The following is a 113805-nucleotide window of genomic DNA, read 5'->3' as shown; positions in this document are numbered from 1 at the left end:
AAGGTGACCTCGATCTGGGGCGTCCCGCGGGGTGCGGGCCGGATGTCCTCGAGCCGGAACCGGGCCAGCACGCGGTTGTCCGCTGCTCTCTCCCGCTCACCCTGGAGGACGACGACGTCGACGGCGGACTGGTCGTCCTCGGCGGTGCTGAAGACCTCGGTCCGCCGAGCCGGGATGGTGGTGTTGCGCTCGATGACCTTGGTCATCACCCCACCCATGGTCTCGAGCCCCAGCGACAGGGGCGTGACGTCGAGGAGCAGTACGTCCTTGATGTCGCCCTTGATGATCGCCGCCTGGACGGCCGCACCGATGGCGACGACCTCGTCGGGGTTGACCGTCATGTTGGGGTCCTTGCCGCCGGTCAGACGGCGTACCAGCGCCTGCACTGCGGGAATCCGGGTCGAACCACCCACGAGGATGACCTCGTCGATGTCGTCGGCGGTGACCTTGGCGTCCTCCAGCGCCTGTCGGACCGGGCCGAGACAGCGCTCGACGAGGTCGGCGGTGAGCTGCTCGAACGTCGAGCGCATCAGGTTGACGTTGAGGTGCTGGGGCCCGGAGGCGTCGGCGGTGACGAAGGGCAGGTTGACAGCGGTCTGGGTGACGGCCGAGAGCTCCACCTTGTCCTTCTCCGCGGCCTCGAACAGACGCTGCAGCGCCTGGGAGTCGTCACGCAGGTCGATGCCGTTGGACTTCTTGAAGTCCTCGGCCAGGTGGTCGACGATGCGCCGGTCGAAGTCGTCCCCACCCAGGTGCGTGTCGCCGGCCGTCGACCGGACCTCGACCACGCCGTCCCCGACCGTCAGGATGCTCACGTCGAACGTGCCGCCGCCGAGGTCGAAGACCAGCACGGTCTCGTTCTCGAGCTTGTCCATCCCGTAGGCGAGGGCGGCCGCCGTGGGCTCGTTGATGATGCGCAGGACGTCCAGTCCCGCGATCCTCCCCGCGTCCTTGGTGGCCTGTCGCTGGGCGTCGTTGAAGTGCGCTGGGACGGTGATGACGGCCTCGGTGACGCGCTCACCGAGGAACTTCCCGGCGTCGTCGACCAGCTTCCGGAGCACCTGCGCCGAGATCTCCTCCGGAGCGTAGAGCTTGCCGTTGATCTGGAAGCGCGCCGCACCGTCCGGCCCCGGGACCACGTCGAACGAGACGGCGGTCAGCTCGCTGCCGACCTCGTCGTACCTGTGGCCGATGAAGCGCTTCGCGGAGTAGATCGTGCCCTTCGGGTTCAGGATCGCCTGGCGTCGCGCCATCTGACCGACCAGTCGCTCGCCGTTCTCCAGGAAGGCGACCACGGACGGCGTCGTGCGGTTGCCCTCCGCATTGGGGACGACCTGGGGCTGACCGCCCTCCATCGCCGCGATCACCGAGTTCGTCGTTCCCAGGTCGATGCCTACTGCTCTGCCCATGACCCCTCCACACCGCCGGACGGCTGACGACTGACCAGTGCCATGCTCCGCGCGCAGACGATCACCGGCATCCCGTGAACGGGTGCTGCGGGGCGGGTCCGTCCCGTCATCGAGGGCGGACACGCCGTGAGCACGGCGGGCACCCGGCAGCCCGTAGAGGACACGCGTCCACCGAGCACAGGTGAGCCCCTGCCCGGCGTACCGGACAGGGGCTCACGCAGGCTGGCGAGCCGGGGCTCGGGCCAGCGGTGCTACTTCTTCTTGCCGACCTTCACCGTGACCGTGGCGGAGGTGACGTCACCGCCCTGGACGAGGGCGTCGACCGCGACCGCCCGGACGGCGAGCTTGTGCTTGCCCTTGGACAGCTTGACCTTCACCTGGGTCTGGTCGGACCCGACCGTCGCGATCACCTTGGAGCCGTCGAGCACCTGGTAGCCACCGAGCGAGCTCGCCGGCGTCGCCGCGCTCCACTTCAGGGTGTAGGAGCGGCCGTGGTGCTTGAGCTTGCCCTCCTTGATGCTCGGCGCACTGAGGGCCGGTCGGGTGACGTGGACCTTGGTCGCGGTCGTGGTGACCGAGCCCAGGTCGTTGGTGAACACCGCGCGGTACTGCGCACCGTTGTCGGCCGCCGTCGCGGTGAACTGGTAGCTGGTCGCCACCGCACCCGGCACGTCGCTCCACGAGGCCCCGTCGGCGGAGCGCTGCCAGCGCACCGTCGGGGCGGGGGTGCCCGTGGCCGCCGCGCTCAGCGTGACCACGCCGCCGACCGTGGTGGTCACGTCAGCCTGCGGCTGCGAGGTGACCGCCGGGGCCGCCAGGTCGGTGCGCACGGTGGTGGTGACGGACTGCTTGATGTCGTCCGAGGCCGCCGCCAGGCTCACCGTGCGGGCGCCGGTGCCGACGACCCACTTCTGCGCCGGGCCGTCCCACGCCGACAGCTGCTGGACGTCGACGTGCAGCGTCTCCGTCTTCGACGCGCCGGCGGCCAGGTCGACATGGTCGAACTGGACCAGCTTCTGCGCCGACTGCTGGAACCCCGACGTCACGATGCCGTGGTTGTCGGCCACCGGCGCCGCCAGGTCCGGCGACTTCCCCAGGTAGATCTGCGGTGCGGTGCCGCCGGCCCGGGTGCCGGTGTTCTTGACCGTGAACGTGACGTCGAGCCCACCGTCGGCCGCCGGCTTCACCGCGAGGCCGGAGTAGTCGAACGTGGTGTACGACAGGCCGTGGCCGAACGCGAAGAGCGGCGTGAATCCGCTCGTGTTGGCGGTCGGGTCGGTGTACCAGCGGTAGCCCACGTCCACGCCGTCGGTCCACTTGATCGACGGGGTGGTCTCGTCAGCAGCGGTGGTCCCCGCACTGCGCTCGGGCTTGCCGCTGAACGGGGTCGAGTCGTTGTCCTTCGGGAAGGTCATCGGCAGGCGACCCGAGGGGTCGGTCGTGCCGTACAGGAGGTTGGCGGTCGCCGTCCCTCCCTCCTGACCCGGGTACCACATCTCCAAGATGGCGTCGGCCTTGCTGGCCCACGGCATCGCGATGGCGCCACCGGAGTTCACGACCACGGTGACCTTGTGCCCGGCCGCGTGCGCCGCGTCGGCGACGGTGTTGACCAGGTTCGCCTGCTTGGCGCTGAGTGCCTTGAGCGAGGCGGTGGTGGACGAGTTGTCGCCGCCGCCCTCCGCCGTACCGGCGCCCGAGTCGTCGACGAAGATGACGGTGTTGTCGGCGCTCTGCGCCGCCTGCACCGACTTGGTGGTGTTGGCGTTGAGCGGGGCCCAGGCGAAGCGCATCGTCGGGGTCTGGGCCGTGGTGAGCTGCGGCTTGTAGGTGAACGAGATCTGGTGCAGCCCCGGGGTCAGGTCCAGGGCGATGCCCTGGTTGTCCTTGCCGAGGTACTGGCCGTTCGAGGCCCGCTTGGCGTCCGGGAAGTCGTTCGGGAGGATGTTGCTGCCCGGGTTGGCGATCGTCTGCTGCGCGCCGTCGACGCTCAGCGTCATGCTCGACGCCGCCCCGCCGCCGCGACCCTCGGGGGCGACGCCGCCGTTGAACTGGGTCGGGATGCCGGAGTCCGAGCCGTAGGGCCGCTGGAGCAGCAGCTGGTAGTTGTCAGCGGTCGTGACGTTGAGGTAGCCGGTCCAGGTGTAGGTCCCGCCCTTGGCCAGGTTGGTCTGGTTGCCGTCCACCGTGGTCACGACCGTGGGCGTGATCGGGTTGTTGCTGGCGTCGGTACCGGTCAGGGTCAGCCCCTGCGGGCCGGTGACGTCGTTGGTCGTGAACAGGTTGGCGGCCGGGACCGTGGTGCCGATCCAGTCGACGCCGGGCGCCGACGTGACCTTGGCGGTCCCGATCGCAGTCTGGATCGCCTTCAGTGGGGTGATGGTGTTGCGGTCCCCGAAGCCGCGGGAGCGCTCGCCACCGGGGCTGCTGGGCATCAGCGTCGCGGTGGGGCCGACGACGGCGACGGTGCCGGACGTGGACAGCGGGAGCGCGTTCGCGTCGTTCTTGAGCAGGACGCCCGACTGCTCCGCGAGCTTGAGCGAGAGCGCGATGCCGGCCTGCTTGTCGATGTGCGTGCTGTTGTCGGTCGAGGAGACGTCACCGTGCTGCGGGACGCTCGACTGGTAGGCCGCGGGGATCTTGCTGTTGTCCAGCAGGCCGAACCGCTCGTACTCGTAGACCATGCGGGCGACCGCGTCGTCCAGCCGCGCGGCGTACGCCGGGTCGTAGCTCGACGAGGTGGTGTCCACGAGCGGCGTCAGCTTGGCCGCGGTGAAGTTCTGCGTGGAGAACTCGTTGTCCATGCCGGCCAGCAGGTCCGAGGTGGCCTTGCTGCCGCCGTAGTCGGAGGTGATGAACCCCTTGAGCCCGAACTCGGTCTTGACGATCTGGTTGTTGAGGTTGGAGTTGGAGCAGGCGTAGTCCGGCTTGCTCTGCTCGCCGACGATCTGGAACGTCGCGTAGGAGCACATCACCGAGGAGACGCCGCCGTCCTCGATCGCCGACTGCGCGGGGGCGAGGTAGACCTCGTGCGCAGCCTGCGAGCTCACCAGCGACGGCACGGCCTGGTTCTGGCCGTTGTACATCGACACGTGCTTGACCTGCGAGAGCAGGCCCTGGCTCTGGATGCCCTTGATCTCGGTCGCGGAGAACTCGCTCGAGACGTAGGCGTCCTCGCCGTTGGTCGTGAGGTTGCGCGACCACGACGGGAAGCGGGCCATGTCGACCTGGGGTCCGTAGACGAGGTCGACGTCGCTCGCGAGGCCCTCCTTGCCGACCTGCTCACCGAGCTCGGTGTAGGCGTCGCGGTTGAACGACGACGCCAGCCCGAGCCGGGTCGGGAAGGCGGTGGTGTCGTTGCGGGTGTTGATGCCCATGGCGTCGACGTGACGGATCTCGGGGATGCCCAGCCGCGGCACGCCGGCGAGGTAGCCCGCCTGGCCGTGGTTGTCCGGGTCGGTGCCGCTGCGGACCAGGGTGATCTTCTCCGCGACGCTCAGCTGGGAGAGCAGCCAGGAGACGGTCTTGGTGTACGGCGCGTCGGCCGCGATGGCCGGCGAGTCCGCGCTCGCGGCAGCGGGCGCCCCGCTGACCGCCGCCTCGGCGAGGGTGCCGGACCCGGCCCAGGCCAGGGTCCCGACGAGGAGAGCGCTGCCCAGCAACGCTGTCGCACGGCGAGCACCCGACCCCCTCGTGGTGGTCGTGAACGTGTGCATTGTCGTCCTCTCTGCACGGCGTCGACGAGGACGCCAGAAGGGCGCGACCGGAGATCCCGGAAAGGCGGCCGCTGGGGGAATCCGTTCATCTGCTGGAAACACGACGAAAAGTAAGCGCCGGTCTTTTCGGCTGTCAACAGGTCGAAAAGGGAATCTCACATCGGCTTTTATGAATGCCCGTCAAACAAATTAATGAGCGAGGAACAACCAATTCCGGCGTCTCCGAGTCGCACGATGGCTGGAGGGCCCGCCAGGACACGTCGACAGAAAACCATTGTCCCGCCCTGGCGTCGTGGGCGGGCGTCGCCATAGGGTCGCGCCATGGTCGACCAGACGGTGGCGCCGCGCGACCGGACGAGCGAGGACCTCTACCACCTCGTCCGCACGGGTCAGGCCGCCACGCGCTCCGAGCTGGCCGAGATGAGCGGTCTGTCCCGCAGCACGGTCCACAGTGCGGTGGGTCGCCTGCTCGCTTCGGGCCGCCTCGCCGAGGCCGAGGTGGTCGAGAAGGGCCCGGGATCGGGCAGCGGCCGACCGGCCATGCGCCTGACCGTCGAGCCCTCGAGATCCACCGTCGCCGGCATCGACTTCGGCCACAACCACGTCTGCGTGGCGCTGGCCGACGCCCGCGGCACCGAGCTCGTCGAGCGCCGCGTGGAGCTCGACGTCGACCTGCACGCGCAGGAGGCGCTCGAGACCGCGTCGGCGATGCTCCAGGAGCTGATGGCCGAGCAGGGCACGACCGAGCTGGCCGCCGTGGCCGCCGGCATCCCCGGCCCGGTGGACCGCAAGTCGGGGCTGGTCCAGTCGCCGACGATCCTGTCCAGCTGGGTCGGACTCGCCCCCGCCACCGAGCTCCAGCAGCGGCTCGGCGTACCGGTCGCGGTCGCCAACGACGCAGTCCTGGGCGCGTACGGCGAGCTCGCGCGCGGCGCCGGGCGTTTCCACCGCGACTTCCTCTACGTCAAGGCCTCGCACGGCATCGGCGCCGCCCTGGTCGTCAACGGCCAGCCCTACACCGGGGCCACCGGCCTGGCCGGCGAGATCGGCCACACCCAGCTCGCCGGACACACCGAGCTGTGCCGCTGTGGCAACCGTGGCTGCCTGGAGGCGGTGGTCTCCGTGCAGTCGATCCGCCACCAGCTGGCCCACACCCACCCGCAGACCGACCCGGGGCTGCTCGAGGTGGCCCATCCCTCCGACCCGGTCTCCGAGCGCATCCTCAACGAGGCCGGGCTGGTCCTGGGGGCCGTCCTCGCCGAGTTCTGCAACCTGGTCAACCCCTCGGCCCTCGTCATCGGCGGCGAGCTCGGCGAGGCCGGCGGCGTCCTCTTCGACGGCGTCGAGCAGGCCGTGCGTCGCCACGCCCAACCCGCGACGTTCGCCGCCCTCGAGGTGCTGCCCGCCGAGCTCGGCAGCCGCGCCGAGCTCGTGGGGGCCGTCCACCTCGCCGTCGCATCGCTGCCCGCATGACCCCCCAGCAGGACACCGACCTCCTCGACGACCTGGTCACCCTCGGCGTCGCCTTCGACGGCCTGCGCCAGACCGTCCGCGTCGACATGGAGCGCCGCAGCGGCCGCGAGAGCCTCAGCGAGGTCGAGCTGTCCGTGCTGCTGCACCTCGCGAGGAACCCGGGCACCACCCCCACCGCCATGGCCCGAGACCTCGAGCGCCCCACCGCCCGCATCCGCCGCGCTCTCAAGCTGCTCGGCGGCCTCGACCTCGTCGCCGAGGTCGATCCAGCAGGCCCGGGGTACGCCAACACCCCCGCCGGCGACGAGGTGCGCTCAGCCGGACGCTCCCGGGCCGTGCACCATCTCCGCTACACCCTCGCCGCCCTCGCTCCCGCCGACCTCGAGCTGCTGGTCAAGGCCCAGCCCGCCCTGCGCAAGCTCGCCGCCGCCCTCGCCTCCTGACCGGCACCGCTCAGAGCGTCGTCACGAGCCCACCGTCGATGACGACGTCGCTGCCGGTGATGTTGGCCGCGCGGTCGCTCGCGAGGAACACGACCAGGTCCGCGACCTCCTCGGGGAAGGTGAAGCGCCCCGAGGGCGCCGCGGCCTCCTGCTGGCGTACGACGTCCGAGGCGTCGGCGCCGCTGCCGTGTGCGACGGTCGCGGCCACCCCGAGGTCGCCGAGCCACAGGTCGGTGCGCACGGGCCCGGGGCTGACCGTGTTGACGCGGATGTCGGGGCCCAGCTCCTTGGACAGCGACTTGCACAGGTTGGTGAGCGCGCCCTTGGCGGCGCTGTAGTCGACCACCCCCGGGTCCGGCAGGAACGCGTTGACCGAGCTGACCGTGACGATGCTGGCGCCCGGTCGACCCGTCAGGTGCGGGACCGCAGCGCGCATGGTGCGCATGGCCGCCAGGAAGTTCAGCGTGAAGGTCTGCTCCCACTCGGCGTCGGTGATCGCGACGAACCCGTCGAGCCGGGGTCGGACCGCGCCGACGTTGTTGACCAGCACGTCGAGCGCGTCGCCGTCGCGCGTCGCCGCCTCGACGAGCTCGGCCGGGCCCTCCGGCGTGCTCAGGTCCACCCGCACGGAGCGCACGTCGTGCTGCTCCGCCAGCTCGTCGAGCTCGGCGCTGCCGCTGAGCGACCCCGCCACCACCGCGGCGCCCTCCACGGCCAGGGCCCGCGTGATGGCCAGCCCGATGCCCTTGCTGGCGCCGGTGACCACCGCGCGACGTCCCGCCAGCGCGAGGTCCACGCTCAGAGCCCCTGCTTCTTCAGCCAGTCCAGGCACGCGTCCGCCACGTCGGTCCACCCGTGGTCGATGGTCAGGGAGTGTGCGCGGTCCTCGAACTCGAGGATGTCGGTGACCGCCTCGCTGTGGCGGTACTGCTTGAGCGTCGCCTTGGTGACCGCCTCCGGCACCGTGTGGTCCTGGCCGCCCATGATGAGCAGCAGCGGCCCGCGACCGGAGTTGTGGGTGTCCACCTTGGCCGGCGAGTGCGGGTTGAAGTTCGCGGCGGCCGCCTCGAACAGCGGCTTGCCCGGCGCGGGGATCGTCCAGCGCTCGAACAGCTCGTCCGACTCCTCGGCGGGGATCGCGTTGCCGAACGCGAACCGGAACTGCTCGGCCGTCAGCGACACCGCCCGGTGCCGGTTGGCCGGGTTCTTGAACACCGGCAGCGTCGCCTTGAGCGCCGACAGCGGCAGCGGCAGCACGCCCTTGATCTGGGCCGCGTCGATCGCGATCGCCGCCGCCGCGAGGTCCTCGCCGAGCAGCCGCTGGGCGATCATCCCGCCGAACGAGTGCCCCACCAGGATCGGCTTCTCGGGCAGGTCGGCGATGACCGACGCGAAGTGCGCGACCACGTCGTCGATCCCGTGGTCCGCGATCGCGTCCGGGTGCGCGCGCGCCTCCTCGACCGTCTCGGGGTCCCCTGGCCAGCCGGGCGCCGAGCAGTCGGCGTACCCGGCCGAACGGAAGCGCTCGACCCACCCGTCCCACGACCGTGCGTGCAGCCACAGGCCGTGGATGAAGAGCACCGGAGCAGACATGGACAACCCCTTCCAGGAGCGGTAGAGCGATCGTTCTACCTACGTGCTCGCTAAGGTAGGGGTACGCGCGGCGGCCTGGCAAGGGTCGCGGGGTGAACAGCAGGGAGCTCGGGACGGAGGGGACCACGGTGAGCGACCAGGTGCGACAGCCCAAGCCCTCGGCGGCGAGGGAGCGGATCCTCGCCACGGCCGACCGCCTCTTCTACGAGGAGGGCATCCACGCCGTCGGCATCCAGCGCATCGTCGCGGAGTCGGAGGTCACCAACGTGACGCTCTACCGCCACTTCCCCTCCAAGGACGACCTCGTCTCGGCGTACCTCCAGCGCCGCAGCGACTTCGACCACGCCCAGGTCGACGGCATCGTCGAGCGCCACCAGGGCGATCCCCGGGCCGCCCTCGACGAGCTGGCCGAGGCCCTCACCCGCGACGACTTCGGCCAGGTGCCCCGCGGCTGCCCCTTCATCAACGCCTCCGCCGAGTTCACCGGCGGCCACCCCGCCCGCGTCCACGCCCGCGAGATCCGCACCTGGGTCACCCGCCGCATCGAGGAGCTCCTCGAGCAGCTCGACCACCGCACCCCCCGCGCCACCGCCGAGCAGCTGATGATGGTCCGCACCGGCGCCGTGGTCTCCGGCGCGCTCGACGCCAACCCCGAGCTCACCGCCGACTTCCTCGACTGCTGGGCCGCCCTCATCGACGCCGGGCTCCGACAGCCGGCGTGAGGCCCTGGGACCTCAGCCGACGGGGGGACCTGGGGTCACCGAGTCGACGCGGAGGAAGGTGACCGCCGAGCCCCCACCCGTTCCACCGAAGACGGAGAACGCGTCGCCGGTGCAGCGCAGGCGGGGAACGGCCCCGGCGGCGACGCTCACCAGCCCGGAACCGACAGCCGTGCCGTAGACGCCCATCGACAGCGCGTAGGACGGCGCGAAGACGCCTGGGGCGCCCGCCGCGGGTACCACGATGCACCGGACCGCGCCCGAACCGAGGAGCAGGTCCACCGAGTAGCTGACCAGGTAGGTCCCAGCGCCGAGCCCGGTGAAGGTGAAGGTCCGGTCGGTGGTGGGCGAGTTGACCGAAGGAAGGGTGTAGGCCGTGGCCGCGGTCCCGTACGCCGAGGCCGCTCGCCCCGCGAGGGTGTTCGCGTCCCCGGCCCGCGGCACCACGCCCAGCGACGACTCGGCCACGTCGGCCCCGGTGACGCTGTCGTCGCGCAGGTCGGCTCCGGCCAGCCCGCCGTTCTTGACGTCCTTGCCGGTGATCGTGCCGTTCTTGATCTGCTTCCCGGTGATCCGGCCCGCCGCCTCACCGACCAGGGGGTTCGTGACCACCAGGAAGCCGAGCGTGAGGGCGAGCAGTGCCGCCGCGATCCGTGCCGGACGAGTGCGCATCCACCCACACTGCCGCCACCGGCGCCGTGCCGCATGACACCTTCGGGCCATGGCCGCCTCCGCGCCGCGGCCCCGCCCGCCGCCCGACGTCGCGGCCACCCTCGGGTTGCGGGCGGTGCGTACCGTGACGGCATGTCCGAGTCGGAGCCGCACCCGATCGCCTACACGGCTCTCCAGCCGGGGACGCCCGTCCAGACGACGGACGGTCAGCCGTTCGCGACCGTGCGGTCGGTGCTCGTCGATGAGCTGGTCTCGGTCTTCGACGGCATCGTCGTCGACACCGACGACGGCAGGCGCTTCGTGGACGCCGACCAGATCGACTCGATCTTCACCACCCACGTCCGCACGACCCTCTCGGCCGACGAGGCCGCCGCCCTCCCCCAGCCCGACGGCTCGAACGTCATCGACATCAAGCCCCCCGGCTCAGCCGCCGCCCGCCTCGGCCGCATGTTCGGTCGCCGCAAGCGCTAGCGCGACCGGCGTCCAGGGTTCACCCGAGCGAGGCCGTCATCCGGATCGAGACGAGCAGCCCCGGCACCACCGGCCCGAGCCGCGCCGCGTAGCGAGCCGGCGGGTCCGACGGGAACCACCGCCCCCACTCCTCGTTCATGCCGGCGAAGTCGTCCGGGTCTGCGAGCAGCACCCCCACCTCGACGACGTCGTCCAGCGACCCACCCGCCGCGGCCAGGATCGCCTCACAGTTCGCCAGCGCCTGCCGCGTCTGCTCCTGGATCCCGTCCCCCGCCATCCGCCCCGTGCTCGGATCGGTCCCCGTGGTCCCGGAGACGAACACCAGCGACCCGGCCCGCACCGCCTGACTGAACAGCGGCGAGCCCGGCGCACCGGCTGTGGTGATGACCTGACGCGGCATCGCGACCTCCCGCCCCGATCGTGGCAGCACGAGGACCCCACGGGAAGGCCCCAGAGGCCGACCCGTGGGACAGGCTAGATCTTCGACAGCTTGGCGAACGGGCGCTGCACACGCACCCGCTGGGGCCGGAAGTCGACCGTCACCGACGCCTCGTCGACGTGGATGACCCGCCCCATCCCGTAGCTGTCGTGGGACACCAGGTCGTCGACCGCGAACTCCTCGACGATCGGCTCCGGATCGGACTTGAAAGGACTCGAGGCCGGGTGACGTGGTCGGCGCGCTGAAGTGCTCATCCCCTACAGCATCCCTCACGACCGGTCGCCGACCCCAACATCCGCCGTTTCGTTGCCGAACCGTGCCACTCACCGGACCGGTCCGCACGGTCCGTCAGGACGTCCTGGCCACGCGGAACACGGGCCAGCCGATCTCGGTGCGCCAGGCGGCGCTGTCGTCGGTGTCGCGCGGACCCACGAGGTAGCGCTCTCGCACCGGCCCGGCCACCGTCAGGGCGTTCCTGGTGACCCAGACGCCGAGCTCGCCGTAGGTGACGTCGATGCCGTCGTGTTCGCCCTGGTGGGTGGCGACGACGAGCTCGACGGCGGGCAGCGTCACCGGGTGGACCCGCCCGCGTGTGGGTGGCTCCGGAGCAGGCCGGTAGAGCAGCAGGTTCCCCCGACCCCGCTCGAAGAGCGCGTTGTCGTAGAGCCCGCCGGGCGGCCCGGCGCCGGCCGCCGGGCCGAGGGCCGCGTCGAGCTCGGCCATCGCCCCGGCGTACCAGGCGACGACGTCCCCCTCGCCCACCTCGTCCTCGACGGCTGCGACCGTCACCGCGGGCTCCGCGCGCAGCTCGACCTCCAACGGCGCCGGCTCCGGCGCCAGCAACCGTCGCAGGGAGGTGACCGCCACGCGGGTGCGCGCCAGCTCCGACTCCAGACGCTCGAGGTGCTCGGCGACCAGCGCCGCTCGCTGGTCGGGGTCGGGAGAACGCAGGATGCGCCGGACGTCGGACAGCGGTACGTCGAGCTCGCGCAGCCTGTGGATCACCTGGGCGGTCGGGATCTGGTCGCCCGAGTAGTAGCGGTAGCCGCTCGACGCGTCCACCAGCTCCGGCTCGAGCAACCCCACCTCGTGGTAGCGCCGCAACGTGCGGATGCTGAGGTGGGTCACCCGCGAGAACTCGCCGATCGCCAACATGCGTGCAGTCTGGACTCTCTCCCCGGGGGAGACTCCAGTCCTTGACTCTCGCGGGACCCGAGTGCCCAGGCTCGAGGGCATGGACAACGACAGCGACACCTCCACCTCCACCGAGCAGCTCCCGACCACGATCCGCGCCTTCCAGGACGCCCAGGAGGCGCGTGACGCGGACGCCGCGTTGGCCCTGCTGGCGCCAGGGGCCGTCATCTGCGACGTGGGCGAGTCCTTCAGCGGCGAGGACTCCCTGCGGCGCTTCGTCAGCGAGGCCGGGGCGGAGTTCACCTACACCGACGCGATCACCAGGGTGGGTCGTGACGGCGAGGTCTGGGTGGTCCGTCACCACCTCGAGGGCGACTTCCCCGGCGCGACCGCGGACCTGGACTACCGGTTCGCGCTCGACGGTGAGCGCATCACCCGTCTCGACATCGTCCTCGGCTGACCGTGGACAGGGCAGTCGGAGACCGCGACCGTCTCGACGGGCGCAGGGCGCTGGTCACGGGCGGCTCCAAGGGCGCCGGCCGGGCCGTGGTCGACAGGCTCCGGGCGATGGGCGCCGACGTCTGGGTGAGCGCCCGCACCGTACCCGAGGGCTACGACCGCCCCGACCGCTTCATCGAGGCGGACACGGCGACCACCCAGGGCGCGGCGTACGTGGCGGCTCGCACCGCAGCAGACGGCCCGCTCGACATCCTGGTCCACGTGGTCGGCGGCTCGTCGACACCACCGGGAGGATTTGCCGCCGCCTCCGAGGAGCAGTGGCTCGCCGAGCTGAACCTGAACCTGCTCGGGGCGGTGCGGCTCGACCGCGCGCTCCTCCCGGCGATGCTCGAGGCCCGGTCGGGCGTGGTCGTGCACTTCGGATCCATCCAGCGCGAGATGCCGCTGCACGAGGCCACGCTGCCCTACGCGGCGGCGAAAGCGGCGCTGCGCACGTACAGCAAGGGCCTCGCGAACGAGGTGGCGCCCCGGGGGGTGCGCGTCAACACGATCAGCCCCGGCGGGATCGAGACCGAGGCCTACGAGACCTTCGTGGACTCGATCGCGCACGGCAGCGGCTCGACGCGCGAGGAGGCCAGGCAGCGCATCTTCGACTCCCTCGGCGGCGTCCCGTTGGGCCGGTTCGCGAGGACCGAGGAGATCGCGGACCTGGTCGGCTTCCTGGTCTCGGACCGGGCCTCCGCGATCGTCGGCGCCGAGTACGTCATCGACGGCGGGACCGTCCCGACCGTCTGAGGCCGAGCATTCGGCGCGGAGTCCGGGCAGGCGCTGATCGAGGCCGCGCCGGATCCGTCCGCGCAGGTCCCGCGACCGTGCGACGTGGTTGGCCCTGGTCGCGGGTCAGGACGGCCTCGCGTCGGGGTCGTGCCGGGCGGCGCCGACCCGGTCGCTGAGCGAGACGATGATGCCGTCGGGTCCGCGGACGTAGGCCATCCGCCAGGCGTCCTCGTAGACCCCGACGTCGCCGACCAGGCCGTAGCCCTCAGCCCGGACGCTGTCCAGGGCCGCGGGGAGGTCCTCGACCTCGAAACAGACGTTGCGGAGCCCGAGCACGTTGGCCATCGCAGCCGGGTCGCCGGGCGCCGCGTCCGGGTGCACGTACCGGCAGAGCTCGACACGGGCGTGGGCGTCCGGCGTCTTCATCATGACGATCTCGGTCCGCGAGCCCGGGATGCCGGTGACGGTGTCGATGAAGGCACCCTCGATGCTCGAGCGCCCCTCGACCTCCAGCCCGATGCTCTCGAAGAAGGAGGTGGCGCCATCGAGGTCGACGACGGTGATCCCGACATGATCGAAGCGGGGCATGGACGTCATGGCCTCCGCTTTCCCCGTTTCGCTGAGCTCATGCGCTGTCCCCGCCGGTGAGGACGGTCAGAGGGTGGCGACCGAGCCGGAGTCGACCCGGTACTCCGCGCCGTTGACGAAGCTGGCCCGCTCCGAGCACAGGAAGGTGATCACCGAGGCGACCTCCTCCGGCTCGCCGCGCCGCTTGAGCTCCATGTAGGGACGCTCCTCGTCCAGGAAGCTCTCGACCGCCTCGTCGAAGGAGACGCCGAGCTCCTCGGAGCGCTTGTCCATCATCGCGTCGGTCATCGGGGTGTGGATGAAGGCCGGGGAGACGCAGTTGACCAGCAGTCCCTCGGTGGCGTAGCTGCGGGAGAGGCCCTTGGCGAAGGACAGCACCCCGGCCTTGGCCGCGCAGTACGGCAGCTCGTCGTCGTAGGGCTGCGTGGCGTCCTCAGAGGTGAGGAAGACCAGGCGGCCCCACCCGCGGCGCAGGTCGTCGATGAACGTCCGCGCCAACCGGACCGGGCCCAGCAGGTCGACCTCGAGGGTGTCGACCCACCCCTGGTCGTCGATCTCGTGGAAGAGCCCCTGGGCGCCGGTCACGCCCGACGCCTGCACCAGGATGTCGACCGGTCCCGCCAGCTCGTGGACCCGCTCGCGCAGCGTCTCGAGCTCGGCCAACGAGGTGACGTCGGCGGCGACGTGGTGGAGCCGGCCCTCGGGCGCCTCCAGCCGCTGTGCCGCCTGCGCCAGCTCGTCGGCGTCCTTGTCGGAGATGACGACCGTCGCGCCCTCGGCGAGCAGCATCCGCGCCGTCTCCCAGCCGATCCCGGAGTCACCCCCCGTGACCAGCGCCGTCCTGCCCTCGATGCCCAGCTCCACGCGTGTCTCCTGTCCGCTGTCGACCGACCGGACCCGCCGTGCCGAAGGGTGCGCGGGGCCGTGTAGGAGCAGTACCCCCTGCCGGGGCCCAGACAGTCGAGGGTGCGGCTGGTGACCGGGGTACCGGCGGAGTGCGCCGGTCGGCCGCCTCGACCACAGGGAGCACCCGATGGACCTCGACACCAGCAACCTGCGGCGCGTCACTGCGGCGTCCGCCGTCGTCGTGACCGCTCTGCAGGCGACCACGGCGACCCTCGCCCTGCGCGCCGGTCGCCGCGACTACGCCGATGGCGTGTGGGGCCCCGGGCTCGCGGCCGTGGCCCTCACCAGCGCGCTGGTCGGCCGGGGAGACCCCTGGCGCCGCTGGGCGCTTGCCGCGGTCACCACCGTCTGGGCCGCCCGGCTGGAGTCGCTCATGCTCCAGCGCCTGACCGGCACCGACGAGGAGGACGAGCGCTACACCGAGTTCCTCGAAGGCGACTCCACCCCGACCGTGCTCGCCAAGGTGTTCGGCACCCAGGCGCTCGCCCAGCTGCTCGTCTCCGCCCCCCTCCAGGTCGCCGCCGCGAGCCGGCTCCCGCGCGGGCCGCGCCGCTGGCTGTTCCCCGCCGGCGTCGCCGTCATGATCGCGGGCGGGGTCGTCGAGGCCGTCGCCGACCGCCAGAAGTCGGCGTACACCGCCGCCAAGGAGAAGGCCCGCGAGGCCGGCCAGGACGACGACGTCCCCGACGACCTCGAGGTGCTCGACACCGGCTTGTGGGGCTGGTCGCGCCACCCCAACTACTTCGGCGACTCGGTGGTGTGGGACGGCGCCTGGCTCGCCGCGGCCGCCTCGTCCCCCGGCGCCTGGACCCTCCCCGCGCCGGTGGCGATGTCGTACTTCCTCATCTACGCGACCGGCGCGAAGCGCACCGAGGACAAGATGGGCGACCGCCCTGCCTACCAGGACTACCAGCGGCGCGTCGCGTTCTTCTTCCCGCGCCCCTCGCGCTGAGCGATCCCCGGCACGACGGTCGTCGTCGCCTGTGTTGAGCATCGAGGTCCCGGTGCGAGCCGAGCGTCCGGACAGCGGCATGGTCGGGCGGAGGGCCGACAGCGGCATGGTCGGGCGGAGGCCCGTCAGCGGCGTGACCGGACGTTTCGTCGTATCGGCCCTACGGTGAGTGCGTGGACGATGTCTTGGACGTGGACCTGAGCGATGAAGAGCGGTCCATGCTCCGCTGGGGAGTTCAGGAATGGGGAGGGCCTGCATCAGCAACAGACGACCTAGCAAGAGTGATGGGTTTCAAGTCGGTCTCGGACCTAGTCGCTGAGGGACGGCGCATCGCTGAGGCAGTGTCGAGCGGACAAGGACTCTCGCGACGGGACTGGACACGTGCCCTCGTTGCGACCGAGTTCGTGTGGGCCAGCGACGTGTTCGGGTCCGGTCTCGACAGCATCCACACTTGGGGTCACACGGACGCGGAAGGTATTGCCATCCTGCGTTCGATTCAGCGGAAGCTGCTCAACGCGGGTGCCCGTATATCGGGTCGCTCCCTGACGTAGTCGTCGCCCGCCTACTCGGCATGGTCGGGCGGAGGGCCGGCAGCGGCATGGTCGGGCGGAGGGCCGGCAGCGGCATGGTCGGGCGGAGCCCGCAGTGCGGCATGGTCGGGCGGCCGCCGGTACGGGCTACCGCAGGTCGAGCGCCGAGCTCATTCCGTGCGGAGGTTGGTGACGTCGACCGCGGCGTGCAGGTAGGGGCGCGTCGCCAGGGGGACCACGCGGATGGCGAGGCGCACGGCGAGCGCCGCGAGGGCTGCCGTCACGAGTCCGCCGAGCAGCCCGAACAGGCTGCCGGCGGTCAGGGCGTAGACGAAGGCTCCGAGCAGGGCGGCGCCGACCGTCAGCGGCAGGGTGACCATCCGGCACTCCTCGCGGTGGGCGTCCTCAAGGACGCTGACCGGTGTGCCGGTGGCCGCCAGGGCCGAGACCGCGCGGCGGCGAGCAAGGGTTGACTCGATCGAGTGCAGCGATAAGGACAGCGTGATGAGCCCGAGGGCCAGCATGGCGAGCAGCGCGACGAGTATGGCGGGGCCGACGTAGTAGCCGACGTCCAGCGAGCCGCTGGTGAGCACGTCGGTGACGAAGGTGCCGGTCACCCCGAGCGCGAGCCCGACGGCGCCGACCGCGGCGGCGGCGCGACCGGCGGCTCCGTGGTCGGCGCGGATGCGGCGCGCGGCGAGGAGGACGGCCGCATGCTCGGCCCGGCGCGCGGCCCGGCCAGCCAAGACGAAGGCGAGCCACGGGGTGCTCAGCACGATCCCGATGACCGCGACGGCGACGAGCACGAAGGGAATCACGGTCGAGGCGGGGTCACCGCCGCCGGTGAGTCCGCCGGTGACCAGGACGATCACCGCCGCGACCAGAAGGACCGGACCCCAGGGTCTCGAGCGCCGGGCGGGGCGCCGGTCGGCGGCCGCCGCACTTGCCGCGCGCCGGCCCACGAGCACGCCATACGCCGTGACCAGAGCGACGACGAGCAGCGCCCACCAGCCCGGGCCGGTGGCGGTCGGCACGAGAGTGGCCTGGCCCGAGGAGGCGGGCACGGTGCCCAGCAGGTAGCGCAGGATCAGCCAGACGCCGACTCCGACCACCGCGCCGAGCAGGGCCGGGCCGCCGGTCTCGACCGCACCCCACTGGCGCAGGTCGCGGCGGGTCGCGCCCGCCACCGCTAGGGCGCGGTAGCGGCGTCGTTGCGCGGCCGAGCCGAGCCGGACGCATTGGTCGAGCAGCAGTACGACCGGCACGGTCATGAGCACCGCCGCGAAGATGGCGCCTCCACGTGTACCCGGGTCGGCGATCGGTCCCAGGAGCGGTGCGTTGCCGTCCACGGCGGGGTCGTAGTTGTAGCCGCCCCAACCACTGAGCCGGGCGTACGAGGCTGCGACGAGGAGCAGCCCCGACGCCACGGCCGTGCTCGCCACGACCAGCCCGGCCCGAGCGCGGCCCGAGGCCCGCAAGACGGTCAACCAGAGCGGCCTCACGCGTCGGCCTCCGTGTCGACGGTCTGGCCGTCGCGCAGCACGACTTCACGGTCCATCCAGGCGGCCAGCCGGTGGTCGTGGGTCACGACGACGAGTGCGGCGCCGGTTTCCCGGGTGGCCTTGACCAGCACTTGGACGACCTGCTCTCCGCCCACGGTGTCGAGGGCACCGGTCGGCTCGTCGGCGAGAACGACCGAGGGCGAGGACACCAGCCCACGGGCGATGGCCACGCGCTGCTGCTCCCCGCCGGACAACTCGGCCGGGGTGGCGTCGGCGCGCCCCGCGATGCCGACGCGGTCCAACCACTGCCGGGCGGCCTCGGCCGCGTCGGCACGGCGGCGGCCCTCAAGCAGTAGCGGCAGGGCGACGTTCTCGAGCGCTGTCAGCTCCGGCACCAGTTGCCCGAACTGCAGCACCAGTCCGATGTGCACGCGGCGCAGCCGGGTCCGCGCGTCGGCACTGAGACCGTCGAGCCGGTGGCCGTCGTAGGACACCCAGCCGGCGTCCGGCAACAAGGTCCCGGCCAGGCAGTGCAGCAGCGTGCTCTTACCGCTGCCCGATGGTCCAGTGACGGCCAACTGTTCGCCGCGACGTACGACGACCGAGGCGCCACGCAGCGCCGGCGTGCTGCCAAATCCCTTGTGCAGGCCTCGGGCCTGCAGCAACAGCTCGTTCTGCGTCACCGGTCCCCACCTCCCGTGGTCGTCCCGCCGCCTGCCGCGGCCAGTCCGCGCACCCGCTCCCGCGTCTCCGCGAGCCAGCGCAGGTCGGCGTCAAGGTGCGCCAGGCGGTGGTCGAGCGCGATGCGCGCACCCGGCTCCTCAGTGCGGGTCCGCTCGCGGGTCAGCTCCCGCATCAGCGCCACGTACGAGCGGTGCTGCCCGTCCAGGAACCGGTCGTGGTCCACGCCGAGCCGCAACGCCGTGACCGTCTTGCGCACCAGGTCGTCGGCGGAGTGGCTCACGGGCTGCTCGGGCTCGGCCAGCCACCGGTCCAGCGCCGCCCGGCCCGCGTCGGTCAAGGCGTAGACGGTCCGCTCAGGCCCGTCGCCGGGCTGCACCTCGACGGTCTCGACGAGGCCGTCGCGCTCCAGGCGGCCGAGCGAGGCGTAGACCTGGCCAAAGGCCAACGGCTTGGCCGCCGGGAACCACGCATCGTGGGCGACCTTGAGCTCGTAGCCGTGTCCGGGGCCCCGCCCGAGGAGGCCCAGGAGGACCATCGCTGCGCTCACGAATGCGACTGTACACCCGGTGAATACGCTGAGTGGATACTTGGCTAGGAGCGGTCGTGCCAAGGGCGAGCACTTGATAGAGCAGCGCGACGACGACATGACCGAATGGCCGCAGCGCGGCATGGTCGGGCGGAGCCCGCAGCGCGGCATGGTCGGGCGGAGCCCGCAGCGCGGCATGGTCGGGCGGAGCCCGCAGCGCGGCATGGTCGGGCGGAGCCCGCAGCGCGGCATGGTCGGGCGGAGCCCGCAGCGCGGCATGGTCGGGCGGAGCCCGCAGCGCGGCATGGTCGGGCGGAGCCCGCAGCGCGGCATGGTCGGGCGGAGCCCGCAGCGCGGCATGGTCGGGCGGAGCCCGCAGCGCGGCATGGTCGGGCGGAGCCCGCAGCGCGGCATGGTCGGGCGGAGCCCGCAGCGCGGCATGGTCGGGCGGAGCCCGCAGCGCGGCATGGTCGGGCGGAGCCCGCAGCGCGGCATGGTCGGGCGGAGCCCGCAGCGCGGCATGGTCGGGCGGAGCCCGCAGCGCGGCATGGTCGGGCGGAGCCCGCAGCGCGGCATGGTCGGGCGGAGCCCGCAGCGCGGCATGGTCGGGCGGAGCCCGCAGCGCGGCATGGTCGGGCGGAGCCCGCAGCGCGGCATGGTCGGGCGGTGGGCCGACAGCGGCATGGTCGGGCGGTGGGCCGACAGCGGCATGGTCGGGCGGAGGGCCGACAGCGGCATGGTCGGACGGAGGGCCGACAGCGGCATGGTCGGGCGGTGGGCCGACACGAAGGGACAAGCAGCGGGCCACCCCAGCCACATCCGCGTGCCTCCATGGCCCCGAGAACCCGGTGCCGGCTCCGTTGAGATGAGGCACAGCCGGCCGGGCCGTCAACGGCATGGTCGGGCGGAGCCCGACAGCGGCCGTTCCGGACGGAGCACCGAGTCGACTCCCCAGCCACCCCGCACCCTCACCCAGGGCGAGGCTCAGCCCGCCGATCGCCATGGAGGAGGGCCAGCGCTTCGCCATCCGCGAGGGCGGCCGCACCGTCGGCGCCGGATCGGGTCACCCAGTCAGCCAGGGACCTGAGGAGCGAGAACGACGAAGCCCCCCACCGCGCTAGCGGTGGGGGGCTTCGGAGTGGAGCGGATCAGGTCACTTGCTGATCTTGGTGACCCGGCCGGCGCCGACGGTGCGGCCGCCCTCGCGGATGGCGAAGCGCAGGCCCTCCTCCATGGCGATCGGCTGGATGAGCTCGACGCTCATCTCGGTGTTGTCGCCGGGCATGACCATCTCGGTGCCCTCGGGGAGGGTCACCACGCCGGTCACGTCGGTGGTCCGGAAGTAGAACTGCGGACGGTAGTTGTTGAAGAACGGCGTGTGGCGGCCGCCCTCCTCCTTCGACAGGATGTAGACGCTCGCGTCGAAGTTGGTGTGCGGGGTGGTCGTGCCGGGCTTGATCACGACCATGCCGCGCTCGACGTCCTCGCGCTTGGTGCCGCGGAGCAGCAGCCCGACGTTCTCGCCGGCCTGGCCCTCGTCGAGGAGCTTGCGGAACATCTCGACACCGGTGACCGTGGACTTCTGCGAGCCCTCGCGGATGCCGATGATCTCGACCTCCTCGTTGACCTTCACGATGCCACGCTCGATGCGGCCGGTGATGACCGTGCCGCGACCGGTGATGGTGAAGACGTCCTCGACGGGCATGAGGAACGGCTTCTCGGTCTCGCGCTCCGGGGTCGGGATGTACTCGTCGACCGCGGTCATCAGCTCGAAGACCGACTCGCCCCACTTCTCGTCGCCGTTCAGCGCCGGGAAGGCGGCCACGCGCACCACGGGGATGTCGTCGCCGGGGAACTCGTACTCGGAGAGGAGCTCGCGCACCTCCATCTCGACGAGCTCGATGAGCTCCTCGTCGTCGACCATGTCGCACTTGTTGAGCGCCACGACCAGGGCCGGCACGCCGACCTGGCGGGCGAGCAGCACGTGCTCACGCGTCTGCGGCATCGGACCGTCGGTGGCGGCGACCACGAGGATCGCGCCGTCCATCTGGGCCGCGCCGGTGATCATGTTCTTGATGTAGTCCGCGTGGCCCGGGCAGTCGACGTGCGCGTAGTGACGCGACTCGGTCTGGTACTCGACGTGCGCGATCGAGATCGTGATGCCGCGCTGACGCTCCTCAGGAGCCTTGTCGATCTCGTCGAACGGGGTGAACGGGTTCAGGTCCGGGTACTTGTCGTGCAGGACCTTGGTGATGGCAGCGGTCAGCGTCGTCTTGCCGTGGTCGATGTGACCGATCGTGCCGATGTTGACGTGCGGCTTGGTCCGCTCGAACTTCGCCTTAGCCACTGTGGGCTCCTCCTGGTGTGGTTACTTGACTCGTACTTGCTGGATGGTGCCGAAGACGTACGGCGAACTACTCGCCGCGCACCTTCTTGATGATCTCGTCGGCGATGTTCTTCGGAACCTCGGCGTACGAGTCGAACTCCATCGAGTACGAAGCCTGACCGGAGGTCTTGGACCTCAGGTCGCCAACGTACCCGAACATCTCGGACAGCGGCACGAGGGCGTTGATGACCATGTCACCGTGCCGCTCCTCCTGCGCCTGGATCTGACCCCGACGGCTGTTCAGGTCGCCGATGACGGTGCCGAGGAACGACTCGGGAGTCGTCACCTCGACCGCGAACATCGGCTCCAGCAGCACCGGCTGGGCCTGGCGGGCGGCCTCCTTGAAGGCCTGGTTGCCCGCGATCTTGAAGGCCAGCTCGGAGGAGTCGACGTCGTGGTAGGCGCCGTCCTCGAGCGTGAACTTCACGTCGACCATGGGGTAGCCGGCGAGCACGCCGAACTCCATGGCCTCCTGGCCACCCTGGTCCACCGACGGGATGTACTCGCGGGGCACGCGACCGCCGCTCACGTTGTTCTGGAACTCGTAGCCCGCACCGGCGCCCGTCTCGGGGTCGATGTTGGGGCCGAGCGAGATGACGACCTTCGCGAACTGGCCGGAGCCACCCGTCTGCTTCTTGTGGGTGTAGCTGTGGTTGGTGACCTCGCGACGCACCGTCTCGCGGTAGGCCACCTGCGGCTTGCCGACGGTCGCCTCGACGCGGAACTCGCGCTTCATCCGGTCGACGAGGATCTCCAGGTGGAGCTCGCCCATGCCGGCGATGATCGTCTGGCCGGTCTCCTCGTCGGACTTGACGGTGAACGTCGGGTCCTCGTCGGAGAGCCGCTGGATCGCGGTGCCGAGCTTCTCCTGGTCGCCCTTGGTCTTGGGCTCGATCGCGACCTCGATCACCGGGGCCGGGAACGTCATCGACTCGAGCACGACGGGCTTCTGCATGTCGCTCAGGGTGTGCCCGGTCTTGGTGTCCTTCAGACCCATGACGGCCACGATCTGGCCGGCGCCGACCGACGCGATCTCCTCACGCTTGTTGGCGTGCATCTGGTAGACCTTGCCGATCCGCTCCTTCTTGCCGGTGACCGAGTTGAGCACGGTCGAGCCGGCCTCCAGCTTCCCGGAGTAGACGCGGACGTAGATGAGCTTGCCGAGGTGCGGGTCGCTGGCGATCTTGTAGGCCAGGCCCGAGAACGGCTCGCTGTCGGACGGCTTGCGGCTGACCGGCTCGTCCTCGTTGTTCACCGCGTGGCCGACGATCGCATCGATGTCCAGCGGCGAGGGGAGGTACTTCACGACCGCGTCGAGCAGGGGCTGCACGCCCTTGTTCTTGAACGCCGTGCCGCACAGCACCGGGTTGAGCTTGTCGGCCAGCGTGGCGCGACGGATCGCGGCCTCGAGCTCGTCGACGGAGAGCTCCTCGCCGTCGAGGTACTTCTCCATGACGGCGTCGTCGGCCTCGGCCAGCGTCTCGAGCAGCTTCTCGCGGTACTCCGCGGCCTGCGCCTCGAGCTCGGCCGGGATCTCCTCGACCGTGTAGTCCTCACCGATCGTGGTCTCGCCGCGCCAGGTCAGCGCGCGCATGCCCACGAGGTCGACGACCCCGAGGAAGTCGGACTCGGCGCCGATCGGCAGCTGCAGGACCAGCGGGGTGGAGTTCAGCCGGTCGACCATCATGTCGACGCAGTGGAAGAAGTCGGCACCGGTGCGGTCGAGCTTGTTGACGAAGCACATGCGGGGCACGGCGTACTTGTTGGCCTGGCGCCACACGGTCATGGTCTGGGGCTCGACGCCCGCGACACCGTCGAACACCGCGACGGCGCCGTCGAGGACGCGCAGCGAGCGCTCGACCTCGGCCGTGAAGTCCACGTGGCCGGGGGTGTCGATGATGTTGATCTGGTGGTTCTTCCACCAGCAGGTCGTCGCGGCGGACGTGATGGTGATGCCGCGCTCCTGCTCCTGCTCCATCCAGTCCATCGTGGCCGCGCCCTCGTGGACCTCACCGATCTTGTAGTTGATGCCGGTGTAGAAGAGGATCCGCTCGGTCGTCGTGGTCTTGCCGGCGTCGATGTGCGCCATGATGCCGATGTTGCGGACCTTGTTGAGGTCCGTGGTGATGTCGACAGCCACTGTCTTTGTCTCAGTCCCTTGGAAGTACGTGCACGGCGTGTGAAATCAGCACAGCGCCCGGGCCGTGCGGACCGGGCTGTGAGGAGAACGTCGACGCGGTGGTCTTTTGTTCCTCTCGCCAGCCCGGCCGCTCGGTCACCAGCGGTAGTGGGCGAAGGCCTTGTTGGACTCGGCCATCTTGTGGGTGTCCTCGCGCTTCTTCACCGCGGCACCGAGGCCGTTGGAGGCGTCGAGGATCTCGTTCATCAGCCGCTCGGCCATGGTCTTCTCACGGCGGTCCGCGGCGTACCCGACGAGCCAGCGCAGCGCGAGCGTGGTGCCGCGGGTGCCCTTGACCTCGATCGGGACCTGGTAGGTCGCGCCACCGACACGGCGGGACTTGACCTCGATGGCCGGCTTGACGTTGTCCATGGCGCGCTTGAGCGTGACCACGGGGTCGGTGCCGGTCTTGTCGCGGCAGCCCTCGAGCGCGGAGTAGACGATGCGCTGCGCGACCTGCTTCTTGCCGTCGATGAGCACCTTGGAGACGAGCTGGCTCACCAGCTGCGACCCGTAGACCGGGTCGGTGACGATCGGCCGCTTCGGGGCCGGACCCTTGCGCGGCATGTCAGCTCTTCTCCTTCTTCGCGCCGTAGCGGCTGCGCGCCTGCTTGCGGTTCTTCACGCCCTGGGTGTCGAGCGTGCCGCGGATGATCTTGTAGCGGACACCGGGGAGGTCCTTCACCCGGCCACCGCGGACGAGCACGATCGAGTGCTCCTGGAGGTTGTGGCCCACGCCCGGGATGTACGCCGTGACCTCGACGCCGCTGCTCAGGCGCACGCGGGCGACCTTGCGGAGGGCGGAGTTCGGCTTCTTCGGGGTGGTGGTGTAGACGCGGGTGCAGACGCCTCGGCGCTGCGGCGAACCCTTCAGGGCGGGTGTCTTGTTCTTCGACACCTTGTCCTGGCGGCCCTTGCGGACCAGCTGCTGGATGGTGGGCACCTGTGGTGGTTCCCTTTCTGCTTCGTCTCACGGCCCGGCGCCTTGCCGGGCACGGTGGTGTTGCTGTCTGGCCTGTGCCTGTCGATGCATCCCGCTGCGGGAGGAGAGACCTCGGCCGCTGGGCACGCACAAGGGTCTGGACGCACCAGACACCGAGGATCGAGACTACCGGCCGCCCGAGCCCAGGGCAAAAGCGCGCGGAACCGCCCTCAGGCGGCCACCGGCTGGGCCGGCGCCGGCGCCTCGACGCGAGCCGTGGCCCGCTGGAGCACCAGCACCGCCAGGGCCACCCCGACGAGCACCAGTGCACCCCCGATGAGCAGCGTCCAGCGCGCCCCGAGCTGCTCGCCGATGAGGCCGATGACGGGCGAGCCCAGCGGCGTACCGCCCATGACCACGGTCATGTAGAGCGCCATCACCCGGCCCCGCAGCTCCGGGGCGGCCGACATCTGCATGGTCGCGTTGGAGGAGTTGAGCAGCGTGATGGTGCTGAAGCCGATGACCGGCGCGAAGCACGCGAAGGCGAGGTAGGAGGGCATCAGCCCGGCCACGATCTCGGCCACACCGAACCCGACCGCCGCGAAGAGCAGCAGCCGGAGCCGGATGGTCGGGCGCCGGGCGGCGAGCAGCGCCCCGGACAGCGAGCCGACGGCCAGGCAGGAGCCGAGCAGCCCGAACTCACCGGCGCCCTTGCCGAACTCCTGGGTGGCCATCAGGGCCGAGGTGATCTGGAAGTTCATCCCGAAGGTGCCCGCGAAGAACACCAGGACCAGGATCATCAGCATCTTGGGCTGGGAGCGGACGTAGCGCACGCCCTCGAGCAGCTGGCCCGGCGCGCGACCGCGCGGCTCGGGCGAGTGCAGCAGCCGGGTGTCCATGCGGTGCAGCTGCCAGATGACGGCGAAGTAGGAGACGCCGTTGATGAGGATGACCCAGCCCGAAGCCGTGGCCCCGCCGCCGAGCAGCCCGATCAGCAGGCCGGCCAGGGCCGGGCCGAGCAGGCGGGCGGTGTTGAACGACGCGGAGTTGAGCCCGACCGCGTTGGTCAGGTCGTCGCGCCCGACCATCTCGGAGACGAAGGACTGCCGGGTGGGGGCGTCGAAGGCCGCCGCGATGCCGAAGGTGAAGGCCAGCGCGTAGACCATCCAGACCTCGGCGTGCCCGCTCACCGCGATCAGGCCCAGCGCCAGCGAGGAGACGGCCATGGCCAGCTGGGTGAGCTGCAGGAGCAGCCGCTTGGGGAAGCGGTCGGCCACCACGCCGGCGTACGGCGCGAGCAGGAGCGTCGGGAGGAACTGCAGCCCCGTGGTGATGCCGAGCTCGGTGCCGCCCGTGCCGGGCAGGCTCAGCACCAGCCAGTCCTGCGCCACCCGCTGCATCCAGGTGCCGACGTTCGACACGATGCTGCCGGCGAGGTAGAGCCGGTAGTTCGGGTTGCGCAGGGCTCGGAAGGTGGGGCTCACTCGGTCGTTCTCAGTCTCTCTCGGACAGCTTCTGCAGGATGGGGGCGGCGGCGCGCAGGGTCTGGCGCTCGGCCGGCGTCAGGTCGCGCAGCTGGCGCGACAGCCACTCGTCGCGGCGCTTGCGGTCCGCGAGGACCGTCTCGCGGCCGTGGTCGGTCAGGGTGACCACCACGACCCGGCCGTCGGACTCGTGCGGGCGGCGGGCGACGTGGCCCGCCTCCTCGAGGCCGTTGACCTTGCGGGTCATCGTGGGCGGCTGGACCCGCTCCAGCTGGGCCAGCTCGCCGACGGTCAGCTCGCCGTAGCGGAAGAGCCCGCCCAGCACCGCCATCATCGGGATGCTCAGGTCGTTGCCGGGGTCGCGCTCGTTGGCCAGCCGCCGGCGCAGCCGCATGACGGACATGCGCAGCTCCGACGCCAGTCCGGCGTCGGTGCGGGCGACCTTCTCCACGGTGGGCATGACTCTTAGCCTAACTCATTACCCGTGCTAACCATTCCCGTGGTCGCGGACGCAGCGAGCGGCCGCCCCCGGGTCCGGGGACGGCCGCTCGCTTGCCGTGGAGGGAGCTACTTCTTGCGCAGCACGTGCACCTTGACGACATCGCTGGTGCCGGCGGCGGTCGAGTTCGTCTCCGATACAGTCACGCGGAACCGGTTGACACCCGTCTTGACCGTCTTGGCGCTGAACTTGTAGGCGCCGTCGGCCGCGAGGTCACGCGTGCTGACATCGGTCCAGGTCCCGTTCTTCTTGACCTGCAGGGTGACCTTGGCGGCGGTGCCCACCGGCTTGACGGTGCCGGCGATCCGCGCCTTCTGCCTCTTGTTGACCGTGTCGCGCTTGGCCTCGGCGGTGGCGACGACGGCGGCCTTGGCCTGGTCGGTGAAGACGTACTGGTTCGGGCCGTAGGTGATCTGTCGGAGCACGCCGTCCGCGACCACGCCACTCAGCGCGTAGCCACCGTCGACCAGCACCGGGGCCTTCCCAGTGGCGGCCTGCAGGGTCTTGGTCCAGTTGGCCAGGGTGCCGTGGTAGCCGTCGCCTCCCCAGGAGCCGCACGGGTCGGTGACGCCCGCGGCCGGGGTGTTCTCGAAGCACGGGGCGTGGTTGCGGAAGAAGTTGTCGGGCAGCGCCGAGTCAGGGAAGTCCTGGGTGTCGAGGTTGACCCACACGTCCTGACCGCCGTACTGGTGCTCGCCGCGGAGCTCGCCGTCGATCTTGCCGTCCGCGTCGGCGTCGATGTAGTTCTTGACGCCCACGTCCACGGGCGTGCTGGGGCCGTACCAGGTGTAGTCGACGGTCGTCACCTGGGCGAGCGGGACGCCGACGTGGAAACGACCGCGTGCGAAGCTGTCGGTGTCGTTGACCGTCTTGAGGTGGATGCCCTCGGCCAAGAACTCCTGGGTGCCGCCGCCGGCGGTGCCGGTCGGAGCCAGCATGTCGGCCGGACGGATCTGGATGGTGCTGGTGGCCGCTTGGGCCGGCGCGGCGGCGACGAGGCCCGCCGCGAGGCCCAGGCCGGCGAGGGCGAGGACGCCGCGAGTGTTGTTCAGGTGCATGGAGACATCGGTCCTTCTGAAGAGGCGAGCGCGTCGGTCCCCGTGCGTTCCCGACCGACGGCGGCCTCACCCTAGGCGAAACATCGCTCCACGGGTAGCACGGGTGGACTTGACGTCCCCTCGGTTCTACGTGAGCAGGTCGGTGATCGGGTTGATCGCGAAGTAGACGACGAAGGCGACGGCGACGACCCAGAGCAGCGGGTGGACCTGGGCGGCCTTGCCGACGACCAGCTTGATGAGCACGTAGGCGATGAAGCCGGCGCCGATGCCCACGCTGATGGAGTAGGTGAACGGCATCAGCACGATGGTGAGGAACGCCGGGATGGCGATCTCGAGGTCGGTCCAGTCGATCTCGCGGACCTGCTGCATCATCAGGAAGCCGACCAGCACCAGCGCGGGGACCGCGGCCTCGGACGGGATGACCGCCACCAGGGGCGTGAGCAGGATCGCGAGCAGGAAGAGCACGCCGGTGACGATCGAGGCGAGCCCGGTGCGCGCGCCCTCCCCCACGCCCGAGGCGGACTCGATGTAGGAGGTGTTGGACGAGACGCCGGCGGCGCCGCCGGCCGCGGCGGCCAGGGAGTCGACGATCAGGATGCGCTCGGTGCCGGGCGGGATGCCGTCCTCGTCGAGCAGGCCCGCCTCGGCGCCGATGGCGGTCATCGTGCCCATGGTGTCGAAGAAGTCCGCGAGCATCAGCGTGAAGATCAGCAGCAGGGTCGAGACCACGCCGATCTGGTCCCAGGAGCCCAGCAGCGAGAAGTGGCCCAGGGTGTCGAAGTGCGGCGTGCTGAAGACGTCGTCGGGCAGCTTGGGCTGGTTGAGCGACCAGCCGTCCTCGGCGCCGAGCGCGTCCACGATGATCGCCAGCACCGTCGTGGCGACGATGGAGATGAGGATCGCGCCCTTGACCTTGCGGACCCACAGGGCGATGACCAGCAGCGCGCCGAAGGCGAAGACCACGACCGGCCAGCCCGTGAGGCTGCCCGAGCCGCCGAGCTGGACCGGGACGGTGGTGTTGGCGACGTCGGGGATGCGGGTCACGAAGCCGGCGTCCACGAAGCCGATGAGCGCGATGAACAGGCCGATGCCGACCGAGATCGCCACCTTGAGCGCGGCGGGTACGGCGTGGAAGACGGCCGAGCGGAACCCGGTGAGCACCAGCACCAGGATGATCAGGCCCTCGATGACCACCAGGCCCATGGCGTCGGCCCAGGTCATCTGGCTGGCCACGCCGACGGCCACGAACGCGTTGAGCCCGAGGCCGGTGGCCAGGGCCAGCGGGTAGTTGGCCACCGCGCCCATGAGGATGGTCATCACGCCGGCCACCAGCGCCGTACCGGCCGCGATGACCGGCAGGTTCGAGCCGTCGCCCGAGCCGCCGCCCAGGAAGTTGCCGTCGACGTCGGCCGCGAAGCCGAGGATCAGCGGGTTGAGGACGACGATGTAGGCCATCGTGAAGAAGGTGACGATCCCGCCTCGGACCTCGCGGCCGACGGTCGAGCCGCGCTCGGTGATCTTGAAGTAGCCGTCGAGGCCCGACCGGCGCGCCGGGGCCGTCTGCTGGGTGCTCATGGCGGCATGAGACCACGTCTGCGGGTCGCGGGGAACACACCTGTGTTACGTGTCGCGACCACGGTCGGGCCGGGGCCGTTAGGTTGGGCCCGTGGACCTGCGCGACGAGCAGCCGATGCAGCACGAGATCGGCAACCGGACCTACATCGTCGCCGACGTCGAGCCCCTGGACGTCGACGGCGTCCGCACGGTCACGGTCGGGACCGTGGCGTGGCTGGTCGCGTTCGTCGCGCTGCTGCCGTTCTACGGCCGGCTCGAGGACGACGGCCGGACCTGGTGGCTGTGGACCTGCCTGGCCGGGTTCGGGCTGGGGCTGTTCGGGCTGGAGTACTGCCGGCGGCGCCGGGTCGTGCGCACCGAGCGGCGCGAGGCCGAGGCCGGCGGCGCCCCGGTCGAGGGCCCGCTCGGCTAGAAGGACTCGACCTCGTCGACGGTGAGGGTGTCGAAGACGGGGTCGGGCAGCGGCTGGGGTTCGTGCTTCTTGGCCAGCCGGACCTCGGAGTGCGCACCGCAGCCGTGGTCGAAGCTGACCGCCCGGCCGTCGTCGTTGGCGTCGCCGTTGGCGCAGACGCCGAAGGTCTGCGCGAGCGGCCCCGCGATGCGCACCAGGAAGCCGCAGCTGTGGCAGTGGTGCGGCGCGGACTGCGCGATGGGGGCGTCGGGCCCGCCGTCGCCGTCGTACCACCGCTGGGCGGCGAGGTCGCGGCCCTCCACGGAGAGGGTGCGGACCCGGCCGAGGCCGAGGTCCTGGGCGACCTCGCGGATCTGGGCCTTGTCGTCGGCGTCGAGCGGGTCGTCGCCGAAGGAGTACGTCGGAACCAGGCGCGGGTCCTCGTCGCTGACCGGCAGCAGGTCGCCGGGCGAGAGGTCGCCGGGCTGGATGCGCTCGCGGTAGGGCACCCAGTCGGGGGCGACGATCGCTTCCTCGCCGGGCACCAGGACGATCTCGTCGACGGTGACGTTCTTCTGGCGCGGCGCGCGGGCCACGGTGACCGACCAGCGCCAGCCGACGTACCCGGGGCGGGTGCACGCGAACAAGTGGGTGACGACGCGCTCGCCCTCGGCGTACGCCCCGAGGTGGTCACCGACGTCGCCGGGCTCCACGTCCAGGGCCAGCACGTCGCGGGCGAGGTCGACGGCCGCGGCCAGAGCGGCGTCGAGCTTGGCGCCGCGGGGCGCGGGGGTCGAGACGAGGGTGCTCACAGCGGGCAAGCATGACGGATCGGCGGGCGCCGTGTCAGGTCGGGCCGGTGGTCGGTCCGGTCGGGCAGGATGGGCCTGTGGACGAGGAGGACCAGCGCTGGCGCGACCCGCACCCGCGCCAGACGCCCACCACTCCCCCGTCGGCGGCCGAGCGCGCCCGCCGCGTGGGCCGCGGGCTGGCCACCGGCACCCGCGCCACGGCGCGCGGGCTGGGCAAGGTCGGGCGGGGCACCGCGCGGGCCACGCGCTTCACCGCCTACCAGGCCCGCCGGGCCTCCGAGGCCGAGGGCGCCGGCGAGTCCGGGCTGTCCCGGCTGATCCAGATGCACGTGTTCAACACCGCGGGTGACGCGGCGGTGGCGATCTCGCTGGCCGGCTCGCTGTTCTTCCAGGTGCCCTCGGGCGAGGCGCGCGACCAGGTGGCGCTGTTCCTCGGGCTGACGATGCTGCCGTTCGCCATCGTGGCGCCGCTGATCGGGCCGTTCCTGGACCGGTTCGCCCACGGACGGCGCTGGGCCGTCGGCGCGACCATGGCCGTCCGGGCCTTCCTGTGCTGGGCGCTGGCCTCGTCGATCAGCAGCGGCTCCGCGCTGGTCTTCGCCGCGGCGCTCGGCGTGCTCGTCTCCTCCAAGGCGTACGGCGTGACGCGGGCGGCCGCCGTGCCCCGCCTGCTGCCGCGCGACTTCACCCTGGTCAAGGCCAACGGCCGGGTCTCGCTGTCCGGCATCGTCGGCGCCTCGGTGTCGGCGCCGCTGGCCGGGCTGGCCTCGCTGGCCGGGCCGGAGTGGTCGCTGCGCTACGCGACGCTGCTGTTCGTCATCGCCACGGTCTGCGCGATCCGGCTGCCGGCCGCCGTGGACTCCAGCGAGGGCGAGGGCGAGATGTCCTGGCGCGGCCAGGAGGGCAGCACGTCGCGGCGCGGGCGGCTGCGCACCCGGATCCCCGGGCCGGTGGCCTTCGCGCTGCGGGCCAACTGCGGGCCGTGGTTCCTCAGCGGCTTCCTGCTGATGTTCGTGGCCTTCCTGCTGCGCGACCCCGACGTCAGGCCCGACAGCGCCTTCGGCGCCGGCGTGATGATCGGCATCGTGGTCGGCGCAGCCGGCCTCGGTCGCGTGCTCGGCACCCTGGCCGCCTCGATGCTGCGCCGGGTCACGCCCGCGCTGGCCGTGGTGCTCGCCCTGGTCGGCGACGCCGCGGCCGCGCTGGTCGCCGCGCTGTTCTACAGCGTGTGGACCCTGGCCCTGCTCGGCCTGGTCGCCGGGCTGGCCCAGGCCCTGGCCAAGTTCAGCCTCGACGCCACCATCCAGCGCGACATCCCCGTGCGCGTCCAGGCCAGCGCCTTCGGCCGCAGCGACACCGCCTGCCAGCTGGCCTGGGTGCTCGGCGGCTTCGTGGGCATCGCGATCCCGCTCGACCCGCCGCGGCTGGGGCTGACCGTCGCGTTCGCCGCCCTGGCCGCCTGGTCGGCGTACGTGCTGTCGACCGCGCCGCGCCACCGCCGCCAGCAGCGGCTGGCCCGCCAGGCCCGCGCGGCCCAGGCCGACATCGACACCCAGCCGCTGCCGGTGCAGCGCAGGAGCTGAGCGTCCGGCGCGCCCAGACGGCTCGCCGTCAGCGCGGACGGAGTCCGCGCAGGTTCACAGGTCGAGCTCGTCCGCGAGCGCGCGGAGCAGCTTGGCCGTGGGCTTGGCCGTGGTGCGGTCGGGGTGCCGGCCGTGGCGGTAGGACTCGCCGACGCCGTCGAGGAGGCGGATCAGGTCCTCGACGATCGGCGCCATCTCGTCGGGCTTGCGGCGCTGGGCGTGGGCCACGTTGCGCTGGACCGACGCCGGCTTGTCGAGGATGCGGACCTGCAGCGCCTGGTCGCCGCGGCGGCCCTGGGCGATCCCGAACTCGACGCGGGTGCCCGCCTTGACGGTGGTCACGCCCTCCGGGAGCGCGTCGGCGCGCACGTAGACGTCCGGGCCGTCCTCCTGGGACAGGAACCCGAACCCCTTCTCGGAGTCGAACCACTTCACCTTGCCTGTGGGCACGAGGAAGAACCCTAATCGACCTGTGGTCGCGGCTCGACCGGGATTCAGACGACGCTGGGCGCCAGGGTGCTGACGCCGACCACGAGCCCGGCCAGGCTGGCGAGGAGCAGCACCAGGATCCACAGCACGGCGGGGACGCGGGTGAGCCGGGCCAGCTGGTCGGGGTCGGAGGTGCGGCCGCGGCGACGGCCGGCGGCGAGGAGCTCGAGCAGGGGTCGTGGCGCGGCCAGGAGGAGCAGCCAGGTGACGAGGTACGCCGCGACGGACTGCACGCGCGGGGCGGCGTACCAGGTGAGGAGGGCGACGGCCGCGCCGCCGAGGAGGAGGACGAGGAAGCCGTAGCCGTTGCGGACCCACACGAGGAGCAGCACGGCGAGCAGGACCAGCAGCCAGAGCAGGGCGACGCTGTGACCGGCGGCGAGCAGGAGCGCCGCGACCAGACCGAGGAGCGCGGGGGCCAGGTAGCCGGCGGCCAGCATCGCCACCATGCCGGGGCCGCGGGGCTTGCCGCGGGTGACGGTGAGGCCGGAGGTGTCGGAGTGCAGGTGCACCGCACGCAGCCGGCGGCCGACGAGGACGCCGACGAGGGCGTGACCGGCCTCGTGGACGACGGTGACGCCGAGGCGCACGCGCGGCCAGGTCGCCCGCCAGAGGACCAGGACCAGCGCGAGGCCACCGGTGGCCAGGACGAACGTCGCGTCGGGGACCGGCTGGGTCGCGGTCACCCGGTCCCAGAGCTGGGCGAGCATCAGCCCCGGCGGAGCAGGTGGGCGCGCTCGCCGCCGTAGCGCTCGAAGCCCGCGCGCCGCAGCACGGGCCCGGACGTCTCGACCCGCCCCTTGACCAGGGCGAACCGGCAGCCGGCGGCCCGTGCGGCCTGGAGGCGCACGTCGAGCAGCGCGCGGTAGAGCCCGGTGCCCCGGGCCTCCTGCCGCACGCCGCCGCCCCAGAGACGGGCCACGCCGTCGACGTACGACGCGCCGGCGGTGCCCAGCGGCCGGCCGTCGCGGTAGGCCACGAACTGCGGGGCCGCGTCGCGGATGCGGCCGACCGCGGCGGCGACGGCCTCGTCGTCGGGGAAGGAGCCGCCGAAGACCTCGACGCCGATCGCCTCCGCGTCGCGCCAGGAGGCCTCGTCGACGACCCGGCGCACGTCGACGTCGGCCGGGACGTCGAGGTCGGGCAGCGCGTCGAGGGGGCGGGCGAGCACGTCGAGGTGCTCGGTCGGCTCGGCGCCGCGCTCGCGCAAGTGGGCCTCGAGGTCGGCGGGCCGGGTCGTGCCGGTGATCCAGAAGGTCACCGCGTCGCGGCCCAGCGCGGCGGCCCGGTCGAGGACCTCGTCGACCAGCGCGGCCGCGGTCCGGTCGGAGGCGATCGAGGTGACCGCGGTCGGGTCGGACCAGTGCAGCGGGTAGGCGACGAGGTGGTACTCGTCGGTGCGGACCTGCTCGGCGTCCTCCGGCACGTAGACCCAGGCGGCCGAGGCGGCCAGGACCTCCTCGGCCGAGGTCACGCCAGCCGTTCGTTCATCGAGCCGGAGCGGAAGCCCTGGGGATCGACGTGCGCCTCGGCGAAGCCGGCGCCACGGACGGCCGCCTCGACCTCGGCCTGCTCAGGCAGCGGCAGCAGGTCGCGGTCCAGCTCGACCGAGGCGCGGTCGCCGAGGTCGCGCACCCGCAGGTTGCGCACACGATCGCCCAGCAGGGCGCGGACCGCGGCCTCGGCGCGCTCGACGCGGGCCAGTCGGTGGGGGGTGACCTCGACGCCGTAGGCGACCCGGCTGGACAGGCAGGCCGCGGCGGGCTTGTCCCAGGTGGGCAGCCCCCAGCGGCGCGAGGCCTCGCGGACCTGGGCCTTGGTCAGGCCGGCGTCGCGCAGCGGGGCGACGGCGCCGCGCTCGTCGGCGGCGCGGATGCCGGGGCGGAAGCCGGCCACGGCGTCGTCGGCGTTGGTGCCGGTTGCGACGGTCGCGATGCCGCGCTCGCGGGCGAGCGGGGTGAGGACCTCGAGGAGCTCGGCCTTGCAGAAGAAGCAGCGGTCGCCACCGTTGGCGCGGTAGCCCTCGCGCTCCATCTCGTGGGTGCGCGGGGTGAGGACCTCGACGCCCAGGCTCGCGGCGAAGTCGCGGGCCGGGTCGCGCTCGACCTCGGGCAGCGAGTCGCTGTAGCCGGTGGCCGCGACCACGTGCTCGGGGCCGAGGGCGCGGGTCGCGGCGGCCAGCAGGAAGGCGCTGTCGGCGCCGCCGCTGTAGGCCACCAGCACCTCGCCCCGACCGGCGAGGTCACGCTCGAGGGCCTCGAGCCGGGTGGTCAGCAGGTGCTCGTCGAGCCAGGCCGGGAACTCCTCCAGGCTCTCCAGCACCACGTCGGTCCCGGCGGCCTCGAGCTCCGCGCGGGTGCAGCCGCCGGTCAGCACGCTGACGCTCAGGGCACCCGCGGCCCGCGCGCCCTCGACGTCGTGGACGTGGTCGCCGACGTAGACCGACACCCCCTCGCGGCGCAGCGCGTCGGCCTTGCCGACACCCCACACCCAGCCCTCGACCAGGTCCACGTCCAGGCCGAGGTGGTCCACGTGCAGCTGGGCGTTGCGCGGGAACTTGCCGGTCACCAGCACGATCCGCCCGCGGTGGCGGCGTACGGCGGCCAGGGCCTCGTGCGCGCCCGGCAGCGCCGGCACCGGGGTGATCGAGTGCTCGACGTACAGCTCGCGGAAGCGGTCGCCCGCCGGCCCGACCGCCTCGGCGGCCAGGTGCGGTTCCAGCAGCTGCTCCAGCGGCGGGCCGAGCCGGGTCGTCAGCTCCTCGACCGGGAACGCGACCCCCAGCTCGTCGCCCAGCGCGCGCAGCGTGGCGGCGAACCCGGGCACGGTGTCGATGAGGGTCATGTCCAGGTCGAAGCCGACCGCGAGCTCACTGGACACGGCAGCAAGCCTAGGCGGACCCCTGGACGCCGGCGAACGGCGGACGTACGGTCGCGGAGGCGGACCGCCACCCGATCGGGTGCCCGGCCACGCCAGAACGTCGTCACCACACCTCTCGGGAGCACCTGCATGAAGCCACGTCGTCTCGTCGCGTTGGGAGTCGGTGCCGCCACGGCCCTGTCCCTCACGACCGTCGCGGAAGTGGGCACGTCGGCCGCACCGTCCGCGGCCGCCACCTCCGCCTCCACCTCCGTCAAGGACACGCGCTCGCCGCTCGGCGCCGGGCTCGGTCGCCTCGTCGCGGCCGAGAAGCCCGGCGCGCGGTCCTCACTCGCCGCCTCGGTCATCCGGCCGGAGGGGACCGCGATCCGCGACGACCAGGGCCGGGTCCTGGTCGACCTCACCCCGCAGCAGGGCGTGGACCGCGCGGCGTACCGCCAGGCCGCCGAGGCCGCCGGCCTCGAGGTCACCGCGACCGACGACCAGCACGGCACCCTCGAGGGCTTCGTCCCCGTGGCCGCCGTCACCCAGCTGGCCGCGCTGAAGGGCACGGGCACGCTGGCCCAGGCGGCCGGCGCGCACACCGACGCCGGCTCGGTCCAGAGCCAGGGCGTCGCCTTCCAGAAGGTCGACCAGGTGCTCGCCCGCGGCATCGACGGCCGCGGCGTGACCGTCGGCGCACTCTCGGACTCCTACAACCAGGCCACCACCGACGTCTTCGGCGCCCCGCTCACGATCCACGAGGCCCAGGACGTGGCCAGCGGCGACCTGCCCGGCCCGGGCAACAAGGTCAACCAGAACCCGGTCAAGGTCCTCCAGGACTCCCCGGACGGACTGGACGAGGGCCGCGCGATGCTGCAGATCGTCCACGACGTGGCCCCGCGCGCCGACCTCTGCTTCGCCACCGCCAACGGCGGTGAGCTCAACTTCGCCGCCAACATCCGCGCCCTCGCGGCCAAGAACGGGCCGTGCAAGGCCGACGTCGTCGTGGACGACGTGAGCTACTTCGCCGAGCCGTTCTTCAGCGACGGCGTCATCGCCGACGCCGTGGACGACGTCACCGCCAAGGGCGTCAGCTACTTCAGCTCGGCCGGCAACGGCGGCGAGCACCAGGCCTGGCGCCAGCCGGTCCGGCTGGTCCCGGCCGACGCCGCGTCGCTCGGCGGCACCAACCTCGACTTCAGCGACGTCGACCCGGCGCTGTACGACGGCGGCCTGCAGGACGCCGACCCGGGTCCGGGCGTCGACCCGGCCCGGTCGTACTCCCTCGAGGCGGCGGGCGGGATCTTCGACCTGCAGTGGGACGACCCGTTCGACCCCGACGGCCCGACCCTGGCCGACCCCTACCTGGACGAGACCGGTGAGATCGCCGCGCCGGGCGACACCGAGACCTACACCTTCACCGCCACCCAGGCCCAGGTCGGCCAGGACATCCTGGTCACCGCGGACGGCGTCCCGTCGGGCAGCACCGACCTGGTCCTGACCGTCGAGGGCCCGGACGGCTCCGTCGTCGGCCCGGTCGACACCGGCACCTCGCCGGAGATCGCCGCGACCACGATCACCCAGGCCGGCGACTACACGATCACCGTGGCCGGCTACGAGGACTCCACGGGTCCGTTCACGCTCACCGTGGCGCAGGTGCTGCAGCCCTCGAAGACCACCACGGACTTCAACGCACTGCTGTTCACCGACGACGGCCAGTACGTCGGCGCGCTCAGCGACGCCAACCGGATCAGCGGTCGCCCGATCGAGCTCAGCAGCCTCGGCGGCATCGACGAGCTCCAGATCGTGATCGCCAAGTCCGGCACCGAGCCGTCGAGCGCGACCACGCTGGCGGTGAACCTCTTCGACGGGATCTACGTCGACGAGTACTACGACCCGACCGCGCCGGCGACCTTCGGCCACCACACGGCGGCGGGCACGATCGGCGTGGCGGCGTACGACCCGTTCAAGCCGTTCCTGCCGGAGTCGTTCACCTCGCCGGGCAGCAAGAGCCTGCCGATCCGGTTCGACTCCAACGGCGACCCGTACAAGAAGGTGCAGAAGCGCACCGCGCCGTACATCGCCTCGACCGACCGCGGGAACACCACGTTCTTCACCAGTGACACCCCGCAGGACGCCGACACGCTTCCGAACTTCGCCGGCACCAGCGCGGCCGCGCCGCACGCCGCCGGCATCGCGGCGCTCGTCCTCGACAGTCGGGGCCGGACGTCGCCGGCCAAGATGCGCGACATCCTGGGCAAGGCGACGTTCAAGCACGACCTGGACCCGTTCACCTCCGGTGGCCAGGCCGGCAAGCTCACGGTCCGCGCGGACGGTGACCAGGGCGACGAGCGCTCGCCGTACGTCGGACCGGGCCGCGACCCGAACTTCTTCACGGTCGCGAACTCGGGCAAGTCCGCCGTCTCCTCGATCACCTTCTTCGGGGCCACGGCCAGCCCGACGGCGCTCGGCAACGGGATCGTCTTCGACCCGCGCCCGAACACCGGGGTGCCGCCGTTCCGTCAGCAGGGCTTCCCGTTCACCGTGGGCCGCACCTCGGGCGGCATCGCCCCGGCCTCGGTCTCGGCGACGTTCGCCGGCGCGGGCGGCGCCCAGACCGCGCCCGGTCAGTTCAAGAACATGACCGTGCGCTTCGACCGTGGGCTGCAGAAGGGCCAGAGCGTCTCCTTCGGCGTGGACCGGGACCTCGCGGTCTCCGGCTACGGCTACGCCACGGAGGGCAACGGCGCCGACGAGCTCGGCGGCGCGGTGTCCATCCCGGACGGCGCGGTGCTCAAGGACGGCATGCAGTTCCGCGTCGTCTTCGCCGACGGCTCGGTCAAGGAGGGCGTGTTCCGCAACGACCTCGGTCGCGGCTACTCGGTGGTCGACGGCTACGGTCTGGTCGACGCCGCGGCGGCCGCGCTGCGGTAGTCCGGTCCCACGCACGACGGCCCCTCGCGCGCGGCGCGGGGGGCCGTCGTCGTCCGTCCGGGCCCGCCGGGTGGGAGCCGGTGGCATCGTGGAGGCGTGAGCGGGGCCGAGGAGCCGGGTGCGCCGGTCGGGCGTCGGCTGGTGCTGGGGCTGGCCGGCCTCGGCGTGGCCGGGGTGCTGGGCGGCGCCACCGCGTCGCGCAAGCTGTCCGAGTGGCTGGCGCCGGCCGAGCTGCGGGACCCGACCGGGCTGCTCGCGACGCTGCCGCTGGGCCCGGCGTTCCGGTTCTACTCGGTGACCGGCTCGGTCGACGAGGTGAGCGCGGCGGACTACCGCCTCTCGGTCGGCGGGCTGGTGGCCGTGCCCGCGACGTACGGCTTCGACGACCTGCGGGCGCTCCCGCAGACGTCGTTCAGCAGCGACTTCCACTGCGTGACGGGCTGGACGGTGCCGGGGGTGGCGTGGACCGGCGTGCCGCTGCGCGAGCTGCTCGACCTCGCCCGCCCGGCGGCGCAGGCCACGGCGGTGCGGTTCCGCTCCTTCGACGGCACCTACACCGAGAGCCTGCCGCTCCCCGTGGCGCGCCACGAGCGGACCGTCGTCGCACTGGGCATGCTGGGCGGGGCGGTGAGCCACGCGCACGGCGGCCCGGTGCGGATGTACGTCGACGGGCAGTACGGCTACAAGAGCACCAAGTGGCTCTCCGCGGTCGAGCTCACCGAGGACGAGGTGCCGGGCTACTGGGAGCACCGCGGGTACGCCGTGGACGGCACCGTCCGTGCCTGACCTGGAGCGGTTCACCCCGGCCGAGCGGTGGGTGCACCGGAGCCTGGCCCTGCTCATGGGCGCCTGCCTGCTCACCGCCTTCGCCCTCTACTACGGCCCGGTCTCGCTCGCGGTCGGCCACCGGCACGCCGTGGAGCTGGTGCACGTGTGGGCGGGCTACGCCCTGGTCGTCCCGCTGCTCCTCGGGCTCGCGTCGCCGGCGTACCGCCGCGACGCCGGGCGGCTCAACCGGTTCTCCCCCGAGGACTGGCGCTGGCTGCGCTCGCGCAACCGCCGCGACGGCTCCTTCGGGGTCGGCAAGTTCAACGCCGGGCAGAAGCTCAACGCCGCGCTGGTCAGCGGCTCGGTGGTGGTGCTGGTCGGGACCGGGACGCTGATGTTCTGGACCGGGCTCGTGCGCCTGGCCTGGCGCACCGGCGCGACGTTCGCGCACGACTGGGTCGCGCTGGGCCTCGGGCTGCTGGTGCTCGGCCACATCTGGTTCGCGGTCAACGACCCCGAGGCGCGGGCCGGCATGCGGACCGGGCGGGTCAGCGAGCGGTGGGCCGAGAAGGAGCACCCGGCGTGGGCGGCGGGTCGTCGTGGAGGAGCTCCTGGAACAGGACGTGGTCGCGCCACGCGCCGTTGAGGTGGAGGTCGGGTCGCACCGGGTCAGCCCAGGCCGAGCTTCTCGGTGGTCTCCTGGCGCATCTGCACCTTGCGGATCTTGCCGGTGACCGTCATCGGGAAGTCCTCGACCACCAGCACGTAGCGCGGGATCTTGTAGTGGCTGAGCCGGCCCTCGCAGAAGGCGCGGACGCCGGCGGAGTCGAGCGGCTCGGCGCCGGCCTTCATCTTGATCCAGGCGCAGAGCTCCTCGCCGTACCTCTCGTCCGGGACGCCGACGACCTGGACGTCCTCGACGTCGGGGTGCTGGTAGAGGAACTCCTCGATCTCGCGCGGGTAGATGTTCTCGCCGCCGCGGATGACCATGTCCTTGATGCGGCCGACGATGTTGCAGTAGCCGTCCTCGCGCATCTCGGCCAGGTCGCCGGTGTGCATCCAGCCGTCCGCGTCGATGGCCTCGGCGGTCTTCTCCGGGTCCTCCCAGTAGCCGAGCATCACCGAGTAGCCGCGGGTGCAGAACTCCCCCGGCTGGCCGCGCTCGACGGTCTCGCCGGTGGCCGGGTCGACGATCTTGATCTCCAGGTGCGGGTGCACGCGCCCGATGGACGCCGTACGCCGCTCGAGGTCGTCGTCGACGCGGGTCTGGCAGGAGACCGGGCTGGTCTCGGTCATGCCGTAGGCGATGCCGACCTCGGGCATGTGCATGTCGTCGACGCAGCGCTTCATGACCTCGACCGGGCAGGTGGAGCCGGCCATGATGCCGGTGCGCAAGCCGGTGAGGTCGTGCTCGGCGAAGCTCGGGTGGTTCTGCATGGCGATGAACATCGTCGGCACGCCGTACACCGCGGTGCAGTGCTCCTCGGCCACGCAGCGCAGCGTGGTCTCGGGGTCGAAGCCGGGTGCGGGGATGACCATCGTCGCGCCGTGGCTGATGCAGCCGAGGTTGCCCATCACCATGCCGAAGCAGTGGTAGAAGGGCACCGGGATGCAGAGCCGGTCCTCGTGGGTGAGGTCGATCAGCTCGGTCGTGAAGTGGCCGTTGTTGAGGATGTTGCGGTGGCTGAGCGTGGCGCCCTTGGGGTAGCCGGTGGTGCCGGAGGTGTACTGGATGTTGATCGGCTCGTCCGGCGCGAGGTCCCAGACGAGCAGCTCGGCCAGCGTGACCCCGGGGTCGTGTGTCGTGTACTCGCTCCACTCCGGCGTGCCGATGAACCAGACCTGCTCCAGTCCGTCGAGGTCGCCGCGCACCTCCTCGACCATCGCGCGGTAGTCGCTGGTCTTGAACCGGGTGGCCGAGACGAGGAGCCGGGTGCCGGACTGGCGCAGCGCGTAGGCCAGCTCGTGGGTGCGGTACGCCGGGTTGATGTTCACCAGCACGGCGCCGAGCTTGGCCGTGGCCAGCTGGGTGATCGTCCACTCCGCGCAGTTCGGCGACCAGATCCCGACCCGGTCGCCCTTGCCGATGCCGGCCCGGATCAGCCCGACGGCCAGGGCGTCGACGTCGCGGTCCAGCTCGGCCCAGGTCCAGCGGCGGCCGGTGGCGTACTCCACGAGCGCCTCGCGGTCGGCGTGCGCCGCGACCGTCGCAGCGAAGCACTCCCCGATCGTCTGCTCGAGCAGCGGCGGCTCGACCTCGCCCTTCGCGTAGGACAACGTGGTCTCCTGGGCCATGGCCCGAACGTACGCCGGGCTGGTTGGCGGTGGGTAGGGTCGGCGGCGTGACGAGCACCGACGCGGACTCGGACGCCCCGCCGTCCAAGCAGAAGCAGTCGCCGTTCAAGGCGCTCCGCGAGACGGTGCTCCTGCTGGTGTTCGCGATCGCGCTGGCGCTGGTGGTCAAGACGTTCTTCGTCCAGTCCTTCTACATCCCGTCGGAGTCGATGGAGCCGGGGCTGATCGTCAACGACCGGATCCTCGTCGAGAAGCCGTCCTACTGGGGCAGCGGCGGACCGCAGCGCGGCGACGTGATCGTCTTCGACGACCCGGGCGGCTGGCTCAACGGGCTGGAGTCGGCGCAACCGATGTCGCTGCTGGCCCGGGGCCTGGCCAAGATCGGGCTCTACCCGACCGGCGGGCACCTGGTGAAGCGGGTCGTCGGCGTGGCCGGCGACACCATCACCTGCTGCGACGACCAGGGCCGGATCATGGTCAACGGCCAGCCGGTCGACGAGGACGGCTTCATCCGGCCGCAGAAGGACCCGCCGAAGTCCTGCGACGGCCCGATGCCGAGCGGGGCCATGGACTGCGACTGGAGCGCCGGCCCGGTGCCGGCGGGGACGGTGTTCGTCATGGGCGACAACCGCTCCGACTCCGCGGACTCCTCGGTCCACCTGTGCGGACCCAAGGCGCAGAACTGCGACCCGAACGACGCCTTCGTGCCCGTCGACGACGTGGTCGGCAAGGTCTTCGCGCTGGCCTGGCCGCTCGGCCGCGCGCACCTCGTGCACACCCCGGACGCGTTCGACGACGTACCGGACCCGTCGTGAGCGAGCCCCCGCCCGCCGCGCCGCCCGGCGTCATCCCGTACGTCGAGCACCACACCGGCCCGCGCCGGCTGGTCACGATCGGGCTGAGCGCCGGCGGGACCCCGCTGGCCGGCTACTCCAAGGCGATGGTCAAGCCGAACCTGTTCGTCGACGGCCGGCAGTACATCGTCTACTGGGGCGAGGTCACCGTCGAGGTGCCGGCCGACCGCTCGGTGCACATCGGCGTCGGGATGCAGGACGGCATCCGGGGTGCGTCGGTGCTGCTGCCGCCGGGGTCCGAGCCGGTCGTGCTCGACTACCACGTGCCGGGCATGGGCGAGGTCAGCTTCGGGCCCCGGGCGGCGCCGCCGGCGCAGTCCTAGCGGACCGCGTCGAAGACGTTGAGCTGCACGCCGTTGGCGTAGACGCGGTGCTCGCGCAGGGTGAGCTTCTGCTTGTCCTCGGCGTCGGTCGGGAACAGCCGCCGGCCGCTGCCGAGCACGACCGGGAAGACCATCAGGTTCCACTGGTCGACCAGCCCCTCGCGGTGCAGGGCCTGGGCCAGCGTGGCGCTGCCGGCGACCTGGATCGGGCCGCCGTCGGTCTCCTTGAGGGCGCGCACGCCGTCGAGGTCGCGCACGACGCGGGTGTTGTTCCAGGTCGGGTCGCTCAGCGTGGTGGAGACGACGACCTTCTCCATGGAGTTGAACTTGTCGGCGAAGTCGCCGTCGCGCTGGGTCCAGGCCTCGCTGAAGCCCTCGTAGGTGGTGCGGCCGAGCAGGAGCGTCTGCGCGCTGAAGGTCTCCTCGGCCTTGAACTCGTACATGGTCGGGTCCTGCTCGAGGTCGAAGGTCCAGCCGCTGTGCAGGTAGCCCGGCTCGCCGCCCGGCGCCTCGATGACGCCGTCGAGGGAGATGAACGCGGTGACGTAGAGGGTGCGCATGTCGTGGTGCCTCTCTGAGGGTGTGGGTGTCTCTCTGCCCTTTCCACGAACGGGCCGGCCGGCGTACGACAGGGTCAGGCGGAGAGCTCTCGGACCAGGGCCGCGGTGGCCGGGACGCTGTCCGCGCCCTCGCGGTGGACGAGCCCGAAGCGGCGGGTGCCGTACGACGGGTGGTCGCGCACGGCGACCGACGGGTGGCGGTAGGCCTCGAGGGCCGAGCGCGGCAGCAGGGTGACGCCGAGGCCGACGGCGACGAGGTTCTGCACGACGACGTAGTCGTCGGAGACGTGGCGCACGGTCGGCTCGAAGCCGGCCTCCGCGCAGACCCGGACCGCGTGCGCCCGGCAGCGCTCGCAGCCGACGACCCACGGCTCCTCGGCGAGGTCGCCCAGGGTGAGGCGCCCGCGGGTCGCGGCCCAGTGCTCGCCGCCGACGACCAGCGCGACCGGCTCGACGCCGAGCGGACGCCACTCGAGCTCCGCCGGCGGGTCGTCGTAGGAGAACACCAGCGCGAGGTCCACGTCGCCGGCCGCGACCAGGGCCAGGGCCTGGGGTGGCTCGGCCTCGGTGAGCTCGACGTCGACGTCGGGGTGCCGCTCGCGCAGCCCGGCCACGGCGCGCGGGACGAGGGTGGCGGCGGCCGAGGGGTACGCCGCGAGCCGGACGCGACCCCGCCGCAGCGAGGTCAGGTCGGCCAGCTCCTCCTCGGCCAGGTGCAGCTGCACGGCCAGGGCGTCGGCGCGGGACAGCAGGACCCGGCCCGGCTCGGTCAGCTGCACGCCCGTGGCACTGCGCAGGAGGAGCGCACAGCCGGTCGAGCGCTCCAGCGTGCGCAGGTGCTGGCTGACCGCGGGCTGGGTCCAGCCCAGCTCCCGGGCCGCCGCGCTGATCGAGCCGGCCCGGGCCACTGCGCGGAAGATCAGCAGGCGTCTCGGATCCATCACGTCACCTTATGGCTTCTCCAAGAAGGACGCGGCTTCCTTTGGGGTGCGATCGGCGGAACCCTCGAGCCGTGGACACCACCGCCGCCTCCCGGCCGGCTCCCGGGCGCCGGGCCGCACCGAGGGACCCGGCCCGCCGCGACGCCCTGCGCGACACGGTCGCGGTCTCCCCCGGCCTCCTCGCCTTCGGCGTCTTCCTCGGCCTCGGTGCGGCCCGCACGGGCCAGGGTCCGGAGGCGGTGATCGGTGCGCTGCTGGCCTTCGGCGGGAGCGCCCAGCTCACCACGCTGACCGGCCTGCACCTCGGCGCCGGCCTGCTGACCGCGCTGGTCTCGGGCATCGCGGTCAACGCCCGGCTGCTGCTGTACGGCGCGGTGCTGGCGCCGCGCTTCCAGGCGCAGCCGCGGTGGTTCCGGTGGACGGCCCCGGCGCTGGTCCAGGACCAGACGTTCCTCTCCGCGACCGGGCGCCCGGCGTACGACGGTGCGGCGTTCCGCCGCTACTGGTGGTGGCTGGGCCTGTCGACCCTGGCCGTGTGGACCGGGTCCGTGCTGGTCTGCGTGCTGGTCGCGCCGCTGGTGCCGGACCTGCCGCACCTGGTGCTCATGGGCACCGCGCTGTTCGTGGCCATGCTGGTGCCGCGGCTCGTGGACCGGCGCTCGGTGACCGCGGCCGTCGTGGCCGGCGCCACCGCACTGGCCGCGCACCAGGTCGCGCCGTCCTTCGCGATCCTCGCCGGCACCCTGGCCGGCCTGGCCGTGGCCGTCGCGGCGGCTCCGCGGGCAGCGCGCTCGTGACCGCCATGGTGCTGCTGGCCCTCGCCTGCTGGCTCATGCGGAGCCTCTTCGTCCTCGTCCCCGCCGACCGGCTCCCGGCGCGGCTCCAGCACGCTCTCGCTCAGCTCGCGCCGGCCGTCCTCGCCGCCCTCGTCGTCGCCGAGCTCGCCGGCTCGGCTGAGGGCGCCTCTCCCACCACCGGCCTGGTCCTCGTCGGCTCGATGGTCCTCGCCGCCGTCGTGGTGCGCCGGACCGGCAGCCTCGGCCTGGCCATCCTCACCGGGCTCGCCGGGGCCCTGGTCGTCGACGTCCTCCTCTAGGACGTCGACTCGGCCAGCGCGGTGAGCGCGGCCAGCGCCTGCGGGGCGTCGGCGGTGACCATGGCGCCGACCTCGTCGGCGCCCGGCCCCTCGATGACCGTGTTGACGCTGACCTCGGCGCCGGCGTCGACGGCCGTGACCACGTGGTCGATGCGGATGTGCAGGTCGCCGAGGTCGAGGCGGTCCAGGAAGCGTGCGCCGGGCTCGACCAGCTCGACGACGACCGGCACCTCGATGCCGCCGGCCAAGACCATGGTCCCGGCCGCGCCCTCGGCGAAGTGGCCCTCGAAGGCCACCGACTCCACCGAGGGGTCCCACGAGGCCCAGCTGCCGGGATCGCTCCACAGGGCCCAGACGGCGTCGGGGGTGGCGGAGGTGGTCGCGGTCTCGGTGTGCTCGAAGGTCACGGCAAGGAAGGTAGCGACGATCAGCTCATCTTGGCGACGGTCATCTCCCGGTCGCCGAAGCGCACCTTGTCGCCGTCGCGCAGGGTGGCCGGACGACCGCCGGCCAACCGCTTGACCACGCCGCCGCGCACGAGCAGCGAGCCGTTGGTCGAGCCGCGGTCCATGACCACGAGCGCGCCGTCGGGCACGACCTGGAACTGCGCGTGGGTCTTGGACAGGCTCATGTCGTCCGAGGGCAGCGCGACCAGGCGCTTGACCGGCTCGGACGGGCGCGGCTCGGGACGCCGGCCGACCAGGGTCAGGCCGCGCACCTCGAACTGCTCGCCGGTGTCGAAGCGGACCTGCCAGCGGGCGTGCTCGGCACGGGGCCGGGTGCGCTCGTCGGCCGGCGCGGCGGGTGGGCCGGCCGGCGGGGGTGCGGCCGGGGCGTCACCGACGAGCGGCCAGCCGAGGCCCTGGCGCGGGGTCACGGTGGGCGCGGGCTGGGGCTCGACCGGCGGCGGCGGGGTGGGCGGGCGCTTGCCGCGGGTGGGGATCCGGCGGGGCGGGGTCGGGGAGGCCGGGACCAGCCGCATGGCGGTGAGGTTGACGACCTGACGCGGCGCCTCCTCCTCGGGCTCCTCCTCCACCGGCACCGGCCGCACGTCGACGACCACGGTGCCGGCGCGCAGGTCGTGCCAGCCGCGGCGCCAGCCGGTGGGGTCCATCATCGCGGTCCAGGCCAGCGCGCCGGCGCCGAAGCCGACCGTGGGCAGCGTGGCCACACCGAGGACCAGGTTGCGCACCAGCGCCTTGCCCACGCCGACCGGGCGGGCGTCCTCGGCCGAGAGCACGCGCAGGCCGAGCAGGGCCTTGCCGGGCGTGAGCCCGTAGCGCCCGACCAGCAGCGACACGACCAGCCACAGGAACACGACGGCGCCGGCGATCGCGCCGACACCGACCCAGAGCCGGTCGTCGTCGATGAAGAAGGCCCACGCGGCGTACGCCGCGCCGGCGTACAGCCCCCACAGCAGCAGCCGGTCGACGACGAAGGCGTAGAAGCGCCGGTCGGCGGTGGCCACGAGGTGGTCGGTCGTGACCACCGGGGTCGCGGGGGCCAGCCCCGCGGTGTCGGCCACCTCAGGGGCGGGTGACCTGGATGGTCACCCCGTCGCCGAGGTCGATGAGCGCGCCGGGCACGAGCTGGACGGCGACGCCCGGCGTGAGGTCCTCGGGGCCGAGCCCGGGCTGGACCAGGACGGTCCCGTTGGTGGAGCCGAGGTCGGTGACCACGGCCGAGCCGTGGTCGGCGCCGGAGCCGGGCCGGACCTCGACGTGGGTCGAGGACACCTCCAGGTGCGGGCTCGCCACGCTGACCAGCAGCGGCTGCTCGGTGTCGTTGAAGCGGCGCGCCTCGGGCGCCCGGCCGAAGACGACGGCGCGGTCGACGTCGATGACCTCGCCGCTGGACAGCAGCAGGCGCGCGACCGGCACGGTGACGTCGGGTGCCGGCGGCTGGCCGGGGATGCCGGGCGGCGCCGGCTGGGGCGGCTCCCACGAGCCGGTCACGGTGTTGCCGTCGTGGTCGGGGTCGAGCGGAGGCGGCGCGAGCATCGCCTCGGTCGGCGGCTCGGTCGGCGGCTCGGCGGGGGGCTCGGGCTCGGGCAGCGGCTCGGGCGCGACCGGCGGCGGTGGCGGCGGGCTGGGCGTCCAGCTGGGCGGCTCGGGCGAGCGGTAGCCCTCGGGCGCCGCCTGCGCGTCGGGAGCGGTGTCGACCCCGAGCGGGTCGTCGTCCAGCGGGAACTCCCGCTCGTAGGCCGGCTCCTCGTCGATCTCGTCGGGCGCCTCGTGCAGCGGCCCCTCGTCGAGCCGAGAGACGCGGAAGAGCCCGCCGTCGACGACGTACGGCGCGACCTCGTCGTCGTCCACGTCGTCGTGCAACACGATGCTCATCCGCTCGACCTCGGGCAGCGAGCGCTCGACCCAGGTCGTGGCGTCGGAGCCGGCCAGCTCGACCAGCTCGCCCTCGACCACGAACTCGGCGCGGGCCGGGCCGCGGATGACGACCTTGGTCTCGCCCTCGCCGGTGCTGACCAGGACGAACGCCGGGAGGTCGCGCAACCCGCCGGAGATGAGCGCGTCGAGGGTGACGTCGAAGCCGGCCCCGCCGTCGACGAGCTCCCACAGGGCGGCGACGCGCGGCTTCTCCGAGGGCGGCAGGATCACGACTGCGCGCTCGCCCACGATGCCGAACCAGTCGCCGGGGAGGTAGGAGCGCACGGCGTCCTCACCCGCAGCGGTCACGGCAGGGCTCCTAGTTTCTGCTCGAGACTCTGGCGCTGGCGCTCGGAGTCGTAGTCCTCGTCGGGGACCAATCCCACCACATCGACGACCACCGCGGTCGCGTTGTCGTCACCTCCCGCCGCGAGGGCGGCGGCCACGAGCCGGTCGGCGGCGTCGCGGGGGTCCGGGCTCTCGGCCAGCACGTGGGCGATCTGCTCGTCGTCGACCAGGCCGCTGATGCCGTCGCTGCACAGCAGCAGCCGGTCGATCTCGTCGACGGGGACCAGGAAGTAGTCGGCCGGCTCCAGGCGCGGGCCGCCCAGCGCGCGCGTGATGACGTGCCGGTCGGGGTGCTCGGCGGCCTGCTCCTCGCTGATCTGGCCGGCGTCGACCAGCTCCTGCACGACGCTGTGGTCGGTGCTGACCTGGCGCAGCCGGCCCCGGCTGACCGCGTAGATCCGCGAGTCCCCCAGGTTGACCAGCAGCCAGGCCGGCGCACCCTCGTCCTCGACGAGCAGGGCGGCGACGACGGTCGTGCCCGGCGTCCGCCGCGGGCCGGTGCCCTCGTCGGCGGCGAAGTCCGCGATCCGGCGCTGGGCGGAGCGCAGGGTGGCCGCCACCGCGGCCGGCCCCTCGGTCGGCTCGTAGCCGGCCTCGGCCAGGGCCGCGAACTCCTCGACCACGATCCGGCTGGCCACGTCGCCGGCCTCGTGGCCGCCCATCCCGTCGGCGACCACGAAGACCGGCGGGGCGATGAGGAAGGCGTCCTCGTTGGTCTCGCGCACCGACCCGACGTCGGTGGCGGCACCGTGGTGGAGCTCGACCTGGCTCACGGCTGCACGCTGCTATCTAGACTTGGCCGGATGGCTTCCGAGGGGTTCCGCTCACTCGCCGACCAGCTGCGGAGCTGGCCGGACGAGCGGCTGTCCCGACTCCTGACCGAGCGTCCCGACCTCGCCACGCCTGCTCCTCATGACTCCGGCCAGCTGGCCTCCCGCGCCACGACGCGCTCCTCGCTGGTGCGCGCGCTCGACCAGCTCAGCCGGCTCGAGCTCTCCGTTCTAGATGCCCTGGTCGTCTCCGGTCAAACGTCACGTCCCGCCCTGGTCGCGGCCGTCAACGCCGACCTGGCGCTGGTGGAGGCCGCCGCCGAGCACCTGGTCGACCTGGCCCTGGCCTGGGAGTCGACGGGCGGGTTGCGACCGCTGAGCGGTGTCGGCGAGCTCCTCACCGGCGGCCCGGAGGCCGGGGTCAGCGGGCTGCGGACGGTCTCGGACCCGTCCGTCGACGCCGCGCCGCTGCTGGCCGAGCTGTCCGCACCGGCCCGGGCCATGCTCGAGCACGTGCTGGCCGCGGGCGGGGAGGCCACCACCTCGGGCGACCGGCACACCGTGCTCCCCACGGACGCCGCCACCCCGGCCGAGGAGCTGCTGTCGCGCCGGCTGCTGGTGCCGCGCGGGGGCGGCACCGTGGTCGTGCCGGGTGAGGTCGGCATGGCCCTGCGCGGCGGGCACACGACGGCCGACCGCGTCGACGACGTGCCGCAGCTGGCCACCACCTCCCGCGCCGCGGAGCAGGTGGACCAGGTGGCGGCGGGCGCGGCCTTCGAGGCGGTACGCCGGGTCGAGCTGCTCCTCGACCTCTGGGGCGCCACGCCGCCGTCGGCCCTGCGCAGCGGCGGGCTCGGCGTGCGCGACCTGCGGGCCACCGCGGCCGCGCTGCACGTCGACGAGCCCACCCTCGCCGTCCTGGTCGAGACCGCGGCCGGCGCCGGGCTGCTGGCCACGGCGGCCGACGAGCGGGGCGCGCCGGTGTGGCTGCCCACCGACCTGGCCGACCCCTGGGTGCTGCGCCCGCCCGCCGAGCGCTGGGCCGGGCTGGCCCGGACCTGGCTGGACAGCCCGAGGCTGCCCGGGCTGGTCGGCGCCCGCGACACCGCCGGCAAGCCGTGGAACGCCCTGGCCCCGGAGCTCTCCGGCGTGCACGCGGCCGAGACCCGGCTGATGACCCTCCAGGCGCTGGCCGCGGTGGAGCCCGGCACCTGCCTGGCCACCGGCACCGGCGTCGCGTCGGTGGTCGCCCTGCTGCGCTGGCAGCGCCCGCGCCGGCCCCGCAGCCGGGCGGAGCAGGTGCTGTGGACGGTGACCGAGGCCGCCGTGCTCGGGGTCACCGGGCTGGACGGCCTGGCGTCCTACGCACGCCACCTGCTGGCCGCCGAGGACGACCGGGCCGTCCAGGCGCTGGCCGGGCTGCTGCCCGAGCCGGTGGACCACGTGCTGCTCCAGGCCGACCTCACCGCGGTCGCGCCCGGGCCGCTCGAGTCGCAGCTGGCCCGGCGGCTGCAGCTGGTCGCCGACGTGGAGTCGCGCGGTGGCGCGACGACCTACCGCTTCACGCCCGGCTCCGTGCGACGCGCCCTGGACACCGGCTGGACCGCGGTGGAGCTGCACGAGTTCCTCGGCTCGGTGTCGCGGACTCCGGTGCCGCAGCCGCTGAGCTACCTGGTCGACGACACGGCTCGGACCTTCGGCTCGGTGCGGGTCGGGCACGCCGAGGCGTTCCTGCGCGCCGACGACGAGGCCGCGCTGACCGAGCTGCTGCACCACCCCAAGGCCGCCTCGCTCGGGCTGCGGCGACTGGCGCCGACCGTGCTCATCTCCAGCTCGCCGCTCGACGTGCTCCTCCCCCGGCTGCGCGAGCTGGGCGCGGCGCCGGTGGTGGAGGCCGAGGACGGCTCGGTGCACGTGGTCCGGCCCGACCAGCGCCGGGCCCGCACCCCGCGCGAGCACCGCGGGCGCGGGGCGGCCGCGGCCCGGCGCACGGCCTCGGTCGCCGCGGTCGTCACCGCCGTGCGGGCCGGTGACCGTGCCGCCACCTCGCGGCCGACCGAGAGCCTGTCCCCGACCGGCTCGCTGAGCGCCCTGCGCGAGGCCGCGGAGACCGGGCAGGCGGTCACCATCGTCTACGTCGACAACCACGGCACCCGCACCGAGCGGGTCGTCGACCCGGTCTCGGTCGACGGCGGCGTGCTCACCGCGCACGACCAGCGCTCGGACGACGTGCGCACCTTCGCCGTCCACCGCATCACGGCGGTAAGGCCCATTCCGGGGTCGTGACCGTACGCTTCACTGCGTGGACTTCATCCGCTACGCCGAGCGCTCGGCCGCGCTGCTCAACGCCGGGCTCGCCGACGTCGACGGGCTGCGCGCCCACCTCGCCGACCGCGAGTGGCTGGTCGAGCAGTGCACCGACCGCGACTGCATGCTGCTGCGCAAGTTCCAGCGCGAGCTGCGCCCGGTCTTCGAGGCCTCGGCCGCGGACCGGACCGCCGAGGTCGTCGAGGCGCTCAACGAGCTGATGGTGCGCCACCCGATCACCCCGCGCATCGCCGGCCACGACGGTCACCCGCTGCACATGCACGTGGCGACCAAGAGCCAGTCGGTGGCCGAGCTCCTGGTCGGCGAGTCGCTGCTGGGCCTGGCCAACCTGGTCTGCGACCTCGGGCCGTCGCGGCTCGGGGTCTGCGCGGCCTCGCCGTGCACCAACGTCTACGTCGACACCTCGCCCAACCAGTCGCGGCGCTACTGCTCCGACCGGTGCTCCTCGCGGGCCAACGTCGCGGCGTACCGCGCGCGGCAGAAGGCGACCGCGGCCGCCTCCTAGGCCTGGACGGCCTCCGGCACCGCGACGACGACCGGGCGCCGGGAGAGCTCCATGGCCACCGCCGCGGCCGCGGCGAGCAGGCTGCACGCGGCCAGGAACAGCCACAGCACCTGGTACCGGTCCACGCTCGGCAGGCCGGCGCCGAGGATGCCGACCATCGCGCTCGTGCCCAGCACCAGCCCGAGCTGGCGCGCCGTGCTCACCACGCCGGAGCCGGTCGCGGCCTGCGCCGGCGGGAGGGCCGAGGTGGCCGCGGCGACCAGGTTGGGCATGGCCAGGCCGACGGCGACGCCGCCGAGCACCCAGGGGCCGAACATCGAGGACCAGTACGCCGGCGTGGTGCTGATGGCCAGCGTCTGCCAGACCGCGGAGGCGGCGAAGAGCACCGAGCCGGCCGCGATGAGGTGGCCGGGCGGCGTCCGCGGGAAAAGGCGGGCGGCGAGCAGCGCGACGATCGGCACGACGATCGGCCCGGACGCGACGGCCAGCCCGGTCCGGACCGCGGAGTAGCCCCACTCCTGCTGCATCCACAGGATCCGGCTCAGCAGCGCGATGCCGAAGCCGACGTTGAAGACGACCGTGGCCACGTTGGCCCAGGAGAACGACGCCACCTTCAGCAGCGCCGGGTCGATGACGGGCGCGGGGTGGTGGATGATCGACCAGGCGAAGACCACGAGCCCGACAGCCGCGCCGGCGAACGCCGCGAGGACCCGCCCTGAGGACCAGCCCCACTCGTCGCCCTGGACCAGCGCGAGGACGAGGGAGCCGATGGCCAGGGCCAGCACGGTCGCGCCGGTCAGGTCGGGCCGCGGGGCGTCCTGGTTGTGGCGCACGTCGGGCACGTAGCGGATGGCGGCCACCACGAGCAGAGCGCCGATGGGCAGGTTGATGAGGAAGGCCCAGTGCCACGACAGCTGCACCAGGCCGCCGCCGATGGCCGGGCCGAAGGCCGCGGCCAGCGCGCCGGTCATCGCCCACAGCCGCGCGGCCGGGGCGCGTCGCTCGGGCGGCAGCGCGGCCAGGAGCAGGCCGAGCGAGGCCGGGGTCATCGCAGCGGCGCCGACGGCCTGGAGGGCCCGGAAGGCGACGAGCTCCCACAGTCCGGTCGAGAGCGCGCAGGCCAGGCTGGCCAGCGTGAAGAGGGCGAGCCCGGCCACGAAGCCGCCCTTGCGGCCGTAGCGGTCGGTGAGCCGGCCCATCGGCACCAGCAGCGAGGCGTACACCACGGCGTACGCCGTGAGCACCCAGCTGAGGCGGCCGAGCGAGGCGACGCCGAGGTCGCGGCCGATCTCGCCGAAGGCCACGTTGACGATGAACAGGTCGAGGCCGGCGAGGAACGCGGCGCCGGTGAGGACGACCGTGACGAGCCGCGTGTGGGTCTGGCTTGGGTTGGGCACAGTCAGACCCTAGAGGCTGACTATGCCTTTGCCAAGTCAGAGCGGTAAGGTGGGAGCATGAGCGTGCAGCTGACCGGCCGGCTCGCCGAGCGGACCGGGCCCCTCGGTGACCACTGCCCCGTCGACCGGGTGATGCAGGCGGTGGGCAACCGGACGGCGGTCCTGCTGCTGCGCGAGGCCTTCTACGGCGTCACCCGCTTCGACGCCCTCGTGGCCCGCGTCGGCGTCACCGACGCCGTGGCCGCCCACCGGCTCAAGGAGCTGGTCGCGCTCGGCGTGCTGACCAAGCAGCCCTACCGCGAGCCGGGGCAGCGCACCCGCTACGAGTACGTCCTCACCCCCGCCGGCCACGCGCTGCTGCCCGCCGTGGTCGCGCTGCACGAGTGGGGTGCCCGCCACCTGCCCGGCTCCGCCCCCGCGCTGACCCACGCCGACTGCGGCGACGCGGTGCACGTCGTCGCCCGCTGCGAGGCCGGCCACGACGTGGCCGAGGAGGAGCTCGTGGTCGGCGGTCGCCGCTGAGACGCCCGCCCGGCTTCACCGCCCGCCGTACGCTGGTCCGTTGATGAACGACGGACCCCTGATCGTCCAGTCCGACAAGACGCTGCTCTTGGAGGTGGACCACGAACGCGCGGCTGACTGCCGCAAGGCCATCGCGCCGTTCGCCGAGCTCGAGCGCAGCCCGGAGCACGTGCACACCTACCGGCTGACGCCGCTCGGGCTGTGGAACGCGCGCGCCGCCGGGCACGACGCCGAGCAGGTCGTGGACACGCTGCTGGAGTACTCCCGCTACGCCGTGCCGCACTCGCTGCTCGTCGACGTGGCCGAGACCATGGCGCGCTACGGCCGGCTGCGGCTGGAGAAGCACCCGACCCACGGGCTGGTGCTCGCCTCCAGCGACCGGCCGGTGCTGGAGGAGGTGCTGCGCGCCAAGAAGATCGCCGGCATGCTCGGCACCCGCATCGACGACGACACGGTCGCCGTGCACCCCTCCGAGCGCGGGAACCTCAAGCAGGCCCTGCTCAAGCTGGGCTGGCCGGCCGAGGACTACGCCGGGTACGTCGACGGCGAGGCGCACCCCATCTCCCTGGACACCACCGACTGGTCGCTGCGCACCTACCAGCAGGAGGCGGCCGAGTCGTTCTGGCACGGCGGCTCGGGCGTCGTCGTCCTGCCCTGCGGCGCCGGCAAGACCCTGGTCGGCGCGGCCGCCATGGCGCATGCCCAGGCCACCACGCTGATCCTGGTCACCAACACCGTCTCGGCCCGGCAGTGGAAGGACGAGCTCGTCCGCCGCACGTCGCTGACCGAGGAGGAGATCGGCGAGTACTCCGGCTCGGTCAAGGAGATCCGGCCGGTCACCATCGCGACGTACCAGGTGATGACCACCAAGCGCGGCGGCGTCTACCGCCACCTCGAGCTGCTCGACGCCCGCGACTGGGGCCTCATCGTCTACGACGAGGTGCACCTGCTGCCCGCGCCGATCTTCCGGATGACCGCCGACCTCCAGGCCCGCCGCCGCATCGGCCTCACCGCCACCCTGGTGCGCGAGGACGGCCGCGAGGGTGACGTGTTCAGCCTGATCGGGCCGAAGCGCTACGACGCCCCGTGGAAGGACATCGAGGCCCAGGGCTGGATCGCCCCCGCCGACTGCGTCGAGGTGCGGGTCACCCTGCCCACCGACGAGCGGCTGGTCTACGCGACCTCCGAGCCCGAGGAGCGCTACCGCCTCGCCTCGTGCACCCACGAGAAGCTCACCGTCGTGCGCGACCTCGTCGCCGCCCACGCCGACCAGCCCACGCTGGTCATCGGGCAGTACATCGAGCAGCTCGACGAGCTCGCCGCCGCCCTGGACGCCCCGGTCATCAAGGGCGACACCCCCGTCCGCGAGCGCCAGCGCCTCTTCGAGGCCTTCCGCTCCGGCGAGGTCGGGCTGCTGGTGGTCAGCAAGGTCGCGAACTTCTCCATCGACCTGCCCTCGGCCGAGGTGGCCATCCAGGTCTCCGGCTCCTTCGGGTCACGCCAGGAGGAGGCCCAGCGCCTGGGTCGCCTGCTGCGCCCCAAGAGCGAGGGCAAGACCGCCCACTTCTACACGATCGTCAGCCGCGACACGGTCGATGCGGACTTCGCCCAGAACCGCCAGCGGTTCCTGGCCGAGCAGGGCTACGCCTACCGCATCGTCGACGCCGAGGACCTGACGGCGCTCTAGAGCAGCGAGTTGGGCTCGAACCGCGGCTCGCGGTCGACGTCCTCCTTGGCCGGGCGCACGAACTCGAAGCCGGCGGTGGTCACCAGCGCCCAGGACGGGTCGGCGCCGGGCCCGGAGGCCAGCTCCTGCGCGCACGCCAGGTGCATCGGCGGCAGGTGGAAGGCGTTGCGGGCCACCTCGTCGGGCGTGCCGAGGAACGCGATCGGCCGGCCGAGCGACATCGCGCAGCCGCCGCAGATCCGCGACAGCGCGCACTGGGTGACCCAGGCGCGGTCGTGGATCCGCGACGCCTCGCTCAGCATCACGACGCCTGCCGCTCCGTGGACTTGCCGCGCGACCACTTGCCCAGCTCCGGCATGCGGGAGGGCCGCTCGGAGTCGGACTTGCGCCGGCGGGCGGCCACCGGGCCGGGCGGCTCGGGCTGGTCGCTGGAGGTCCAGCCGTTCGGCACCGAGAGCTTGATGATGGTGCGCAGCGCCTGGCCGTACTGCTGGTGCAGCGGACCGGTCGTGTAGGGGATGTCGTACTTCTCGCACAGCGCGCGGACCTTGACCGAGATCTCGGCGTACCGGTTGCTGGGCAGGTCCGGGAACAGGTGGTGCTCGATCTGGAAGCCGAGGTTGCCGCTCATGACGTGCAGCAGCTTGCCGCCCTTGAAGTTGGCCGAGCCGAGCATCTGGCGCAGGTACCACTCCGCGCGGGTCTCGTCCTCCAGCTCCTCCTCCGTGAAGTGCAGGGCACCGTCGGGGAAGTGGCCGCAGAAGATGATGACGTAGGCCCACAGGTTGCGCATCAGGTTCGACGTCGCGTTGGCGGCCAGCACGGTCTTCCACTGCCTGCCGGCCAGGGCGGGGTAGACGACGTAGTCCTTGAGGATCTGGTTGCGGCCCTTGCGCCCGATCTGGCGCAGCTGCCGCTTCATCTCCTTCGGGTCCTTCTCGCCCTTGCGGATCCGCTCGAGGTCGAGGTCGTGCAGGGCGACGCCCCACTGGAACAGGCTGGCGAGCAGCGCGTTGTAGACCGGCTGTCCGATGTAGACCGGGTGCCACCGCTGCTCGCGCGCCATCCGCAGGATGCCGTAGCCGATGTCGTTGTCGTAGCCGAGCACGTTGGTGAACTGGTGGTGGATGTAGTTGTGGCTGTGCTTCCACTGCTCGGCCGGCTGCGCGGTGTCCCACTCCCAGGTGGAGGAGTGGATCTCCGGGTCGTTCATCCAGTCCCACTGGCCGTGCATGACGTTGTGGCCGATCTCCATGTTCTCGAGGATCTTGTGGAGACCGAGCAGGGTCGCGCCCACCGCGGCGGCGGGCCCGCGGGTGCGCTTGTCGTGCACGCCGAGCAGCAGCGTGAGCCGGCCGGCGACGGCCAGGCCGCGCTGGATCTTGATCATCCGGTTGATGTACGCCGCGTCGTCGGCGCCGCGGGACTCCTCGATGTCCTTGCGGATCGCGTCGAGCTCGCGGCCGAGCTGCTCGACCTCCTCCTCGGTGAGGTGGGTGTACTCCTTGACGTCTGAGATCGCCATGTCTCCCCGTTCCCTTAGATGTCGAGCGTGCAGTCGCCCACCGCGGCGGTGACGCAGGTCTGCACCGGCTCGTTGGGCTGGTCGAACTCGTCGCCGTTGCGCAGGTCGCGCACCTTGCCGGAGACGAGCGTGAGCGTGCAGGTGTGGCAGATGCCCATCCGGCAGCCGTACGGCATGCCGATGCCGGCCTCCTCGCCGGCGTCGAGCACCGTGGTGGCGCCGTCGGCCTCGACGGTCTTGCCGCTGTTGCGGAAGGTGATGGTGCCGCCCTCGCCGCCGTCACCGCCCAGGTCGAGCGAGAACCGCTCGAGGTGCAGGTGCTCCTCGAGGTCGGCGCCCTCGAAGTGCTCGGTGATCGCGTCCAGCATCGGCGCCGGGCCGCACGCGTAGGTCTCGCGCTCGCGCCAGTCCGGGCAGATCTCGTCGAGGTCGGCGAGCTCGAGCATGCCGTCGGTCTCGGTGAAGAGCCGGTGGAGCGTCAGCTCGTCGTACGTCGAGTCGAGGCGCTCCATCTCCTCGCGGAAGATCATCCGCTCCTCGGTCGGCGAGGAGTAGTGCACGACGACGTCGGGCATCGAGCCGCGGCGGTCGAGGGTGCGCAGCATCGCCATCACCGGCGTCACCCCGCTGCCGGCCACCAGGAACAGCAGCTTGGCGGGCGGCGGGTCCGGGAGGACGAAGTCGCCCTCCGGCAGCGCCAGCCGCACGATCGTCCCCGGCTCGAGACCGTTGACGAGATGGGAGGAGATGAACCCCTCCGGCATCGCGCGCACGGTGATCGCGATCGTGCGGCCGGACCGCTTCGGAGCCGAGCTCACCGAGTAGGAGCGCCACTGGAACTTGCCCTCCACCTGCACGCCGATGCCGACGTACTGCCCGGGGCGGTGGTCGTAGCGCCACCCCCACCCGGGCCGGATGACCAGCGTCGCGGCGTCCTCCGTCTCCGGCACGACCTTCTCGATCCGACCGCGCAGCTCGCGCGAGCTCCACAGCGGGTTGAGCAGGGTGAGGTAGTCGTCGGGCAGCAGCGGCGTGGTCAGCTTCGACCCGGCGCGGCGCACCCGCTCCCATGGGATCGTCCCGGACACCTGCTCAGTGAACACTTGTACTCCCACCGCCGTCAACCACCCGATGGGGTCAGGTACCCCACACGCGACCGGGGTTTGGGAGTGGCGACCTACGCTCTGGACATGGCTTACGCGGTCCAGAAGAGCGACGAGGAGTGGCGCGAGCAGCTCTCCCCCGACGAGTACGCCGTGCTCCGCAAGGCGGGCACCGAGCGGGCGTTCACCGGCAAGTACACCGACACCGAGACCGTCGGCGTCTACTCCTGCAAGGCCTGCGGGACCGCGCTGTTCGAGTCCGACACCAAGTTCCACTCGGGCTGCGGCTGGCCGTCGTTCTACCAGCCCCTCACCGACACGATCGAGTACATCGAGGACACCACCCTCGGCATGAAGCGCGTCGAGGTCCGCTGCGCGAACTGCGGCTCGCACCTGGGCCACGTCTTCCCGGACGGCTACGGCACCCCCACCGGCGACCGCTACTGCATCAACTCGATCAGCCTCACGCTCAAGCCGGCCGACCCCGCCGACGCGTCCTAGTCAGTCTGCGTCGACCAGGGCACTGCTGACCACGACCACGCCTGCGTCGTAGGTCTGGTCGGCCCAGTCCTGCAGCGTCCCGTCGTCGTAGTAGGCGTCGAGCAGCACGTGCCCCTCGACCGGTGAGGCGCCCAGGACGCCGTCGGCGCCCCGCAGGTCGGCCGCGATGCCGGCCAGCTCCGACTCGTCGTAGGCCGTCGTGGGGACCGGCGTCGGAGTCGGCGTGGGCATGGCCGGGTCGTAGAGCGCGCCGGGCACCGCGTCGGTGGCGGTGAAGGCGGCGCCGTCCCAGGTGCCGGTGAGCGCGTAGGTGCCCCAGCGGACCTCGCCCTGCTCGTCGTAGCTGCCGTGGTGCGCGCCCCAGTCCCAGCCGGTCAGCGGCGGACCGGAGCACTGCGGCGGGTAGGACTCGGCGACGTCTCCGAGACACAGCTCGGGCGAGCCCGTGTCCATGACCGTGGCCAGGCCGACGGTGCGGACCGGGCCGTCGGGGACGACCACGGGTGGTGGGACGCTCGACGAGGACGTCCCCGGGTCGCGGGCTACGTGGTCACCGTCGTCACCGTCGTCACCGTCGACACCGCACGCCGACGCGGCCAGGACGAGGGTGGCCGCGGCGGTGAACAGGGACGCGCGCATCCCGCTTCGACGCGGCTCGGCCCGGCCGGGTTCCCTGTGGGTCAGGGCAGGCGGTCGACCAGGTCGGTGACCGAGGCGCGGGCGCCGGTGTAGAACGGCACCTCCTCGCGCACGTGGCGGCGGGCCGTCGAACCCCGCAGGTGGCGCATCAGGTCGACGATCCGGTCGAGGTCGTCGGCCTCGAAGGCGAGGATCCACTCGTAGTCGCCGAGCGCGAACGAGCTGACGGTGTTGGCCCGGACGTCCTTGTAGTCGCGGGCCATCTGGCCGTGCTCGGCGAGCATGGCGCGGCGCTCGTCCTCGGGCAGGAGGTACCACTCGTAGGAGCGCACGAACGGGTAGACCGACACGTGCCGCTTGGGCTCCTCGTCGGCCAGGAACGCCGGGACGTGGCTGCGGTTGAACTCCGCGGGCCGGTGGAGCGCCATCTGCGACCAGACCGGCTCGAAGCGGCGGCCGAGGGCGGTGCGGCGGAAGCGGTGGTACGCCGACTGGAGGGGCTCGGAGGCGGCGGCGTGCCACCAGACCATGACGTCGGCGTCGGCGCGCAGGCCGGCGACGTCGTAAAAGCCGCGCACGACGACATCCTCCTCGGCGAGGGCGGCGATGAGCTTCTCGAGCTCGGCGGCCTCGGCGGCGCGGTCGGCGTCCTCCCCGAGCGGGGTGGCGAGCCGGAAGACCGACCACATCGTGTAGCGGATGGTGTCGTTGATCTCGCGGATCCGGGCGGCGTTCGACTGACCTTCGGCCATGGCTCCATCATGCCTCGCGGTCCGGCAGGATCGTCCGGTGCCCCACACCCTCCAGACGGTGCTCGACGACCTCGGTGACCCCGGCGCGGCGGCGTGCGTCGTCCGCGACGGCGAGGTGGTGGACGAGGCGGTGACCGGCACCCGCGACGGCTCCCGGCCCTGGACGACCGACACGCTCGTCCTGACCTACTCCTGCGCCAAGCCGCTGGCCGCGCTCACCGTGCTCACCGCGGTCCGCGACGGCGCGCTCGGGCTCGACCAGCGGGTGGCCGAGCTCTGGCCGGCGTACGCCGCGCACGGCAAGGGCGGGACCACCGTGCGGCACGTGCTGTCGCACCAGGCGGGGCTGCCGGCGTTCCCGGAGGCGGCCGCGGACGTGGCCTACGACGACCGCGAGGCGCTGACCGCGCTGCTGGCCGACGCCGCGCCGGTCCACGAGCCCGGGGCGGCCTGCGCCGAGCACGCGCTGACCTACGGCCACCTGTGCGACCAGCTGGTCCGACGAGCCACCGGCGAGGGCCTGGCCGAGCGGTTCGCGCGGGTGGCCGGCGAGCACGGCTGGGACCTGCACCTGCGGGTGGCCGGGGCCGACCTGGACCGGGTGGCCGACGTGGTGGCCCTGGACCCGACCTGGCCCGCGGCGTACGTCGATGACCCGCGGTGGGCACCGGCGATGACCCGGCCCGCCGGGCTCCTGGACCCGGCCGAGCTCAACCGCGAGCGGTGGCGCACCACGGCGTTCCCCGCCGTCAGCCTGCACGCGAGCGCGCGCGGGCTGGCCACGTTCTACGGCCACCTGGCCGACGGCACCGTGAGCGGGCTGCTGGGGCGCGCGCTGCACGAGGAGTACGTCGCGCCGCAGGTCACCGGGCACGACCTGCTGCTCGACCGCGAGGTCACGTGGACCCTGGGCTTCCAGGTGGACGCCGACGAGATCGGCATGGGCGGCGCCGGCGGGTCGGCGGGGTGGTGGTCGTTCCGGGGCGGGTACGCCGCGGCGTACGTCACCCGCGGACTCGGCACCCACGACCGCAGCGAGGCGGTCTGGGAGCTGCTCGAGTCCTAGGGCCTGTGGATCGAGTCAGCGTGGATGTCAGCGTCGTCCAGGTGGTGCGATGACCGCGCCGCAGACGCGAAGGCGGGCCGCTAGGCCCGTCGAGTCGGCTGTCGGGGTCGTCAGTGTGCCGCCTGGGCGGCGCTGGCGCCGCGCTGACTCGATCCACAGGCCCTAAGCGAAGAACCCGCTGGGCGCCAGGTCGGTGCCCATCCGGGGGACGTACTGGTCGAAGAAGACCCGGGCGATGAGCTCGCGGCGGCTGCGGACGTCGGCCTTGTCGAAGACCGACTTGAGGTGGTCCTGCACGGTGTAGGTCGACATGTGCAGGGTCGCGGCGATCTCCTTGGTGTCGACGCCCTGCAGGACCAGCTGGGTGACGTCGCGCTCGCGGGGCGTGAGGTCGAAGGCGGCCACGACCAGCGACACGATCTCCGGCGGCCGGGCCTCCTCGATGGTCACCACGACCTCGCCGTCGCGGTCGCCGAGGCCCGAGAGCGGCGAGGCGTGCAGGACCAGCCACTGCCCGGAGGCGGTGCGCACGCGGGAGCTCGGGGCACTCTGCACCTCGCCGCGGGCGGCCCGGCGGGCGGTGCCGACCAGGGCCGAGATGACGCCGAAGGGGTCGGCGCTGTGGTCGGCGCTGGCCAGCTCGGCCAGCCGCGCGGTGGCGGCCGGGCTGCTCTGGAGGATCTCGTCGCGGGCGCCGACGACCAGCACGGCCGGCCCGGCGGGCACGACGACCCGGTCGGCCGCGGCCATCCGGGCCAGCAGGCCACCGCGCACGCCGCGGGCGAACGACGTGCCGAGGCCACCCATGAACTCGACCTCGGCCTCACTGAACACCGGGTCGTCGACGCCGCGGAACATGGCCATGCCGCCCCAGAACCGGCCGTTCTCGCGGAACACCACACGCAGCTCGTCGTAGTAGCCGAACGCCGGCACCATCAGCTGGCTCATCCGCTCCGAGCGCTCGACGTCGCCGCCGGTGTGCTGGGTCATGCTGAGCGCGCGGACCGGTGCCTCGGCCAGGTGGCGGTACGACGTGGGCTCGCCGGAGTCGTACTCCAGCTGCCCGAACTGGCCGTCGTGGTCGTTCCGGCCGGCCAGGTCGCCGTACTTGCGCGCACTGGTGAGCAGGTGGGTGGCCGGGTCGTGGGTGCCGATGCACACCGCGACCGAGGGGACGGCCCGAGACAGCGAGGCCACGGCCTCGGTGAGGAAGTCCTCGAGCTCCAGGCCGGCTCTCGAGAGCACCTCCACGTCGCCCCGGACGCGCTCGGCGGTCAGGGTCGAAGCGTTCACAGGCACAGTCTGTCCTTCCGGCCGGTGCCGGGCCATCCCAGAGTTGTGGGGGCCTCGACCCCCAGAACCTAGGCCCGGAAATGTCCCGGCCACGAGGGATTTCTGTCCTCTCTTGCGCAACCCAGAGTGGTCGCCGTGAGCACCCCGACCACCACCGTCGCAGTCCAGGCCTCCCTGGACGACCGCGGCCGACTCCTCCACGAGGACGACGTGGCGGCCCAGCTGGCGCTGGCCGTCACCCGCCTCGAGGCGGCGCTCGCCGCGGCCGGCCGCAGCCTGGCCGGGCTGGCGGAGGTCGAGGTGCGCACCACCGACCGGATCGCCCTTCTCGGGGTGCTCGACGTCCTCACCGACCGTCTGGCCGCGACCGGAGCCCGACCGCACACCCGCATCCGCGAGGTGGACCGCCTCGACCGACCCGGTCAGCTGGTCGCCCTCGCCGTACGCCTCACCTCAACCACACCCCGAGAAGGAACCGTCATGACCCTCACCCAGCCCACCACCAGCCCCGCCGCCGTCGCGGTGCGCGAGGCCTGCCCGAGCTGCGTCGTCCTCCCCGGGGACCCCGGGTACGACGCCGCGCGGGTCGCGTGGAACGTCGCCGTCGACCAGCGCCCCGCCGCCGTGGCCACCCCGCGCTCGGTGGAGGACGTCGTCGCCGTCGTCCGCGCCGCCGCCGCCCACGGCCTGCGGGTCGCGCCCCAGAGCTCCGGCCACGCCGCCGCTCCGCTCGCCGGGCGCCTCGGCTCGTCCGTGCTGCTGCGGATGCACGAGCTCACCGGCGTCACCGTCGACCCCGCGACGCGCACCGCCAGGGTCACCGGCGGGACGTTGTGGGCCGACGTCGTGGCCGCGGCCGCGCCGTACGGGCTCACCGCGCTGCACGGCTCCTCCCCCGACGTCGCCGTGGCCGGCTACACCCTCGGCGGCGGGCTGTCGTTCTACGCGCGCCAGCACGGCCTGGCCGCCAACTCCGTGGTCGCCCTCGAGGTCGTCACCGCAGCCGGCGAGCTGGTGCGGGCGTCGGAGTCGGAGCACGCCGAGCTGTTCTGGGCCCTGCGCGGTGGCGGCGGCAGCTTCGGCGTCGTCGTTGCGATCGAGCTCCAGCTCCTCCCGGTCGCCGACGTGGTCGCCGGCATGCTGCTCTGGCCGCTCGAGCGCGCCCCCGAGGTCGTGCGCGCCTGGGCCCGCTGGACCCGCGAGGTCCCCGAGACCGTCACCACCTCGCTGCGCGTGATGAGCTTCCCGCCGCTGCCCGAGCTGCCGCCGTTCCTCAGCGGCCGCCGGATCGTCGTGATCGACGGCGCCCTCCTCGAGGACGACCACCGCGCCGCCGAGCTCCTCGGCCCGCTCCGGGCCCTCGCCCCCGAGATGGACACCTTCGCCCGCATGCCCGCCGCCGGCCTGCTCGCCGTCCACATGGACCCGCCCGGCCCGACGCCGAACGTCGGCGACCACGCCGTCCTCGACGCCCTCCCGGACGCCGCCGTCGACGCCCTGCTCGCCGAGGTCGGCCCCGGCACCACCACCTCGCTGCTCTTCGCCGAGCTGCGGCACCTGGGCGGCGCGCTGGGCCGCCCGGCCGCGGGTGCGGGTGCGCTCGCGCAGCTGCCGGGGGCGTACGCGCTCTTCTGCGTGGCTGTCGCGCCGTTCCCCGAGGCCGCGGCCGTCGGCGCGGCCGACGCCCGCAAGGTCGTGGACGCGCTGGCGCCGTTCTCCGGCGGTCGGAGCATCCTCAACTTCGCCGAGCGGGCCGAGACCGACGCCTCGACCGCCTTCGAGGCGGAGGCCGTCTCGCGGCTGCGGGCGGTGCGGGCCGAGGTGGACCCGGACGGGGTGTTCCAGGCCAACCACGAGGTCTAGGCCCTGAGCACTGAGCGCCCCGGACGGCTGCGGCTGTCCGGGGCGCTCCGCGTGCTCGTCGTCAGTGGTCGCGTGGGTGGCGTCCTCCCGCGGAGCCGCGCGGGTGGGGAGGCGCCTCCCCACCCGCGCGGCTCCGGACCGAGGACAGCCACACTCCGGGCGGCAACCCGATCCTGGCTCGCTTCTGCGCCCGGGCAGGCTGTCAACCCGCCTACGAGGGTCGAGCGTGGGCACCCAGGCTTGACAGCCTGCCCGGGCGTGAAAACGATGGCAGGTCGGGTTGCCGCACGGCACGCAACCACCAACCCCGCAAGCGGAGGCCCTAGTCCCGCCCGTACCCCGCCTCCCGCGCCTTGACGATCGCCTCACCCCGCCCGGCCGCGTGCAGCTTGGTGTAGATCGTCGAGACGGTGTTGCGGACGGTCTTGCCGGAGACGTACAGCTCGCGCGCGATCTGGTCGTTGGTCCGCCCGGCGGCCAGCATGTCGAGGACCGACCGCTCCCGCTCGGTGAGGTCGGGGAAGGGCTCGGCGGTGGCGGTCGAGGGGGCGGTCATCGAGGCGAAGTACTGCCCGACCTTGCCCGCCAGCGAGGCGCCGAAGATCATGCCGCCCTGGGCGGCGGCCCGGATGGCGTTGTGGACCTCCTCGGCGCCGGAGCCCTTGAGCAGGTAGCCGGAGGCCCCGGCGCGCATGGCGGAGAGCACCGTGTCGTCGTCCTCGTTCATGGTGAGCATGACGACGCGGACCTCGGGGTGCTTGCCGGTCACGAAGCGGGTGGCCTCGATGCCGTCGAGGCGGGGCATCTGGATGTCCATGACCACGACGTCGGGCCGGCTCTCCTCGACGACGTGCAGCGCCTCGCGGCCGTCCTCGGCCAGGCCGACCACCTCGACGCCGTCGAGAGCGCCGAGGAGGGCGGACAGGCCGTCGCGGACGATCTGGTGGTCGTCGACGACGACGACGCGGATCGGGGTGGTGGTCATGCCAGCAGCTCCTCGGGTTGGGGGGTGACGACGGACGTGGGCAACCAGGCGCGGACGACGGTGCCGCCGGTGGGCGGGCAGGTGATCTCGACGCGGCCGCCGAGCTCGTCGGCGCGCTCGCGCAGGGAGAGCAGGCCGACGCCGGCCTCGCGGTCGGCGGCGATGCCGGTGCCGTCGTCGGCGACCTCGACGAGGAGGGCGCCGTCCTCGACGGCGAGGCGGATCGTGCAGCGGCGGGCCTGGGCGTGGCGGGCGACGTTGGTGAGGGCCTCGCCGGCGATGCGGTACGCCGCGACCTCGACCGCAGCGGGCAGGTGGCCGAGGGGCGCGGCGACGACGCGGACGTCGAGGCCGGCCACGAGCTCGCCCTGCTGACGCAGCGCGGCGACCAGGCCGAGGGAGTCCAGGGCGGGCGGGCGGAGGTCGCTCACCAGGCGCCGTACGTCGTCCATCACGCCGAGCAGGTGGGTCTCGGTGGCCTGGAGCTGGCGCACGGCGGCCTCGGGGTCGCGGTCGACGGCGAGGCGGGCGGCGTCGAGCTGGAAGACGGCCCCGCCGAGGGAGGGGCCGAGCCCGTCGTGCAGGTCGCGGCGCAGCCGGCGGCGCTCCTCCTCGCGGGTCAGCACCAGCCGCTCACGGTTGTCCTGGAGGGCGTCGGCGAGCTGGGTGGTGCGGGCGGCGACCGCGGCCTGGCGGATGAGGTCGCTGAGCAGGGCCTCGTCGCGGCGGTTCAGCCGGGTCCGCAGCCCGCGGGCGGGCAGCACCAGCCGGCCGACGACGCGGCCGCGGTAGGCGATGGGGAGCCGGCGCACGTCCTGGGGCGGGGTGCCGACGGTGGCGGTGGTGCGCGAGCCGCCGCTGCGCTCGACCTCGACGGCCACGTAGGAGACGCCGAAGGCCCGGCCCACCGCGCGCGCGACGGCCTGCAGCTGGTCGCGGCCCTCGTCGGCCTGCTCCAGGCCGGCGGCGAGACCGGCGACCACGTCGTACGGGTTCTCGCGCTGGCCGAGCAGCACCCGCCGCACCACGCGCCACAGGGCCGCGCGCACGGGTGCGTAGATGACCGCCGAGCAGAACAGCACGGCCAGGATCACGTCCTGCTGGGCCAGCGAGTCGCCGAGGGCGAAGGTGAGCACGCTGAGGAAGGCGAGGTCGAGGGCAAGGACGAGCACCCACAGGCCGCCGTACACGACCGTGTGGGTGAGCATCGCCTCGCCGGAGACGCGGGTGCCGAGCAGGCCGGCGGCCATGGCCAGCGCGAACAGCGCGGTCCCGAGCGTGATCAGCCAGGCGTCGAGCGTGCCCTCGCGGATGATGGTGTCGGCCAGGGCGCACAGGCCGACGGCGACGACGGCCCACAGGACCCAGTACAGCTGCTCGCGCTCGGCGCCGGTGCTCGCGCACCAGCGCAGGAAGGGCACGTACAGCTGCAGCGGCAGCGCCACCACGATCGCGAACAGCGCGATCACCGGCATCCACCACTCCAGCGGCGCGCCGACCACCGGCGCGACCAGCACGTGGCGACCCTCGAAGACCGAGTTCCCCGGGTCGGTCCCCACGACCGGGACCGGGTCCAGGGTGCCGGGACCGAGGATCTGCGGGATGCCGGAGCAGACGGAGTACGCCACGGAGGCGACGCTGATCCGGCGCCAGCGCCCACCCGGGAGCCGGCCGTCGGGGTAGAGCACCAGCGCGAAGGACACGAACAGCTGCGGGATCAGCGTCGTGACCTTCACGACCCAGATCTCGGCCAGCAGGCCGGCAGTGGACCCGGTGGGCGGCGCGGTCAGGGACCAGTGCAGGTGCGCCCGCAGCAGCGCGGCCGTCAGCGCCGAGACCGCGAAGACCGAGCAGCCGAGGGCGAGCCGTCCACGCCCGGTCGCCGCGAGGGCGCCGGTCAGCACGGCCAGCGCGGCGCCGACCACGGCGTAGATCCACACCCCGCCCGGCACGACCTGGTGGCCGAAGGAGCCGTCGTCCGCGACCAGCTCCACCGCCACGGCCGCCCCGCCCACGAGGAGGCCACCGACGGTGGGCAGCAGCACGGTCGCGCGGCGGTTCACGAGGCCCTCCGCACGGGCAGCGCCACCCGCAGCCGTCCGTCCGGGGTGCGGTCGAGGCGCCCGCCCACCTCGACGGCCTGGTGGCGCACCAGGTCGAGGAACTCCCCGGGCGCGTCGGCCACGTCGGCCTCGATGAGCAACCGGGTCTCGGACAGCGAGAGGACCAGCTCGCAGCCGGCCGCGGTGGAGGCGCAGTGGCCGAGCAGCTCGCTGGCGATGCGGTACGCCGCCACCTCGACCCCGGCGGGCAGCCGCTCGAGCTCGGCGCCACGGGCGGTGACGGTGAGGGTCTCGGCGTCGAGGAGCTTGGCCTGTTGGCGCAGCGCGCCGAGCAGCCCGAGGTCGTCCAGCGCGGGCGGGCGCAGGTCGTGCACCACGCGGCGCACGTCGGCGACCACCGCGCGCAGCTGCTCGCTGGTCCGGGCGATGGTGGCCTTGGCCTCCTCGGGCCGCTCGGCGACGAGCAGCCGCGCGGACTCGACCTGGTGCACCAGGCCCCCCAACGTGGGGCCGAGGTCCTCGGCCAGGTCGTGGTGGATCCGGCGGCGCTCCTCCTCGCGGGCCACGACGAGCCGCTGGCGGTTCTCCTGCAGCTCCTCGGCCAGCCGTCCGGTCCGGGACGCGGTGGCGGCCTGCCGGACCAGGTCGGTGAGCAGCCGCTCGTCCCGCTTGCTCAGCCGCGCGCGCACGCCGCGCGCGGGCAGGACCAGCACGCCCACCCGCTCGCCGCGGTAGCTGATCGGCAGCACCCGGGTGTCGGCCACCGGCGTGCCGTACGTCGCCACGAGCGGCGCGCCGTCGGCGCGGTCGACGCGCACGCTGACGTAGCCGATCCCGAAGGCCAGCGCCACCGCCTGCGCGACCGCGGTCAGCTGCTCGGTCTCCTCGTCCGCGGCCTCGAGGGAGCTCGCGAGCCGGGCCACCACGTCGTACGGGTCGTCGCGCTGGCCCAGCACCCACCGACGTACGGACGCCCACAGCCAGGCCCGCATGGGGCTGTAGAGGACCGCCGACAGCAACAGCACCACGAGGACGACCTGGCGTTGGCCCAGCCGGGAGCCGAGCAGCTCGGTGAGCGCCGCGAGGGCGGCCAGGTCGACCAGGATGATGCCCAGCGACAGACCGCCGTAGACGAGGGTGCGGGACAGCAGCTCCTCGATGGAGACCAGGCTGGGGTTGATGAGCGCGACGCCCACCGAGACGGCGATCGCGTTGACGGCCAGGCAGATGCCGACGGTGCTCAGCTGGTCGCCGCGGTGGATGAGCAGGCGGAAGGCCAGCACGATGAAGACCACCGAGACGATGCCCCACACGACCCAGCGCAGCTGGTCGCGCTCGACGCCGCTCGAGCGGCGGTAGCGGACGACGACGGTCGCCCCGCAGAGCACCGCGCCGACGTAGGCGATCGCGATGATGAGGTCGGCGTGCGGGTCGAGCGCGGGCGCGAACCCGGGGAGGTACGTCGGGTCGAGGGCGGTCGACTCCGGCGTGGCCAGCGACGGGTTGGCCGAGACGCTGAGCGGCAGGCGCAGGAACACGAGCACGACGCCGACGCCGGCGATGAGGGCGATCCCCACCTGCGTGACCCGTCGCCAGGCCCCCTCGAGCCAGTAGCCGGTCGGGAAGGACAGCAGGACGACGTAGACCAGCGACGACAGGGGCAGCGTCGTGAGGTCGATCCCCCAGAGCACGACCTTCTCCGGCGTCTGGACGCCGTCGGCCAGGCCGGCCACGAACGGCGGGCTCGCCACGACGGCGTGCAGGACTCCCGCCAGGGCCCACAGACACCCCGTGACCGCGATGAACACCCCGAGCCTCGGCACGGTGTGCCGGCGCAGCACGGCCCGGGCGACCAGGCACTGGACCAGCGAGGTGACGCCGAAGACCACCGGCGGGTCCGGTGACAGCTGCGGCTCGGCGCCGCGCGACCACAGCTGGGCGACAAGGGTCACGCCGAGCGCCGCCAGCCCGACCGCCGGCAGCGCCCACACCACCGGGGTGCGGGCAGGGCGGACCACGTCGAGCACCGGGACATTGTCCGCGCGCCGGAGTCCCACCCGGCAGGGACTTCGGGGCAACGCCGGGTGGGACACGGTTCGGCGAGGCTCTACCGGCGCTCCCCCAGCGCGAATCCGAGGGAGGCGACGAGGACCCAGAGCACGCCGGTCAGGCCGGCCACGTGGTCCATCGGCGAGACGCCGAGCAGCACGGTCAGGCCGCCGAGGACCAGGCCGACCCGGCCCTGCCAACGGGCGACGCCGCCGCCGCGGGAGACGGCGAAGACCGCGAGCCCGGCCGGGCCCGCGAGCGTCCACAGCCACGCGATGGTGCCGGTCCCGTGGCCGCGGAAGGCCGCGGTGGCGTCGTCGACGCGGACGTCGCCGCCGGTCAGGGCGAACTCAGTGTCCAGGCCCGAGGCCAGGATCGAGACGACCGCGGTGCCGGCCAGGCCGACGAGCGAGACGACCGGGCCGAGCGAGTCCGGTGCGGCGGTGCGCAGGCGGCGGTGCAGCCCGGCCGCGAAGAGCAGCAGGAGCACGGCGCTCAGTCCCGTGACCGAGTGGAGGGCAAGCCGCGGCGCGGACCCGTCGGCCATGGCGTCGGCGGCGCCGCTGAGCACGACGGTGGCGGCGCCCAGGAGGCCGGCGCCGACGCCGGCGAGCGCCCAGGCGCGGGAGGGGGTGGTGCGGTCCGGGTGCCCGGCCTCGGTGGGGGTGAGGTCGGTGCGGGCCGGGTTCGAGGTGACGGTGGACATCGCGGGGCCCTTTCTGGGTGGTCGGTGGCGATGACCCCACGCTGGCGTCCCGCGCGTCCCGCGCGACAGGGACGCGGAGCCCGCGTCCGGCCCGCCTCAGCCCGCGAGGTCCAGGACGGCACGGCGGGCCGAGGCGATGACCGCCGGGATGCCCACGCCGTCGTACGCCGCGCCGCAGACCGCGAGCCCCGGGACCGCCGCCACGGCGGCGCGGATGCGCTCGACCCGGTCGAGGTGGCCCACGGCGTACTGCGGAAGCCCGCCGCCCCAGCGCTGCACGTGCGTGGCCACCGGCGCGGCGGTGAGCCCGACCGCCTCGGCCAGGTCGGCCAGGGACGCCGCGACCAGGTCGTCGTCGCGGCGCTGGAGGGTGACCTCCTCGCCGGCCCGACCGAGCGAGGTGCGCAGGTGCACCAGACCCCGCTCGGCGCCGGCCGCGCGGACCCAGGCCCACTTGGCGAAGGAGAACGTCGAGGCCTTGATGGCCCGGCCGTCGAGCGGCGGCACCAGGAACCCCGAGGAGTCCTCCAGCCCGGCCACGTCGCTCGCCCGGAAGGCGAGGGTGACCACGACGACCGAGGCGTACTCCACCGCCGCCAGCTCCGCCGCCGCGTCCGGCACCAGGTCGGCCAGCAGCCTCGCCGCGGGCGCGGCCGGGACCGCCAGCACCACGGCGTCGGCCCGGTGGGTCTCCGCGGCGCTCACCGCGAAGCCGTCGTCGAGCCGGGTGACCGGGGCGCCGTACCGCACGTCGAGCCGCGCCGCGAGCGCATCGGTGAGCCCGGCCATCCCGCCGGGCAGGCCGGCGAAGACCGGGACGTCGCTGACCGGCAGCACGGCGTCGAGCAGCGGGCCGCGGTGGGCCAGGGTGACCAGCTGCGGGACGGTGGCCCGGGCCGAGAGCCGGCGCGCCTGCCCGGCGTACACCCCGCCGAGCAGCGGCTCGACCAGCCGGTCCACGACCTCGTCGCCGAGCCGGCTGGCCACCAGGTCGCCGACCGAGACGTCGTCGTCGACCGGTACGCCCGGCTGCTCGGCCTCGACCCGGGCCAGCCCCTCGTCGGAGAGGACGCCGGAGGCCCGCAGCGCGTCGAGGTCGACCGGCACGCCCATGACCGAGCGCGGCAGCGGCCGGAGCGCGCCGCGGGTCCACACGCGTGAGGACTGCACGGCCGGGTGCTCGACGGCCAGCCCCAGCGACGTGGCCAGCTCGACGCCCTCGGGGCGCCGGTTGAGCATCGCCTCGGCGCCGGTGTCGACCAGGACGCCGCCCACCTCGACCCGGCGCAGCTTGCCGCCGGCCCGCTCGGTCGCCTCGAGGACGGTGACGTCGTCACCGCGCTCGGCCAAAAGGTGCGCCGCGGTCAGACCGGCGACCCCGGCACCCACGACGACGACCCGCACGACGACAGCCTCGCACCGGCCCCGACCGGGTGCGGATCGGGGCCGGTGCGAGAGTTCAGGCGGACTGCGAGAGTCCGAAGCCGCTGCGGTGGAAGACCAGCGGCAGGGAGGTGGCGCCCTCCTCCGAGGACACCGTCTCCACCGCGTGCAGCCGGAGCAGCACGATGGTGTGGTCTCCGGCCTCCACCTCGCGGTAGACCGTCGTGTCGAAGCGGGCCAGCCCCTCGTCGAGCAGGGTGGCGCCGTCGCCGGTGGTGGTGACCGGTACGCCGTCGAAGCGGTGCTCGACCGGGCCGGCCAGCTGGCGGCAGACGTCGGTGTGGTGGTCGGCCAGCACGGTGAGCCCGAGGTGCGAGGCCCGGCGCAGCGCCGGCCACGTCTGCGAGCTGTTGGCCACCGAGAACGACACCAGCGGCGGGTCCAGGCTGACCGAGGTGAAGGAGCTGGCGGCCAGCCTGACGAGCGCGCCGTCGACCTCGGCGGCGACCGCGACGACGCCACTGGGGAAGACGCCGAACGCCTCCCGCAGCTTCGCGGCGTCCAGGTCCTGGTTGGTGGTGAGCGAGGTGACCGTCACGCGACCGCCTCGCGCCGGGCGACGAACGGCCGGATCCGGGCCAGCCAGTCGGCGTACGCCTCGGGGTCGTCGTGGCGGCTGTCCAGCACGTAGTGGCCGCGCACGGTGGCGCCGCCGATCTCGGCCAGCACCGGACGCAGGGTCAGCTCCGGGGCGAGCGCGTGGGCCGGTCCGCCGCCGAGCATGAGCGGCACGGCCACGCCGGTGAGCGAGTCGGCCGCGAACCGGTCCAGGAACAGCTTGAGCAGCCCGGTGTAGGTCGCCTTGTAGGTCGGCGAGGCGAAGACGACGAGGTCGGCCGCGACGACCTGCTCGACCAGGGCGCCGACGGTCGCGTCCTGCCAGTCCAACAGCCCGGCGCCGAGGGTGGCCAGGTCGACGACGACGTCCGGTTCGGCACCGGACAGCTCGCGGGCGACGTGCGTCGCGGCGGCGAGGGTGCGGGAGCCGGGCTTGGGGTTCCCGACGACGACGGCGGTGGTCATCAGTGCGCCGCCCTCGAGGCGCCGAAGGGCACCGACGCGGTGCCCGCGACCGGGGCCGGGTGCGACCACAGGCCGCGGCGGGCCAGCTCGGGCAGCACGCCCTCGCCGAACCAGTACGACTCCTCCAGGTGGGGGTAGCCGGAGAGGACGAACTCGTCGATGCCGACGGCGGCGTACTGCTCGATGAGGTCGGCGATCTCGGCGTACGAGCCGACCATCGCGGTGCCGGCGCCGCCGCGGACCAGGCCGACACCGGCCCAGAGGTTCGGGTGGATCTCGAGGGAGTCCTTGGTGCCGCGGTTGAGCTCGAGCATCCGCGCCTGGCCGACGGACTCGCTCTGCTTGAGCCCGGCCTGGACCCGCTCGATGGCCTCGTCGCTGATGCCCGCGAGCAGGCGGTCGGCCTCGGCCCACGCGGCCTCGGAGGTGTCGCGGGCGATGGTGTGCAGGCGGATGCCGAAGCGCACCTGGCCCTCGCGGCCGGCGTCGGCGGCGAGCTTGCGGACCCACTCGACCTTCTCGCGGACCTGCTCGGGCGGCTCGCCCCAGGTCAGGTAGACGTCGGCGTGCCGGGCCGCCACCCGCCCGGCGGCCTCGGAGGAGCCGCCGAAGTAGATCTCGGGCCGCGGGTCCGGGCGCTGGGTCAGCACGGCGTCCTCGACCTGGAGGTGCTCGCCGCGGTAGGTCACGGTCTCGCCGCGCCACAGCGCGGTGACGATGGACAGGAACTCGTCGCAGCGGGCGTAGCGCTGCTCCTTGTCCAGGAAGTCGCCGAACATCCGCTGCTCGCGCGACTCCCCGCCGGTGACGACGTTGAGCAGGAGGCGACCGCCGGAGAGGTTCTGGTAGGTGCCGGCCATCTGCGCGGCCAGGAACGGCGAGGTGAGCCCGGGCCGGAAGGCGACCAGGAACTTCAGCCGCTCGGTGACGGGGGCGAGCATCGCGGTGGAGACCCACGCGTCCTCGCACCACGCACCGGTCGGGGTGAGCGCGGCCTCGAAGCCCAGCTGCTCGGCGCTGCGGGCGACCTGGCCGAGGTAGCCGACGGTCGCACCGCGCGCCGCGTCGGTGGCCTGCACGCCGTGGCCGCCGCCGACGACCTGGCGGCCGTCGCCGCCGTTGGTGGGCAGGAACCAGTGGAACGTGAGCCGGGTCATCTCACACCTTCCGAGCCGCGGTGTCATGTATCTGTACTGGCTTCATGTACTTTAGCGCCTGCTGACAGGAGATGCACACCACCGGCGCGCGGAGTCGGCTATCGGGTGAGAGGCGCCGCCTCTCACCTCGTCCGGAGCGGAGGAGGCGCGGGGTGCGCATCGAGCAGCTGGAGTACCTCGCCGCCGTCACCCAGCACGGCTCGCTGCGCCGGGCCAGCGAGCGGCTGCACCTGTCGCAGCCGGCCCTGGGCGAGGCCATCACCAAGCTGGAGCGCGAGCTCGGCGTGACCCTGCTCGACCGGCGCCGGTCCGGCGCGCGCATCAGCGCCCAGGGCCGCGACCTGCTGCACAACATGGTCGAGGTGCTCGAGGCCGTCGACCGCCTCAAGGAGGCGGCCGGCGACCAGCGGGCCGGCAGCCGGGTCGTGCGGGTCGGCACCGTGAACGCCGCCACCGCGCCGCTGCTCGCACCCGCGATCCGCAGGTTCCAGGCCGCCGTACCGGGCGCGAGCGTCGAGGTGGTCAACGAGCAGCAGGCCGAGATCCACCAGGCGCTGCTCGAGGGCTCGCTCGACCTGGGGCTGGTCAACGTCCTCGACGGCGACGACCGCTCCCCCGGCCTGGTCGGCACCGACCTGCTGCACGGGCGCCCGGTCGTCGTGCTGCCCGCCGCCCACCCGCTCGCCGTGCACGCGGAGGTGACGGTGGAGCAGCTGCGGCGCGAGCGGTTCGTGCTGATGCGGGCCGGCTACCTCATGCACCGCTTCGCGCACCGGCTCTTCGGCGCCGACCTGCCCCGCGACCGGCACACCACCGACGGCGCCGAGATGGGCAAGCTGCTCGTGGTCGAGGGGCTCGGGGTGACGGTGCTGCCGGAGTACAGCGTCGTCGGCGATCCGCTGGAGCGCGCCGGCCTCCTCACCGTCCGCCCCATCGCCGGCGACCACACCGGCGTGACGCTGGTGCTCCAGCAGCGCCGGGCCGACCACGTCCCCGCCGCCGTCCGCGAGCTGCACGCCGCGCTGGTCGCCCAGGCCCGCTCGGCCGGAGCGTGACGATCCGGTAACGGCCGGAACCGTGGCCCCTGCCGCCCCCGTCCCAGGCGGCATGACGGCCGCCGCTCCCAGGTACGCACACCACGCAACGGTTAACCGCTTGGCACAGTTCCAGACGTGGAGGAATGCCAAGCGCTCAACCGTTAAGCGGTTGGCGCATCTCGTCTGGGCCGCGGCGGCGGTGGCCCTGCTCGCGGGCTGCTCGTCGTCGTCCGACGACGCCGGGAGCGACGCCTCGTCCGGCTCGGTCGCGGCCTCGGCGGCCGCGCCGGCCCCCGACGCGGGCGGCGACGCGGGCGGCGCGGGCGACGCCGGCAGCGCGGCGGAGTCGGCCGCGGACACCGGCAGCGGCTCGCGGGCCGCGCCCGAGCAGCAGGCAGTGATCTCCACCGGGCGGGTCGCCCTGCGCGCCGACGACGTGGGCCAGGCGCTCTTCGACGTCCGCAAGGTCGTCGACGGCCACCGCGGCCAGGTGGCCGAGGACGACACCGAGACCGACCCGAACGGCGACCCGCTGCGCTCGCGGATGGTGCTGCGGATCCCGACCGCGGACTTCGACGCGGCCATGGACGAGCTCGGCCGCGCGGCCACCCTCGTCTCGTCGCAGCGCGAGACCGCGGACGTGACGACCCAGGTCCTCGACACCGACGTCCGCGTGGAGGCGCAGCGCCGCAGCATCGAGCGGATCCAGGCCCTCTTCGACGCCGCCACCTCGATCAAGGACGTGGTCTCCGTCGAGGGCGAGCTCTCGCGGCGCCAGGCCGACCTCGCCTCGCTGGAGGCGCAGCAGCGCTACCTGGCCGACCAGACGTCGCTGTCCACCATCACCCTCACCGTCGAGCGCACGCCGGCCGACCACGCCGCACCGCCCGAGCAGGACGACGCGGGGTTCCTGGCCGGGCTGAGCGGAGGCTGGGACGCGCTGCTCACCTTCCTGGTCGCCTCGGCCACCGTGGCCGGTGCACTGCTGCCGTGGCTGGGGCTGGCCCTGCTGGTCGGCGTACCGACCTGGAGCGTGCTGCGCCGGCTGCGGCGCCGCGCGCACCCGGCGGCCGGGGCGGCCGGGGTGGGGACGCCCTAGTCTCGACTCGTGCCCTCCCCCGAGACCGACCGCATCGCGGTCCTCATCGACGCCGACAACACCTCCAAGAGCGATGCGGCGGCGTTGATGACGGAGGTCGCGAAGTACGGCCTGCCGACCGTGCGCCGCGCGTACGGCGACTGGACCAGCAACCACCTCAGCGGCTGGAAGGACCAGCTCAACCGGCACGCCATCCAGCCCGTCCAGCAGTTCGCCTACACCTACGGCAAGAACTCGACCGACTTCGCGCTGGTCATCGACGCGATGGACCTGCTCTACAGCGGCAACGTCGACGCGTTCGCGATCGTCTCCAGCGACAGCGACTTCACGCGGCTGGTCACCCGGCTGCGGGAGTCCGGTCGACGGGTCATCGGCTTCGGGCGCCGCAAGACACCGGAGTCGCTGCAGAACGCCTGCGACCGGTTCGTCTTCCTCGAGGTGCTGCGGGCGGGCGGCCCGTCGGCCGAGCCCGCGACCGACGCCGCCGGGTCCGAGGCCGAGGAGGCGTCGGTGCCGCTGCCGGACCTGCGCAGCATCCTCACCCAGGCCATCGACGACACCTCGGGCGACGACGGCTGGACCAACCTCGGTGGCGTGGGCAGCGTGCTGAGCGCGCGCTACCCGTCCTTCGACTCGCGCAACTACGGCTTCCCGCGGCTGACCGCGCTGGTCCGCGCGCAGGACTACCTCGACGTCGTGCAGACCGAGAGCGGCTCGACGCGGGTCCGCCTGCAGGCCGAGCCGCCCGCGCCCGCCACCGGGCGCTCAGGTCGGCGCGGCGGGGCCAAGAAGGCCGCCCCGCCGGCCGAGCCCGTGGTCGAGCCGGCCCCCGCGGCGAAGACGGCGAAGACCGCCACGACCGCCAAGACCGCCCCGACCGCCCCGACCGCCAAGACCGCCAAGACCGCCAAGGCCCCGGCGGCCAGGAAGAGCGCGGCGGCCAAGGCCACCGAGCCCGCCGCCACACCCGCCGCCACACCCGGCGCCGAGGCGCCAGCCGCGCCGGCGGCGCCGGCGGCGCCGGCCGCGCCGGTGGTCACCACCCGCAAGCGCTCGTCGCGGCGCTCTCAGAGCGGGTAGGACTGCACGAACTCGGTCAGCCGCTGGAGCTGGTCCGGGTCGGTGCTCGGCAGGACGCCGTGGCCGAGGTTGAAGACGTGGCCGCGGGCGGCCCGGCCGGCCTCGATGACCTCGGCGGCGCGGGCCAGCATCAGGTCGGTGGGCGCGAAGACCAGCGTGGGGTCGAGGTTGCCCTGCACCGCGCGGTCGCCGACCTGGCCGATGGCCGTGCCGAGCGGGGTGCGCCAGTCGACGCCGACGACATCGGCGCCGGCCTCGCCCATCGCGCCGAGCAGGTTGGCGGTGCCGACGCCGAAGTGGATGCGGGGCACCCCGAGGGTGCCGACGTGCTCGAGCACGCGGGCGGAGTGGGGCTGGACCGAGGCGGCGTAGTCCTGCGGGGCCAGCGCACCGGCCCAGGAGTCGAAGAGCTGGACGGCCGAGGCGCCAGCGCGGACCTGGACCTCGAGGTACGTCGCGGCGATGCCCGCGATCTTGCGCATCAGCGCGTCCCAGACCTCCGGGGCGCCGAACATCATGGCCTTGGTGAGCGCGTGCTCGCGGGACGGGCCGCCCTCGACGAGGTACGACGCCACGGTGAACGGCGCGCCGGCGAAGCCGATGAGCGGGGTGGCACCGAGCTCGCGGACCAGCTGGCCGATGGCCTGGGTGACGTAGGGGACGTGCTCGGGCGTCAGGTCGGGGATGGCCTCGACGTCGGCCAGGGTGCGGACCGGGGTGGCCACCACGGGGCCGACGCCCGGCTTGATGTCCAGGTCGACGCCCACCGCCTTGAGCGGCAGCACGATGTCGGAGAAGAAGATGGCCGCGTCCACGCCGTAGCGCCGGACCGGCTGGAGGGTGATCTCGGTGGTCAGGTCGGGGTCCATGCAGCTCTCGAGCATGCCGACGCCCTCGCGGACCTTGCGGTACTCCGGCAGGGAGCGGCCCGCCTGGCGCATGAACCAGACCGGGGTGTGCGGCACCGGCTCGCCGCGCACCGCCCGCAGGAACGCGCTGTGCTGCGGGCTCACCGCGGACTCCGTCACCCACACAGCCTGTCAGGCGGCCCGGCGTGTTCGCACATCGAGATTCGTCTCCCGACCTACTGTGTGCCCATGGTCGTGCGTCAGGAGACGCGCCCGGGTGCGGGCGCGGCCGGCGAGCCGCCGGAGTTCCGGGCGGCCGTCGCGACCATGCGCGCCGCCCCGCTGCGCCCCGAGCTGCACTGCGAGGAGATGCCGGCGCCCCAGCGCATCGCACCGTACGCCGCCGCGCTGTCGGCCGACGTCGACGTGGACGGCGAGGAGGTCGGCACCGGCCGGATCATCCTGCTGCACGACCCGGCGGGGAACGACGCGTGGGACGGCCAGTTCCGCTGCGTGGCCTACGCCCGCGCCGAGATCGACGTCGAGCTGATCACCGACCCGATGCTGGCCGCGGTCGGCTGGACCTGGCTGACCGACGCCCTGGACGCCCACGGCGCGGCGTACACCATGGCGTCGGGCTCGGTCACCCGCGTGGCCACCGAGAGCTTCGGGGGGATGGCCGAGGAGAGCGCGACCGCGCAGCTGGAGATCCGGGCGTCCTGGACGCCGCTGCACGCACTCGGCGCGGCCGACCTCGACGTCGCGCCGCACGTCGAGGCGTGGGGGGAGCTGCTCTGCACGGCGGTCGGGCTGCCGCCGGTGCCCGACGGCGTGGCCGTCATCCCGAGCCGCCGGGGTCAGCGCGGCTCGGGGGCCTGATGCCGGACACCGCCACCGACAGCCCCGAGCAGCCCGAGCAGCCCGAGGACGCCGCCGAGGAGCAGCGCCCGCTCCTCCTCCTGCGCGACGGGCTGCCCGCCGTCACCGACACCCCCGCGCGCCTGGCCGAGGCCTGCGCCGCCATCGCGGCCGGCAGCGGCCCGGTCGCCATCGACGCCGAGCGGGCCTCGGGCTACCGCTACTCCTCCCGCGCGTACCTCATCCAGCTGCGCCGCGAGGGCGCCGGCACCTGGCTGGTCGACCCGATCGCCTTCGACTCGCTCGCGCCGCTGGCCGAGGCCCTGGCCGGCACCGAGTGGATCCTGCACGCCGCCACCCAGGACCTCCCGTGCCTGGCCGAGGTCGGCCTGCGGCCGGCCGCCCTGTTCGACACCGAGCTGGCCGGGCGGCTGCTGGGCTACCCGCGCGTCGGGCTGGCCACGCTGGTCGAGACGGTGCTGGGCCAGCGGCTCAAGAAGGAGCACTCCGCGGTCGACTGGTCGCGGCGCCCGCTGCCCGAGCCCTGGCTGGAGTACGCCGCGCTGGACGTCGAGGTCCTCGTCGAGCTGCGCGACGCCCTCGCCGAGCAGCTCGTCACCGCGGGCAAGGACGAGTGGGCGCGCCAGGAGTTCGCGCACCTGCTCTCCTTCGAGCCCACCGCGCGGGTCGACGCCTGGCGCCGCACGTCCGGCATGCACCGGATCCGCGGCCGGCGTGGGCTCGGCGCGGTCAAGGCGCTGTGGGAGACCCGCGACGCCCTGGCCGAGCGCCGCGACGTGACGCCCGGCCGGATCATCCCCGACTCCGCCATCGTGGCCGCCGCCCAGGCGATGCCGACCGAGCGCGACGCGCTGCTGGGCACGTCCGGGTTCCACGGCCGCGGCGCGGAGCGCTACGCCTCGCGCTGGATCGGCGCCCTGCGCGACGTCGTGGCCGCCGACGAGGCCGACCTGCCGACCCGGGCGCCGCGCACCGACGGTCCCCCGCTGCCACGCGCGTGGGCCGACCGCGACCCCGTCGCCGCCCGCCGGCTCGCCCTGGCCCGCGAGGCGCTCACCGCCCTGGCCGAGCAGCTGGAGCTGCCGGTGGAGAACCTGCTGACCCCCGACTACCTGCGCCGGGTGCTGTGGACCCCGCCGCCCACCCGCGACCCCGACTCCCTCGCGGCGGCCGTGGCCGTCGCGCTGTCCGGGCTCGGCGCGCGGCCGTGGCAGGTCGACCTGGCCGGGCCCCCCGTCGTACGCGCGATCCTGGAGGCGGACCGGCAGCCGCCGGAACCCGAGCCGCAGCCCGAGCCGCAGCCCGAGGCCGAGGCCGAGGCCGACTGAAGCCCGGAGAGGGCCCGCGGACTCAGCCGCCGCTGTCGCTGCTCTCGCTGCTGTCCGGGCTCGGCGACTCGGTGTCGGGCGGGGACAGCACCGCCTTGGAGGCCTCGTCGATCTGGTCGGTGAGGGCCGACAGGGTGTCGCTGTCGAGGACCTCGTCCTCGAGCAGCTCCTTGAGCGGTGCGGCCACCGCGTCCTCGAGCGCCGCGGGGTCCTCCAGCAACGGCGCGACGCGCATGCTGCGGATGCTGTTGTTGGAGACCGCGGAGTGCAGCGGCCGCTTGCGGGGCTGGAGGAAGGCGTCGGACAGCGCGACCTGGGTGTTGGCCGGCGCGAGGTACCCGGCGGCGGCCACCGTCGACACCGCGTCGGTGGAGACGAAGTCGACGAGGAAGTCGGCGGCCTCGGCCACGGCGTCGGAGCGCGCGCCGATGCAGACGCCGGTGAGGTCGCCGACCGTCGCGGCATCGCCCACCACCGGCATCGGCATGATGTCGAAGTCGACCGCGGTCGAGCGCAGCTGCGGCACCAGGTCGCGGAAGCCCGCGATCATCCCGAGCTTGCCCTCGCGGAACCACTCCAGCGGCGTCTTCTGCGACAGCTGCTCCGCGGTCAGCCCGAGCTTGGGGTCGCGCAGCACCGGCAGCACGTCCTCCAGCGCCGAGCGGGTGTCGTCGGAGGAGAAGGACAGCGACGTCGGGCTCTGGTCGTCGTCGAAGACCTCGCCGCCACCGGAGTAGACGAACGGCGCCAGCCCCCGCAGCGTCGGCGCGACGTAGAACCCGCCGATGCCCTTGCGCGGCCGGCTCGCGTAGTCCGCCGCGACCTGGAACTGCTCGAGGCTCCACGACGGCCGCCGCTGGAGGTTCTCGTCGTCGACGGTGGGCACGTCGAGCCCGCGCTCGGCCATCGCCGGGAAGTCGACCAGCGCCTTGTTGTAGTAGATGACCATCGGCGAGATGCCGTACGGCATGCACTGCAGGTCGCGGTCGCCGGAGAACGCCTCGAGCGCCACCCGGGAGTAGCCGTCGCCGAAGTCGACGTCGCGCTCGTCCAGCAGCGCGCCGATCGGTCGGTTGAGCTCGCGCTCGCGGACCTGCTGCAGGTCGCCGCGGCTGACCAGGAACACGTCGGGCTGCGGGCCGCCGTCCTCGAGCGCCGCCAGCAGGTCGGAGTGCGTCCCGTAGGCCTTGACCTTGACCTTGGTCTCGGGGTGCTCGGTGTTGTAGGCGTCGACCGCCCGGTCGTAGGCGTCGACCTCGGGGCCGCTCCCCCACACCGCGAAGCTCAGCGAGACGGGACCTGCGGCCTGCGAGCTGGTGGGCGGGACCGGGCCGGGATCGCCCTCGTCGTCGGTGCACCCGGCCAGCGCCGCCGCCACCACCAGGGCCAGCGGCACCACGATCCTGCTCCGACGCACCCTGGCCCTCCTTCCGGCCCGGTCACCCTACCGACCGGTCACCGACAACCCGCGCACGCCTCGTACGCGCGCCCTAGCCGATCGCGTGGTGGCGCCGCGCCTCGACCAGCACCGCGTCGAAGACCTCCCGCGGCAGCGCCGCGCCCTCGCGGCGGATGGCGTCGCGCGCCAGCACGATCAACCGGTCCAGCCGCACCTCGCTCGGGCGCCGCTCGCTGTCCCACGACCCGCTGCCGACGTCCATCCAGTAGCGCCCGTAGCGCGCCTCGTCCTCGGCGTCGCGGTCATGGTCCTTGCTGGTGAGCATCAGCCCGGCGTAGTACTCCTCGCCGTCGACCTCGCGAGTGCCGATCAGCAGCACCGGGCGGTCCTTGCCCTGGCTCGGGTCCTCCTCGTAGGGCACCCAGCCCCACACGACCTCGCCCGGGTCCGGCTCGCCGTCCTGCTCGGGTGCGTACGACGTCACCTCGGCAACCTAGCCGGTGGTCGGCGACCCGCGGGCGCGGCTGCGCTGCCTGGATGACGCAGCTGTGCTGGGCCGGGAGAGGTGCGTGCCGGACCGGGAGCGCCTCACGGCGCGTGGCCGCTCGAAGCGGCTGATTTTGGGACCCGGGGCTGCCGCGGCCCGGCACGCACGACCATTGTAACGAGAGACGCCCACTCCGCATTCCGCGATGCGGCGATCGAGTCCGTTCAGGCCAGGCCGTGGGCGAGCTCGGTGTGGCCGGCGGCCTCGAGCTGCTCGGCCAGCAGGAGCATGCGCTGGACGTCCTCCTCGGAGGCCTCGTCGAGGGCGGCGCGGCCGGTGGCGACGACGCGGGCGAAGGCGGCAGCACGGAACAGCACGTCGGCGAAGTCGCTGCCGGCGATGCCGCGCAGCACCTCGTCGACCATGGCGCGCAGCTCGTCGGGGCCGGGCGGGTCCGCCACACCGGCGACGACGCGGGCGACCTGGGCGGTGCGGGTGCCCGCGTCGAACTGGCGGGCGACGCCCGCCGGGTCGGCGTACACCCACGAGCGGAGCAGGAACAGCCGCCACAGACACCCGGCCAGGGTGTCGGCCGGCGCGCCGGCCCAGACCTCGGCGATGGTCTCGATGCCCTCGGTGTCGGCCAGGTGCAGCACCCGCTCGCTCACGGCCGGGTCGTCGGAGCCGCGGGCGCCGCGGACCAGCAGGTTCGCGGCCAGGTCGCCCGCCTCGCGGATGCGGGACGGGTCCTCGCCGCCGAGGATGGCGGCGAAGAACTCCCCGCCGGGACGCATCGGGCGGTGGTGCTGTCGCTCGGCCACCCGGCCACGCTACGCGCGGCCCGGCAGCCCTCAGGCGTGGGCGCCGACCGTCACCGGGCCGACCACCAGCTCGGGCCGGGCCTCGACGACCGTGCCGACGCGCTTCACCTCGTCGTCCAGCGCCCGTCGCTGGGCGGCGGACAGCCGGCCGAGGGGCTCGACGGTGATCGTGACGCGGCGCCCGGACCGCTTCTGGTGCCACACGCCGCCGACCACGCCGTCGAGCAGCAGCACGGGGAAGTTGCCGGCCTGCGACCCGGCCAGGGCCCGCTCGGCCGCTCGCCCCGGGAACAGCAGGCCGCGCGGCCGGGAGCCGACCTGGAAGGCGTCGAAGTACGGCAGCAGGAGCACTCCCGGCGGCTCCGGTGCGTCGAACCCGTCGTCGCCGCGCCACACCCACGCCGGCTCGCCCTCGAGCGCGACCTCGTCGAGCTCGGCGCGCGCGAACAGCGCCCGCGTCCACGCCGGCGTGGTGGCCAGCCAGCGCGCCAGGTGGTCGGGCGTCGCCGGGCCGTACGCCGTGAGGTAGGCGCGCAGCAGCCGCAGCTCCGCCTCGTCCGCAGGCACCGGCGCGAGCTCGCCCACCCACCGCGACGGGCTCGCGTAGGTGACTCGGCGCCCGCGGTTCGGGCCGCTGCACAGCACGCCGCGCGAGGCCGCCACACCGAGCGCCTGGCGCCACCGCGGCCAGAAGCCGCCGAACGCCGCCATCGACTCCTCGGCCGCCCACGCCCCGCACGCCTCACCCACGTGCGCGTCGAGCTCCTCGGTGGTCCGGTCGCCCTCGCGCAGCGTCGCGTCCAGCGCCGCGACCACCGCGTCGGTCTCCTCCGGCGTCAGGCGTACGCCGTCCGGGTGCCCGCCCGCCGGGGGCACCGCCGCCAGCGCCGGCAGCCACCAGGCCAGGTCCTCGGCGGCGAGCAGGTGGACGGTCCCCCGCGGCCCGAAGGTCTTGACCAGGCTCCGCTCCTCCCACAGCGCCGCGGCCACGTCGGACCGGGTCACCCCGGACACCCGCAGCCCGAGGGAGACCTCGGCCGCCGACATGATCTGCGCGTGCACGCCGGCCACTGCCGCCGCCGCCGCGGCCAGCGAGCCGAGCGGCGCGGTGAGCCCGTGCCGGGCCAGCCGGCGGGCGTTCGCCGCGGCGAAGCCGACCGCGGTCACGTGCCCGCCGCCGCGGACAGTGCCTTGCGGACCCGCTCCTCGCTGACCGGGTGGGCGGTGCCGAGCTGCTGGGCCCACAGTGAGACCCGCAGCTCCTCGAGCATCCAGCGGGCCCGGCGCAGCCGCTCACCGGGTGGGCGGCCGTCGGGCAGGGCGGCGAGCTGGTGCAGGTAGGCGTCCTGCAGGCCGGTGATCCGGTCCATCAGCTGGCGGTCGCGGTTGACCGCCGCGCCACCCTGGTCGAGCGCCTCCCGGCGCAGGGTCATCGCCCGGAGGTAGGTCGGGTAGCGGCGCAGCTGCCCGGGACCGGCCTCGGAGAGGAACCCCGGGTGCACCAGGCGCACGAGCTGCGCCTTCAGGTCCGAGAGCGCAGGGAGCATCGCCATCTCGGCGCGCCCGCTCAGCAGCTTGTCGACGGTCCGCCACCCGTCGAGCACCCGCAGCACGTCGGCGAGGAAGTCGTGGAGCATCCCCGGGGCGGCGGCGCGCGCCCGCGCCACCAGGGCGTCGAAGTCAGGCTCGGACCGGACCTGTCCACCAGCGTCGACGAGGCCACCGACCACCGCGGCCCGGCTGTCCACCAGCAGCTCCGGCACCGAGGCGTACGGCGAGCCGACGAGCCCCAGCCGGTCGTTCAGGGCCAGCGGCTCCTGGAGCTCGGAGTCCGAGGGCAGGGGCACCGAGAGCAGCACCAGGCGTCGTACGCCGAGGCGGTGCCGCGCCTCGGCCTCGTCGGTGGTCCCGTAGACCGCGAGCCCCACCGACGCGCCCTCGTCGACCAGCGCGGGGAAGACCGTCACCCGGTGCCCGGCCCGGGTCAGCGTCTCGGACTCGGGGATGTCGCCGAAGACCCACCGGGTCTCGCCGGTGCGCGCGAGCCCGGACTCCGAGGCGGCCGAGGAGAGGGCAGACTCGAACTGCGGGCGCAGCGGCGCCTTGAGCGCCTCGAGGTCCTTGCCGCGCGCCTGCTCCGCGCCGTCGTCGGCGACCACGCGGTAGGTCGGCTGCAGGTGGGCGGGCACCTTGGACCAGTCCCACGCCTCACGCGGCACGACGACACCGGTGGTCGAGCGCATCCACCGCTCGAGCGCGTCGAGCAGCGGTTCCTCGCCCGGCGGCACGGCGGCCAGGAACTCCCGCGCCTTGTTGGGCGCCGGCACGAACGAGACGCGCAGGTGCTTGGGCAGCGACCGGATGAGCGCGGTGACCAGCTCCTCGCGGAGGCCGGGCACGTTCCAGGAGAAGTCGTCGGCCTCGACCCGGTTGAGGGTGTCCACGGGCACGTCGATGGTCAGGCCGTCCTCGGCCGCGCCCGGCTCGAAGTGGTAGCTGATCGAGAAGGTCAGCCCCTCCTCGCCGCTGTCCCACTGCTCGGGGTAGTCCGCCTCGGTGACCGCGTCCGCCGAGGAGCGGGTGAGCATGGCCGGGTCGAAGGTCAGCAGGTCCGGCGCGCTGCGCCGTGCGCCCTTCCACCACTGGTCGAAGTGCGCGCCGGAGACCACGTCGGCCGGCACCCGCGCGTCGTAGAAGTCGAACAGCGTCTCCTCGTCGACCACGATGTCGCGGCGCCGCGCGCGGTGCTCGAGCTCCTCGGCCTCCTCCAGCAGGCGCCGGTTGGTCTCCAGGAACCGGTGCCGCGAGTGCCACTCGCCCTGGACCAGCGCGTGGCGCAGGAACAGCTCGCGCGAGACGACCGGGTCGACCCTGGCGTACGTCGTGAGCCGGTCGGCCACCAGCGGCACGCCGTACAGCGTGACCCGCTCGTAGGCCATCACGGCCGCGCGCTTCTTGGACCAGTGCGGCTCCGACCAGGTCCGCTTCACCAGGTGCCGCCCGAGGTCCTCGGCCCACTCCGGCTTGATGGCGGCGTTCTGCCGCGCCCAGAGCCGCGAGGTCTCGACGAGCTCGCCGGCCATGAGGAACGGCGGGTTCTTCCGGTAGAGCCCGCTGCCGGGGAAGACCGCGAACCGCGCGCCACGGGCGCCGAGGTACTCCCGCGGTCCGCGCTCCTTGCGGTCGCGCTCCTCGAGCAGCCCGATCTGGGAGAGCAGCCCGGCCAGCAGCGACTGGTGAATGCCGTCGGCGTCGGGGGTGTCCGCCGGGTGCCCCAGCTCGATGTCCATCTCCTTGCAGACCTGGCGCAGCTGGGACTCGAAGTCCTGCCACTCGCGCACCCGCAGGTAGTTGAGGAACTCGCGCTTGCACATCCGCCGGAACGCCGACGACGACAGCTCGCGCTGCTGCTCCTTGACGTAGCGCCACAGGTTGAGCCAGGTGAGGAAGTCCGAGCCCTCGGCCTTGAAGCGGGCGTGCTGCTGGTCGGCCTGGGCCTGGAGCTCGGCCGGCCGCTCGCGCGGGTCCTGCAACGACAGCGCCGCAGCGATGACGATGACCTCGCGCAGGCAGCCGCGGCGCTCGGCCTCCAGCACCATCCGCGCGAGCCGCGGGTCGATGGGCAGCCGGGCGAGCCGCCGCCCCAGCCGCGACAGCCTTCCGGAAGAGTTGAACGCCCCCAGCTCCTCCAGCAGCTGCACGCCGGCGGTGACGTTGCGCCGGTCCGGCGGCTCGACGAACGGGAACCGCGCGATGTCGCCGAGCCCCAGCGAGGTCATCTGCAGGATGACGCTGGCCAGGTTGGTGCGCAGGATCTCGGGGTCGGTGAACGCCGGTCGCCCCTCGAAGTCCTCCTCGGAGTACAGCCGGATCGCCACCCCCGGCCCGAGCCGGCCGCAGCGGCCCGAGCGCTGGTTGGCCGAGGCCTGGCTGATCGCCTCGACCGGGAGCCGCTGCACCTTGGTGCGCACCGAGTAGCGCGAGATGCGCGCGACGCCGGTGTCCACGACGTACCGGATGCCGGGCACGGTCAGCGAGGTCTCGGCCACGTTGGTCGCCAGCACGATCCGGCGTCCGGTGTGCGCCGCGAAGACGCGGTGCTGCTCGGCCGCGGACAGTCGGGAGTAGAGCGGCACGACCTCGGTGCGCGCGTCCGCGAGCTCGCTCAGCGCGTCGGCGGTGTCGCGGATCTCGCGCTCACCGGGCAGGAAGACCAGGATGTCGCCCGGCCCCTCGGCGAACAGCTCACGGCAGGCGTCGACGACGGCCTCGGTCTGGTCGCGGACGATCGGCTCGCCCTCGTCGTCGTCCTCCGGCAGCTCCATGAGGGGGCGGTAGCGGACCTCGACCGGGTACGTCCGCCCGCTCACCTCGACCACGGGCGCGTCGAAGTGTGCGGCGAACCGGTCCACGTCGATGGTCGCGCTGGTGATGATCAGCTTGAGGTCGGGCCGGCGTGGCAGCAGCCGCTTGAGGTAGCCGAGCAGGAAGTCGATGTTGAGCGAGCGCTCGTGCGCCTCGTCGATGATGATCGTGTCGTAGCGCTTCAGCTCGCGGTCGCGCTGCAGCTCAGCCAGCAGGATGCCATCGGTCATCAGCTTCACGCGCGAGCGCTTCGAGGTCCGGTCGGTGAAGCGGACCTGGTAGCCGACCAGGTCGCCCAGCTCCGTGTCCAGCTCGGAGGCGATCCGCTCGGCCACGGACCGCGCGGCGATCCGGCGCGGCTGGGTGTGGCCGATCATCCCGTGGCGCCCCCGACCCAGCTCCAGGCAGATCTTGGGCAGCTGGGTCGTCTTGCCCGAGCCGGTCTCGCCCGCGACGACGACGACCTGGTGGTCGCGGATGGCCGCGGCGATGTCGTCGCGGCGCTGGCTGACCGGGAGCTCGGCGGGGTAGCTGATCGCGAGCTGCTCGGTGGACATGACCGACCCATTCTTCCCGATGGCCGAAGGGGCGTCGCGCCCATTAGGTTCCAGTGGTGCGAGAAGCAGACGACATCGCCGAGCGCTACGTCGAGGACCTGGCCGCGGCCGACCCGATCACCGCGACCTTCGCCGGGATCCCCGGCCACGAGCACGAGCTCACCGACTTCACGCCCGACGGCTACGCCCACCGCGAGCAGCTGCTCCGCGACGCGCGGGCGGCCATGGAGCGGGCCACCCCGAGCGACCCCCGCGAGGAGGTGGCCCGCAGCTCGTTCCTGGAGCGGGCCGACACCACCCTGGCCCAGATGGACGCCCACCGCGGCCAGTCCCTGGTCAGCGTCATCGACTCCGCCGCGCACGCGGTCCGCGAGGTCTTCGACCTGATGGCCACCAGCACCGAGGAGGACTGGAGCGCGATCAGCGACCGGCTCGCCGCGGTGCCCGCCACCCTCACCGACGTCCGGGCGACGCTGGAGCACGAGGCCGCGCACGGCCACGTCAGCCCGCGCCGCCAGCTGGTCGAGGCGGCCAAGCTGATGCGCGGCTGGGTCGCGCCGGGCGGCGACGTGTTCGGCCAGCTGATCGGCCAGGCCGAGGACGTGCCGGCGTCGCTCAAGGCCGAGCTGGACCGCGGCGCCGACGGCGCGCGCGCGGCGTACGTCGAGCTCGCGGCGTACCTCTCCGACGAGCTGGCCCTGCGCGGCCGGGACAAGGAGGCGGTCGGACGCGAGCAGTACGCGCGGGACTCGCGCTACTTCCTCGGCACCGAGATCGACCTCGACGAGACCTACGCCTGGGGCTGGGAGGAGCTGCACCGCATCGAGACCGAGATGCTCGCGATCGCGGCCGACCTGGTCGGCCCGGGCGCGAGCATCCGCGACGCCCAGGCCCACCTGGAGAGCGACCCGGCCCGCGCCATCGAGGGCAAGGAGGCGTTCCGGGCCTGGATGCAGGACCGCGCCGACCAGGTGCTCCACGAGCTGGCCGACACCCACTTCGACATCCCCGAGCCCGTGCGCCGCATCGAGTGCCGCCTCGCGCCGACCCAGGACGGCGGCATCTACTACACCCCTCCGTCGGAGGACTTCTCGCGCCCGGGCGCCATGTGGTGGTCGGTGCCCGAGGGCATCACGACCTTCTACCCCTGGCGCGAGGTCACGACCGTGCACCACGAGGGCGTGCCCGGGCACCACCTGCAGTGCGCGCAGACGCTCTACCGCAGCGACGTGCTCAACCGCTGGCAGCGCAGCATGTGCTGGGTCTCGGGTCACGGCGAGGGCTGGGCGCTGTACGCCGAGCGGCTGATGGACGAGCTCGGCTACCTCGAGGACCCGGGCGACAAGCTCGGGATGCTCGACGGCAACGGCTTCCGCGCAGCCCGCGTCATCGTCGACATCGGCATGCACCTGGAGCTGGAGATCCCGCGCGACAACCCGTTCGGCTTCCACCCCGGCGAGCGCTGGACCGGTGAGCTCGGCCTCGAGTTCATGCGCCAGCACGCGCGGATGGACGACGCGATGATCGTCTTCGAGGTCAACCGCTACCTCGGCTGGCCGGCCCAGGCCCCGTCGTACAAGGTGGGCGAGCGGATCTGGCTCCAGGCCCGCGAGGAGGTCCGGCAGCGCCAGGGCGCCGACTTCGACCTCAAGGCCTTCCACCGCGCGGCCCTGGACCTCGGCTCGCTCGGCCTGGACCCGATGCGCGAGGCCCTGGCCCGGCTGTGAGCCTCCTGGTCGTCGAGCACCTCAGCCTGGACGGTGTCCTCCAGGGTCCGGCGCGCACCGACGAGGACCCCAGCGGCGGCTTCCGCCACGGCGGCTGGGCGATGGCCGCCGCGGACGACCCGGAGCCCGGGGCGGCCATGGGCCGGGCGATGCGGCCCGGTTTCGCGTGGCTGTTCGGCCGCCGCAGCTACGACGACGTGCTGACGCACTGGAACGGCGCCGGCGGGCCGTTCCGCGACGGGCTCAACCGGACCACCAAGTACGTCGTCACCTCCGACCCGCACCTGGCCTGGCCGCACTCGGTGCAGGTCGCCGGCGACGTGGCCGCCGAGGTGGCGCGGCTGCGCGAGACCGAGGACCTCGTGGTGATGGGCAGCGGGCAGCTGGTCCGCACGCTGCTCGAGCACGGCCTGGTCGACGAGCTGCTGCTCTTCGTGCACCCGGTGGTGCTCGGGTCGGGCCGGCGGCTGTTCGGCGACGCCCCGGACGCGCACCGGCTGCGGCTGGTCGAGGCCACGTCGACGGCGAGCGGCGTGCTCGTCGCGACGTACCGCCCGGACTAGAACACGTTCTACCATCCGTCCGTGGACACCTGGGACGTCGTGGTGGTCGGCTCCGGCGGCGGGGCGCTCACGGGCGCGGCGCTCGCGGCCAAGGCCGGCCTGAGCGTGTGCGTGGTCGAGAAGACCGACAAGCTGGGCGGCACGTCGGCGTACTCCGGCGGCGCGTGCTGGCTGCCGGGCAGCCAGGTCCAGCAGCGGGCGGGGATCGCCGACTCCACCGAGGGGGCGCGGTCCTACCTCGCGGCGGTGCTGGAGGACCCCGACGAGGAGCGGGTGGAGGCCTTCCTGGCCACGGCGCCGCGGCTGGTGGCGCAGCTCGAGGACGACCCGGACCTGGACTTCGAGTGGCTGCCGTTCTCGGAGTACTACGACGCGCCGGGGCGGGTGCCGCTCGGCCGCTCGATCCAGCCCACGAGCACCAAGCGCGCCGAGCTGCCCGAGGAGGTGGCGGCCCTGGTGCGACCGCCGGTGGAGCGGGACCGGGTCGGCGAGGGCGGCCGGAGCACCCTGAGCGGCGGTCAGGCGCTCATCGCGCGGCTGGCCACGGTCGTGCTGCGCGAGGGCGGCGAGGTGCGGACCAACCTGCCGGTCACCGGGCTGCTGAGCGAGGACGGCCGGGTCGTCGGCGTCGCGGCCATGACGCCGGAGGGCCCGGTCGAGCTGCGCGCGCGGCGCGGGGTGCTGCTGGCCGCGGGCGGCTTCGAGGGCAACCAGGCGATGCGCGACGAGCACGGCGTCCCGGGCCGGACGGCGTGGACCATGGCGCCGCGGCAGACCAACACCGGCGAGCCGCTCGCAGCCGCGGTCGCGCTGGGCGCGGCCACGGACTTCTCGGCGCTCGGGTGGTTCTGCCCGGGGCTGGAGCAGCCGGACGGTGGCGGGTCGTTCACGCTCGGGTTCCGCAGCGGGCTGATGGTCGACCAGCGCGGCCGGCGCTACGCCAACGAGAGCCTGCCCTACGACCGGTTCGGCCGGGAGATGGCGCGGGCGCCGGAGCGGGTGCCGTCGTGGTTCGTCTTCGACTCGCGCGAGGACGGCCGGCTCCCGGCCATCGCGATGCCGGAGGGCGACCCGGAGGAGCACCTGGCCGCCGGCACGTGGGTGCGGGCCGAGACCATCGAGGCCCTGGCCGAGGCGATCGGCGCCCCGGACCTGGCCTCTACGGTCGCGCGCTTCAACGAGGACGCCGCGCGGGGGGTCGACGAGGAGTTCCACCGCGGCGAGGACGAGTACGACACGTTCTTCGGCGGAGCGCTCACGCCCTGCGACCAGGCGCCCTTCCACGCCGCCCGGTTCGTGCTCTCCGACCTCGGGACCAAGGGCGGCCTGGTCACCGACGCCCGCGGGCGGGTGCTGCGCGAGGACGGCAGCGCCCTCGTGGGCCTGTACGCCGCGGGCAACACCGCGGCCTCGGTCTTCGGCCCGGTCTACCCCGGCCCGGGCGCGCCCCTGGGCTCGGCGATGGTCTTCGCGGCACTGGCGGTCGAGGACATGCAGGACGCGGACAGCGTCCTGACCAGTTCCTGACAACCGCTCGCCAGAGTCGGGGCCATGAAGACGACACGACTCCTCGCCCTCGCCCCGCTCGCGCTGCTCCTGACCCCGGCCGCCGCCGTGGCCATGCCGGCGGAGGCACCGACCGCGATCAACGCCGCCGCCGGGACCGGTGCCCGGCCGGTCATGCACGTCAGCGACGTGACCAGCCAGGGCAGCGCGCACCGCACCGCGCTGCTGCAGGCCTACACCGACTGCCTCATCGAGGCGGGCGCCCCGACCATCGACCCCGACGCCGAGGCCCGTCCGGTCCCGGCCGAGAACATGTCCCCGACGTACGGCGTCACCCTGGCCTGGCCGCCGCCCGCCGACGCCCGCGCGGCGTGCGCCTCGGTCGACCCGGTCTACCCGCCGGCGCTGGAGGCGGCGACCAACCCGACCTTCGCCGCCCAGGCCCAGACCTACGTGGCCTGCCTGGCCGACCACGGTGAGCACGTGCGCCTGCTCAACGACGAGAACCTCGACTGGACCTACCGCGCCGGCTACGACGTTCCCGACGACAACGCCGCCATCGAGGACGCCTGCCTGCTCGGCACGTTCGGCAGCGACTGACACACTGCCTCCAGTGGCGCGCATCCTGGTCGCCGAGGACGACCCCAAGCAGGCCGAGCTCATCCGCCGGTACGCCGTTGCGGAGGGCCACTCGGTCACCGTCGTCCACGACGGCGGCGCGGCCCTCGAGGCCGTCCGCACCAGCCTGCCGGACCTGCTCATCCTCGACGTGATGATGCCGGCGCTCGACGGGCACGACGTGTGCCGGGTCCTGCGCGCCACACCGGAGACCGAGGCGCTGCCCGTGCTGATGCTCACGGCCCGCGCGGGAGAGGACGACCTCCTGCGCGGGCTGGACCTCGGCGCCGACGACTACCTGACCAAGCCCTACAGCCCGCGCGAGCTGATGGCCCGGGGCCGGGCCCTGCTGCGGCGCAGCCGCCTGGCCGGCACCGAGGCGGCCCGGCCGCCGGTGAGCGTGGGGGCGCTGACCGTGCGGCCGGCCAGCCACGAGGTGGTCTTCCGCGACCAGCCGGTGGAGTGCACACCGGGCGAGTTCGCGCTGCTGGAGCTGCTGGCCTCCGAGCCGGCCCGGGTCTTCACCCGCGACCAGCTGCTGCGCCACCTGCACGGCGCGGAGGACTTCGTGTCCCGGCGCACCGTGGACGTGCACATCGCCAACCTGCGCAAGAAGCTCGACCCCGCGCTCATCCGGACCGTGTACGGCGTTGGCTACGCCCTGGCCCCGGAGGCGCCGTGAGCCTCTCGGTCCGCCTCTTCGCGCTCGGCGCGGTCATCGCACTGGTGGCGGTGGTCGCCGCGACCTGGGCCACGGTCCGGGCCACCACGGTGGCGGTGCACGAGGAGCAGCAGGAGTCGCTGCACGCCGACGCCCAGACCTACGACGCGCTCGTGGGCTACGCCGCGACGCACCGCTCCTGGACCGGCGCCGAGGCCCTGGTCGCGCGGCTGGCGCGCCAGCACGACGGGCCGGTGACGGTCACCGACACCACCGGCCGCGTCCTGGTCGGCGACACCCACGACACCTTCGACCCGACCCAGGCCCGCGCGCGCATCGATCCCCTCGACGTCGACACCACCCTGCTGGCGCCGCTCGAGGTGGACCAGGCGCCGCAGGACGCGGGCCCGGTGCCGGGGACGGCGTTCCTCGTCGCGCCGACCCTGGCGCTGGACTCGCGGGTCAGCACCCTGTCCGGTCCGGGCGCCGTGACGGCCTTCCGCGGGATCGGGCCCGCGGTCGACGCCTGCCTGGCCCGCACCGGCCTCGGGCCGACCAGCCTGGTCACCCGCGACCTCAGCGTGTTCGTGTCCTACCCCGACCACCACCGCCGGGTCGCGCGCTGCCTGGACGAGTCGCTGCGCGCCGCCTTCACGCCGTACGTCGCCCCGCCCGCGCTGGTCTTCGTCAGCGGCGAGGGCTCGCGGGCCGAGGTGTTCTGGGACCTCTCGGGCCACAACCAGCGCCGCATCCTGCTGCTGGCCGGCGGGGTGCTGCTCGTGACCCTCCTGCTCTCCGCGCTGCTGGCCGCCACCATCGTGGTCCCGCTGCGTCGGCTGTCCGCGGCCGCGCTGCGGGCGGCCGACGGCGACCTCACCGCCCGGGTGCCCGAGGGGCGCCGCGACGAGCTGGGCCGGGTGGCGCGCGCCTTCAACCGGATGGCCGAGCGCCGCCAGCAGCTGGAGGACGCGCGCCGGCAGATGGTCAGCGACGTCTCGCACGAGCTGCGCACTCCCCTGGCCAACGTGCGTGGCTGGGTCGAGGCGGCGCGCGACGGCGTGGTGGAGCCCGACCAGGAGCTGGTGGCCAGCCTGCTCGAGGAGAGCCTGCACCTGCAGCGCCTGGTCGACGACCTGCACGACCTCGCGCTCGGTGACGCCGGCGAGCTCCGGCTGGACCCGCAACCGGTCGAGCTGCGCGTCTTCCTGGAGCAGGTGGCGGCGTCGTTCCGCGCGGCGGCGCAGCGCGCCGGCCTCGGCGTCGAGGTCGACTGCCCGCCGACCGCACGCCTGGTCGCCGACCCGGTGCGGCTGCGCCAGGCCGTGACCAACCTGGTGGCCAACGCGCTGCGCCACACCCCGTCCGGCGGCCGCGTCACCCTGCGCGGCGCGGACGGCACGGTCACGGTCGAGGACACCGGCGAGGGCATCCCGGCCGCCGACCTGCCCCACGTCTTCGACCGGTTCCGCCGGGTCGACCCCTCCCGCAGCCGGGCCACCGGCGGCAGCGGCCTGGGGCTCGCGATCGTGCGGCAGCTGGTCGAGGCGCACGGCGGCACCGCGAGCGCCTCCAGCGAGGTCGGTCGCGGGACCGCGGTGGTCCTGGCGTTCCCTACGGGGCCGACGCAGCCGGCTGCCACGCCGGGGCGACCAGGAACGGGTAGGCCCGCTTCTTGGCGAACGTCGGGTCGCTCGAGCTGACGCGCACGGCGTACGTCGGGCCGTCGTACTGCAGGACCCAGCCGCCCTTCTTCCTCAGCGCGCCGACGTGCACGACGGTGCCGGCGTCGTCGACGACGACGTCGGTGCAGGAGCGGTACGTCGTCAGGCAGGTCCACGCCCCACCGCTGTAGAGCGGCGTCGCGGACCAGGCCAGCGTGCCGCGGTCGGTGCCGGCGACGGCCCACGTGCCCCGCACGCTGGGGGTGCGCGCCCAGCCGGTCGTCGTGAACGACTCGCCGTCGCGGACCAGCGCGGCCTGCCCGGAGGCGCCGAACGCGCCGGCGTCGAGCAGCGGCGGGGCCGCCGGGACGGCGTCGCCGGGCACGACCAGGCGGTCGTCGAGGGCCGCGGCGACGAGGTCGTCGTCGGAGACGTCCGCGCTCGCCACCTCGGTGGAGACGACGACGACCTGGCCGTCGGCACGCGGGGCCGCGACCTGACGCAGCCCGTCGTGGCGCGCGAGCTCGGCCCCGGTCGCGGCGGCGCAGTCCCACGTCGCGGGCGTCGTCCCGCAGCGCCAGTCGACCTGGTCCCAGCCCGTCGCGACCTTGACCGCGACGGCCTCGGTGTCGTCGCCGTCGGTCCAGCGGTAGCTCCCGCTCAGCGCGAACAGCCGGCCGTCGATGCGGGTGGCCTTGCGGCGGTCGACCCGGCGGTCGTAGGTCGCCAGGTGGTCGCGGTCGGCGTCGAGGTGGTCGGCCAGGACCTCGTTGAAGTAGGAGAGCACCTTGGGCACCCGCACCGGCCCGGTGGTGGGCGGCGTCGGGTCCTCGGGCGGGGTGGTCGGGGTGCCGGTCGGCGTGGGGCTGCCCGTCGGCGTGCCCGGCCCGTCGGTGGACGGGGTCGCGGTCGGCTCGTCGCTGGGGCTGCCGGTGGGGCTGCCGGTCGGGGTGTCGGTGGGACCGTCGGTGACGTCGTCGGTCGAGCCGTCGGTCGGGACGACCGGTCCAGTGGGCCAGTGGCCCGGCTGCCCGCCCGCCTTGGAGCCCGCCTTGCCCGAGTGCTCGTCGGCCCCGTCGCCGGTGGCGTCGGACGACGCGCTGCCGGAGGCCGGGTCGCCCACGGCCGCACCGCCGCCCCCGCCGCCGAGCGAGGTGAGCTCGTCGCCACCGCCGTCGCGCTCGCCGTCGCGCTCGCCGCGCGACGGGCTCCCGCTCGGGGTGGAGCCGTCCGGCGTGGCCGGCAGCGCCGTGCCGGTCGTCCGTCCGACCACGGGTGGCTCGGTGGCCTGCGGGTCCCCGGCGGTGAGACCGGTGACGCCGAGGACCACCGCGAGGGCGCCGATCGAGGCGCCGGCCATGGTGGCGCGGACGCGGACCAGCCGGCGCCGGCCGCGGCGGACGTCGGCGTCGGCGGGGACCACCGGCGGGGTCACCCCACCGGCCAGGGCGTGCAGCCGCTCGGTCAGGAAGCGGTCGTCGGGGTCGGTCACGCGCGGCCACCTCCCGTCGCGGCGGGCACCCCGAGGACGGTGCGCAGCTTCTCCAGGGCGGCCGAGGTCTGGCTCTTCACCGTGCCGGGGCTGACGCCGAGGTCAGCGGCGGTCTCCTCCACCGACAGGCCCCAGTAGTGCCGCAGCACCACGACCCGCCGCTGCTTGGGCCCGAGCCCACGCAGCGCGGTCCACAGCGCGTCGGACTCCTCGGGCGTCACGCCGGTGGGCGCGGCGCGGTCGAGGCGCTCGTCCTCGGTCGGCGACTCCCGGCGCCACGGGCGGCGGCGCTCGTCGAGGTGGCTGTTGACGATCACCCGGCGCACGTAGGCGTCGACCGAGTCGGCCTTGGACGCGCGCGGCCACGCGACGTACAGCTTGGCGAGGGCGTTCTGCACGATGTCTTCGGCGCGGTGGGCATCCCCGCACAGCAGGTACGCCGTGCGGTAGAGGTGAGCGCGGCGACCGGCGACGTACGCCGTGAAGCCGTCGTCCCGAGTACCACCCACGCGCCGCTCCGGTTGTCCGCTTGGTCCGCCCTTTCTACCCGTGTGACGGAGGCCGGGCCAATCCGGTTGGGTGCGGGCCCGGACAATTTCCGCGCCGCGTGCTCACAGCGAACCCACAGCGAACGCGGTCATGCTGGGACCGTGCCCGTCGCTCCCGCCGCCGACCTGACCCGCCCGGACGGGTCGCCCCTGCGCGTCCTCGTCGTCGACGACGAGGTCAACATCGCCGAGCTCATCTCGATGGCGCTGCGCTACGAGGGCTGGCAGGTGCAGACGGCGCACACCGGGACCTCGGCGGTGAACGCCGCCAAGGAGCTCGGTCCCGACGCCGTCGTGCTGGACATGATGCTGCCCGACGTCGACGGCCTCGAGGTGCTGCGCCGGATGCGCACCGCGCTGCCCGACGTGCCCGTCGTCTTCCTCACCGCCCGCGACGCCGTCGAAGACCGGGTGGCCGGGCTGACCGCCGGGGGCGACGACTACGTGACCAAGCCGTTCTCGCTCGAGGAGCTGGTGGCCCGACTGCGCGGGCTGATGCGCCGCTCGGGCGCCCAGCGGGTGGCGGAGAGCTCGGTGCTGCGCGTCGGCGACCTCGAGCTCGACGAGGACAGCCACGAGGTCTCGCGCGCCGGGGAGGAGATCGCGCTGACCGCCACCGAGTTCGAGCTGCTGCGCTTCCTCATGCGCAACCCGCGCCGGGTGCTCAGCAAGGCGCAGATCCTGGACCGGGTCTGGAACTACGACTTCGGCGGCCAGGCCAACGTCGTCGAGCTCTACATCTCCTACCTGCGCAAGAAGATCGACGCCGGCCGCGCCCCGATGATCCACACCATGCGCGGCGCCGGGTACGTGCTCAAGCCCGCGTCGTGAGGACGCTCACCGCGCGGCTCGTGGTCACCGCGGTCGCGCTGGTCCTCGTGGTCTCGGTGCTCATCGGCGTCGCCGCCACGCTGGCGATCCAGAACCGGCTGACCCGCCAGGTGGACAACCAGCTCACCCAGATCGTCGAGCGTCCGGGTCCGGGACCGGGGGGTCTCGGCAACGCGCAGCCGGGCACGCTGCAGGCGGGCTTCCCCGACGGGTCGGGTGACGGCCTCGGCTACCGCTCCGGCTACGGACCGGACCGCACCGAGCTCGACGACGACGCCCTCCAGGCGCTAGCGGACGTGCCGACGGACGGCGAGATCCACGCGCTCGACGTGCCCGGGCTGGGCGGCTACCGCGCGCGGGCCGCGGCCGGCTCCGTCCGGGGCGAGCCCGGCACGGTCGTCGTGGCCCTGCCGACCGAGGAGGTCTCCGAGGCGGTCCACTCGCTCATCGGCTACGAGGCGGTGCTCGTCGCCCTCGGGACGGTGCTGGCCGCCGGCGGCGGTCTGCTCCTGGTGCGGCGCCAGCTCCGGCCGCTGCGCGAGGTCGCCGCCACCGCCGACCGCGTCTCCGAGCTGGACCTGACCGAGGGCGAGATCGAGCTGCACGAGCGGGTGCCGGCACACCTGACCGACGAGCGCACCGAGGTCGGCCAGGTCGGCGCGGCCCTCAACACCCTGCTCGCGCACGTCGAGACCTCGCTGGCCGAGCGGCACCGCAGCGAGCAGCAGGTGCGCCAGTTCGTGGCCGACGCCTCCCACGAGCTGCGCACGCCGCTGGCCACCATCGCCGGCTACACCGAGCTGGCCCGCCGACGTGGCGACGACCAGGACACCGTGCGCACGGCGCTGGGCAAGGTCGAGGAGGAGTCCGGGCGGATGACCTCGCTGGTCGAGGACCTGCTGCTGCTGGCCCGCCTCGACGCCGGCCGCCCACTCGCCGCCGAGCCGGTCGACCTCACCCACCTGCTCCTCGAGGCCGTCTCCGACGCGCGCGTGGTCGCACCCGACCACCGCTGGCGCCTCGAGCTGCCGGACGAGCCGGTCGAGGTGACCGGCGACGAGCAGCGGCTGCACCAGGTGGTCACCAACCTGCTGACGAACGCCCGCAAGCACACGCCGGCCGGCACGACGGTCACGGTCACCGGCCGTCCCGACGGCTTCGACGTGCACGACGACGGCCCCGGCTTCCCGCCGGACTTCGTGGACCAGGCCTTCGAACGGTTCGCCCGGGTCGACGAGGCCCGCGAGCGCTCGGGCGGCGCCGGGCTCGGCCTGTCCCTGGTCGAGGCCATCGTCCGCTCGCACGGCGGCACCGTGAGCCTGCACAGCGCGCCGGGTGGCACCACCATCGCGGTCCGGCTCCGGCCGTAAGGTCGGGGCTCCCCGCGACAAGACCATGGTGTGAGACCTCCCCGCGACCCCGACGCCGACCAGCGGCTGAGCGCGCTGTACGCCGCCCACGCCGCCCGGCTCTTCGCCTACGCCCGGCGCCACGGCGACCCGGCCACCGCCGAGGACCTGGTCGCCGACGCCTTCGAGGTCGTGGTGCGGCGCCTGGCCGACGTACCTCTCGAGCCCGGTGACGCCCGCGCCTGGCTGGTGGGCGTCGTCCGGAAGCTCGCGGCCAACCGCCGGCGGCGCGAGGCGACCGCGCAGGAGTGGTGGCGGGCCGCGGTCCGCGACGGCTGGCACGGCCGGGCCGGCGCCTCGGCCGAGGAGGTGGTGGCCGAGCGCGACGCCTGCCTGCACGCGCTGGCCGCACTGTCGCCCAAGGAGCGCGAGGCCCTGCTGCTGGTGGCCTGGGACGGCCTCACCCCGGACCAGGCCGCGCGCGTCCTCGGCGTCACCCCCAACGCGTTCTCGGTCCGGCTGCACCGCGCCCGCAAGCGGCTCACCGCCCGCCCCACCCCGATCCTCGCCACCCAGGAGACCCGATGACCGACCTGCTGACCCGCCTCGCCGACGCCCGCCCGACCGACGCCGAGCTGGACCGGATGTGGGCGCCCGCCGACCGCGCCGCCCTGCTCGGCCGGGTGCGCGCACCGCGGCCCCGCCGCGCCCGGCGGGCCGCGCTGCTCGGCGTCGCCGCCGCGGCCGTGGCCGGGCTCGCCGTGCCCACCCTGCTGCCGACCGGGGACGCCACCGCCGCCGACCTGCACCTCCTGGCCCGCAGCGCCGCGTCGTACGACGGCACGGTGCTCCAGGAGGGCACCTGGCTGCACGAGCGGTCCCGCTCGGTGCAGCGCAACGAGCCGAGCACCGGCGAGGTGCCGGTGCTGGACACCGTCCGTGAGACGTGGACCAGCTGGGACGGCCGGCTCCTGCTGGTCGAGCGCCGCCCGTCGGCCGGCTGGACGTCCTACGACGTGCTCGACGACGACGCCCCACCGTCGCTGGCCGACCCGACGCCGGAGTTCGCCGCCTCGCTCCCCGACGACGCCGACGACCTGCTGGCCTACCTCGACCCCCGGGTCTCCGGGTCCTCCTCGCACGACGAGGCCCTGTTCGAGGCGCTGCGGACCCTGATGACCTCGCACACGCTGCCGCCGCGCACGCTGGCCGCGGCGTACGAGGCGCTGGCCGAGGTCGACGGCGTGCACACCGCCGACGCCCGCGCCGGCGACCGGCCGACCGTCGAGATCACCTTCGACGACGCCGTCTCCTCCAGCACCGAGACGATCGTCGTGGATCGCGCGACGGGACAGGTGCTCTCCACCCACCTCCGCAGCGACCAGCGCGACTACTCCTCCACCACCCTGCTGTCCGAGGTCGTAAGCGAGGTGCCGGCCGCGGTGCGGGCGGCGTTCCGCAGCCACGAAGAGGGCGTCCGGTACGACGCGGCCGGGGTCGCGCTCGCCGACTAGCCTCGGCCCCGATTGTCTGACAATCTTGAGGCGTGACCACCACCGACGAGCAGATCCACAGCCGCGCGGAGTTCGAGCGGGCGGAGGCGCACACCGCGCACAACTACCACCCGCTGCCGGTGGTGGTCGCGCACGCCGAGGGCGCCTGGATGACCGACGTCGACGGACGGCGCTTCCTGGACCTGCTGGCCGGCTACTCCGCGCTCAACTTCGGCCACGGCCACCCCTCGCTCCTGGCCGCCGCGCACAGCCAGCTCGACCAGCTCACGCTGACCAGCCGAGCGTTCGTGCACGACCGATTCGCCGACTTCACCGCCGCGCTCGCCGAGCTGTGCGGCAAGGACCTGGTGCTGCCGATGAACACCGGCGCCGAGGCCGTCGAGACCGCCATCAAGGTGGCCCGCAAGTGGGGCTACGAGGTCAAGGGCGTGCCCGCCGACACCGCCGAGATCATCGTGATGTCCGGCAACTTCCACGGCCGCACCACCACCATCGTCGGCTTCTCAGACGACCCCGACGCCCGCGACGGCTTCGGCCCGTTCACGCCCGGCTTCGTCACCGTCCCGTACGGCGACCTCGCGGCCCTCGAGGCCGCGATCACCCCGCGCACCGTGGCCGTGCTCGTCGAGCCGATCCAGGGCGAGGGCGGCGTGGTCATCCCGCCGGAGGGCTACCTGCGCGGCGTCCGCGAGCTCTGCACCCAGCACCAGGTGCTCTTCGCCGCCGACGAGATCCAGGCCGGCCTCGGCCGCACCGGCACGACGTTCGCCTGCGACCACGAGGACGTCGTCCCCGACCTCTACGTCCTGGGCAAGGCGCTCGGCGGCGGCATCGTCCCGGTCTCGGCCGTCGTGGCCGACCGCGACGTGCTCGGCGTGCTCAAGCCCGGCCAGCACGGCTCCACCTTCGGCGGCAACCCGCTCGCGTGCGCCGTCGGCCTGACCGTCGTCGAGCTGCTGCGCACCGGCGAGTTCCAGGCGCGGGCCACCGACCTCGGCGTCCTCCTCCGCTCGCGCCTCGAGGCGCTGGTCGGCCACGGCGTGGTCGGCGTCCGCACCCGCGGCCTCTGGGCCGGCGTCGACATCGACCCCGCCATCGGCACCGGCCGCGAGGTCTGCGAGGCGCTCATGGCCCGCGGCGTCCTGGCCAAGGACACCCACGGCTCCACCATCCGTCTGGCCCCGCCGCTCGTGGTCTCGCCCGAGGACCTGTCCTGGGGCCTCGACCAGCTCGCCGACGTCGTCGGGGCCTCCGCCTGACACTGCCCGCCGGCGGGATGGTCACGGACGGGAACGGGGTCGATCACCGCGATCGACCCCGGTCCCGTCCGTGACTATCCCGCCGACGGGGGACGCACGAGGGCCGGGAGCGCGCCGGTGATGACCTCGAGCAGCTCCTCGCGGGTCACCGTCGCGCGGCCGGCGCGCCGGTCGGTGCCCCAGGTGATGACCAGCTCCTCGGTCAGCGCCGACCAGCCCCGCACGACCAACCGGTTGTGCGGGGTGTCGGCGATGAACTCACCGTCCGGGTCCTCGGTGAAGATCCGCTCGCTCAGGACGCCGCGCACCTCCTCGTAGATCGCGCGCACCGCCTCGCTGCCGCCGGCCGAGCCCTTGAGCAGCGAGACGTAGCCCTCGAAGTTGGCCAGCACGTAGTCGACGTAGGCCGCCAGCGAGGCGTGCAGCCGCTCGAGCGGGTCGCCGCCAGGCGGCGGCGCGGTCTGGGCGATGAGGTCGTCCGCTGCGCGTCGTACGACGGCCTCGCGGAAGTCGTGCTTGTTGCCGAAGTAGTGGTAGAGCAGCCCGCGCGAGATCCCGGCCTCCTCGGCCAGCAGGTCGACCGACAGCTCGTCGAGCGAGCGCGTCGCCAGCAGCCGTACGCCGAGGTCGAGCAGCTGACTGCGGCGCGCCTCGGGCGGGAGCCGGGAGCGTGTGGGCGCGGTCACGGTGCCGATCTTATTGACACTTGTTCAACAAGGGCAATACCGTCGGGACATGAGCAGCGAGGTGCACACCGTCGACCACGTGGTCATCGGCTCGGGGTTCGCCGGGCTGGCCGCGGCGATCGGGCTCGAGGAGGACGGCGAGCGGGACTTCGTGGTGCTGGAGAAGGCGAGCGACCTCGGCGGCACCTGGCGCGACAACACCTACCCGGGCGCCACCTGCGACGTGCCGAGCCAGCTCTACTCCTACTCGTTCGCGCCCTACGACTGGCCGCGCTCCTACTCCCCGCAGCCCGACATCCAGGCCTACGTCAAGCAGGTCGCCGAGCGGTCCGGCACGCTCGACCGCTTCGTGTTCGACGCACCGGCCGAGGACATGCGCTGGGACGACGCGGCCCGGCGCTGGACCATCCGCACGCCGCGCGGCACCTGGACGAGCAAGACGCTCATCGTCGCCGCGGGCGGGCTGTCCGAGCCGAAGCTGCCCGACATCGACGGCCTCGAGACCTTCCAGGGCCACGTCTTCCACTCTGCGCGCTGGGACCACTCCGTCGACCTGACCGGCCTGCGGGTCGCGGTGGTCGGCACCGGCGCCTCGGCGATCCAGATCATCCCCGAGCTGCAGGAGGTGGTCGGCCACCTCGACGTCTACCAGCGCACCGCGCCGTGGGTGATCGCCCGCAACGACCGGGTCTACAGCCGGCTCGAGCGCGCGGCGCTCCAGCGCGTGCCCGGGTTGCGCACGCTCTACCGCGCCGGCCTGTACTGGTCGCACGAGGCCCTGGTCCCGGCCCTGACCCTCGAGCCGCGCCTCGGTGCGCCGGTGCAGCGGCAGGCGGCCAAGAACATCGAGCGCGGCATCGCCGACCCCGAGCTCCGCCGCAAGGTCACGCCGACGTTCCGACTGTTCTGCAAGCGCATCCTGCGCAGCAACGACTACTACCCGGCGCTGGCCGCGGACAACGTCGAGCTGGTCACCGACCCGATCGCCAAGGTCACCGGCAGCGGAGTCGTGACCGCGGACGGCACGGAGCGTGAGATCGACGTCCTCGTCGTGGCCACCGGCTTCCACACCACGGAGCTGCCCGTCACCGAGCACATCACCGGCCGCTCCGGCCAGACCCTGGCCGACCGCTGGCGCGCGAGCGGGATGGCGGCGTACAAGGGCACGACGGTCCCGGACTTCCCGAACCTGTTCATGCTCGTCGGCCCCAACACCGGCCAGGGCCACACCAGCATGATCCACATCATCGAGTCGCAGGTGACCTACGTCCGCGACGCGCTGCGCCGGATGCGCCGCGACGGGGTCGCCACCCTCGAGCCGACCGAGCAGGCCACCGCGGCGTTCAACCGGGCGCTGCAGAAGCGGATGCGCCGCACCGTGTGGACGACCGGCGGCTGCTCGAGCTGGTACCTCGACGAGCACGGCCGCAACACCACGCTGTGGCCACGCTCGACCGCCGACTTCCGGCGCCGCCTGGCGTCGTACGACCCCGAGAGCTACCTGGAGGCAGCGCAGTGAAGACCCTCGACGACAAGGTGGTCGTGATCACCGGGGCCGGCTCCGGCATCGGCCGCGCCCTCGCCCTCGACCTGGCCCGCCGCGGCTCGCACCTCGCGCTCTCCGACGTCGACGACGCCGGGCTGGCCGAGACCGTCGCGCAGGTGCGGCGCTTCGGCGGCACCCGCGTCAAGAGCGACCACCTCGACGTGGCCGACCGCGCCGCGGTGCAGCGCTACGCCCTCGAGGTGGTCGAGCACTACGGGCGCGTCAACGTGGTCGTCAACAACGCCGGCGTCGCCCTCGCCGGCGACCTCACCGACCTCGAGTACGACGACATCGACTGGATCATCGGCGTGAACTTCTGGGGCGTCGTCCACGGCACCAAGGAGTTCCTGCCCCACCTCATCGCCTCCGGCGACGGCCACGTCGTCAACCTGTCCTCGCTGTTCGGGCTGGTCTCGATGCCCGGTCAGTCGATGTACAACGCCAGCAAGTACGCCGTGCGCGGCATGACCGAGGCGCTGCGCGAGGAGATGCTCATCGCCGGCCACCCCGTCGGCGTGACCGCCGTCCACCCCGGCGGCATCAAGACCGCCATCGCCCGCAACGCCCGCGTCTCGGCCAAGGAGTCGCAGGAGGCCACGGCCAAGCTGTTCGACGAGAAGCTGGCCAAGATGACGCCCGAGCGCGCCGCCGAGATCATCGTCAACGGCATCCTCAAGAACCGCGCCCGCGTCCTCGTCGGGCTCGACGCCCACGCCGTCCACACCTTCGCCAAGGTCCTCGGCTCGCGCTACCAGGACGTGGTCGCGATGGCCTCCAAGCGCGTGCTCCCCGACAAGGCGACGGTGGTCTGAGGTAGGAACGGGGGGTGCCCCTCTCCCCCGGCGACCCGGTCCGGGTGCTCATGACCAGGTGGCCCGACCGGCCGCACTCGGCGTTCACCGGGGCCTGGCTCGGCGCGGACGAGCACGGCGACTGGGTCGGCGCCCGCGCCGGCACGCCGTGCTCCCGCGGGGGCAACCGCTACGCCGCGGCGTCGGACTGGGTCACGCTGCTCGCCCCGGATGCGTGGTGGCGGGCCGGCTTCTACGACCCGACGACGACCAGCGAGGTGTACGTCGACATCGCCACCCCGTGCGTCTGGGACGGTTCCGCGGTGACGTGCGTGGACCTCGACCTCGACGTGGTGCGCCAGGTGGGCGGGGCGGTGCTGGTCGCCGACGAGGACGAGTTCGAGGCGCACGCGCCGGCGTACCCGCCCGACGTGGTGACCGCAGCACGGGCGACGGTCCAGGAGGTCCGCGCCGCCCTCGGGGCCGGCGCCGCGCCGTACGACGGCAGCCACCGGCCGTGGCTCGAGGCGCTGCGCACGCGGGTGCCGGCGTGAGCGCGCCCCAGCGCGGGGACGCGGTCCGCGTCGCGATGACCAAGTGGGGCGACCAGCCGCACTGGGAGATGGACGCGGTCTACCTGGGCGCGACGCACGCGGGCGACTGGATCGGCTTCCCGGAGGGCACGCACATGTCGCGGCCGGGGCGGGAGTTCACGACGACCAACCACCAGGTGGGGCTGGTGCCGGCGGCGGGCACGGCCGTCGGGCAGGCGTGGCTGGCCACGTTCCACGGACCGGGCGGCGACGTGTGGACCTACGTCGACATGACCACGGTGCCGCGGTGGGACGGGCGGATCGTGCGGGCGGTCGACCTCGACCTCGACGTGGTCGAGGCGCTGGACCACAGCGTGTACGTCGACGACCAGGACGAGTTCGACGAGCACCGGGTCGAGTGGGACTACCCGCGCGAGGTGGTCGACCTGGCCATGGCCACCCGCGACCTGGTGCGCACCGCGGTCACCAACCGGATGCCGCCGTTCGACGGCAGCCACGAGCCGTGGCTGGAGCTGCTCCGGACGCTCTGACCGGCGGCGCCGGCGGCGCGGGTACCTTCCCCGCGTGCGCATCGACTTCCACGGCTCGCCCGAGCCGACCCTGGGCGTGGAGTGGGAGCTGGCGCTGGTCGACCGCAGGAGCCGCGACCTGCGCAACGACGCCGCGCACCTCTTCGCCCGCGCCAAGGCCCGGCTCCCCGATCCCGGCCGGGTGCACAAGGAGCTGCTGCAGAACACGGTCGAGGTCGTCACGGGGATCTGCCGCACCGTGCCGGAGGCGATGGCCGACCTGCGCCGGACCCTCGAGGTCGTCGTCCCGGCCGGCGACGACCTCGGCATCGACCTGTTCGGCGCGGGCACGCACCCGTTCGCGGACTGGAGCGGCCAGCAGCTGACCGAGGGCCACCGGTACGCCGAGCTGATCAACCGCACCCAGTGGTGGGGCCGGCAGATGCTGATCTGGGGTGTGCACGTGCACGTCGGGCTGCCCGAGCGCGACCGCGTGCTGCCCGTGCTCAACAGCCTGCTCAACCACTACCCGCACCTGCAGGCGCTGAGCGCGTCGTCGCCGATCTGGTCGGGCGTCGACACGGGGTACGCCTCCAACCGCGCGCTGATGTTCCAGCAGCTGCCGACCGCGGGGCTGCCGTTCCAGTTCGAGACGTGGCCGGAGTTCGAGTCCTTCGTCGGCGACCAGCTGACCACCGGCGTCATCGACGAGCTGTCGGAGGTGCGCTGGGACCTGCGGCCGGCCCCGCACCTCGGCACCCTGGAGAACCGGGTCTGCGACGGCGTCTCCACGTTCACCGACCTGGCGGCCCTCACCGCGCTGACCCACTGCCTGGTCGTGGACCTCGACACCCGGCTGGCCCGCGGCGAGCAGCTGCCGACCATGCCGCCGTGGCACGTGCAGGAGAACAAGTGGCGCGCCGCCCGCTACGGCCTGGACGCCATCGTCATCCTCGACGCCGACTCCCACGAGGAGCTCATCACCGACGACCTGGCCCGGCTGGTGGCCCGGCTCGAGCCGGTGGCCGAGCGGCTCGGCTGCGCGGCCGAGCTCGCCAGCGTGCTCGACGTCCCGGCCCGCGGCGCGTCGTACCAACGCCAGCGCCGGGTCGCGGAGGCGACCGGCGGAGACCTCGTGGCCGTCGTCGACTCCGTGGTCCAGGAGCTGCGCGCCGACCTCGACGGCTAGTGCGGCACGTCCTGACGCCGCGGGCGTAGCATCACCGCGTCCGTGGTCTGGGGAGGTGCGCGTGGCGGGTTCGGAGCTGACGCTCCCGGCGGCTCCCGCGCGCGCCCCGGAGTACGGCCACGACGCCCTCGTCGTCTGCGACAACGTGGTGCGCATCTACCAGGCTGAGGGCATCGAGGTGCAGGCCCTCCAGGGACTCGACCTGCTCGTGGCCGAGGGCGAGATGATCGCGATCGTCGGCGCCTCGGGCTCCGGCAAGTCCACGCTGCTCCAGGTGCTCGCGGGGGTCGACGCACCCACCGCCGGGCGCGCGGTGGTGGCCGGCAACGACCTCGGCGACCTGGGCCGCGCGGAGCGGGTGCGCTACCGGCGCCACGTGGTCGGCTTCGTGCGCCAGCAGACCGCGCGCAACCTGGTGCCGTACCTCACCGCGAGCCAGGTCGTCGACCTGCCGCAGACCATCGCGGGCGTCCGCAAGGCCGAGCGCGCCACCCGCACCACCGAGCTGCTCGAGGCCGTGGGGGTGGCGCACTGCGCCGACCGCCGACCCGATCAGATGTCGGGCGGCGAGCAGCAACGCGTGGCCATCTGCGTCGCCCTGGCCAACCGGCCGCGGGTCCTGCTGGCCGACGAGCCGACCGGCGAGCTCGACAGCGAGACGGCGCAGGAGGTCTTCGACGCCCTGCGCACGGCCAACCGCGACCTCGGCGCCACCGTCGTCGTCGTCACCCACGACGCCGCGGTGAGCGGCCAGGTCGCCCGCACGGTCGCGATCCGCGACGGCCGCACGAGCAGCGAGGTGCTGCGCAGCGGCGAGGAGGGCGTCGGGGTGGCCGAGGAGTACGCCGTGATGGACCGCGCCGGCCGCGTCCAGGTCCCCCGCGAGTTCCGCGAGGCGCTCGAGCTGACCGCCCGGGTCCGGCTCGCACTGGCCGCGGACCACGTCGAGATCCGCTCCGACCGCCCGGCCGCCGACCCGTCGACCGGGGAGCCGCGGTGAGCGTCGCCGACCCGCCCGCGGCCGGACGGCACCGCGGGGTCGAGGTCGCGGAGGCCGGCGAGGCGATGGTGCAGGTGCGCGGGCTCACCCGCACCTACGGCAGCGGCCCGACCACCGTGCACGCGCTGCGCGAGGTGTCCTTCGACGTGTCCCCCGGCGAGCTGCTGGCCGTGGTGGGCCGGTCCGGCTCGGGCAAGACCACGCTGCTCAACATGCTCGGCGGCCTCGACCAGCCCGACGAGGGCACGGTGCGCGTGGACGGCGTCGAGGTCACCGGGCTCGACGACGCCGGGCTGAGCCGGCTGCGCCGCGACTCGGTCGCCTACATCTTCCAGACTTTCGGGCTCATCCCCGCGCTGAGCGCGGCCGAGAACGTCGGCGTGCCCCTCCGGCTCCGTCGTACGCCGGTCGCCGACCGCGAGCGCCGGGTCGCGCTGCTGCTCGAGCTGGTCGGCCTGGCCGACCACGCCCAGCAGCGACCGGGCGAGCTCTCCGGCGGCCAGCAGCAGCGCGTGGCGATCGCCCGCGCCCTGGCCGGCTCGCCGCGGCTGCTCGTCGCCGACGAGCCGACCGGTCAGCTCGACGCCGAGACCGGCCTCGCGGTGATGGCCCTGCTGCGCGGGGTCGTGGAGTCCGAGGGCGTGACCGCGGTCGTCGCCACCCACGACCCGGTGATGATGTCGCTGGCCGACCGGGTGCTCACCATGGCCGACGGTCGCGTCGCCGGCACGGCCCCCGGGGCGGTCGCCGACCCCACCCTGCGCTGAGCCGTGCTCGGCTACGTCGCGCGGCGTGCGCGCGCGCAGGGTCGGGTCCTGGTCGCGGTCGTCGCCCTGGTCACCGTGGCCACGTCGCTGCTCGGCGTGTGCGCCCTCCTGCTCGGCCCGACGCAGGACCGCGCCTTCCACGGCGGCGTGCTGAGCCTGGCGCCGGCGGACGTCGACGTGACGGCGTACGTCGTGGACCTGGACAGCGCGGACCTGACCTCCTCGCGCGACGACGCCGAGGCGCTGGTGCGCGAGGTGCTCGGCGGCCTGGACCCGACCGTGACCAGCAGCGCCACCTCCCGGATGCGCCAGCTCGCCGACGGCAGCGGGCTCGGCTACCTCGCCACCGGCGACGTCGAGGACCGCGCCGAGGTCGTCGACGGGCGGTGGCCGGCCGGGCCCGGCGAGGCCGCGCTGCCGGTGCCGGCCGCCGAGCGCCTCGGGCTGGCCGTGGGCGACGCGGTCACCCTCGGCACCGAGACCGGGCTCGGCTCGGACCACGACCCGGTCCCAGTGACCCTGGTCGGCACCTTCCGCATCACCGATCCCGCCGCGTGGTCCGGCGACCCGCTCTCGGGCGCCGGCTTCGACCCGGCGTACAGCGACGGCTCGCAGACCGCCCCGACCTCCGGGCCGTTCGTGGTCGACGAGCCGACGTTCCTGGCCAGCGGATCGCACGTCTCCGGGCTGCGGGTCACCGGCACCCCCTCCCTGACCAAGGCCGACGACGCCAGCCTGAGCCGGGCGGCCGGGGACCTCGACGACGGGTCGGCGCGGCTGTCGGCCGACATCGGCGACCGCGCGCGGATCACCCGCCTGGCCTCCGAGCTGCCGCGCACCCTGGACCGGCTGCAGGCCCAGGTGGACAGCACCCGCTCGACGGTCCTCGTGGTCCTGCTGCTCGTCAGCGTGCTGGCCCTGTCCGCGCTGCTGCTGGCCGGGCACCTCGTCGCCGCCGCCCGCGACGAGGAGCGCGCACTGCTCGTCGGGATCGGCCTGTCCGTGCGTCAGCAGCTCACCGCGGCGGCGCTCGAGGCGCTCCTGGTCGCGCTGGTCGCCGCGGTGCTGGCCGTGCCCCTGGCCGCGCTGGCCCACGCCTGGCTGACCGGCGTGGGACCGCTGGCCGAGGCGGGGCTGTCGCAGTCGGCCGAGGTGACCGTCGGCCTCGTCGTCACCGTCGTGGTCGGTGCCCTGCTGCTGGCCTCGGCCCTGGTCGTGCAGGCCTCCGCCCGCGAGCCGGTGGCCCGCCCCCGCACCCGGCGGCGGGTGGTCGCCGACGTCAGCCTCGACGTGCTGCTCCTGGCGATCACCGCGCTGGCGTGGTGGCAGCTGGACAGCCAGCCCGCCACGGCCGAGTCCACCGGCGACCTGGTGACCACGCTGGCGCCGGTGCTGTGCCTGCTGGCCGGGACCGCGGTGGTGGTGCGCCGGGTGCCGCCGCTGCTGGCGCTGCTGGCCCGCGCCGGGCACCGGGCCCGCTCGCTCGTCGTACCCCTGGCGACCGCGCAGTCCGCCCGCCGGCCCCGCGCCGGGCTCGGGCTGGTGCTGCTCGCCGCCGCGGTCGCCGCCGCGACGTTCGGGATCGCGCTCCAGGCCACCTGGGAGCGCTCGCAGCACGACCAGGCCGACCTGCGGGTGGGCACCGACCTCGCCGTGACGCTCCCCGGGGCGGCGACCCTGCGCGACGCGCGGGCCGTGGCCGACGCCGTTCCCGGCGGCACGGTCTCGCCGGTGGCCTCCCCGGGCGTCGCCCTGGGTCGGTACGTCGGCGACGCGGACGCCCGGCCCGTCCTGCTGGCCCTGGACGCCGGGCACGCCGGCGACCTGCTGCGCGGTCGCTCCGGCGCCCAGAGCTGGTCCGAGATCGGCGCGGACCTGGCCGCCGGCGACCCGGTGGGCGGCGTACCCGTGCCCGAGGAGGTGCCGGCCGAGCTGACCGGGACCATCGACGCGGCCGACCTGCGCGCCGTGGTCACCGCGGTGGTGCAGGACGAGACCGGGCTGCGCTACGACGTCGCCTCGGCGCCCGTGCGCCTGGACGGTGCCGCGCACCCGCTGCGGTGGCTGAGCGCCTTCGGCGCCGGTCGGCTCGTCTCGGTCCTGCTCGAGGTCAGCGCCCCGCCCACCCTGCCGACGGGGGCGGCCCGGCCCGTGCCGCTCACCCTCTCGCTCCAGCTGCCGGGCGCCGAGGCCGGGAGCGACGACGCGGCGTGGCAGGTGACCCCGCTCAGCCGGGACACCCCCGTCCGCTCGTCGACCATCGCGGTCACCGGCAGCGGCGACGGGGTCGAGCTCCGCACCGACGCCCGCGTGGACCTGACCTACCTCGCCTACTCGCACGCCGAGCTGCTGGCGACCTCGTTCACGGCGCCCGACGCCGTGCCCGCCGCGCTGTCCCAGGCCACCGTCGACGCCACCGGCGCCAAGATCGGCGGCACCCTGTCGGCGACCGTCGGCGGCGTGAGCGTGCCGCTCGAGGTCACCGCGGTGGTCCCGACCGTCCCCTCCGAGCCCGGCCAGGTGGCGGTGCTGGTCGACGAGGACACGCTCTCGCGGGTCCTGCTCTCCGCCGGGCGGCTGGACCCGGTCGTGGACGGCTACTGGGTCGACGACCCGCCGGCCGGCGCGGCGGCGCGGCTGGCGTCCCTCGGCGCGGTCAGCAGCCGGGCCGAGGTCGTCCACGAGCTGGCCCGCGGTCCGCTGCGGGCGACCACCCCGACCGCGCTCCTGGTCCTCACCGGCGCCGGTGCGGTCCTGCTGCTGGCCGGCGCGGGCCTGCTCGTCGGCACCGACCAGCGCCGCCGCGCGGCCGAGGTGCTGCGGCTGCGCGCGATGGGGCTGACCCGGCCGGCGGCCCGGACCCTGCTGCTCACCGAGCACTCCCTGGTGCTGCTCCCGCTGGTGGTGCTCGGTGCCGCGGTGGGCGGTGCCGCGGCCTGGGCCCTCGGCCCGCTGCTGGTGCGCTCCGACCTCGGCGCCGCGCCGGTGCCCGCGGCGCAGGTGGTGTGGCCCTGGGACTCCGAGCTCCTGCTCAACGGCGGGCTCCTCGTCGGCGCCGCCCTGGTCGCCGCGGTGGTCGCGACGCTGCAGGTCCGCCGGGCCGACCCGTCGCTGCTGCGGACGGACGAGACGTGAGCCTCCACCGCCCCACGATCATCGGCCGGATCCGCAGCGACCCCGGCCTGCTGCTCCTCACCGCGCTCGTCGTCGCGCTCACCTCGGCCCTGCTCGCCGCGGTCGCTCCCCTCTCGCAGCGCACGGCCGACGACGCGATCGCGGCGACGGTCCGCGACGCCGGCACCCGCGGCACGGTCGTGGCCACGGCGGCCCGCGGGTACGACGACCCCACCCAGGTCCGCCGCGACCCGGGCTCGGCCACCGAGGTCGCGCAGAACGTCACCTACGCCCGCAACCTGATGTCGGACGACCTCGCCGCGGCGGTCCGGCCGGGCGTGGCCACGGTCAGCACCCCGGCGCTGCACCTGCTCGACGCGGGGCCCGGGCGCTACCTGCGGCTGGTGTACGTCGACCCGCCCGGCGACGCCCCGCTCGACGTGACGTGGACGTCCGGCGGTCCGCCGCAGGCCTCCGTGGGCGCCGACCGGGCCGACGCCAAGGTGCCGCCCGGCACCCAGTGGCCCGTGCAGGTCGGGCTCTCCGAGGCCGTCGCCCAGGCGCTCGGGCTCGCCGCCGGTGACCCGCTGCCCGCGGAGGACTCCAAGAACCGCCCGGTGTCCGTCGTCGTCAGCGGGATCTACCGCGCGGCCGACCCCTCCGACGAGCCGTGGGCCCCCTTCCCGGAGCTGCTCCAACCCTCGGTCGGCGTCACCGAGAACACGCCGCGCACCGCCGGCGCCGCGCTGGTCTCCGCCGACTCGCTGCCCGACCTGCGTCTCGCCGCACCGTCCGACGAGATCGTCCAGCGCGTGGTCTTCGTGCCCCGGCCCGAGCGGATGCACTACGACGACCTCGACGTGCTCGAGCAGAGCGTGGCCAAGCTCCAGGCCTCGGCCGGGTCGGGTGGCGCGTTCTCCTGGGACAGCCAGCTCGGCCTGGTGCTCGAGGACGGCGCGGCCCGGGTCCACTCGGCCCGCGGCCAGGCCGCCGTGCTCCTGCTCGGGCTGCTCGCCGCCGCGCTGCTCGTCCTCGTGCTGGCCGCGCAGCTGCTGGTCGCGCGGCGCAGCGGGCCGGTCGCCTCGGCCCGCGAGCGCGGTGCCACCGTGCTGGGCATCGCGGCCGAGCTGTTCGTGGAGTCGCTGGCCGTGGCCGTGCTCGGCGCCGCCGTCGGCGTGCTCGCCGTGCGGCTGGCGCTCGGCGACGTGGGCTGGCTGTGGGTGCTCCCGGTGGTGGTCGTGGCCGCGCTCGCCGCGCCGGCCCAGGGCGCGCTCCGGGCCGCCGCGGTGACCGATGTCCGCCGGGTCCCGGCGAACCGCTCCGCGCTGCGTACGGCGGCCCGGGCCCGGCGCCTGCGCCGGCTGCTGGTCGAGGGCGCCGTGGTCGCGGTGGCCGCGCTGTCCTGGGTCGCGCTGCACCAGCGCGGGGTGACCGTCGACGGTCGGACCGACCTCACCGCCGCCGGCGCCGGCACCTGGTGGGCCCTGGCCGGCGCCGTCCTCGTGGTGCGCGCCGCGCCCCCGCTGGCCCGCTGGGCGCTGCGGGCCGCGCGTCGCTCGCGCGGCGGGACCGCGTTCTTCGCGGCCAGCCGGGTCGCCGCGACCGGCGGCCGGGCCCTGCCCCTGCTGGTGGTGTCGGTCGCGGTCGCCCAGCTCACCCTCGGCGCCGCGCTCGCGGCCACCGAGCGCGCGGGCCAGCGCGAGGGGGCGCTGCTCAGCGTGGGCGGGGACGCCCGGCTCACGACCCCGCCCAGCGACGGCACCGCGGACCTGGCGTCGGCGGCCGCCGACGCTCCGGGCGTGGCCGCGGCGGCCGCGGCCCGGGTCGCCGACGCCGTCCGCATCTCCGCGCGTGGCAGTGCCGGGAGCGCGCGGCTGGTCGTCGTCGACGCGGCGGCGTACGCCCGGCTGCTGGACGCCAGCGCGCTCCCCGACGCGCCCGCCCTGGCGAGGCTCACCGACGACTCCGGCTCGTCGGTGCCGGCCCTGCTCACCGGCGGCGACCCCAACCTGCGCGAGGACCTCACGCTGCGCTGGGAGGACGCCGACCCGGTCCCGCTCGCGGTGGTCGGCAGCGCGCCCGGGCTGGACCCGACCGACGGGGCCGTCGTGGTCGTCGACCGGGCCACGCTGGCCGCGCACGGGCTCGACATCTCGCCGGACACGGTCTGGGCCGTCGGGCCGGGCGCCGCCGACGCCCTGCGCGCCGACGAGGGCGGCGGTGTCCTCACGCTGCGCTCCGAGGTGTTGGCCGCACAGCGCCGGGCGCCGCTGCCGCGGGCGCTCTTCGAGCTGGCCCTCGCCGGCGCCGCGCTGCTCCTGCTGCTCGCCGTGCTCGGCGTCGTCCTGGCCGCCGCCGTCGCCGCGCCGGCCCGCGCGGAGTCCCTGGGCCGGCTGCGCGCGCTCGGCGTGGAGCGGGGGCCGCTGCGCCGGGTCCTGGCCGGTGAGCTGACCGCCCCCATCACCCTGGCCGCGGTGGCCGGCCTGGTGCTCGGCGCCACCGCGGCGTGGACGACCCTCGGACAGCTCGCGCTGCAGCTCGTCACCGGCCAGCCCTCCGCGCCCGACCTGGTCGTGCCGTGGTGGCTGGTGCTGCTGGCGCTGGTCCCGCTCCTCGCGGCGCTCGTCGTCGCCGCGGTCGAAGCAGCCGCGCTGCGCCGGACGGCGCTCGCGCAGCTGCTCCGCGGGGGCGACCGGCGCTAGCCCGTCCGACCCTGGCTCCGGGTGAGCCACACCGCCGGGGCGAGCGTGGCCGCCAGGGCGGTCAGCAGGACGGCGCCACTGAGCACGGCGTACGCCGTGGCGTCGAAGGCCGGCACCCCCCACCCGAGCAACCCGCCGGAGACCCCCAGCACGGCCGGCAGCACGGCGAGCGTCCCGACCAGCCACGCCAGGCCGCCGGTCACCAGCGCCT

General features: G+C 73.8%; 106 protein-coding genes and 1 pseudogene (2 of these 107 cut by a window edge). 49 read left to right on the top strand and 58 right to left on the bottom strand.

Annotated elements, in window-relative coordinates:
* Together dnaK and G5V58_RS01750 are read right to left on the bottom strand one after the other, a co-directional pair.
* On the bottom strand, positions 1 to 1409 hold the 5' portion of the coding sequence (dnaK, locus tag G5V58_RS01755) for a molecular chaperone DnaK (RefSeq protein ID WP_165228215.1). Its footprint begins 487 nt before the window's first position; only the first 1409 of its 1896 coding nucleotides appear in the window; the start codon lies at positions 1407 to 1409; its stop codon lies beyond the left edge, outside the window.
* Positions 1410 to 1660: 251 nt separating this feature from the next.
* Entirely contained in the window at positions 1661 to 5068 is a 3408-nt protein-coding gene (locus tag G5V58_RS01750) for a glycoside hydrolase family 3 protein (protein WP_165228213.1), read from the bottom strand.
* A 375-nt stretch (positions 5069 to 5443) separates the two neighbouring features.
* Here G5V58_RS01750 and G5V58_RS01745 point away from each other — a divergent pair, with 375 nt between their 5' ends.
* Both G5V58_RS01745 and G5V58_RS01740 read left to right on the top strand, forming a co-directional pair.
* A complete protein-coding gene (locus G5V58_RS01745; RefSeq protein ID WP_165228211.1) occupies positions 5444 to 6595 on the top strand; it encodes an ROK family transcriptional regulator in 1152 nt (383 codons plus the stop codon).
* Positions 6592 to 7038 carry a hypothetical protein gene (locus G5V58_RS01740; protein WP_165228209.1) on the top strand — a complete coding sequence of 149 codons (447 nt, stop codon included), beginning with the start codon at positions 6592 to 6594 and terminating at the stop codon, positions 7036 to 7038. Before G5V58_RS01745 ends, G5V58_RS01740 begins: the two co-directional genes overlap by 4 nt.
* Positions 7039 to 7048: 10 nt before the next feature.
* Here G5V58_RS01740 and G5V58_RS01735 read toward each other — a convergent pair whose 3' ends face one another.
* Positions 7049 to 7834: an SDR family NAD(P)-dependent oxidoreductase gene (locus G5V58_RS01735; RefSeq protein WP_165228207.1), complete on the bottom strand. Its 786-nt coding sequence runs from the start codon at positions 7832 to 7834 to the stop codon at positions 7049 to 7051.
* 2 nt (positions 7835 to 7836) lie between these two features.
* Complete coding sequence (locus G5V58_RS01730) at positions 7837 to 8631, bottom strand: alpha/beta hydrolase (RefSeq protein ID WP_165228205.1); 795 nt, start codon at positions 8629 to 8631, stop codon at positions 7837 to 7839.
* A gap of 92 nt (positions 8632 to 8723) precedes the next feature.
* On the opposite strand from G5V58_RS01730, the gene G5V58_RS01725 reads away from it, so the two are divergent.
* On the top strand, positions 8724 to 9353 hold the full coding sequence (locus G5V58_RS01725) for a TetR/AcrR family transcriptional regulator (RefSeq protein WP_230487000.1): 630 nt from the start codon (positions 8724 to 8726) through the stop codon (positions 9351 to 9353).
* 12 nt (positions 9354 to 9365) lie between these two features.
* On the opposite strand, the gene G5V58_RS01720 is transcribed toward G5V58_RS01725, so the two are convergent.
* A complete protein-coding gene (locus G5V58_RS01720) occupies positions 9366 to 10022 on the bottom strand; it encodes a hypothetical protein (protein ID WP_165228203.1) in 657 nt (218 codons plus the stop codon).
* A 132-nt stretch (positions 10023 to 10154) separates the two neighbouring features.
* Here G5V58_RS01720 and G5V58_RS01715 point away from each other — a divergent pair, with 132 nt between their 5' ends.
* Positions 10155 to 10493, top strand: a complete 339-nt coding sequence (locus G5V58_RS01715; protein WP_165228201.1) for a hypothetical protein — start codon at positions 10155 to 10157, stop codon at positions 10491 to 10493.
* Positions 10494 to 10512: 19 nt separating this feature from the next.
* Here G5V58_RS01715 and G5V58_RS01710 read toward each other — a convergent pair whose 3' ends face one another.
* The 3 genes from G5V58_RS01710 to G5V58_RS01700 all read right to left on the bottom strand — a co-directional run bounded on the left by G5V58_RS01710 (position 10513) and on the right by G5V58_RS01700 (position 12087).
* Positions 10513 to 10893, bottom strand: coding sequence for a RidA family protein (locus G5V58_RS01710; RefSeq protein ID WP_165228199.1), 381 nt, complete (start codon positions 10891 to 10893; stop codon positions 10513 to 10515).
* 74 nt (positions 10894 to 10967) lie between these two features.
* Positions 10968 to 11186 carry a hypothetical protein gene (locus tag G5V58_RS01705; protein WP_165228197.1) on the bottom strand — a complete coding sequence of 73 codons (219 nt, stop codon included), beginning with the start codon at positions 11184 to 11186 and terminating at the stop codon, positions 10968 to 10970.
* 94 nt (positions 11187 to 11280) lie between these two features.
* A complete protein-coding gene (locus G5V58_RS01700) occupies positions 11281 to 12087 on the bottom strand; it encodes a MerR family transcriptional regulator (protein WP_165228195.1) in 807 nt (268 codons plus the stop codon).
* A gap of 79 nt (positions 12088 to 12166) precedes the next feature.
* Between G5V58_RS01700 and G5V58_RS01695 the strand changes: the two genes are divergently transcribed.
* Both G5V58_RS01695 and G5V58_RS01690 read left to right on the top strand, forming a co-directional pair.
* The gene (locus G5V58_RS01695) at positions 12167 to 12526 is read left to right on the top strand and encodes a nuclear transport factor 2 family protein (RefSeq protein WP_165228193.1); all 360 of its coding nucleotides are present in this window, start codon (positions 12167 to 12169) and stop codon (positions 12524 to 12526) included.
* 2 nt (positions 12527 to 12528) lie between these two features.
* On the top strand, positions 12529 to 13320 hold the full coding sequence (locus G5V58_RS01690) for an SDR family oxidoreductase (protein ID WP_165228191.1): 792 nt from the start codon (positions 12529 to 12531) through the stop codon (positions 13318 to 13320).
* A gap of 105 nt (positions 13321 to 13425) precedes the next feature.
* On the opposite strand, the gene G5V58_RS01685 is transcribed toward G5V58_RS01690, so the two are convergent.
* Entirely contained in the window at positions 13426 to 13899 is a 474-nt protein-coding gene (locus G5V58_RS01685; RefSeq protein WP_165228189.1) for a VOC family protein, read from the bottom strand.
* Positions 13900 to 13956: 57 nt separating this feature from the next.
* Positions 13957 to 14754, bottom strand: coding sequence for an SDR family NAD(P)-dependent oxidoreductase (locus G5V58_RS01680; protein WP_165228187.1), 798 nt, complete (start codon positions 14752 to 14754; stop codon positions 13957 to 13959).
* Between the two features lie 169 nt (positions 14755 to 14923).
* Here G5V58_RS01680 and G5V58_RS01675 point away from each other — a divergent pair, with 169 nt between their 5' ends.
* Complete coding sequence (locus G5V58_RS01675; RefSeq protein ID WP_165228185.1) at positions 14924 to 15748, top strand: DUF1295 domain-containing protein; 825 nt, start codon at positions 14924 to 14926, stop codon at positions 15746 to 15748.
* 700 nt (positions 15749 to 16448) lie between these two features.
* Here G5V58_RS01675 and G5V58_RS01670 read toward each other — a convergent pair.
* Genes G5V58_RS01670 through G5V58_RS01660 form a run of 3 tightly spaced genes read right to left on the bottom strand, consistent with a single transcriptional unit; the run spans position 16449 to position 19011 of the window.
* Positions 16449 to 17765, bottom strand: a complete 1317-nt coding sequence (locus G5V58_RS01670; RefSeq protein WP_165228183.1) for a hypothetical protein — start codon at positions 17763 to 17765, stop codon at positions 16449 to 16451.
* Between the two features lie 11 nt (positions 17766 to 17776).
* A complete protein-coding gene (locus G5V58_RS01665; RefSeq protein ID WP_165228181.1) occupies positions 17777 to 18463 on the bottom strand; it encodes an ABC transporter ATP-binding protein in 687 nt (228 codons plus the stop codon).
* Entirely contained in the window at positions 18460 to 19011 is a 552-nt protein-coding gene (locus G5V58_RS01660) for a PadR family transcriptional regulator (RefSeq protein WP_165228179.1), read from the bottom strand. Before G5V58_RS01660 ends, G5V58_RS01665 begins: the two co-directional genes overlap by 4 nt.
* Positions 19012 to 19973: 962 nt before the next feature.
* Between G5V58_RS01660 and G5V58_RS26630 the strand changes: the two are divergent.
* A pseudogene (locus G5V58_RS26630) lies at positions 19974 to 20111 on the top strand (EF-Tu C-terminal domain-related protein); the annotation flags it as partial.
* Between the two features lie 32 nt (positions 20112 to 20143).
* Here G5V58_RS26630 and tuf read toward each other — a convergent pair.
* From tuf to G5V58_RS01610, 8 genes are all read right to left on the bottom strand, one after another.
* Positions 20144 to 21337 (bottom strand): elongation factor Tu, encoded by a 1194-nt coding sequence (gene tuf, locus G5V58_RS01645; RefSeq protein ID WP_165228177.1) that lies wholly within the window; start codon positions 21335 to 21337, stop codon positions 20144 to 20146.
* A gap of 67 nt (positions 21338 to 21404) precedes the next feature.
* Positions 21405 to 23465, bottom strand: a complete 2061-nt coding sequence (gene fusA / locus G5V58_RS01640; RefSeq protein WP_230487422.1) for an elongation factor G — start codon at positions 23463 to 23465, stop codon at positions 21405 to 21407.
* Positions 23466 to 23651: 186 nt separating this feature from the next.
* On the bottom strand, positions 23652 to 24122 hold the full coding sequence (gene rpsG, locus G5V58_RS01635) for a 30S ribosomal protein S7 (protein WP_165228173.1): 471 nt from the start codon (positions 24120 to 24122) through the stop codon (positions 23652 to 23654).
* A 1-nt stretch (position 24123) separates the two neighbouring features.
* Entirely contained in the window at positions 24124 to 24498 is a 375-nt protein-coding gene (gene rpsL / locus G5V58_RS01630) for a 30S ribosomal protein S12 (RefSeq protein ID WP_011757353.1), read from the bottom strand.
* Positions 24499 to 24707: 209 nt separating this feature from the next.
* Positions 24708 to 25961 (bottom strand): MFS transporter, encoded by a 1254-nt coding sequence (locus tag G5V58_RS01625; RefSeq protein ID WP_165228171.1) that lies wholly within the window; start codon positions 25959 to 25961, stop codon positions 24708 to 24710.
* A gap of 10 nt (positions 25962 to 25971) precedes the next feature.
* A complete protein-coding gene (locus G5V58_RS01620; RefSeq protein WP_196240549.1) occupies positions 25972 to 26421 on the bottom strand; it encodes a MarR family winged helix-turn-helix transcriptional regulator in 450 nt (149 codons plus the stop codon).
* Positions 26422 to 26528: 107 nt separating this feature from the next.
* Positions 26529 to 27518 (bottom strand): hypothetical protein, encoded by a 990-nt coding sequence (locus G5V58_RS01615; protein ID WP_165228169.1) that lies wholly within the window; start codon positions 27516 to 27518, stop codon positions 26529 to 26531.
* Positions 27519 to 27644: 126 nt separating this feature from the next.
* Positions 27645 to 29093, bottom strand: a complete 1449-nt coding sequence (locus tag G5V58_RS01610; protein ID WP_165228167.1) for an NCS2 family permease — start codon at positions 29091 to 29093, stop codon at positions 27645 to 27647.
* A 91-nt stretch (positions 29094 to 29184) separates the two neighbouring features.
* Here G5V58_RS01610 and G5V58_RS01605 point away from each other — a divergent pair, with 91 nt between their 5' ends.
* A complete protein-coding gene (locus G5V58_RS01605; RefSeq protein ID WP_230486999.1) occupies positions 29185 to 29505 on the top strand; it encodes a DUF2530 domain-containing protein in 321 nt (106 codons plus the stop codon).
* Here the strand turns inward: G5V58_RS01605 and G5V58_RS01600 are convergent.
* Entirely contained in the window at positions 29502 to 30296 is a 795-nt protein-coding gene (locus G5V58_RS01600) for a DUF3027 domain-containing protein (protein WP_230486998.1), read from the bottom strand. The genes G5V58_RS01605 and G5V58_RS01600 overlap by 4 nt on opposite strands.
* Before the next feature lie 77 nt (positions 30297 to 30373).
* Between G5V58_RS01600 and G5V58_RS01595 the strand changes: the two genes are divergently transcribed.
* Positions 30374 to 31879 carry an MFS transporter gene (locus tag G5V58_RS01595; RefSeq protein ID WP_230486997.1) on the top strand — a complete coding sequence of 502 codons (1506 nt, stop codon included), beginning with the start codon at positions 30374 to 30376 and terminating at the stop codon, positions 31877 to 31879.
* Positions 31880 to 31933: 54 nt separating this feature from the next.
* On the opposite strand, the gene G5V58_RS01590 is transcribed toward G5V58_RS01595, so the two are convergent.
* Genes G5V58_RS01590 through larE form a run of 4 tightly spaced genes read right to left on the bottom strand, consistent with a single transcriptional unit; the run spans position 31934 to position 35248 of the window.
* Entirely contained in the window at positions 31934 to 32329 is a 396-nt protein-coding gene (locus G5V58_RS01590; protein ID WP_165228161.1) for a cold-shock protein, read from the bottom strand.
* Positions 32330 to 32373: 44 nt separating this feature from the next.
* Positions 32374 to 33078: a M50 family metallopeptidase gene (locus tag G5V58_RS01585; RefSeq protein ID WP_165228159.1), complete on the bottom strand. Its 705-nt coding sequence runs from the start codon at positions 33076 to 33078 to the stop codon at positions 32374 to 32376.
* Positions 33078 to 33842 carry a GNAT family N-acetyltransferase gene (locus G5V58_RS01580; protein WP_165228157.1) on the bottom strand — a complete coding sequence of 255 codons (765 nt, stop codon included), beginning with the start codon at positions 33840 to 33842 and terminating at the stop codon, positions 33078 to 33080. Before G5V58_RS01580 ends, G5V58_RS01585 begins: the two co-directional genes overlap by 1 nt.
* Positions 33839 to 35248 (bottom strand): ATP-dependent sacrificial sulfur transferase LarE, encoded by a 1410-nt coding sequence (gene larE, locus G5V58_RS01575; protein WP_230486996.1) that lies wholly within the window; start codon positions 35246 to 35248, stop codon positions 33839 to 33841. Before larE ends, G5V58_RS01580 begins: the two co-directional genes overlap by 4 nt.
* A gap of 201 nt (positions 35249 to 35449) precedes the next feature.
* Here larE and G5V58_RS25705 point away from each other — a divergent pair, with 201 nt between their 5' ends.
* The 3 genes from G5V58_RS25705 to G5V58_RS01560 all read left to right on the top strand — a co-directional run bounded on the left by G5V58_RS25705 (position 35450) and on the right by G5V58_RS01560 (position 39578).
* Positions 35450 to 38164 carry a S8 family serine peptidase gene (locus G5V58_RS25705; RefSeq protein ID WP_230486995.1) on the top strand — a complete coding sequence of 905 codons (2715 nt, stop codon included), beginning with the start codon at positions 35450 to 35452 and terminating at the stop codon, positions 38162 to 38164.
* Between the two features lie 96 nt (positions 38165 to 38260).
* Positions 38261 to 38950, top strand: a complete 690-nt coding sequence (locus tag G5V58_RS01565; protein WP_165228155.1) for a molybdopterin-dependent oxidoreductase — start codon at positions 38261 to 38263, stop codon at positions 38948 to 38950.
* Positions 38943 to 39578, top strand: coding sequence for a cytochrome b/b6 domain-containing protein (locus G5V58_RS01560; protein WP_230486994.1), 636 nt, complete (start codon positions 38943 to 38945; stop codon positions 39576 to 39578). The genes G5V58_RS01565 and G5V58_RS01560 overlap by 8 nt, the downstream gene beginning before the upstream one ends.
* 23 nt (positions 39579 to 39601) lie before the next feature.
* On the opposite strand, the gene G5V58_RS01555 is transcribed toward G5V58_RS01560, so the two are convergent.
* Positions 39602 to 41227 (bottom strand): AMP-binding protein, encoded by a 1626-nt coding sequence (locus G5V58_RS01555; protein ID WP_165228153.1) that lies wholly within the window; start codon positions 41225 to 41227, stop codon positions 39602 to 39604.
* 47 nt (positions 41228 to 41274) lie between these two features.
* Here G5V58_RS01555 and lepB point away from each other — a divergent pair, with 47 nt between their 5' ends.
* Together lepB and G5V58_RS01545 are read left to right on the top strand one after the other, a co-directional pair.
* Positions 41275 to 42042, top strand: coding sequence for a signal peptidase I (gene lepB / locus G5V58_RS01550; protein WP_165228151.1), 768 nt, complete (start codon positions 41275 to 41277; stop codon positions 42040 to 42042).
* Positions 42039 to 42404 carry a hypothetical protein gene (locus G5V58_RS01545; RefSeq protein WP_196240548.1) on the top strand — a complete coding sequence of 122 codons (366 nt, stop codon included), beginning with the start codon at positions 42039 to 42041 and terminating at the stop codon, positions 42402 to 42404. The genes lepB and G5V58_RS01545 overlap by 4 nt, the downstream gene beginning before the upstream one ends.
* Here G5V58_RS01545 and G5V58_RS01540 read toward each other — a convergent pair.
* On the bottom strand, positions 42401 to 42964 hold the full coding sequence (locus G5V58_RS01540) for a dihydrofolate reductase family protein (protein ID WP_165228149.1): 564 nt from the start codon (positions 42962 to 42964) through the stop codon (positions 42401 to 42403). The genes G5V58_RS01545 and G5V58_RS01540 overlap by 4 nt on opposite strands.
* Before the next feature lie 74 nt (positions 42965 to 43038).
* On the bottom strand, positions 43039 to 43905 hold the full coding sequence (locus tag G5V58_RS01535; RefSeq protein ID WP_165228147.1) for a LysR family transcriptional regulator: 867 nt from the start codon (positions 43903 to 43905) through the stop codon (positions 43039 to 43041).
* Between the two features lie 71 nt (positions 43906 to 43976).
* Here G5V58_RS01535 and G5V58_RS01530 point away from each other — a divergent pair, with 71 nt between their 5' ends.
* Together G5V58_RS01530 and G5V58_RS01525 are read left to right on the top strand one after the other, a co-directional pair.
* On the top strand, positions 43977 to 44702 hold the full coding sequence (locus tag G5V58_RS01530) for an AzlC family ABC transporter permease (protein WP_165228145.1): 726 nt from the start codon (positions 43977 to 43979) through the stop codon (positions 44700 to 44702).
* Between the two features lie 5 nt (positions 44703 to 44707).
* Positions 44708 to 45001, top strand: coding sequence for an AzlD domain-containing protein (locus G5V58_RS01525; RefSeq protein ID WP_230487421.1), 294 nt, complete (start codon positions 44708 to 44710; stop codon positions 44999 to 45001).
* Here G5V58_RS01525 and G5V58_RS01520 read toward each other — a convergent pair.
* The 4 genes from G5V58_RS01520 to G5V58_RS01505 are packed head-to-tail and all read right to left on the bottom strand — an operon-like array spanning position 44998 to position 48503.
* Entirely contained in the window at positions 44998 to 45408 is a 411-nt protein-coding gene (locus G5V58_RS01520; protein ID WP_165228141.1) for an SRPBCC family protein, read from the bottom strand. The genes G5V58_RS01525 and G5V58_RS01520 overlap by 4 nt on opposite strands.
* A 20-nt stretch (positions 45409 to 45428) precedes the next feature.
* A complete protein-coding gene (locus G5V58_RS01515; protein ID WP_165228139.1) occupies positions 45429 to 46526 on the bottom strand; it encodes an RDD family protein in 1098 nt (365 codons plus the stop codon).
* Between the two features lies 1 nt (position 46527).
* On the bottom strand, positions 46528 to 47691 hold the full coding sequence (locus G5V58_RS01510; protein ID WP_165228137.1) for an FHA domain-containing protein: 1164 nt from the start codon (positions 47689 to 47691) through the stop codon (positions 46528 to 46530).
* Positions 47688 to 48503, bottom strand: coding sequence for a PP2C family protein-serine/threonine phosphatase (locus tag G5V58_RS01505; protein WP_165228135.1), 816 nt, complete (start codon positions 48501 to 48503; stop codon positions 47688 to 47690). The genes G5V58_RS01510 and G5V58_RS01505 overlap by 4 nt, the downstream gene beginning before the upstream one ends.
* A 30-nt stretch (positions 48504 to 48533) precedes the next feature.
* On the opposite strand from G5V58_RS01505, the gene G5V58_RS01500 reads away from it, so the two are divergent.
* A complete protein-coding gene (locus G5V58_RS01500; protein WP_165228133.1) occupies positions 48534 to 50786 on the top strand; it encodes a helicase C-terminal domain-containing protein in 2253 nt (750 codons plus the stop codon).
* 16 nt (positions 50787 to 50802) lie between these two features.
* On the top strand, positions 50803 to 51333 hold the full coding sequence (locus G5V58_RS01495) for a CGNR zinc finger domain-containing protein (RefSeq protein ID WP_165228131.1): 531 nt from the start codon (positions 50803 to 50805) through the stop codon (positions 51331 to 51333).
* On the opposite strand, the gene G5V58_RS01490 is transcribed toward G5V58_RS01495, so the two are convergent.
* Positions 51330 to 52730 carry an MFS transporter gene (locus G5V58_RS01490; RefSeq protein ID WP_165228129.1) on the bottom strand — a complete coding sequence of 467 codons (1401 nt, stop codon included), beginning with the start codon at positions 52728 to 52730 and terminating at the stop codon, positions 51330 to 51332. The two genes, G5V58_RS01495 and G5V58_RS01490, sit on opposite strands and share 4 nt — an antisense overlap.
* A 57-nt stretch (positions 52731 to 52787) precedes the next feature.
* On the opposite strand from G5V58_RS01490, the gene G5V58_RS01485 reads away from it, so the two are divergent.
* Together G5V58_RS01485 and G5V58_RS01480 are read left to right on the top strand one after the other, a co-directional pair.
* Positions 52788 to 53252, top strand: coding sequence for a winged helix-turn-helix transcriptional regulator (locus G5V58_RS01485; RefSeq protein ID WP_165228127.1), 465 nt, complete (start codon positions 52788 to 52790; stop codon positions 53250 to 53252).
* 43 nt (positions 53253 to 53295) lie between these two features.
* Complete coding sequence (locus tag G5V58_RS01480; RefSeq protein WP_165228125.1) at positions 53296 to 54939, top strand: DNA repair helicase XPB; 1644 nt, start codon at positions 53296 to 53298, stop codon at positions 54937 to 54939.
* On the opposite strand, the gene G5V58_RS01475 is transcribed toward G5V58_RS01480, so the two are convergent.
* The 3 genes from G5V58_RS01475 to G5V58_RS01465 are packed head-to-tail and all read right to left on the bottom strand — an operon-like array spanning position 54936 to position 57552.
* Complete coding sequence (locus tag G5V58_RS01475) at positions 54936 to 55241, bottom strand: hypothetical protein (RefSeq protein ID WP_165228123.1); 306 nt, start codon at positions 55239 to 55241, stop codon at positions 54936 to 54938. The two genes, G5V58_RS01480 and G5V58_RS01475, sit on opposite strands and share 4 nt — an antisense overlap.
* Positions 55241 to 56464, bottom strand: coding sequence for a fatty acid desaturase family protein (locus G5V58_RS01470; protein WP_165228121.1), 1224 nt, complete (start codon positions 56462 to 56464; stop codon positions 55241 to 55243). The genes G5V58_RS01475 and G5V58_RS01470 overlap by 1 nt, the downstream gene beginning before the upstream one ends.
* A gap of 14 nt (positions 56465 to 56478) precedes the next feature.
* A complete protein-coding gene (locus G5V58_RS01465; protein WP_196240547.1) occupies positions 56479 to 57552 on the bottom strand; it encodes a ferredoxin reductase in 1074 nt (357 codons plus the stop codon).
* 102 nt (positions 57553 to 57654) lie between these two features.
* Between G5V58_RS01465 and msrB the strand changes: the two genes are divergently transcribed.
* Positions 57655 to 58068 (top strand): peptide-methionine (R)-S-oxide reductase MsrB, encoded by a 414-nt coding sequence (msrB, locus tag G5V58_RS01460; RefSeq protein ID WP_165228117.1) that lies wholly within the window; start codon positions 57655 to 57657, stop codon positions 58066 to 58068.
* Here the strand turns inward: msrB and G5V58_RS01455 are convergent, their stop codons facing one another.
* Together G5V58_RS01455 and hemQ are read right to left on the bottom strand one after the other, a co-directional pair.
* Positions 58069 to 58707 carry a hypothetical protein gene (locus G5V58_RS01455; protein WP_165228115.1) on the bottom strand — a complete coding sequence of 213 codons (639 nt, stop codon included), beginning with the start codon at positions 58705 to 58707 and terminating at the stop codon, positions 58069 to 58071.
* A gap of 41 nt (positions 58708 to 58748) precedes the next feature.
* On the bottom strand, positions 58749 to 59459 hold the full coding sequence (hemQ, locus tag G5V58_RS01450) for a hydrogen peroxide-dependent heme synthase (protein ID WP_165228113.1): 711 nt from the start codon (positions 59457 to 59459) through the stop codon (positions 58749 to 58751).
* 37 nt (positions 59460 to 59496) lie between these two features.
* Between hemQ and G5V58_RS01445 the strand changes: the two genes are divergently transcribed.
* Positions 59497 to 60525 carry a serine hydrolase domain-containing protein gene (locus G5V58_RS01445; protein WP_165228111.1) on the top strand — a complete coding sequence of 343 codons (1029 nt, stop codon included), beginning with the start codon at positions 59497 to 59499 and terminating at the stop codon, positions 60523 to 60525.
* Positions 60526 to 60687: 162 nt separating this feature from the next.
* On the opposite strand, the gene G5V58_RS01440 is transcribed toward G5V58_RS01445, so the two are convergent.
* The gene (locus G5V58_RS01440; protein WP_230486993.1) at positions 60688 to 61818 is read right to left on the bottom strand and encodes a helix-turn-helix transcriptional regulator; all 1131 of its coding nucleotides are present in this window, start codon (positions 61816 to 61818) and stop codon (positions 60688 to 60690) included.
* A 135-nt stretch (positions 61819 to 61953) separates the two neighbouring features.
* Here G5V58_RS01440 and G5V58_RS01435 point away from each other — a divergent pair, with 135 nt between their 5' ends.
* Positions 61954 to 63681, top strand: coding sequence for an FAD-binding oxidoreductase (locus tag G5V58_RS01435; RefSeq protein WP_230486992.1), 1728 nt, complete (start codon positions 61954 to 61956; stop codon positions 63679 to 63681).
* Positions 63682 to 64003: 322 nt separating this feature from the next.
* Here G5V58_RS01435 and G5V58_RS01430 read toward each other — a convergent pair whose 3' ends face one another.
* The 8 genes from G5V58_RS01430 to G5V58_RS01395 all read right to left on the bottom strand — a co-directional run bounded on the left by G5V58_RS01430 (position 64004) and on the right by G5V58_RS01395 (position 73107).
* Complete coding sequence (locus G5V58_RS01430; protein ID WP_165228107.1) at positions 64004 to 64666, bottom strand: response regulator transcription factor; 663 nt, start codon at positions 64664 to 64666, stop codon at positions 64004 to 64006.
* A complete protein-coding gene (locus G5V58_RS01425; protein WP_165228105.1) occupies positions 64663 to 66729 on the bottom strand; it encodes a sensor histidine kinase in 2067 nt (688 codons plus the stop codon). The genes G5V58_RS01430 and G5V58_RS01425 overlap by 4 nt, the downstream gene beginning before the upstream one ends.
* Positions 66726 to 68756, bottom strand: a complete 2031-nt coding sequence (locus tag G5V58_RS01420; RefSeq protein ID WP_165228103.1) for a histidine kinase — start codon at positions 68754 to 68756, stop codon at positions 66726 to 66728. The genes G5V58_RS01425 and G5V58_RS01420 overlap by 4 nt, the downstream gene beginning before the upstream one ends.
* A gap of 80 nt (positions 68757 to 68836) precedes the next feature.
* Positions 68837 to 69484 carry a hypothetical protein gene (locus G5V58_RS01415; protein ID WP_196240546.1) on the bottom strand — a complete coding sequence of 216 codons (648 nt, stop codon included), beginning with the start codon at positions 69482 to 69484 and terminating at the stop codon, positions 68837 to 68839.
* Between the two features lie 96 nt (positions 69485 to 69580).
* Positions 69581 to 70888 (bottom strand): protoporphyrinogen oxidase, encoded by a 1308-nt coding sequence (gene hemG, locus G5V58_RS01410; protein ID WP_165228101.1) that lies wholly within the window; start codon positions 70886 to 70888, stop codon positions 69581 to 69583.
* A 55-nt stretch (positions 70889 to 70943) separates the two neighbouring features.
* The gene (locus G5V58_RS01405; RefSeq protein ID WP_165228099.1) at positions 70944 to 71465 is read right to left on the bottom strand and encodes a flavin reductase family protein; all 522 of its coding nucleotides are present in this window, start codon (positions 71463 to 71465) and stop codon (positions 70944 to 70946) included.
* Positions 71462 to 71950 (bottom strand): NADPH-dependent FMN reductase, encoded by a 489-nt coding sequence (locus tag G5V58_RS01400; RefSeq protein WP_165228097.1) that lies wholly within the window; start codon positions 71948 to 71950, stop codon positions 71462 to 71464. The genes G5V58_RS01405 and G5V58_RS01400 overlap by 4 nt, the downstream gene beginning before the upstream one ends.
* The gene (locus tag G5V58_RS01395; RefSeq protein WP_165228095.1) at positions 71950 to 73107 is read right to left on the bottom strand and encodes an LLM class flavin-dependent oxidoreductase; all 1158 of its coding nucleotides are present in this window, start codon (positions 73105 to 73107) and stop codon (positions 71950 to 71952) included. Before G5V58_RS01395 ends, G5V58_RS01400 begins: the two co-directional genes overlap by 1 nt.
* A gap of 152 nt (positions 73108 to 73259) precedes the next feature.
* On the opposite strand from G5V58_RS01395, the gene G5V58_RS01390 reads away from it, so the two are divergent.
* From G5V58_RS01390 to G5V58_RS01380, 3 genes are all read left to right on the top strand, one after another.
* Positions 73260 to 74162, top strand: a complete 903-nt coding sequence (locus G5V58_RS01390; protein WP_165228093.1) for a LysR family transcriptional regulator — start codon at positions 73260 to 73262, stop codon at positions 74160 to 74162.
* Between the two features lie 151 nt (positions 74163 to 74313).
* Complete coding sequence (locus tag G5V58_RS01385) at positions 74314 to 75243, top strand: DUF4349 domain-containing protein (protein WP_165228091.1); 930 nt, start codon at positions 74314 to 74316, stop codon at positions 75241 to 75243.
* Positions 75244 to 75252: 9 nt separating this feature from the next.
* Positions 75253 to 76323, top strand: a complete 1071-nt coding sequence (locus G5V58_RS01380) for an NYN domain-containing protein (protein WP_165228089.1) — start codon at positions 75253 to 75255, stop codon at positions 76321 to 76323.
* On the opposite strand, the gene hemE is transcribed toward G5V58_RS01380, so the two are convergent.
* Positions 76311 to 77351 carry a uroporphyrinogen decarboxylase gene (gene hemE, locus G5V58_RS01375; RefSeq protein ID WP_230486991.1) on the bottom strand — a complete coding sequence of 347 codons (1041 nt, stop codon included), beginning with the start codon at positions 77349 to 77351 and terminating at the stop codon, positions 76311 to 76313. The two genes, G5V58_RS01380 and hemE, sit on opposite strands and share 13 nt — an antisense overlap.
* Before the next feature lie 69 nt (positions 77352 to 77420).
* Between hemE and G5V58_RS01370 the strand changes: the two genes are divergently transcribed.
* Together G5V58_RS01370 and G5V58_RS01365 are read left to right on the top strand one after the other, a co-directional pair.
* Complete coding sequence (locus tag G5V58_RS01370; protein WP_165228085.1) at positions 77421 to 78050, top strand: DUF3000 domain-containing protein; 630 nt, start codon at positions 77421 to 77423, stop codon at positions 78048 to 78050.
* Entirely contained in the window at positions 78050 to 79378 is a 1329-nt protein-coding gene (locus G5V58_RS01365; RefSeq protein WP_165228083.1) for an HRDC domain-containing protein, read from the top strand. The genes G5V58_RS01370 and G5V58_RS01365 overlap by 1 nt, the downstream gene beginning before the upstream one ends.
* A 22-nt stretch (positions 79379 to 79400) precedes the next feature.
* On the opposite strand, the gene G5V58_RS01360 is transcribed toward G5V58_RS01365, so the two are convergent.
* The 5 genes from G5V58_RS01360 to hrpA form a co-directional block, all read right to left on the bottom strand.
* On the bottom strand, positions 79401 to 80795 hold the full coding sequence (locus G5V58_RS01360; protein ID WP_165228081.1) for an ABC transporter substrate-binding protein: 1395 nt from the start codon (positions 80793 to 80795) through the stop codon (positions 79401 to 79403).
* A gap of 73 nt (positions 80796 to 80868) precedes the next feature.
* Positions 80869 to 81261: a type II toxin-antitoxin system PemK/MazF family toxin gene (locus tag G5V58_RS01355; RefSeq protein ID WP_165228079.1), complete on the bottom strand. Its 393-nt coding sequence runs from the start codon at positions 81259 to 81261 to the stop codon at positions 80869 to 80871.
* Positions 81262 to 81488: 227 nt separating this feature from the next.
* Positions 81489 to 82085: a hypothetical protein gene (locus tag G5V58_RS01350; RefSeq protein WP_230486990.1), complete on the bottom strand. Its 597-nt coding sequence runs from the start codon at positions 82083 to 82085 to the stop codon at positions 81489 to 81491.
* Between the two features lie 30 nt (positions 82086 to 82115).
* Positions 82116 to 83252, bottom strand: coding sequence for a winged helix DNA-binding domain-containing protein (locus tag G5V58_RS01345; protein WP_165228077.1), 1137 nt, complete (start codon positions 83250 to 83252; stop codon positions 82116 to 82118).
* Positions 83249 to 87007: an ATP-dependent RNA helicase HrpA gene (gene hrpA, locus G5V58_RS01340; protein ID WP_165228075.1), complete on the bottom strand. Its 3759-nt coding sequence runs from the start codon at positions 87005 to 87007 to the stop codon at positions 83249 to 83251. Before hrpA ends, G5V58_RS01345 begins: the two co-directional genes overlap by 4 nt.
* Before the next feature lie 56 nt (positions 87008 to 87063).
* Between hrpA and G5V58_RS01335 the strand changes: the two genes are divergently transcribed.
* The 6 genes from G5V58_RS01335 to G5V58_RS01310 are packed head-to-tail and all read left to right on the top strand — an operon-like array spanning position 87064 to position 93782.
* A complete protein-coding gene (locus G5V58_RS01335; RefSeq protein ID WP_165228073.1) occupies positions 87064 to 88734 on the top strand; it encodes a DUF885 domain-containing protein in 1671 nt (556 codons plus the stop codon).
* Positions 88731 to 89297 carry a dihydrofolate reductase family protein gene (locus G5V58_RS01330; RefSeq protein WP_165228071.1) on the top strand — a complete coding sequence of 189 codons (567 nt, stop codon included), beginning with the start codon at positions 88731 to 88733 and terminating at the stop codon, positions 89295 to 89297. Before G5V58_RS01335 ends, G5V58_RS01330 begins: the two co-directional genes overlap by 4 nt.
* A gap of 21 nt (positions 89298 to 89318) precedes the next feature.
* A complete protein-coding gene (locus G5V58_RS01325) occupies positions 89319 to 90824 on the top strand; it encodes an FAD-dependent oxidoreductase (RefSeq protein WP_165228069.1) in 1506 nt (501 codons plus the stop codon).
* A 24-nt stretch (positions 90825 to 90848) separates the two neighbouring features.
* Complete coding sequence (locus G5V58_RS01320; RefSeq protein WP_165228067.1) at positions 90849 to 91403, top strand: hypothetical protein; 555 nt, start codon at positions 90849 to 90851, stop codon at positions 91401 to 91403.
* Positions 91404 to 91416: 13 nt separating this feature from the next.
* Positions 91417 to 92103 (top strand): response regulator transcription factor, encoded by a 687-nt coding sequence (locus G5V58_RS01315; protein WP_230486989.1) that lies wholly within the window; start codon positions 91417 to 91419, stop codon positions 92101 to 92103.
* The gene (locus G5V58_RS01310) at positions 92100 to 93782 is read left to right on the top strand and encodes a sensor histidine kinase (RefSeq protein ID WP_165228065.1); all 1683 of its coding nucleotides are present in this window, start codon (positions 92100 to 92102) and stop codon (positions 93780 to 93782) included. The genes G5V58_RS01315 and G5V58_RS01310 overlap by 4 nt, the downstream gene beginning before the upstream one ends.
* Here G5V58_RS01310 and G5V58_RS01305 read toward each other — a convergent pair.
* Together G5V58_RS01305 and G5V58_RS01300 are read right to left on the bottom strand one after the other, a co-directional pair.
* Complete coding sequence (locus G5V58_RS01305) at positions 93694 to 95235, bottom strand: hypothetical protein (protein ID WP_165228063.1); 1542 nt, start codon at positions 95233 to 95235, stop codon at positions 93694 to 93696. The genes G5V58_RS01310 and G5V58_RS01305 overlap by 89 nt on opposite strands.
* Entirely contained in the window at positions 95232 to 95744 is a 513-nt protein-coding gene (locus G5V58_RS01300; RefSeq protein ID WP_165228061.1) for a SigE family RNA polymerase sigma factor, read from the bottom strand. Before G5V58_RS01300 ends, G5V58_RS01305 begins: the two co-directional genes overlap by 4 nt.
* Positions 95745 to 95885: 141 nt before the next feature.
* Here G5V58_RS01300 and G5V58_RS01295 point away from each other — a divergent pair, with 141 nt between their 5' ends.
* From G5V58_RS01295 to rocD, 5 genes are read left to right on the top strand one after another with little or no spacing between them, the layout of a single operon-like run.
* A complete protein-coding gene (locus G5V58_RS01295) occupies positions 95886 to 96614 on the top strand; it encodes a response regulator transcription factor (RefSeq protein ID WP_165228059.1) in 729 nt (242 codons plus the stop codon).
* Positions 96611 to 97984 (top strand): sensor histidine kinase, encoded by a 1374-nt coding sequence (locus tag G5V58_RS01290; protein WP_165228057.1) that lies wholly within the window; start codon positions 96611 to 96613, stop codon positions 97982 to 97984. Before G5V58_RS01295 ends, G5V58_RS01290 begins: the two co-directional genes overlap by 4 nt.
* Before the next feature lie 30 nt (positions 97985 to 98014).
* Positions 98015 to 98551 carry an RNA polymerase sigma factor gene (locus G5V58_RS01285; protein WP_165228055.1) on the top strand — a complete coding sequence of 179 codons (537 nt, stop codon included), beginning with the start codon at positions 98015 to 98017 and terminating at the stop codon, positions 98549 to 98551.
* Entirely contained in the window at positions 98548 to 99477 is a 930-nt protein-coding gene (locus G5V58_RS01280; RefSeq protein WP_165228053.1) for a CU044_5270 family protein, read from the top strand. Before G5V58_RS01285 ends, G5V58_RS01280 begins: the two co-directional genes overlap by 4 nt.
* Positions 99478 to 99509: 32 nt before the next feature.
* The gene (gene rocD, locus G5V58_RS01275; RefSeq protein ID WP_329957551.1) at positions 99510 to 100736 is read left to right on the top strand and encodes an ornithine--oxo-acid transaminase; all 1227 of its coding nucleotides are present in this window, start codon (positions 99510 to 99512) and stop codon (positions 100734 to 100736) included.
* Positions 100737 to 100810: 74 nt separating this feature from the next.
* Here the strand turns inward: rocD and G5V58_RS01270 are convergent, their stop codons facing one another.
* Positions 100811 to 101422, bottom strand: coding sequence for a TetR/AcrR family transcriptional regulator (locus tag G5V58_RS01270; protein WP_230486988.1), 612 nt, complete (start codon positions 101420 to 101422; stop codon positions 100811 to 100813).
* 49 nt (positions 101423 to 101471) lie between these two features.
* Here G5V58_RS01270 and G5V58_RS01265 point away from each other — a divergent pair, with 49 nt between their 5' ends.
* The 9 genes from G5V58_RS01265 (at position 101472) to G5V58_RS01225 (ending at position 113594) form a co-directional block, all read left to right on the top strand.
* A complete protein-coding gene (locus tag G5V58_RS01265; protein WP_165228051.1) occupies positions 101472 to 102941 on the top strand; it encodes a flavin-containing monooxygenase in 1470 nt (489 codons plus the stop codon).
* Positions 102938 to 103780, top strand: a complete 843-nt coding sequence (locus tag G5V58_RS01260) for an SDR family NAD(P)-dependent oxidoreductase (RefSeq protein ID WP_165228049.1) — start codon at positions 102938 to 102940, stop codon at positions 103778 to 103780. The genes G5V58_RS01265 and G5V58_RS01260 overlap by 4 nt, the downstream gene beginning before the upstream one ends.
* A gap of 14 nt (positions 103781 to 103794) precedes the next feature.
* On the top strand, positions 103795 to 104313 hold the full coding sequence (locus G5V58_RS01255) for a DUF402 domain-containing protein (RefSeq protein ID WP_165228047.1): 519 nt from the start codon (positions 103795 to 103797) through the stop codon (positions 104311 to 104313).
* Positions 104310 to 104843, top strand: coding sequence for a DUF402 domain-containing protein (locus tag G5V58_RS01250; RefSeq protein ID WP_165228045.1), 534 nt, complete (start codon positions 104310 to 104312; stop codon positions 104841 to 104843). The genes G5V58_RS01255 and G5V58_RS01250 overlap by 4 nt, the downstream gene beginning before the upstream one ends.
* A 34-nt stretch (positions 104844 to 104877) precedes the next feature.
* A complete protein-coding gene (locus G5V58_RS01245; protein WP_165228043.1) occupies positions 104878 to 106011 on the top strand; it encodes a glutamate--cysteine ligase in 1134 nt (377 codons plus the stop codon).
* 61 nt (positions 106012 to 106072) lie between these two features.
* Positions 106073 to 107011 (top strand): ABC transporter ATP-binding protein, encoded by a 939-nt coding sequence (locus tag G5V58_RS01240; protein ID WP_165228041.1) that lies wholly within the window; start codon positions 106073 to 106075, stop codon positions 107009 to 107011.
* Positions 107008 to 107778 carry an ABC transporter ATP-binding protein gene (locus tag G5V58_RS01235; RefSeq protein WP_230486987.1) on the top strand — a complete coding sequence of 257 codons (771 nt, stop codon included), beginning with the start codon at positions 107008 to 107010 and terminating at the stop codon, positions 107776 to 107778. Before G5V58_RS01240 ends, G5V58_RS01235 begins: the two co-directional genes overlap by 4 nt.
* Before the next feature lie 3 nt (positions 107779 to 107781).
* Positions 107782 to 110913 (top strand): FtsX-like permease family protein, encoded by a 3132-nt coding sequence (locus G5V58_RS01230; RefSeq protein ID WP_165228039.1) that lies wholly within the window; start codon positions 107782 to 107784, stop codon positions 110911 to 110913.
* Positions 110910 to 113594, top strand: a complete 2685-nt coding sequence (locus G5V58_RS01225; RefSeq protein WP_165228037.1) for an FtsX-like permease family protein — start codon at positions 110910 to 110912, stop codon at positions 113592 to 113594. The genes G5V58_RS01230 and G5V58_RS01225 overlap by 4 nt, the downstream gene beginning before the upstream one ends.
* Here G5V58_RS01225 and G5V58_RS01220 read toward each other — a convergent pair.
* On the bottom strand, positions 113591 to 113805 hold the 3' end of the coding sequence (locus tag G5V58_RS01220; RefSeq protein WP_165228035.1) for an FtsX-like permease family protein. It continues 1648 nt past the right edge of the window; the window shows 215 of its 1863 coding nt (coding positions 1649–1863); its start codon lies beyond the right edge, outside the window; its stop codon occupies positions 113591 to 113593. The genes G5V58_RS01225 and G5V58_RS01220 overlap by 4 nt on opposite strands.

The organism is Nocardioides anomalus, from assembly GCF_011046535.1.
Taxonomy (GTDB): Bacteria; Actinomycetota; Actinomycetes; order Propionibacteriales; family Nocardioidaceae; genus Nocardioides; species Nocardioides anomalus.
This window is presented reverse-complemented; position numbering and strand designations above follow the sequence as displayed.

What these genes read in the sequence shown, in the direction of transcription:
- G5V58_RS01705 (WP_165228197.1), bottom strand. Translation starts at nt 11,186, where the DNA reads ATGAGCACTTCAGCGCGCCGACCACGTCACCCGGCCTCGAGTCCTTTC.
- rpsG (WP_165228173.1), bottom strand. Translation starts at nt 24,122, where the DNA reads ATGCCGCGCAAGGGTCCGGCCCCGAAGCGGCCGATCGTCACCGACCCG.
- G5V58_RS01685 (WP_165228189.1), bottom strand. Translation starts at nt 13,899, where the DNA reads ATGACGTCCATGCCCCGCTTCGATCATGTCGGGATCACCGTCGTCGAC.
- G5V58_RS01430 (WP_165228107.1), bottom strand. Translation starts at nt 64,666, where the DNA reads ATGACCACCACCCCGATCCGCGTCGTCGTCGTCGACGACCACCAGATC.
- G5V58_RS01455 (WP_165228115.1), bottom strand. Translation starts at nt 58,707, where the DNA reads ATGCGCGCGTCCCTGTTCACCGCCGCGGCCACCCTCGTCCTGGCCGCG.
- G5V58_RS01585 (WP_165228159.1), bottom strand. Translation starts at nt 33,078, where the DNA reads ATGCTCGCCCAGCTCTGGGACCGGGTGACCGCGACCCAGCCGGTCCCC.
- G5V58_RS01470 (WP_165228121.1), bottom strand. Translation starts at nt 56,464, where the DNA reads ATGGCGATCTCAGACGTCAAGGAGTACACCCACCTCACCGAGGAGGAG.
- hrpA (WP_165228075.1), bottom strand. Translation starts at nt 87,007, where the DNA reads ATGTCCACCGAGCAGCTCGCGATCAGCTACCCCGCCGAGCTCCCGGTC.
- G5V58_RS01535 (WP_165228147.1), bottom strand. Translation starts at nt 43,905, where the DNA reads ATGGATCCGAGACGCCTGCTGATCTTCCGCGCAGTGGCCCGGGCCGGC.
- G5V58_RS01615 (WP_165228169.1), bottom strand. Translation starts at nt 27,518, where the DNA reads ATGCACCTGAACAACACTCGCGGCGTCCTCGCCCTCGCCGGCCTGGGC.
- G5V58_RS01415 (WP_196240546.1), bottom strand. Translation starts at nt 69,484, where the DNA reads ATGTCCACCGTCACCTCGAACCCGGCCCGCACCGACCTCACCCCCACC.
- G5V58_RS01700 (WP_165228195.1), bottom strand. Translation starts at nt 12,087, where the DNA reads ATGTTGGCGATCGGCGAGTTCTCGCGGGTGACCCACCTCAGCATCCGC.
- G5V58_RS01740 (WP_165228209.1), top strand. Translation starts at nt 6,592, where the DNA reads ATGACCCCCCAGCAGGACACCGACCTCCTCGACGACCTGGTCACCCTC.
- msrB (WP_165228117.1), top strand. Translation starts at nt 57,655, where the DNA reads ATGGCTTACGCGGTCCAGAAGAGCGACGAGGAGTGGCGCGAGCAGCTC.
- G5V58_RS01400 (WP_165228097.1), bottom strand. Translation starts at nt 71,950, where the DNA reads ATGACCACCGCCGTCGTCGTCGGGAACCCCAAGCCCGGCTCCCGCACC.
- G5V58_RS01480 (WP_165228125.1), top strand. Translation starts at nt 53,296, where the DNA reads ATGAACGACGGACCCCTGATCGTCCAGTCCGACAAGACGCTGCTCTTG.
- G5V58_RS01675 (WP_165228185.1), top strand. Translation starts at nt 14,924, where the DNA reads ATGGACCTCGACACCAGCAACCTGCGGCGCGTCACTGCGGCGTCCGCC.
- G5V58_RS01280 (WP_165228053.1), top strand. Translation starts at nt 98,548, where the DNA reads ATGACCGACCTGCTGACCCGCCTCGCCGACGCCCGCCCGACCGACGCC.
- G5V58_RS01365 (WP_165228083.1), top strand. Translation starts at nt 78,050, where the DNA reads ATGCCGGACACCGCCACCGACAGCCCCGAGCAGCCCGAGCAGCCCGAG.
- fusA (WP_230487422.1), bottom strand. Translation starts at nt 23,465, where the DNA reads ATGGCGCACATCGACGCCGGCAAGACCACGACGACCGAGCGGATCCTC.
- G5V58_RS01540 (WP_165228149.1), bottom strand. Translation starts at nt 42,964, where the DNA reads ATGCGCACCCTCTACGTCACCGCGTTCATCTCCCTCGACGGCGTCATC.
- G5V58_RS01320 (WP_165228067.1), top strand. Translation starts at nt 90,849, where the DNA reads ATGAAGACGACACGACTCCTCGCCCTCGCCCCGCTCGCGCTGCTCCTG.
- G5V58_RS01745 (WP_165228211.1), top strand. Translation starts at nt 5,444, where the DNA reads ATGGTCGACCAGACGGTGGCGCCGCGCGACCGGACGAGCGAGGACCTC.
- G5V58_RS01710 (WP_165228199.1), bottom strand. Translation starts at nt 10,893, where the DNA reads ATGCCGCGTCAGGTCATCACCACAGCCGGTGCGCCGGGCTCGCCGCTG.
- G5V58_RS01555 (WP_165228153.1), bottom strand. Translation starts at nt 41,227, where the DNA reads ATGGCCCAGGAGACCACGTTGTCCTACGCGAAGGGCGAGGTCGAGCCG.
- G5V58_RS01370 (WP_165228085.1), top strand. Translation starts at nt 77,421, where the DNA reads ATGGTCGTGCGTCAGGAGACGCGCCCGGGTGCGGGCGCGGCCGGCGAG.
- G5V58_RS01610 (WP_165228167.1), bottom strand. Translation starts at nt 29,093, where the DNA reads ATGAGCACCCAGCAGACGGCCCCGGCGCGCCGGTCGGGCCTCGACGGC.
- G5V58_RS01695 (WP_165228193.1), top strand. Translation starts at nt 12,167, where the DNA reads ATGGACAACGACAGCGACACCTCCACCTCCACCGAGCAGCTCCCGACC.
- G5V58_RS01500 (WP_165228133.1), top strand. Translation starts at nt 48,534, where the DNA reads ATGGCTTCCGAGGGGTTCCGCTCACTCGCCGACCAGCTGCGGAGCTGG.
- G5V58_RS01730 (WP_165228205.1), bottom strand. Translation starts at nt 8,631, where the DNA reads ATGTCTGCTCCGGTGCTCTTCATCCACGGCCTGTGGCTGCACGCACGG.
- hemQ (WP_165228113.1), bottom strand. Translation starts at nt 59,459, where the DNA reads ATGGCCGAAGGTCAGTCGAACGCCGCCCGGATCCGCGAGATCAACGAC.
- G5V58_RS01485 (WP_165228127.1), top strand. Translation starts at nt 52,788, where the DNA reads ATGAGCGTGCAGCTGACCGGCCGGCTCGCCGAGCGGACCGGGCCCCTC.
- G5V58_RS01395 (WP_165228095.1), bottom strand. Translation starts at nt 73,107, where the DNA reads ATGACCCGGCTCACGTTCCACTGGTTCCTGCCCACCAACGGCGGCGAC.
- G5V58_RS01265 (WP_165228051.1), top strand. Translation starts at nt 101,472, where the DNA reads ATGAGCAGCGAGGTGCACACCGTCGACCACGTGGTCATCGGCTCGGGG.
- G5V58_RS01620 (WP_196240549.1), bottom strand. Translation starts at nt 26,421, where the DNA reads ATGCCCACCGTGGAGAAGGTCGCCCGCACCGACGCCGGACTGGCGTCG.
- G5V58_RS01475 (WP_165228123.1), bottom strand. Translation starts at nt 55,241, where the DNA reads ATGCTGAGCGAGGCGTCGCGGATCCACGACCGCGCCTGGGTCACCCAG.
- G5V58_RS01715 (WP_165228201.1), top strand. Translation starts at nt 10,155, where the DNA reads ATGTCCGAGTCGGAGCCGCACCCGATCGCCTACACGGCTCTCCAGCCG.
- G5V58_RS01525 (WP_230487421.1), top strand. Translation starts at nt 44,708, where the DNA reads ATGGTGCTGCTGGCCCTCGCCTGCTGGCTCATGCGGAGCCTCTTCGTC.
- G5V58_RS01720 (WP_165228203.1), bottom strand. Translation starts at nt 10,022, where the DNA reads ATGCGCACTCGTCCGGCACGGATCGCGGCGGCACTGCTCGCCCTCACG.